103 protein-coding genes, 1 tRNA gene, 1 other RNA gene, 4 pseudogenes and 1 riboswitch (1 of these 110 running past the window's edge) are annotated in these 113,193 nt (G+C 71.6%); of the genes and pseudogenes, 53 read left to right on the top strand and 56 right to left on the bottom strand.

Going from position 1 to position 113,193, the window contains the following annotated elements; genetic code table 11:
* A protein-coding gene (locus HNR20_RS07045) for a sensor histidine kinase (RefSeq protein ID WP_184177500.1) crosses the window boundary here: on the top strand, positions 1–430 show its end. Its footprint begins 701 nt before the window's first position; only the last 430 of its 1,131 coding nucleotides appear in the window; its start codon lies beyond the left edge, outside the window; the stop codon is at positions 428–430.
* The gene (locus HNR20_RS07040; protein ID WP_184177498.1) at positions 427–1,071 is read left to right on the top strand and encodes a response regulator transcription factor; all 645 of its coding nucleotides are present in this window, start codon (positions 427–429) and stop codon (positions 1,069–1,071) included. The genes HNR20_RS07045 and HNR20_RS07040 overlap by 4 nt, the downstream gene beginning before the upstream one ends.
* A 25-nt stretch (positions 1,072–1,096) precedes the next feature.
* Here the strand turns inward: HNR20_RS07040 and HNR20_RS07035 are convergent, their stop codons facing one another.
* Together HNR20_RS07035 and HNR20_RS07030 are read right to left on the bottom strand one after the other, a co-directional pair.
* Positions 1,097–2,005 (bottom strand): L,D-transpeptidase, encoded by a 909-nt coding sequence (locus tag HNR20_RS07035; protein ID WP_184177496.1) that lies wholly within the window; start codon positions 2,003–2,005, stop codon positions 1,097–1,099.
* Positions 2,006–2,089: 84 nt separating this feature from the next.
* On the bottom strand, positions 2,090–3,535 hold the full coding sequence (locus HNR20_RS07030) for an alpha-amylase (protein ID WP_184177494.1): 1,446 nt from the start codon (positions 3,533–3,535) through the stop codon (positions 2,090–2,092).
* Between the two features lie 277 nt (positions 3,536–3,812).
* Here HNR20_RS07030 and HNR20_RS07025 point away from each other — a divergent pair, with 277 nt between their 5' ends.
* The 4 genes from HNR20_RS07025 to HNR20_RS07010 are packed head-to-tail and all read left to right on the top strand — an operon-like array spanning position 3,813 to position 8,440.
* Positions 3,813–5,417 (top strand): ferric reductase-like transmembrane domain-containing protein, encoded by a 1,605-nt coding sequence (locus tag HNR20_RS07025; RefSeq protein WP_229687214.1) that lies wholly within the window; start codon positions 3,813–3,815, stop codon positions 5,415–5,417.
* Positions 5,417–6,880 (top strand): NADH-quinone oxidoreductase subunit NuoF family protein, encoded by a 1,464-nt coding sequence (locus HNR20_RS07020; RefSeq protein ID WP_184177492.1) that lies wholly within the window; start codon positions 5,417–5,419, stop codon positions 6,878–6,880. The genes HNR20_RS07025 and HNR20_RS07020 overlap by 1 nt, the downstream gene beginning before the upstream one ends.
* Before the next feature lie 43 nt (positions 6,881–6,923).
* Positions 6,924–7,550, top strand: coding sequence for a TlpA family protein disulfide reductase (locus HNR20_RS07015; RefSeq protein WP_184177490.1), 627 nt, complete (start codon positions 6,924–6,926; stop codon positions 7,548–7,550).
* Positions 7,547–8,440, top strand: coding sequence for a cytochrome c biogenesis CcdA family protein (locus HNR20_RS07010; RefSeq protein WP_229687213.1), 894 nt, complete (start codon positions 7,547–7,549; stop codon positions 8,438–8,440). Before HNR20_RS07015 ends, HNR20_RS07010 begins: the two co-directional genes overlap by 4 nt.
* Positions 8,441–8,488: 48 nt before the next feature.
* Here the strand turns inward: HNR20_RS07010 and serS are convergent, their stop codons facing one another.
* The 5 genes from serS to HNR20_RS06985 all read right to left on the bottom strand — a co-directional run bounded on the left by serS (position 8,489) and on the right by HNR20_RS06985 (position 13,781).
* A complete protein-coding gene (serS, locus tag HNR20_RS07005) occupies positions 8,489–9,772 on the bottom strand; it encodes a serine--tRNA ligase (RefSeq protein ID WP_184177488.1) in 1,284 nt (427 codons plus the stop codon).
* Positions 9,773–9,864: 92 nt separating this feature from the next.
* Positions 9,865–10,947: a DNA polymerase III subunit beta family protein gene (locus HNR20_RS07000; RefSeq protein WP_184177486.1), complete on the bottom strand. Its 1,083-nt coding sequence runs from the start codon at positions 10,945–10,947 to the stop codon at positions 9,865–9,867.
* Positions 10,948–10,972: 25 nt separating this feature from the next.
* A complete protein-coding gene (locus tag HNR20_RS06995; protein ID WP_184177484.1) occupies positions 10,973–12,157 on the bottom strand; it encodes a saccharopine dehydrogenase family protein in 1,185 nt (394 codons plus the stop codon).
* A 50-nt stretch (positions 12,158–12,207) separates the two neighbouring features.
* Positions 12,208–13,344: an alcohol dehydrogenase catalytic domain-containing protein gene (locus HNR20_RS06990; protein WP_184177482.1), complete on the bottom strand. Its 1,137-nt coding sequence runs from the start codon at positions 13,342–13,344 to the stop codon at positions 12,208–12,210.
* Positions 13,341–13,781: a hypothetical protein gene (locus HNR20_RS06985; protein ID WP_221309732.1), complete on the bottom strand. Its 441-nt coding sequence runs from the start codon at positions 13,779–13,781 to the stop codon at positions 13,341–13,343. Before HNR20_RS06985 ends, HNR20_RS06990 begins: the two co-directional genes overlap by 4 nt.
* Before the next feature lie 154 nt (positions 13,782–13,935).
* Between HNR20_RS06985 and HNR20_RS06980 the strand changes: the two genes are divergently transcribed.
* Positions 13,936–16,809 carry a helix-turn-helix transcriptional regulator gene (locus HNR20_RS06980; RefSeq protein ID WP_184177479.1) on the top strand — a complete coding sequence of 958 codons (2,874 nt, stop codon included), beginning with the start codon at positions 13,936–13,938 and terminating at the stop codon, positions 16,807–16,809.
* A gap of 18 nt (positions 16,810–16,827) precedes the next feature.
* On the opposite strand, the gene HNR20_RS06975 is transcribed toward HNR20_RS06980, so the two are convergent.
* From HNR20_RS06975 to HNR20_RS06955, 5 genes are all read right to left on the bottom strand, one after another.
* Complete coding sequence (locus HNR20_RS06975; RefSeq protein WP_184177477.1) at positions 16,828–17,376, bottom strand: DsbA family protein; 549 nt, start codon at positions 17,374–17,376, stop codon at positions 16,828–16,830.
* Positions 17,373–17,870 carry a redoxin domain-containing protein gene (locus HNR20_RS06970; protein WP_184177475.1) on the bottom strand — a complete coding sequence of 166 codons (498 nt, stop codon included), beginning with the start codon at positions 17,868–17,870 and terminating at the stop codon, positions 17,373–17,375. The genes HNR20_RS06975 and HNR20_RS06970 overlap by 4 nt, the downstream gene beginning before the upstream one ends.
* A gap of 64 nt (positions 17,871–17,934) precedes the next feature.
* The gene (locus HNR20_RS06965) at positions 17,935–18,621 is read right to left on the bottom strand and encodes a BON domain-containing protein (RefSeq protein ID WP_184177473.1); all 687 of its coding nucleotides are present in this window, start codon (positions 18,619–18,621) and stop codon (positions 17,935–17,937) included.
* A gap of 715 nt (positions 18,622–19,336) precedes the next feature.
* Positions 19,337–19,735 carry a hypothetical protein gene (locus HNR20_RS06960; RefSeq protein WP_184177471.1) on the bottom strand — a complete coding sequence of 133 codons (399 nt, stop codon included), beginning with the start codon at positions 19,733–19,735 and terminating at the stop codon, positions 19,337–19,339.
* Positions 19,736–19,875: 140 nt separating this feature from the next.
* Positions 19,876–20,016, bottom strand: coding sequence for a hypothetical protein (locus tag HNR20_RS06955; protein WP_167626067.1), 141 nt, complete (start codon positions 20,014–20,016; stop codon positions 19,876–19,878).
* 386 nt (positions 20,017–20,402) lie between these two features.
* On the opposite strand from HNR20_RS06955, the gene HNR20_RS06950 reads away from it, so the two are divergent.
* On the top strand, positions 20,403–20,765 hold the full coding sequence (locus HNR20_RS06950) for an STAS domain-containing protein (protein ID WP_184177469.1): 363 nt from the start codon (positions 20,403–20,405) through the stop codon (positions 20,763–20,765).
* Between the two features lie 16 nt (positions 20,766–20,781).
* On the opposite strand, the gene surE is transcribed toward HNR20_RS06950, so the two are convergent.
* Positions 20,782–21,609, bottom strand: coding sequence for a 5'/3'-nucleotidase SurE (surE, locus tag HNR20_RS06945; protein ID WP_184177467.1), 828 nt, complete (start codon positions 21,607–21,609; stop codon positions 20,782–20,784).
* A complete protein-coding gene (locus HNR20_RS06940) occupies positions 21,606–22,568 on the bottom strand; it encodes a 1-phosphofructokinase family hexose kinase (protein ID WP_184188112.1) in 963 nt (320 codons plus the stop codon). The genes surE and HNR20_RS06940 overlap by 4 nt, the downstream gene beginning before the upstream one ends.
* Before the next feature lie 204 nt (positions 22,569–22,772).
* Here HNR20_RS06940 and HNR20_RS06935 point away from each other — a divergent pair, with 204 nt between their 5' ends.
* Positions 22,773–23,240: an SRPBCC family protein gene (locus HNR20_RS06935; protein WP_184177466.1), complete on the top strand. Its 468-nt coding sequence runs from the start codon at positions 22,773–22,775 to the stop codon at positions 23,238–23,240.
* Positions 23,241–23,543: 303 nt separating this feature from the next.
* Here HNR20_RS06935 and HNR20_RS06930 read toward each other — a convergent pair whose 3' ends face one another.
* The 5 genes from HNR20_RS06930 to HNR20_RS06910 form a co-directional block, all read right to left on the bottom strand.
* A complete protein-coding gene (locus HNR20_RS06930; protein WP_184177464.1) occupies positions 23,544–24,056 on the bottom strand; it encodes a hypothetical protein in 513 nt (170 codons plus the stop codon).
* A gap of 230 nt (positions 24,057–24,286) precedes the next feature.
* Positions 24,287–25,351, bottom strand: coding sequence for a coiled-coil domain-containing protein (locus HNR20_RS06925; RefSeq protein WP_373291049.1), 1,065 nt, complete (start codon positions 25,349–25,351; stop codon positions 24,287–24,289).
* Between the two features lie 5 nt (positions 25,352–25,356).
* A riboswitch (cyclic di-AMP (ydaO/yuaA leader) is annotated at positions 25,357–25,488 on the bottom strand.
* A gap of 114 nt (positions 25,489–25,602) precedes the next feature.
* The gene (locus HNR20_RS06920; RefSeq protein WP_184177462.1) at positions 25,603–26,520 is read right to left on the bottom strand and encodes a cation diffusion facilitator family transporter; all 918 of its coding nucleotides are present in this window, start codon (positions 26,518–26,520) and stop codon (positions 25,603–25,605) included.
* 108 nt (positions 26,521–26,628) lie between these two features.
* On the bottom strand, positions 26,629–28,743 hold the full coding sequence (locus HNR20_RS06915; protein WP_184177460.1) for a HelD family protein: 2,115 nt from the start codon (positions 28,741–28,743) through the stop codon (positions 26,629–26,631).
* A gap of 108 nt (positions 28,744–28,851) precedes the next feature.
* Entirely contained in the window at positions 28,852–29,799 is a 948-nt protein-coding gene (locus HNR20_RS06910; protein ID WP_184177458.1) for an alpha/beta fold hydrolase, read from the bottom strand.
* A gap of 169 nt (positions 29,800–29,968) precedes the next feature.
* Here HNR20_RS06910 and HNR20_RS06905 point away from each other — a divergent pair, with 169 nt between their 5' ends.
* Positions 29,969–30,595 (top strand): carbonic anhydrase, encoded by a 627-nt coding sequence (locus HNR20_RS06905; RefSeq protein WP_184177456.1) that lies wholly within the window; start codon positions 29,969–29,971, stop codon positions 30,593–30,595.
* Positions 30,596–30,693: 98 nt separating this feature from the next.
* Here HNR20_RS06905 and HNR20_RS06900 read toward each other — a convergent pair whose 3' ends face one another.
* Entirely contained in the window at positions 30,694–31,023 is a 330-nt protein-coding gene (locus tag HNR20_RS06900; protein ID WP_030330285.1) for a hypothetical protein, read from the bottom strand.
* Positions 31,024–31,331: 308 nt separating this feature from the next.
* On the opposite strand from HNR20_RS06900, the gene HNR20_RS06895 reads away from it, so the two are divergent.
* Positions 31,332–31,823, top strand: a complete 492-nt coding sequence (locus tag HNR20_RS06895) for a DUF3145 domain-containing protein (RefSeq protein ID WP_110565634.1) — start codon at positions 31,332–31,334, stop codon at positions 31,821–31,823.
* A gap of 97 nt (positions 31,824–31,920) precedes the next feature.
* Positions 31,921–33,654 (top strand): glycoside hydrolase family 3 protein, encoded by a 1,734-nt coding sequence (locus HNR20_RS06890; protein WP_373291057.1) that lies wholly within the window; start codon positions 31,921–31,923, stop codon positions 33,652–33,654.
* An 18-nt stretch (positions 33,655–33,672) separates the two neighbouring features.
* On the opposite strand, the gene HNR20_RS06885 is transcribed toward HNR20_RS06890, so the two are convergent.
* The gene (locus HNR20_RS06885) at positions 33,673–35,559 is read right to left on the bottom strand and encodes a potassium channel family protein (protein WP_184177452.1); all 1,887 of its coding nucleotides are present in this window, start codon (positions 35,557–35,559) and stop codon (positions 33,673–33,675) included.
* Positions 35,560–35,646: 87 nt separating this feature from the next.
* Entirely contained in the window at positions 35,647–36,312 is a 666-nt protein-coding gene (locus HNR20_RS06880; protein ID WP_184177450.1) for a lipoprotein, read from the bottom strand.
* 133 nt (positions 36,313–36,445) lie between these two features.
* Here HNR20_RS06880 and HNR20_RS06875 point away from each other — a divergent pair, with 133 nt between their 5' ends.
* Entirely contained in the window at positions 36,446–36,664 is a 219-nt protein-coding gene (locus HNR20_RS06875) for a hypothetical protein (protein WP_184177448.1), read from the top strand.
* A 69-nt stretch (positions 36,665–36,733) separates the two neighbouring features.
* Here the strand turns inward: HNR20_RS06875 and fabF are convergent, their stop codons facing one another.
* The 7 genes from fabF to HNR20_RS06840 all read right to left on the bottom strand — a co-directional run bounded on the left by fabF (position 36,734) and on the right by HNR20_RS06840 (position 43,533).
* The gene (gene fabF, locus HNR20_RS06870; RefSeq protein ID WP_184177446.1) at positions 36,734–37,960 is read right to left on the bottom strand and encodes a beta-ketoacyl-ACP synthase II; all 1,227 of its coding nucleotides are present in this window, start codon (positions 37,958–37,960) and stop codon (positions 36,734–36,736) included.
* Between the two features lie 2 nt (positions 37,961–37,962).
* Positions 37,963–38,202 (bottom strand): acyl carrier protein, encoded by a 240-nt coding sequence (locus HNR20_RS06865; protein ID WP_030330276.1) that lies wholly within the window; start codon positions 38,200–38,202, stop codon positions 37,963–37,965.
* Positions 38,203–38,287: 85 nt separating this feature from the next.
* Positions 38,288–39,232 carry a beta-ketoacyl-ACP synthase III gene (locus tag HNR20_RS06860; protein WP_184177444.1) on the bottom strand — a complete coding sequence of 315 codons (945 nt, stop codon included), beginning with the start codon at positions 39,230–39,232 and terminating at the stop codon, positions 38,288–38,290.
* Entirely contained in the window at positions 39,229–40,155 is a 927-nt protein-coding gene (locus HNR20_RS06855; protein ID WP_184177442.1) for an ACP S-malonyltransferase, read from the bottom strand. The genes HNR20_RS06860 and HNR20_RS06855 overlap by 4 nt, the downstream gene beginning before the upstream one ends.
* 78 nt (positions 40,156–40,233) lie before the next feature.
* Positions 40,234–41,520: a PucR family transcriptional regulator gene (locus tag HNR20_RS06850; protein ID WP_221309730.1), complete on the bottom strand. Its 1,287-nt coding sequence runs from the start codon at positions 41,518–41,520 to the stop codon at positions 40,234–40,236.
* A gap of 109 nt (positions 41,521–41,629) precedes the next feature.
* Entirely contained in the window at positions 41,630–42,331 is a 702-nt protein-coding gene (locus HNR20_RS06845; RefSeq protein ID WP_184177438.1) for a response regulator, read from the bottom strand.
* A complete protein-coding gene (locus tag HNR20_RS06840) occupies positions 42,328–43,533 on the bottom strand; it encodes a sensor histidine kinase (RefSeq protein ID WP_184177436.1) in 1,206 nt (401 codons plus the stop codon). Before HNR20_RS06840 ends, HNR20_RS06845 begins: the two co-directional genes overlap by 4 nt.
* 120 nt (positions 43,534–43,653) lie before the next feature.
* On the opposite strand from HNR20_RS06840, the gene HNR20_RS06835 reads away from it, so the two are divergent.
* Together HNR20_RS06835 and HNR20_RS06830 are read left to right on the top strand one after the other, a co-directional pair.
* Positions 43,654–44,196: an orotate phosphoribosyltransferase gene (locus HNR20_RS06835; RefSeq protein ID WP_184177435.1), complete on the top strand. Its 543-nt coding sequence runs from the start codon at positions 43,654–43,656 to the stop codon at positions 44,194–44,196.
* 213 nt (positions 44,197–44,409) lie between these two features.
* A complete protein-coding gene (locus HNR20_RS06830) occupies positions 44,410–44,736 on the top strand; it encodes a hypothetical protein (RefSeq protein ID WP_184177433.1) in 327 nt (108 codons plus the stop codon).
* 77 nt (positions 44,737–44,813) lie between these two features.
* Here HNR20_RS06830 and HNR20_RS06825 read toward each other — a convergent pair whose 3' ends face one another.
* Positions 44,814–45,464, bottom strand: a complete 651-nt coding sequence (locus HNR20_RS06825) for a hypothetical protein (protein ID WP_184177431.1) — start codon at positions 45,462–45,464, stop codon at positions 44,814–44,816.
* A gap of 271 nt (positions 45,465–45,735) precedes the next feature.
* Here HNR20_RS06825 and HNR20_RS06820 point away from each other — a divergent pair, with 271 nt between their 5' ends.
* On the top strand, positions 45,736–46,350 hold the full coding sequence (locus tag HNR20_RS06820) for a copper resistance CopC family protein (protein ID WP_311736868.1): 615 nt from the start codon (positions 45,736–45,738) through the stop codon (positions 46,348–46,350).
* A gap of 63 nt (positions 46,351–46,413) precedes the next feature.
* Here HNR20_RS06820 and gltX read toward each other — a convergent pair whose 3' ends face one another.
* Genes gltX through HNR20_RS06805 form a run of 3 tightly spaced genes read right to left on the bottom strand, consistent with a single transcriptional unit; the run spans position 46,414 to position 50,498 of the window.
* Positions 46,414–47,823: a glutamate--tRNA ligase gene (gltX, locus tag HNR20_RS06815; protein WP_268240292.1), complete on the bottom strand. Its 1,410-nt coding sequence runs from the start codon at positions 47,821–47,823 to the stop codon at positions 46,414–46,416.
* Positions 47,824–47,874: 51 nt separating this feature from the next.
* Positions 47,875–49,152: an MFS transporter gene (locus HNR20_RS06810; protein WP_184177427.1), complete on the bottom strand. Its 1,278-nt coding sequence runs from the start codon at positions 49,150–49,152 to the stop codon at positions 47,875–47,877.
* Positions 49,149–50,498, bottom strand: coding sequence for a GH1 family beta-glucosidase (locus tag HNR20_RS06805; RefSeq protein ID WP_184177425.1), 1,350 nt, complete (start codon positions 50,496–50,498; stop codon positions 49,149–49,151). Before HNR20_RS06805 ends, HNR20_RS06810 begins: the two co-directional genes overlap by 4 nt.
* A gap of 186 nt (positions 50,499–50,684) precedes the next feature.
* On the opposite strand from HNR20_RS06805, the gene HNR20_RS06800 reads away from it, so the two are divergent.
* A complete protein-coding gene (locus HNR20_RS06800) occupies positions 50,685–51,134 on the top strand; it encodes an SRPBCC family protein (protein WP_184177423.1) in 450 nt (149 codons plus the stop codon).
* A 241-nt stretch (positions 51,135–51,375) separates the two neighbouring features.
* Here the strand turns inward: HNR20_RS06800 and aceE are convergent, their stop codons facing one another.
* Positions 51,376–54,114 (bottom strand): pyruvate dehydrogenase (acetyl-transferring), homodimeric type, encoded by a 2,739-nt coding sequence (gene aceE / locus HNR20_RS06795; protein ID WP_184177421.1) that lies wholly within the window; start codon positions 54,112–54,114, stop codon positions 51,376–51,378.
* 223 nt (positions 54,115–54,337) lie between these two features.
* Between aceE and HNR20_RS06790 the strand changes: the two genes are divergently transcribed.
* From HNR20_RS06790 to HNR20_RS06765, 7 genes and pseudogenes are all read left to right on the top strand, one after another.
* Positions 54,338–54,742, top strand: a complete 405-nt coding sequence (locus HNR20_RS06790; RefSeq protein ID WP_184177419.1) for a YjbQ family protein — start codon at positions 54,338–54,340, stop codon at positions 54,740–54,742.
* A 272-nt stretch (positions 54,743–55,014) separates the two neighbouring features.
* The gene (locus HNR20_RS06785; protein ID WP_184188103.1) at positions 55,015–55,419 is read left to right on the top strand and encodes a MarR family winged helix-turn-helix transcriptional regulator; all 405 of its coding nucleotides are present in this window, start codon (positions 55,015–55,017) and stop codon (positions 55,417–55,419) included.
* 51 nt (positions 55,420–55,470) lie between these two features.
* A pseudogene (locus HNR20_RS32835) lies at positions 55,471–55,816 on the top strand (transketolase); the annotation flags it as partial.
* A gap of 155 nt (positions 55,817–55,971) precedes the next feature.
* A pseudogene (locus HNR20_RS06780) lies at positions 55,972–57,945 on the top strand (thiamine pyrophosphate-dependent enzyme); the annotation flags it as partial.
* Between the two features lie 113 nt (positions 57,946–58,058).
* A complete protein-coding gene (locus HNR20_RS06775; protein WP_110565654.1) occupies positions 58,059–58,496 on the top strand; it encodes a DUF3052 domain-containing protein in 438 nt (145 codons plus the stop codon).
* A gap of 87 nt (positions 58,497–58,583) precedes the next feature.
* The gene (locus tag HNR20_RS06770; RefSeq protein WP_184177415.1) at positions 58,584–59,048 is read left to right on the top strand and encodes a peroxiredoxin; all 465 of its coding nucleotides are present in this window, start codon (positions 58,584–58,586) and stop codon (positions 59,046–59,048) included.
* 75 nt (positions 59,049–59,123) lie between these two features.
* A tRNA-Val gene (locus tag HNR20_RS06765) sits at positions 59,124–59,195 on the top strand.
* A gap of 58 nt (positions 59,196–59,253) precedes the next feature.
* Here the strand turns inward: HNR20_RS06765 and HNR20_RS06760 are convergent.
* The 4 genes from HNR20_RS06760 to HNR20_RS06745 all read right to left on the bottom strand — a co-directional run bounded on the left by HNR20_RS06760 (position 59,254) and on the right by HNR20_RS06745 (position 64,489).
* Complete coding sequence (locus HNR20_RS06760) at positions 59,254–59,913, bottom strand: MSMEG_1061 family FMN-dependent PPOX-type flavoprotein (protein WP_184177413.1); 660 nt, start codon at positions 59,911–59,913, stop codon at positions 59,254–59,256.
* Between the two features lie 64 nt (positions 59,914–59,977).
* Positions 59,978–61,885 carry an ABC transporter permease gene (locus HNR20_RS06755; RefSeq protein WP_229687210.1) on the bottom strand — a complete coding sequence of 636 codons (1,908 nt, stop codon included), beginning with the start codon at positions 61,883–61,885 and terminating at the stop codon, positions 59,978–59,980.
* Between the two features lie 125 nt (positions 61,886–62,010).
* Positions 62,011–63,444, bottom strand: coding sequence for an extracellular solute-binding protein (locus HNR20_RS06750; RefSeq protein ID WP_260321791.1), 1,434 nt, complete (start codon positions 63,442–63,444; stop codon positions 62,011–62,013).
* A 274-nt stretch (positions 63,445–63,718) separates the two neighbouring features.
* Positions 63,719–64,489, bottom strand: coding sequence for an IclR family transcriptional regulator (locus HNR20_RS06745; protein WP_184177409.1), 771 nt, complete (start codon positions 64,487–64,489; stop codon positions 63,719–63,721).
* A 126-nt stretch (positions 64,490–64,615) separates the two neighbouring features.
* Here HNR20_RS06745 and HNR20_RS06740 point away from each other — a divergent pair, with 126 nt between their 5' ends.
* Positions 64,616–65,104: a hypothetical protein gene (locus HNR20_RS06740; protein ID WP_184177407.1), complete on the top strand. Its 489-nt coding sequence runs from the start codon at positions 64,616–64,618 to the stop codon at positions 65,102–65,104.
* A 316-nt stretch (positions 65,105–65,420) separates the two neighbouring features.
* On the opposite strand, the gene HNR20_RS06735 is transcribed toward HNR20_RS06740, so the two are convergent.
* On the bottom strand, positions 65,421–66,164 hold the full coding sequence (locus HNR20_RS06735) for an SDR family NAD(P)-dependent oxidoreductase (protein ID WP_184177405.1): 744 nt from the start codon (positions 66,162–66,164) through the stop codon (positions 65,421–65,423).
* Between the two features lie 129 nt (positions 66,165–66,293).
* Here HNR20_RS06735 and HNR20_RS06730 point away from each other — a divergent pair, with 129 nt between their 5' ends.
* Positions 66,294–66,923 carry an HAD-IA family hydrolase gene (locus HNR20_RS06730; RefSeq protein ID WP_184177403.1) on the top strand — a complete coding sequence of 210 codons (630 nt, stop codon included), beginning with the start codon at positions 66,294–66,296 and terminating at the stop codon, positions 66,921–66,923.
* A gap of 24 nt (positions 66,924–66,947) precedes the next feature.
* Here the strand turns inward: HNR20_RS06730 and HNR20_RS06725 are convergent, their stop codons facing one another.
* On the bottom strand, positions 66,948–67,883 hold the full coding sequence (locus tag HNR20_RS06725) for a phosphotransferase (protein ID WP_184177401.1): 936 nt from the start codon (positions 67,881–67,883) through the stop codon (positions 66,948–66,950).
* Between the two features lie 223 nt (positions 67,884–68,106).
* Between HNR20_RS06725 and HNR20_RS06720 the strand changes: the two genes are divergently transcribed.
* Together HNR20_RS06720 and HNR20_RS06715 are read left to right on the top strand one after the other, a co-directional pair.
* Positions 68,107–68,586, top strand: coding sequence for a GNAT family N-acetyltransferase (locus HNR20_RS06720; protein WP_184177399.1), 480 nt, complete (start codon positions 68,107–68,109; stop codon positions 68,584–68,586).
* Between the two features lie 101 nt (positions 68,587–68,687).
* A complete protein-coding gene (locus tag HNR20_RS06715) occupies positions 68,688–69,830 on the top strand; it encodes a polysaccharide pyruvyl transferase family protein (protein WP_184177397.1) in 1,143 nt (380 codons plus the stop codon).
* Positions 69,831–69,838: 8 nt separating this feature from the next.
* Here HNR20_RS06715 and HNR20_RS06710 read toward each other — a convergent pair whose 3' ends face one another.
* A complete protein-coding gene (locus HNR20_RS06710; protein ID WP_110565668.1) occupies positions 69,839–70,045 on the bottom strand; it encodes a DUF8847 domain-containing protein in 207 nt (68 codons plus the stop codon).
* An 82-nt stretch (positions 70,046–70,127) separates the two neighbouring features.
* Between HNR20_RS06710 and HNR20_RS06705 the strand changes: the two genes are divergently transcribed.
* Positions 70,128–70,646 carry a DinB family protein gene (locus HNR20_RS06705; protein WP_184177395.1) on the top strand — a complete coding sequence of 173 codons (519 nt, stop codon included), beginning with the start codon at positions 70,128–70,130 and terminating at the stop codon, positions 70,644–70,646.
* 12 nt (positions 70,647–70,658) lie between these two features.
* Here the strand turns inward: HNR20_RS06705 and HNR20_RS06700 are convergent, their stop codons facing one another.
* Positions 70,659–71,531 (bottom strand): carbohydrate kinase family protein, encoded by an 873-nt coding sequence (locus HNR20_RS06700; protein ID WP_184177393.1) that lies wholly within the window; start codon positions 71,529–71,531, stop codon positions 70,659–70,661.
* 861 nt (positions 71,532–72,392) lie between these two features.
* Between HNR20_RS06700 and HNR20_RS06695 the strand changes: the two are divergent.
* Positions 72,393–75,194, top strand: a pseudogene (locus HNR20_RS06695) (DEAD/DEAH box helicase); the annotation flags it as partial.
* A complete protein-coding gene (locus HNR20_RS06690) occupies positions 75,191–76,096 on the top strand; it encodes an SWIM zinc finger family protein (protein ID WP_184177391.1) in 906 nt (301 codons plus the stop codon). The pseudogene HNR20_RS06695 and the gene HNR20_RS06690, both read left to right, overlap by 4 nt.
* Before the next feature lie 4 nt (positions 76,097–76,100).
* On the opposite strand, the gene HNR20_RS06685 is transcribed toward HNR20_RS06690, so the two are convergent.
* Complete coding sequence (locus HNR20_RS06685) at positions 76,101–76,358, bottom strand: DUF3040 domain-containing protein (RefSeq protein ID WP_110565672.1); 258 nt, start codon at positions 76,356–76,358, stop codon at positions 76,101–76,103.
* 431 nt (positions 76,359–76,789) lie between these two features.
* On the opposite strand from HNR20_RS06685, the gene HNR20_RS06680 reads away from it, so the two are divergent.
* From HNR20_RS06680 to HNR20_RS06660, 5 genes are read left to right on the top strand one after another with little or no spacing between them, the layout of a single operon-like run.
* Complete coding sequence (locus HNR20_RS06680) at positions 76,790–78,889, top strand: DUF1800 domain-containing protein (RefSeq protein ID WP_184177389.1); 2,100 nt, start codon at positions 76,790–76,792, stop codon at positions 78,887–78,889.
* Between the two features lie 8 nt (positions 78,890–78,897).
* The gene (locus HNR20_RS06675; protein ID WP_184177387.1) at positions 78,898–80,280 is read left to right on the top strand and encodes a DUF1501 domain-containing protein; all 1,383 of its coding nucleotides are present in this window, start codon (positions 78,898–78,900) and stop codon (positions 80,278–80,280) included.
* The gene (locus HNR20_RS06670; protein ID WP_184177385.1) at positions 80,277–81,695 is read left to right on the top strand and encodes a ferredoxin reductase family protein; all 1,419 of its coding nucleotides are present in this window, start codon (positions 80,277–80,279) and stop codon (positions 81,693–81,695) included. The genes HNR20_RS06675 and HNR20_RS06670 overlap by 4 nt, the downstream gene beginning before the upstream one ends.
* A 12-nt stretch (positions 81,696–81,707) precedes the next feature.
* Positions 81,708–82,304: an FMN-binding protein gene (locus HNR20_RS06665; protein WP_184177383.1), complete on the top strand. Its 597-nt coding sequence runs from the start codon at positions 81,708–81,710 to the stop codon at positions 82,302–82,304.
* Between the two features lie 49 nt (positions 82,305–82,353).
* Positions 82,354–83,076 carry an FAD:protein FMN transferase gene (locus HNR20_RS06660; RefSeq protein WP_184188094.1) on the top strand — a complete coding sequence of 241 codons (723 nt, stop codon included), beginning with the start codon at positions 82,354–82,356 and terminating at the stop codon, positions 83,074–83,076.
* 291 nt (positions 83,077–83,367) lie between these two features.
* Here the strand turns inward: HNR20_RS06660 and HNR20_RS06655 are convergent, their stop codons facing one another.
* Entirely contained in the window at positions 83,368–84,039 is a 672-nt protein-coding gene (locus tag HNR20_RS06655; protein WP_184188090.1) for a bifunctional DNA primase/polymerase, read from the bottom strand.
* 248 nt (positions 84,040–84,287) lie between these two features.
* On the opposite strand from HNR20_RS06655, the gene HNR20_RS06650 reads away from it, so the two are divergent.
* From HNR20_RS06650 to mctP, 9 genes are all read left to right on the top strand, one after another.
* Positions 84,288–85,517, top strand: coding sequence for a helix-turn-helix domain-containing protein (locus HNR20_RS06650; protein WP_184177381.1), 1,230 nt, complete (start codon positions 84,288–84,290; stop codon positions 85,515–85,517).
* A 16-nt stretch (positions 85,518–85,533) separates the two neighbouring features.
* Positions 85,534–86,106 (top strand): flavoprotein, encoded by a 573-nt coding sequence (locus tag HNR20_RS06645; protein ID WP_184177379.1) that lies wholly within the window; start codon positions 85,534–85,536, stop codon positions 86,104–86,106.
* Positions 86,107–86,224: 118 nt separating this feature from the next.
* Positions 86,225–87,061, top strand: coding sequence for a Nif3-like dinuclear metal center hexameric protein (locus HNR20_RS06640; RefSeq protein ID WP_373291056.1), 837 nt, complete (start codon positions 86,225–86,227; stop codon positions 87,059–87,061).
* A complete protein-coding gene (locus HNR20_RS06635; protein ID WP_184177368.1) occupies positions 87,051–87,788 on the top strand; it encodes a zinc ribbon domain-containing protein in 738 nt (245 codons plus the stop codon). The genes HNR20_RS06640 and HNR20_RS06635 overlap by 11 nt, the downstream gene beginning before the upstream one ends.
* A 3-nt stretch (positions 87,789–87,791) precedes the next feature.
* Positions 87,792–88,934 (top strand): bifunctional RNase H/acid phosphatase, encoded by a 1,143-nt coding sequence (locus tag HNR20_RS06630; protein WP_184177366.1) that lies wholly within the window; start codon positions 87,792–87,794, stop codon positions 88,932–88,934.
* Complete coding sequence (locus HNR20_RS32830) at positions 88,868–89,104, top strand: putative leader peptide (protein ID WP_373291047.1); 237 nt, start codon at positions 88,868–88,870, stop codon at positions 89,102–89,104. The genes HNR20_RS06630 and HNR20_RS32830 overlap by 67 nt, the downstream gene beginning before the upstream one ends.
* Before the next feature lie 107 nt (positions 89,105–89,211).
* Positions 89,212–91,668: a M14 family zinc carboxypeptidase gene (locus HNR20_RS06625; protein ID WP_184177364.1), complete on the top strand. Its 2,457-nt coding sequence runs from the start codon at positions 89,212–89,214 to the stop codon at positions 91,666–91,668.
* A gap of 318 nt (positions 91,669–91,986) precedes the next feature.
* Entirely contained in the window at positions 91,987–92,229 is a 243-nt protein-coding gene (locus HNR20_RS06620) for a DUF3311 domain-containing protein (protein WP_184177362.1), read from the top strand.
* Complete coding sequence (gene mctP / locus HNR20_RS06615; protein WP_184177360.1) at positions 92,229–93,878, top strand: monocarboxylate uptake permease MctP; 1,650 nt, start codon at positions 92,229–92,231, stop codon at positions 93,876–93,878. Before HNR20_RS06620 ends, mctP begins: the two co-directional genes overlap by 1 nt.
* A gap of 228 nt (positions 93,879–94,106) precedes the next feature.
* On the opposite strand, the gene HNR20_RS06610 is transcribed toward mctP, so the two are convergent.
* Entirely contained in the window at positions 94,107–94,565 is a 459-nt protein-coding gene (locus tag HNR20_RS06610; protein WP_184177358.1) for a MarR family winged helix-turn-helix transcriptional regulator, read from the bottom strand.
* Positions 94,566–94,619: 54 nt separating this feature from the next.
* Between HNR20_RS06610 and HNR20_RS06605 the strand changes: the two genes are divergently transcribed.
* Positions 94,620–95,852 (top strand): MFS transporter, encoded by a 1,233-nt coding sequence (locus HNR20_RS06605; protein ID WP_184177356.1) that lies wholly within the window; start codon positions 94,620–94,622, stop codon positions 95,850–95,852.
* A 13-nt stretch (positions 95,853–95,865) separates the two neighbouring features.
* Here the strand turns inward: HNR20_RS06605 and HNR20_RS06600 are convergent, their stop codons facing one another.
* Positions 95,866–96,627, bottom strand: a complete 762-nt coding sequence (locus tag HNR20_RS06600) for a sulfite exporter TauE/SafE family protein (protein WP_184177354.1) — start codon at positions 96,625–96,627, stop codon at positions 95,866–95,868.
* Positions 96,628–96,755: 128 nt separating this feature from the next.
* Between HNR20_RS06600 and rnpB the strand changes: the two genes are divergently transcribed.
* From rnpB to HNR20_RS31895, 4 genes and pseudogenes are all read left to right on the top strand, one after another.
* Positions 96,756–97,171: RNase P RNA component class A (gene rnpB / locus HNR20_RS06595), an RNA gene on the top strand.
* A gap of 310 nt (positions 97,172–97,481) precedes the next feature.
* A complete protein-coding gene (locus tag HNR20_RS06590; RefSeq protein ID WP_184177352.1) occupies positions 97,482–97,745 on the top strand; it encodes a hypothetical protein in 264 nt (87 codons plus the stop codon).
* 198 nt (positions 97,746–97,943) lie between these two features.
* Positions 97,944–98,189 (top strand): annotated as a pseudogene (locus HNR20_RS32995) (tyrosine-type recombinase/integrase); the annotation flags it as partial.
* A gap of 131 nt (positions 98,190–98,320) precedes the next feature.
* Positions 98,321–99,226, top strand: a complete 906-nt coding sequence (locus HNR20_RS31895; RefSeq protein ID WP_221309727.1) for an HNH endonuclease signature motif containing protein — start codon at positions 98,321–98,323, stop codon at positions 99,224–99,226.
* A 198-nt stretch (positions 99,227–99,424) separates the two neighbouring features.
* On the opposite strand, the gene HNR20_RS06575 is transcribed toward HNR20_RS31895, so the two are convergent.
* From HNR20_RS06575 to HNR20_RS06555, 5 genes are all read right to left on the bottom strand, one after another.
* A complete protein-coding gene (locus tag HNR20_RS06575; RefSeq protein ID WP_221309726.1) occupies positions 99,425–101,764 on the bottom strand; it encodes a tetratricopeptide repeat protein in 2,340 nt (779 codons plus the stop codon).
* A 158-nt stretch (positions 101,765–101,922) separates the two neighbouring features.
* The gene (locus HNR20_RS06570) at positions 101,923–102,255 is read right to left on the bottom strand and encodes a glyoxalase superfamily protein (RefSeq protein ID WP_184177348.1); all 333 of its coding nucleotides are present in this window, start codon (positions 102,253–102,255) and stop codon (positions 101,923–101,925) included.
* A gap of 549 nt (positions 102,256–102,804) precedes the next feature.
* On the bottom strand, positions 102,805–102,996 hold the full coding sequence (locus tag HNR20_RS06565) for a DUF397 domain-containing protein (protein ID WP_184177346.1): 192 nt from the start codon (positions 102,994–102,996) through the stop codon (positions 102,805–102,807).
* Positions 102,997–103,116: 120 nt separating this feature from the next.
* Positions 103,117–103,308, bottom strand: coding sequence for a DUF397 domain-containing protein (locus tag HNR20_RS06560; protein ID WP_184177344.1), 192 nt, complete (start codon positions 103,306–103,308; stop codon positions 103,117–103,119).
* Positions 103,295–104,101, bottom strand: coding sequence for a helix-turn-helix domain-containing protein (locus HNR20_RS06555; RefSeq protein WP_184177342.1), 807 nt, complete (start codon positions 104,099–104,101; stop codon positions 103,295–103,297). The genes HNR20_RS06560 and HNR20_RS06555 overlap by 14 nt, the downstream gene beginning before the upstream one ends.
* A 418-nt stretch (positions 104,102–104,519) precedes the next feature.
* Here HNR20_RS06555 and HNR20_RS06550 point away from each other — a divergent pair, with 418 nt between their 5' ends.
* Both HNR20_RS06550 and HNR20_RS32200 read left to right on the top strand, forming a co-directional pair.
* Positions 104,520–104,795, top strand: coding sequence for a hypothetical protein (locus HNR20_RS06550; protein WP_184188081.1), 276 nt, complete (start codon positions 104,520–104,522; stop codon positions 104,793–104,795).
* Positions 104,796–104,890: 95 nt separating this feature from the next.
* The gene (locus HNR20_RS32200; protein WP_229687208.1) at positions 104,891–105,067 is read left to right on the top strand and encodes a hypothetical protein; all 177 of its coding nucleotides are present in this window, start codon (positions 104,891–104,893) and stop codon (positions 105,065–105,067) included.
* 91 nt (positions 105,068–105,158) lie between these two features.
* Here the strand turns inward: HNR20_RS32200 and HNR20_RS06540 are convergent, their stop codons facing one another.
* The 4 genes from HNR20_RS06540 to HNR20_RS06525 form a co-directional block, all read right to left on the bottom strand.
* The gene (locus tag HNR20_RS06540) at positions 105,159–107,801 is read right to left on the bottom strand and encodes a TIM-barrel domain-containing protein (protein ID WP_229687207.1); all 2,643 of its coding nucleotides are present in this window, start codon (positions 107,799–107,801) and stop codon (positions 105,159–105,161) included.
* Between the two features lie 380 nt (positions 107,802–108,181).
* Positions 108,182–108,913 (bottom strand): hypothetical protein, encoded by a 732-nt coding sequence (locus HNR20_RS06535; protein ID WP_184177336.1) that lies wholly within the window; start codon positions 108,911–108,913, stop codon positions 108,182–108,184.
* A gap of 411 nt (positions 108,914–109,324) precedes the next feature.
* Positions 109,325–110,254, bottom strand: coding sequence for an expansin EXLX1 family cellulose-binding protein (locus tag HNR20_RS06530; RefSeq protein WP_184177334.1), 930 nt, complete (start codon positions 110,252–110,254; stop codon positions 109,325–109,327).
* 112 nt (positions 110,255–110,366) lie between these two features.
* A complete protein-coding gene (locus tag HNR20_RS06525) occupies positions 110,367–111,572 on the bottom strand; it encodes an FAD-dependent monooxygenase (RefSeq protein ID WP_184177332.1) in 1,206 nt (401 codons plus the stop codon).
* A gap of 244 nt (positions 111,573–111,816) precedes the next feature.
* Between HNR20_RS06525 and HNR20_RS06520 the strand changes: the two genes are divergently transcribed.
* A complete protein-coding gene (locus tag HNR20_RS06520; RefSeq protein ID WP_184177330.1) occupies positions 111,817–112,797 on the top strand; it encodes a TetR/AcrR family transcriptional regulator C-terminal domain-containing protein in 981 nt (326 codons plus the stop codon).
* On the opposite strand, the gene HNR20_RS06515 is transcribed toward HNR20_RS06520, so the two are convergent.
* Positions 112,759–113,145 carry a hypothetical protein gene (locus HNR20_RS06515; protein WP_184177328.1) on the bottom strand — a complete coding sequence of 129 codons (387 nt, stop codon included), beginning with the start codon at positions 113,143–113,145 and terminating at the stop codon, positions 112,759–112,761. The genes HNR20_RS06520 and HNR20_RS06515 overlap by 39 nt on opposite strands.
* Between the last annotated feature and the right edge of the window lie 48 nt (positions 113,146–113,193).

The following is a 113,193-nucleotide window of genomic DNA, read 5'->3' as shown; positions in this document are numbered from 1 at the left end:
GGAAGCGCTGGCCCGGGCCGCGCTGTCCGACGTACGGCAGACGGTTGGGGCGTACCGCGAGGTCAGCCTCGCGGCGGAGGTGGCCGGCGCCCGCTCCGCGCTGGCCGCGGCGGGCATCGCGGCGGATCTGCCGGACGAGGTGCCGGCGCTGCCGGACGAGTGGGACCGGTTGTTCGGCTGGGCGGTGCGGGAAGGGGTGACCAACGTGGTCCGGCACAGTGGGGCGCGGTGCTGCACGATCCGGGTACACCCGGATCGGGTCGAGGTGAGCGACGACGGTCGTGGTCCGTCCACTCCCGACGCCGCCGGGCACGGGCTCGTCGGCCTACGGGAGCGGGCGCGGCAGGTGGACGCCGTGGTGAGCGTCGGTCGACGGCCGGACGGAAGTGGCTTCCTGCTCCGGGTGCACGCGCCGACGGAGGCCCGGTGACCGGCCTCGGCGGTGCGCAGCCCAACTCGATCCGCCTGCTGCTCGCCGACGACCAGGCGCTGGTCCGGGGCGCGCTGGCCGCGCTGCTCGCGCTGGAGGAGGACCTGACCGTCGTGGCCGAGGTCGGCCGGGGCGACGAGGTGGTGCCCGAGGCTCGCCGCACCACCCCCGACGTTGCCCTGCTGGACGTGGAGATGCCCGGCCTGGACGGCATCGCCGCCGCCGCCGCGTTACGGGCCGCGCTGCCGACCTGCCGGGTGCTGATGGTGACCACCTTCGGGCGACCCGGCTACCTGCGTCGGGCGATGGAGGCCGGCGCGAGCGGCTTCGTGGTCAAGGACACCCCGGCCCGGCAGCTCGCCGACGCGGTCCGCCGGGTGCACGCCGGCCTGCGGGTGGTCGACCCGACGCTGGCCGCGGAAACCCTGGCCGCCGGGGTGAGCCCGCTGACCGAGCGGGAGACCGAGGTGCTCCGGACGGCGCGCAGCGGCGGCACGGTCGCCGACCTGGCCGCGGCGCTGCACCTGTCCGAGGGGACGATCCGTAACCACCTCTCGGCGGCGATCGGCAAGACCGGTGCGCGCAACCGGGCCGAGGCGATCCGGGTCGCCGAGCAGAACGGTTGGCTGCTCGGCGAGTGAGCGTTGAGCCCCGGTGTGCCCGCGCTCAGGCGGTCGGCGGCGGGGTGGGCAGCTTGTCGACAACCACCACGCTGCTGCCGGGACGGACCTCGGCGAGCAGCTCGCGCTGCCCGCTGCGGGTCAGCCGGATGCAACCGTTTGTGGTGTTCTCACCCAGGTCGTCGTCGTTGTGCCAGGTGTGCACCCCGATGTGCGCGCCGCGCAGGCTGGCCGGCACCGACTCCGGGTCGTCGGGCACCGAGCCGAGGGCGTAGACGTCCACTCCGCCGTAGACCTCCTCGGGCGGCGGGGTGCGGCCCAGGATGAAGGTCCGCCCGAGCGGGGTGTCCTGCCCCGACTGGCCGAGGCTGACCTCCCAGGAGCGCACCGCCTTGCCGGCCCGGTACCAGGTGAGCCGGTGGACCTTGCGCTCCACCACGATCTGGTCGCGCAGCGGCACGGTGTCGAACCCGCCGGGGGGCAGCCAGGCGAGCCGCCGGTTGGCGGACGGCAGCAGGACCGCCGTCCAGCCGGCACGCCGCTCGGCGATCGGCATGGTCAGGTCGACACCGCTGATCGTCGGTTCGAGGAAGGCTCGCGGTCGACCGCCGGGTGCGTCGTACGCGGCGATCCGCCTGGTCGGGTGCGCGCCCTCGGTCAGCGGTGTGGTGTCCATGCTGGCCGGATCGATGGGGAACCCTCCCGGCGCGGGGTCGTAGTCGACCACCGGCAGCCCGGCCGGGGCGGGCGCGGCCGCGGGGATCGACTCCTCCGGGCTCTGCTCGACACTGCTCGGCGTCGGGTCGGACGCCACGGCCGGCCGGTCGGGGCTCGTCGATTGCGGCGTGAGGGACTGACCCACCAGGAGTGCGGCCACCAGCAACGCGGGTACGGCGATGGCGGCGCCGATCCAGGCGACGCGGCGGCGGTACGGGGACATTCGGTCAAAACGCACGAATCCACTGTATCCGACTTGCGTTGCCAGGAAGGCGCCCCTGCTACACGAAACACGACAACAGGGGCGCCTTCCTGGCGGTGGTCAGACTCGGGCGCCGATGTGGATCGCCACCGCGTCGTGTGCGGGCACGTTGGCCGCGAACCAGCCGTTGGCGTCCACCGTGACCACGGGGCCGCTGCACGTGCCGCCCGCGTACGTGCCGTGGATGACGTCGCAGTACCGGCCGGCGGGCAGCCCCGTGTAGTAGGAGCGGCCGTTCACCGCGGCGTCCTCGTCGTTGACGGTGATGAAGCCCTTGCCGCTACGGCTGAACGCGATGTGGTTGTTGCCGTTGTCGTACCAGTTGGCCACCCCGGCGCCCTCGGTGGCGTTGCGGAAGCCGACCATGTTGGCGATCACCGGCCAGCGGTGTTCGCACTCCCAGCCGGAGTAGCAGGTGGTGTTGAGCGTCTTGTTGGCGCCGTCCGACGGTGGGCCGGCGTCCCGGTTGCTGAAGGTGTAGCTGGACATGACGGTCGCTGAGCCGTACGGCCAGGCCAGCATGAAGGCGTTCGCCAGCGCGTAGATCCCGCGGTCCTTGTAGGTGAGCACCCCGCCGGCGTCGCGCTGGGTGTCGTGGTTGTCGACGAACACCGAGGCCGGCCCGGTGGGCAGGTGCCCCCAGCCCTCGCCGAAGTTGCGCAGGTACGCCAGCCGCTCCGAGCGGAACACCCGGGCCAGGTCCTTGCCGTAGCGGAACTCGTGCACGTCACCGTTGCCGGTGTACTCGGTCGGTTGGATCGGCTCGCCGGCACCGTGGATGACCTCCTGCACGATGTACGCCGAGCGGGAGAGCTTGCCCTTGATCGCGGCGATGTCGGCGGCCGGCATGTGCTTGCTGGCGTCCATCCGGAAGCCGTCGACGCCGAGGGACAGCAGGTCGTTGAGGTACGAGGCGATCTTCGTGCGGACGTAGTCCGACTCGGTCTTCAGGTCCGACAGGTTGACCAGCTCGCAGTTCTGCACCTCGTACCGGTCGTTGTAGTTGGCGATGTCGTCGCCGCCGTTGCGCCCGCAGTGGTGGAAGTCCTGGGTCTGGTAGATGCCCGGGTAGTCGTAGTGCGAGTAGGACGAGCCGGCCCAGCCGGTGCCGCCGTTGTCCTGACCGGACATGTGGTTGATCACCGCGTCGACGATCACCTTCACCCCGGCCGCGTGGCAGGTGTTGACCATCGACTGGAACTGGGCGCGGGTGCCCTTGCGGGACTCGATCCGGTAGCTGACCGGCTGGTACGCCAGCCACCACTGGTTGCCCCGCACGTGTTCCTGCGGGGGCGAGACCTGGACGTAGCCGTAGCCCTTCGGGCCGAGCGTGCTCTGGCACTCGCTGGCCACCGAGGGCCAGTTCCACTCGAAGAGCTGGACGATGACCTTCTTGGCGCCGGACGGCGCGGCGACGGCCGGGGGTGCCGTCACGGTGGTGGGGACGAGCAGGCTGGCGACCAGGCCGAGGGCGAGGATCGCCGAGCCGCGTCGACGTCGGTGCATCGGGACTCCTGACGAGCGCACGGGTGGGGGTGGTGGTGCGGCGGGGAGCGCCGGGTTGCCGGGATCTTGCAACCCGGGCTGAAATTTTCTGAAAGGTTACAAGCGTGTTGCAACGAGTGTCAATGCATGGACATTCGTCACTGCCTGATCTGCTCAGTGGAAGTGGGCACAACGCACGCCGCCGCCACTCGGTTCGATTCCGGCCCAGAAATTTCCCGCCACAGGTGATCCGCACGCGCCGCCGGTCCGTACTGGATGGGGGAGCAGGGGTCGGCCGGTGGTACGCCGCCGCGAGACGATCGAGGAGCACATGGCCCGGGCACAGCAGAACCAGAAGGCGGCCACCGTCCGGACCAGCGCCAGCAGTCGGGGGGTGCGCGCCCCGTCACGGTCGGCGACCACCCTGCTGATCGCGTCGCTGCTCGCCGCGCTCTGGGCAGCGATCATGCTGACCGGCGCCGGCCAGACGGCGTACGCGTACGGCTTCTTCTTCACCGAGTTCTTCGCCGGGGTGATCTCCCTGGTGGCGTTGAGCCTCACCGTGATGCTCGGTCTGCTCGCCACCGACCGGCTGGTGCTGCGCATCTCGCACCGGGTGCTGATGCAGTCGGCGCACCGGGCCACCGGCGTGCTGGGCGTGGCCGGGCTCGGTTTCCACGTCCTCACGAAGATCGCCACCGGGCGGGCGGCGGCGACCGACGCGCTGGTGCCGTTCGTCGGCGGCCGAGGGCTCTACGTCGGGCTCGGCACGGTAGCCGCCCTGCTGATGGTCAGCGTGATCTGGACCGGCATCATCCGGGCCCGCTTCGCCGGTGTCGGTCCGAAGTGGCTGTGGCGCACGCTGCACTCCACCGCGTACCTGGCCTGGCCGTTCGCTGTCTTTCACGGCCTCAACGCCGGTCGGGCCGCAGCGCCCTGGGTGATGTTCAGCTACCTCGGCTGCATTCTGCTGGTGGTGCTTGCCCTGCTGGTCCGGTTCTCGGTCACCATCGGCCGGCGCAGCCGCGAGCAGCACCAGGCCGCGGTGCGCAACGCGGTGATGGCCAGCCGGGCCGACGAGGCGAAGACCGCCCGATCGCTGCTGGCCGGGTTGGGTCGGCGCAGCAAGGCCGCGGACAAGCGTCCCGCCTGGGCGGAGACCACCACCGCCACGTGGGCCGCGCCCGCCGCGCGACGTGACCCCGAACGGTTCACCGTCCCGGTGGTGCCCGAGCCCGGGTCGCTCGCCGAGCCGACCCGGCCCAGTCGACGCCAGCGGGTGGAAGAGCCGGCGGCCCGCCGCGACACCGAACGATCCTCGCGCGGCCGGCGCGACGAGGAGGAGCCCGCGACCCGCCGGTCGACGCGCCGCAGCGCGGAGGAGACCGCCACCCGGCGGCGCGACGAGGAGGAGTTGGAGCCGGTGACCCGGCGGCGCTCGCGTACCCGGGACGAGGCTGCTCCGAGCGGGCGGCGACGCGCCGAGGAACGATCCGGCCGCCGGTCGCGCAGCGAGGACGACAGCAGCCGATACTCCGCGCCACCAGAGCCGACTGCCGAGCCCGAGGAGCCGTGGGACAGCCCGCGCCGGTGGCAGGCCGACGAGCCGATCTCGGCCGGCCCGGTCTCCGCGGAGCCGATCTCGGCGACGCCGCGCAGTGGCAGTGGCCGACACAGCGTCGAGGACGACCTGCCGGAGGAGCCGGACTACTGGCGCCCACCGGCCCGGTACGTGCCGGACGAGGTGCCGCCGCCCGTCGACGACACCCCGACCCTTGTCGACCTGGCGTCCCGGCGCGCTCGGCGGGCAGCCGGCGAGGGCCGGTCCGCCAAGCGCCGCAAGGCCAGCGCCGACGCGGTGGACGGGGCGTACTGGGCCGGGCTGCGGGGTGAGGCGAAGTGATGCGGACAGCCGTGCCACCGGTCGCCTGCGTGGGCGAGCCTCGGCTCACCGCCGGCTTCGCCGAGTACGGCCGGCTCGACCTGGCCGCGCACGAGGAGGTGCACGGCCCGATCGGCCCGATGGAGCCGGCCCAACTGCTCCGGCTCGCCGAGGGCATGCAGCTCAAGGGCAAGGGCGGGGCGGGTTTCCCGTTCGCCCGCAAACTGCGCGCCGTGCTGGAGTCCTGCGAACGGCAGGACCTCGCCGCCGTGGTGGTCGTCAACGCCAGCGAGGGGGAGCCGGCCAGCTGGAAGGACAAGGTGCTGCTGACCCGCGCACCGCACCTGATCCTGGACGGCGCGGCGCTGGCCGCGTACGCGCTGGACGCCGACGAGATCGTGATCGGCGTGGCCGACGACGGGGTCGGCCGGGACTCGTTGATGGAGGCCCTCGAAGAGCGCCGGATGCCGGTGCTGACCACCATCGTCACCGTGCCGCACCGGTTCATCTCCGGCGAGGGCGGCGCACTGGTCAACGGGATCAACGGGCTGCCGCACATTCCGCCCGGCACCAAGAAGCGCTCCAGCGACTCCGGGGTCAGCGGCCTGCCCACCCTGCTGTCCAACGCCGAGACCTACGCCCAACTCGCCGTCGGGGCGCGACTCGGCCCGTACGAGTACGCGGCGCTCGGCACCGACGACGAGCCGGGCACCGTACTGCTCACCGTGACCGGCGCGGCGGGCCGGCCGGCCGTCGTGGAGTGCACCGCCGGGATGCCGCTGCGCGATGTTCTCGACCTGTGCGAGGTCCCGGAGACCCAGGGCATCCTGATGGGCGGCTACCACGGCAAGTGGATCACGCCGGAGGCGGCGGAGACGGCCGAGGTCTCCCGCAAGGGCCTGGCCGCGGTGGGTGGCACGCTCGGCGCGGGCATCATCATCCCGCTCGGTGTCGACACCTGCCCGCTCGGCGAGGCCGCCCAGGTGGTGCGCTATCTCGCCGGTGAGTCCGCCGGCCAGTGCGGCCCGTGCAAGATGGGCCTGCCGGACCTGGCCCGCGCCGTCGACCTGGCCGTCGCCGGCAGCCAACCGGCGGACGTGGTGCGGGCCGCCGCCGGCGAGGTGAAGGGCCGGGGCGCGTGCAGCCACCCGGACGGCACCGCCCGCTTCGCGCTCTCCGCGATCGAGGTCTTCACCGAGGACCTGCGGATGCACAGCACCGGCGACGGCTGCGGCCGGCGGGTCAAGGGCGTGATGGGGTTGCCCGGCGCACCCGACGCGAACCCGCAGAAGCTCACCCTGGACTGGTCGCGCTGCGACGGGCACGGCCTCTGCGCGCACGTCGTACCGGACTTCATCCGGCTCGACGCCAACGGATATCCCGCCTTCCCGCCCACCCCCGTGCCGACCTGGCTGCGGGAGGGTGCGCTGAAGGCGGTCAAGGTGTGCCCGGAGCTGGCCCTCCGACTCGCCAAGGCCGAGTAGGGAAGGGCACCTTCTTCCCGACGACTGTCGAACGGAGACGCGGATGCGCAGCTGGCACGCACGGAGACGGCAGTCCAGGGTCGGGGTGGCCCGCCGGGCCGGCGCCGCCGCGGCACTGACCGCCGCCCTGCTCGGTGCGGTCTCCTGCACCGGCACGGCCAACCCGCCACCGGCGGCGGTCGCCGACGCCGCACCGGCCACCACCGGCACCGCACCGGCGACCGCCACCCCGATCGGCTCGCCGAGCGCCGCTCCGGCACAGGTCCCGGACATTCTCCGCTTCACCGGGACCACCCTCACCGGCGCCGCGTTCGACGCGGCGCAACTCGCCGGCCGGCCCGTGGTGCTGTGGTTCTGGGCGCCGTGGTGCGCTACCTGCGCCAGCCAGGCCTGGACGGTGGCCGAGGTCGCGCCCCGATACCGGGACACCGTGCCGATCGTCGGCGTCGCCGGGCTGGGCGAGCAGCGGGCGATGAAGGAGTTCGTCACCGAGTTCGACCTCGCCGGGATGCCACAGATCGACGACCGCGCGGGCGCGCTCTGGCGTCGGTTCAAGGTGACCGAGCAGAGCATCTTCGTGGTCATCGACCGGGACGGCAAGGTGGTCCACCAGGGCTTCCTGGACGGTGAGGCGCTCACCGCCCGGGTCGCCGCGCTGGCCGGGGCGTGACCGGCCCCCTGCTGCTCGCGCTGACCGCAGGCATGCTGGGAGCGGTCAACCCGTGCGGCTTCGCGTTGCTGCCCGCGTACCTCTCGCTGTTGGTCGCCGGGGCGTCGGACACCCGCGGCGCGGTCGGCCGCGCGCTCACCGCGGCGGCCGGGCTGACCCTGGGGTACGTGGTGGTCTTCGGCGCGTTCGGCCTGGCGCTCGCGCCGCTGGCCGGCTGGCTGCGGCCCCGGCTGCCCTGGCTGACCGTGGCGCTCGGCGTGCTGCTGGTCGTGGCCGGCTGTTGGTTGCTCGCCGGCCGGCGGCTGCCCGCTCCCGGCTGGTCCGCGCGGGCACCCCGGCTCACGCGCTCGTGGCCGTCGATGGCGCTGTTCGGCGCGGTGTACGCGCTGGCGTCGCTCGGCTGCGCCATCGCGCCGTTCCTGGCCATCGTGGTGACCAGCCTGCAAGCCGGCTCGACCGGCCGTGGGTTGGCGCTGTTCGGTGCGTACGCCCTCGGGATGGGTCTGGTGGTCGCGGTCGCCGCGCTCGGCGTGGCGCTGTTGCGCGACGGTCTGGTGGCCCGGCTGCGGGTCGCCGGCGCGTTGGTGCCCCGCCTCAGCGGCCTGGTGCTGCTGCTCGCCGGAGGTTACGTCGCCTGGTACGGCTGGTACGAGTTGCGGCTGGCCGCCGGCCGCCGAGAAGCGCTGCACGACCCGGTGATCCAGGCGGCATCCCAGGTCCAGCAAACCCTGGCCAACGCCGTGGACTCCCTCGGCCCAGCCCTGCTCCTGGCAGCCCTGGCGGCCCTCCTGCTGGCAGCAGCCCTAACCCGCCACTCCCGCCCCCCGCTCCCGCTCACCCCTGTTGATCATGAAGTTATTGCCACGACACGCCGAGGCGAAGGGCAATAACTTCATGATCAACGCGGGAACGGGCCGGGCAGGGGGCAGGGGGCAGGGTTAGCGCGGGGTTAGGCGGTCGGTGCCTAGGCGGTCTTGGAGGACCTCGGGGATCAGGACACTGCCGTCGGCCTGCTGGTACTGCTCCAGGATCGCCGGGAAGAGCCGGCTGGTGGCCAGCGCCGAGCCGTTGAGGGTGTGCACGAAGCGCGTCTGCTTGGCACCGGGCTCGCGGTAGCGGATCGCCGCCCGCCGGGCCTGGTAGTCACCGGCCCAGGAGACCGACGACACCTCCTTGTACTTGCCGGTGCTCGGCATCCACACCTCGATGTCGAGGGTCTTCTTCATCGAGGCGCTGGCGTCACCGGCCGAGAGCAGGGTGCGCTGGTAGTGCAGGCCCAGCCCCTCGACCAGGCTCTCCGCGTGGGCGAGCATCTCCTCCAGAGCCGTGTCGGCCTGCTCCGGCAGGGTGAACTGGAAGATCTCCACCTTGTTGAACTGGTGCCCCCGCACCGTGCCGCGCTCGTCCGAGTGCGAACCGGCCGACTCCCGCCGGTAGCACGGGGTGTACGCGAATGCCTTCAGCGGCAGCTTCGGGGTCTCCAGGATCTCGTCCTGGTACGCGCCGAGGATCGCCGTCTCCGACGTGGGCAGCAGGAACTGGCCGCGCGGCGCGGAATCGGAGTCCAGGTGGTAGACGTCGTCGTAGAACTTGGGGAACTGCCCGGCGGCGAAGCCGGCCGAGTCCAGCAGCAGGTGCGGCGGGAGCAGGAACTCGTACCCGGCCTTGACGTGCTGGTCGATGAAGTAGTTGAGCAGCGCCCACTCCAGCCGGGCGCCGATGCCCGTGTAGATCCAGAAACCGGATCCACCGAGCTTGACCCCGCGCTCGTAGTCGACAAGGCCCAGCGCGCGGCTCAGCTCCACGTGGTCGCGGACCTTCTCGATCGCCGGTGGCGCACCGAAGGTCTTGACCACGCGGTTGGCTTCCTTGCCGCCGGCCACGACGTCCTCGGCCGGCAGGTTGGGCAGCTCACTCATCGCCGTACGCAGCCGGGACTGCACCTCGTCCAGCTGGGACTCCAGCTCGGCGAGCTGCTTACGCTCGGCCTCCGGTGCGCTGGCCTGCGGCTCCTCGCCGGCGCGCTTCGCCTGCGCGTACGCCCGGGCCTCCGCCTTGCGGCGCTGCCGCTCGGCGTCGATCTCGGTGATCAGGGTGCGTCGTTCCTGGTCGAGCCGCTGGATCTCGTCCAGGGCACGGGTGACCTCGGCGGGATCCAGACGCTTCGCCAGCGCGGTTGCCACCGCCTCGCGATCCTTCCGGATCAACTCCATGTCGAGCATGCTGCTCCGTACGCCTCCGTCCGGGGTCAGGTGGACCACCAGATGCTACCGTCGCGGCCCGGTCGGCCCGGGACGGGGAGCGGCGGCCGGGTTCAGAGCCGGATCGGCATCAGCACGGAGTAGGTGTCCGCGTCGTCCGGGCGTCGTACGGCCAGCGGGGCGATCGGCCCGTCCAGCTCCAGCACCAGCTGGGGTGCGCCGGCCGCGTTCAACGCGTCCAGCAGGTAGCCACCGTCGACCCCGACCCGCAACTCGTCGGAGGGCAGGTCGGTGGCGGGGAGCAGGCACAGGCCGCCCTGGTCGTCGAGGCCGAGCACGGTGACCGCCAGCGGCCTGCCACCGTGGTCACGGGCGACCGTGGGTGCCGCCGGGTCGGCCAGTGCGGCGCTCAGCGCGGCCACGTCCACCGGGATCCGGCGAGCGGCCGGCCGCTCGCCGACGGCGTCGCGCAGCAGCCGACGGTAGTCCGGGAAGTCGTACGGCAGGGCGGTGCCGGTCAGCGTGCGGCCGGCCACCAGCACCCGAAGGTCCGCGCCCGCCACGGTCAGCCGCACCGGCCGGGGGTCGGCGGCGTCGAGCAGCGCGCGGAGCTCGTCGACGAGGGCCACGGGGACGAACACCCGCACCGGCGGACCGTCGACGTCCGCGTCGGCCCGGGCCAACGCGAGCCGGTGCCGGTCGGTGGCGACGAGCCGGACGCAGTCGGGCTCCACGTCGAGCAGCACGCCGGAGAGCATCGGCAGCTCCGGGTCGGTGCCGACGGCGAAACGCACCGCGTCCAGCGCGGCGGCCAGGCCGGCGGGGGAGAGCAGCAGCATGGTCGTGACGGGTCGGGCCGGGTCCACCAGGGCTCGGAGCCGGGTGACCTCGCGGCGGGCGTCGGTGAGCCCGTCCGTCAGCCGGCGCAGGTGCGTGTCGAGCAGCTCGTGCACCGCGGCCGGGTCGGCGCGTACCGCGGCGGCGATCTCCGGCACCGGCATGCCGATCCGGCGTAGCCCGGCCACCAACCGGGCCGGGGTGATCTGCTCCTCGGTGTACCAGCGGTAGCCGGTCGCCGGGTCGACCAGGGCCGGCTCCAGCACCCCCGCCGAGTCGTAGAAGCGCAGTGCGCTGACGGTCAGGCCGCTGGCCCGGGCCAGCTCGCCGATGCTGTGCAGGTCGCTCACGCTGGGCATCCTGCCCCCTCGACCCGGTCGAGGGTCAAGCCGAGCCCTGCTTGAGCACCCGGAAGGTGAGGCCGGCCCGGACGAGCCGGTCGAACAGCGCATCACCCATCGCGGCGACCGGCGTGAGCTGCCCAGCGGTCGGCGGCAGCTCGTCGAGCGCCAGGCAGAGCGCCGACTCGCCGAGCATCTTCGCCGTCTCGTCGTAACCCGGGTCACCGCCAGCGACCTCGGTGATCACCCGTTGCCCGCCGCCGGTGCCGACGAACCGGACCCGGAACCAGGACACCGCCCGCTGCTGCGCGGTGGGCCCCTGCCCGGAGGCGAGTCGACCGAGCAGCCAGCGTCGGCTGGGCGGCAGCTTCACCAGCCCGATCAGCGCGCCGAGCCCGACCGCGCCGGCCAGCACGGTGGGCAGCCGCTTCACGGCGGCGAAGTGCCGGTAGCGGAAGTCCGGGCCGTACTCCGGGCGGGCCGCCGCCGAGCGGCGGATCACCTGCGGGTCGATGGTCGGCAGCGGCACGGTCCAGATGCCCAGCTCCGCCGAGCGGGCCAGCCGGCCGGGCACCGCCCGGACCCGGCGGTCGGTGAGGCGTGATTCGACCGCCCGGCGGTCCCGGGCGGCCTGGCTGGCCTGCCCGGTACGGGAGAACGCGGTGAGCGCCGAATGGTAGGTGCCGCCGGAGATCCGGCCGCCGGCGCGCACGTAACCGTCCACGGTGATCGGAACGTCGGCGGGCAGTTGCTTGACGGTGAACCAGGCGCCCAGGTCGTGCGGGATGGAGTCGAACCCGCAGGCGTGCACCAGCCGCGCGCCGGTGCGGGTCGCCTCGGCGTGGTGGCGCACGTACATCAGGTCGACGAACTCCGACTCGCCGGTGATGTCGAGATAGTCGGTGCCGGCCCGGGCGCAGGCCGCGACCAGCCGTTCGCCGTTGTGGATGTACGGGCCGACCGTGCTGGCCACCACCCGGGCGGACTTGGCCACCGCGCGCAGCGAGTCGGCATCGGTGACGTCGGCGGTGAGCAGCGGCAGGTCGGCCAGCGTCGGATCGATCGCGGCGAGCCGATCCCGTACGGCGGCGAGGCGGTCCGGGTTGCGGCCGGCCAGCGCCCAGCGCAGCCCGGGTGGCGCGTGTCGGGCCAGGTATTCGGCGGTCAGGCCTCCGGTGAACCCGGTCGCCCCGAACAGCACCACGTCGTACGTTCGCTCCCCAGCCATCCCCAGAGTCTGCCATCCGCACACGCCGATGAGTGATCACGAGTGGGGCGTCACGGCGTGAACACGGCTCGCACACAGCCGTCGGCCCGGTCCCGGAACAGCTCGTACCCCTGCGGACCGTGCTCCAGCGGCAGCCGGTGGGTGGCCAGGTGTTCGGTGCACAGCTCGTCGCGGGCCATCCGGTCCAGCAGCATCGGCACGTCCCGCAGGTCCGGCCGACGGGCCCCGCGCAGGGTGAGCCGCCGGTCGGTCACCGTGCCCAGCGGGAACGCGTCGACGAACCCGTCCGCCGCGCCGAGCACCACCACCACACCGCCCTTGCGGCAGGCGTGCACGGCCTCACGTCTCGCGTCCGGTCGGTCGGCGGATCGGCCACCGAACCGGTCGGGCGGCGGCGCGCCGACCGCGACCACGCACACGTCCGGCCCGCGCCCACCGCTGCGGTCGCGCAGCTCGGCCGCGACGTCGGTACGGCGATAGTCCAGCGGTTCCGCGCCGGAGTGCCGCTCGGCCATCCGCAACCGGTCCTCGTGCCGGTCCACCACCAGCACCCGGGAGGCACCGCGCAGCACCGCCGCCCGGGCGGTCAACTGGCCCACCGCCCCGGCGCCCCAGATCGCCACCACGTCGCCGGGCCGCACCGCACCCAACTCGGCGGCCAGCCACCCGGTCGGCGCGGCGTCGGCGGCGAACAGCGCCCGGTCGTCGTCGACCGCGTCCGGCACCCGGAACGCGCCCACGTCGGCGTACGGCACCCGCACGTACTCGGCGTGACCGCCCGCGAAGCCGCCCGCCGCTCGGGGGCGGCCGAAGCAGCCGGCATCCGAGCGTCCCCAGTCCGGGTCGACGCTCGCCGGGTCGGCATGGGCGTTGTCGCAGCAGGAGTGCAGGCCCTGGCGGCAGTACCAGCAGCCGCCGCAGGCGACGCTCGTCCCGACGACCACCCGGTCGCCGGTCCGGTGCCGGCGAACACCGGGGCCGACCTCGACCACCTCGCCCAGGAACTCGGCCCCGAGCACGTCGCCGGTCCGCAGCAGCGGGTCCCGGCCGGCCAGCAACGGCAGGTCACCGCCGCAAGTCGCACTGCGGCGTACCCGGACGATGACGTCACGCTCGTTGCGCAGCTCCGGGTCGGGCACCTCGCGTACCGCCAGCTCGTCGGCGGCCACCCAGCACAGCGCCCTCACCCGTGGACCTCGGGACGGTCCAAGGCGGAGCGGTCCGCGCGCAGCACCTCACCGGCCTCGACTCGCTGCTTGACCTGGCGCAACGTCCGGCGGACCAGCAGGCCCGGGTCGTCGCCGACCAGGTGCGCGGCCAACCCGGCCGGCGGGGTGGCACCGGCCAGCGGCCGGGCGGCCAGCTCGGTGCCCCGGTCCCCGGGCGCCGCCCGCACCCGCACCTCGACCGCGCCGTCCAGGCGGCGCAGCGGTTCGGGCCAGCGGCCATCGGGGAGCACCTGCTCCGGCGGCCGGTCGACCGTCACCACCTCCCAGCGGGCCGGCGCGGCAGGGTCGCTGTCCGCGCCGGTCCGGCCGCGCCACCGGGGTACGAGCAACAACCGCACCGCCCCGGTCAGCGCCGCGCTGCCGAGGGCGGGTCCCGCCCGCGCCAGCCGTCCCATGGGTCCCACTCGTCCCACCCGTCCTCCCGGTTCACGTCCTTCGATCGTCGGTCGCGGTCGGGTGAAGCGTGCTCGCCCGGAAGGGGTGAACCGGCCCGCGTCGGGTAACCGCTCGCCGACCGGGGGCGGAACGCGTGGTGGGGGGTGGGGCTGAGTGCCAGCACAGCAGGATCGCGTACGGGTCGACACGGCACCGGGGCACCCGGTGGAGTCGCCGCTGCTGGCGTCCCGGCTGACTCCGGCCGTGCCACCGGAGCCGGTGGTGGCCCGACCCCGACTGCTGCGCCGGTTGGACGAGGCCGGTGCGGGACCGGTCACCCTGGTCGCCGCCCCCGCCGGCTGGGGCAAGACCACGTTGCTCGCCACCTGGGTGCGGCTGGCCGGCGGTTCGCCCGACGTCGAGCCGGGCGCGATCGTGCCCGACTCCGGTCAACTGCCGGACGAGCCCGAGCCCAGCTCGGCATGGGTGTCGGTGGAGGTCGGCGACGACGGGGATCGGCTCTGGGCGTACCTCGCGGCGGCGCTGCGCTCGGCGACCGGGTCGACGGAGGGTGGCCCGGTACCCGACCGGCCGCCGCGCCCCGACCAGTTGGAGCTGCTGGCCGCCACGCTCGCCAACGCGGACCGGCCGGTGCTGCTGATCCTGGACGACCTGCACCGGATCGCCGACCCGGCGGCGCTGACCGGCCTGGAGTTCCTGCTGCGGCATGCCGGCCAGCGGCTGCGCCTCGTGATCGGGGCGCGGGCCGGGCTGCACCTGCCCCTGCACCGGCTCCGCCTCGCCGGCGAACTGACCGAGATCGGCCCGGACGATCTGGCGTTCACCGACGACGAGGTGGCAGACCTGCTCACCGCGCACGGCGCGGCCCTGCCCGCGGTCGCCGTGCACCAGCTGCGCGAGCGCACCGGCGGCTGGCCGGCCGCGCTGCGCATCGCCGCCCTGGCGGTACGCGGACAACCCGACCCGGAGCGCTGGGTGGGGCAGTTCGGTGGTGACCAACCGGAGATCGCCGGGTACCTGCACGAGGAGGTCCTCGCGACGCTCGACCCGGCCGAGGTGGACCTGCTGCGCCGTACCGCCCTCGTCGAGAACGTCTGCGCCGACCTGGCCGAGGCGCTGACCGGCCGCGCCGACGCCGGGCAGGCGTTGGCCGACCTGGCCGGGACCGGTGGTCTGCTGCACCGGGAGGACACCCGCCCGCCCTGGTACCGCTGCGAACCCCTGCTCGCCGACCTGCTCCGCGCCGACCTGGCCCGGCTGCCCGGTGACGAGTTGCGCGAGCTGCACGTACGCGCCGCCGACTGGTACGCGGGCGACGGCCGGCCGACCGATGGTCTGCGGCACGCGCTCGCCGCCGGCCGGTGGGACCTGGCCGGCGACCTGTTCGTCGCGCACTGGCCGGAGCTGACCCGGTACGACCGCGACCCGGTGCACGCCCCGACTCCCGCGTCCCCGCCGACGGAGGTGATCCGCGCCGACCCGGAGGTGGCGTTGGCCTGCGCGGCCGAGCGTGCGTACGCCGGTGATCTCCCGGCCGCCACCGGCCACCTACGCGCCGCGGCCGGACACGCCGCGGGCCTGCCGGTGCCGCGCCGGGACCGGTTCCTGCGGCTGGTCACCGCGCTGGAGCTGACCGTGGCCCGGCTCGCCGACGACCCGGCGGAGGCCCGGGCCGCCGCCGCCCGGCTGCTGCGGACCCGCCCGGCGGGTGCCACGCCGACCCGAGTGCCGGACTCCGCGCCGCCCGGGGTGACCAGTTCCGCTCCGACGGCCGGTGGGGGTGGCGCCGCCGATGACGCGGACCTGCGGGCGTTCACCGGCACCGCGCTGGGACTGGTCGAGTTGGCCGAGGGCGCGCTACCGGCCGCCCGGTTCGTCCGGGCTCGGGCGGCGGCTCGGGAAGCCGGCCGGCCGCGCACGGAGCTGGTCGGCGCCAGCCGGGGCGCGCTGCTGCTCGCGGTGCGCGGTGAGCTGCGAGCGGCCGAGCAGGCGGCCCGGGACGCGCTGGGTATGCCGCCCTGTCGGGGCTGGTCCTGTCGGCTCGACTGCGCCTACGCGTACCTGGCGTTGGCCCTGGTGGCGCTGCTGCGCGACCAGCCCGAGGAGGCCGTGGCGAACCTCGCCCTCGCCGGCCCGGCGCTCGGTGTCGCCAGCGGCTGGGTCGGTGGCTCCGAGGCGCCCACCGGCGACGGCTGGCCTGCCGCTGCCTCCGGTGAACCGGTGGCGGCGGCGGTGGCCGCCCTGTGCCGGGCGCAGCTGCACCGCGACTCGGGCGACCCGGCGGCCGGCCAACGCCTGCTCGTCCGGGCCCGGGAAGCGTTGGTCGACCGGCCGTCCGCCGCCGAGTTGGCGGGGCTGCTGCGGGCCGCCGAGGCCGAACTGCGTGCCGAGCGGGGCGACCTGAACGCCGCCCGCGAGTTGCTGGGCGACACCGCCGTCGACGAGACCGAGCCGGCGCTCGCGGTGGCGCTGGCGAAGGTGGAACTGCTGGCCGGCGACACCGCAGCCGCCGGGCGGACCCTGCCGGCCTGGCAGGCGCCAGCGGCCACCGCCTGGCCCCTGCCGGTACGCCTGGACGCGGGCCTGCTCGACGCGGTGCTGGCCGAGCAGGCGGGGGACGGGCGTCGGGCAGGTCGGATCCTGGAGCAGGTGCTGGATCTGGCCGGCCCGCAGGGCTGCCGGCGGGTCTTCACCCGCGCCGAACCGGCGGTCCGGGCTCTGCTGGCCGCGCACCTGGACGCGGGCACCGCGCACTTCGCGCTGGTCAGTGACCTGGTGCGCGGGGCCGGAAAGAGCACCGCCCGACCGGTCGCCGAGCCGGGGGGAACGCTCGACGAGCCGCTCACCGAGCGGGAGCTGACCATCCTGCGCTACCTGCAGAGCATCCTGTCCAACGTGGAGATCGCCAGCGAGCTGTCCCTCTCGGTCAACACGGTGAAGACCCACGTTCGCAACATCTACCGCAAACTCGACGCGACCCGCCGGCGCGAGGCGGTCCGGCGGGCGCGCGAGTTGCGGCTGATCTGAGCATGAGCGGGACTGCGGTCAGGCGTTGCTCGCGGCGTCCACGGCCGCCAGCAGATCCGGCAGGTCGTACCCGCCCTCGTGGCGGACACCGTTGACGAACAGGGTGGGGGTGCCGTTCACCCCGCTGCGGATGCCACCGACGAAGTCCCGGCGCACCCGGTCCGCGTGCGCGCGGCTCTCCACCTCGGCGTTCAACTCGTCCGGCGGCAGTCCGACCTGCTCGACACCGAGCGAGAGGTGCACCGGGTCGAGCTGGTCCTGGTGCTCGTAGAGCCAGTCGTGCATCTCCCAGAACCGGCCCCGGACCGCGGCGGCCTCGGCCGTCTCGGCGGCGCGTTCGGCGTACGGGTGCACGTTGGCGATCGGGAAGTACCGGTAGACCAGCCGCACGGTGTCGGTCCGCTGCCGCAGCACCTCGTGCAGGTTCGGGTACGCGGCACCGCAGAACTGGCACTGGAAGTCGCCGTACTCGACGATTGTCACCGCCGCGTCGGCCGGTCCCCGGATGTGGTCCTCGGTTGTCACCGGGTCCCGGAGTCGGGCGGTGACCTGCAGTGGCGTGGTCATCCGGCCATCACCTTCCGATCGGCGGCGAGCTGGTCCAGCGCGTCGAAGATGCCGTCTGCGCCCGGGTTGACGTCAGGCGGGGAGAGGTAACTCCAGGTCACCTTGCCCGTCGGGTCGAGCACCACCAGCGCGCGGTCCGCCTCACCCTGCGCGTTGTACGCGCCGTAGCGGCGGGCGACCTCACCCTTCGGCTCGAAGTCGGCCAGTAGTGGAAACTCGATACCCCGGCTCTCCGCGAACGCCCGGTGGGACCAGATGCTGTCCACCGAGACGCCGAGCACCACCGCCTTGTACTGGGCGAAGACGGGTGCCGCCGACTGGTAGAGCGACATCTGGTCGCCGCAGACCGGGCTCCAGTCGGCGGGATAGAAGGCGAGCACGACCGGCTGGCCACGGAACTGCTCGGGCCCAATCGGGCCCCCGTCCGGGGTGGCCGGCAGGGTGAAACCGGGCGCGGGACGCCCCGGTTGGATCAGCCCGTTCGGATCACTCATGCCACCAGCCTGCTCCCGGGGTGGGTGAGGTCGGCTCACCCGCCCCGGGTGGTTTCGCGCTCGCTCAGCGCAGCACCGGGGCGACCGCGATGTGGTTCTGGACCTCCCGGATACCGGGGGCGGACCAGGCCACCTGCTCGACCTCGGCCCGTTCGGGCATCGAGTGCACCAGACCGGCGAGCACCGCGGTGTCGCCGTGCACCCGGACGCTGATCCGTTCGGCCTCGGTCGCTCCGGCCCGGGCGAGGGCGTCGACGATCCGATCGGCCAGGTTCTGGCCATCCGGCGCGGCGGCCGGCTGGACGGCGATGCCGTTGCTCACCCCGCGTACGCCGGTGAGCCGCCCGACGGCCCGTTCGGCGGCGCGGCGCTGGTATTCCCACTCGACCTCGCCGTGCAGGGTCACCCAGCCGGCCGAGACGGTGACCTGCAGCTTCTCGATGGGCACGAACGCGTCCCATTCCAGCGCGTGGCTGGCCGCGGCGGCAAGGTCGGGATCGGCGCGCTCAGCACCGCTGTCCAGTTGCACCGCCAGGTCGTTGGCGACCGCCCGGACCCGGGCGACCCGGTGCGCAGCCCGTTCGGCGGCCCATTTCTTGGCGTAGCTGTCCACTCGGCCGTTCAGCGTGACGACGCCCTCGGCGACGGTCACGCCGATCTCGTGCGGCTGCACCCGTGGTTCCCAGGTCAGCTCGTCGAGTACGGCGGACTGGATGTCCTGGTCGGTGCGGCCGATCTCCGCGATCGCCATCTGGCCCTCCTTCACTGCGTGGGTGGCGGACCGGTTGGCGGCTGCGGCCGAAAGGTCCGCCGGCGTCCGAGGCTGCCGCCGCCCCGGGTGAACCGTCCTCGCCCGAACCGGGTGACGGCATCGCTTGGCCCCGACCCTCCGGAGGTGCGAACATCGATGGTGGGAGCGCTTCCAAAGCGAGCGGATTTCGGTTACGGTAATCGCGTTCCTCGATCGCGGGAGCCGTCGCATCGGGTGGCGGGAGCCAGGGCAGCTCCGCCCGTTCCCGTCGTCGTGCTCGTCCCCCGGGCCACGGCGGCGCCACCCGGTCGACCCCGTCCCCCGGGGCTCGGTTCCGAGAGCAGGCAGGGATGGGCGGACGTCTCGCCAGCACGGTCCTGCCCGTGCCGTGGTGGTTCCGTTCCCCAATCAGCGAGTTGCCGGCCACCCCCACCTGCGCGAGTCGCTGACCTGGTGATCCGGAGGCGCCCCGGACCACCACCCGAGCACCGGTCCGCCGGGCTGCCTGAGGGGTCCGGCACCCGGCGGACCGGCCCGCCCCGCTCCGCCCGGCGGGTCGATCATGGAGTCGTGGTGGGCGGGTTGCTCGTTCCCACCACTTTCGTCCACCACCACAACTCCATGATCGACCGGAACGTTGCTCGGCCGGACGAGGACGAGCCCCGCTCGACCTTGGTCGAGTGGGGCCCGTCGGGTTGCCTGTGGGTTCTGTCGTTCAGACCGCGGGGGAGTTGGGACGGTCGACGTCGACGAACTCCACGTCGTCGACGGCGTGGTCGTCCCGGCTGCCGGCGGCCCGGGCGGCGGAACCGACGGCCCAGCCGACCGCGGCGCCGACCAGCGCGGCACCGATCAGCAGCGTCCAGGGCAGTGCCGGCTGCCGGCCGGCGAGCGCGTCGAAGGCCAGCGAGGCACGACGCCGCGCCTCGTCGGCGGCGGAGCCCACCAGGTCACCGGCCCCGTCGGCGAGGTCACTGCTGTTGCGGCGCGCGGAGCGGGCGGTGTCCCGCACACTGTCTCCGGCGGAGTTGACGGCGGAGAGCAACTGCTCCCAGGCCTGGTCCGCGATCCGCTCCGGCCTGGTGCGGCGGTCCAGCAGGTTGGTTCCGAACATCGTGGTTACCTCCTCGGGTGCCGAAGCCGCCGGCCACTTCGGACTTCGGCGTCTGTTCAGCGCGTCACGGTTCGCCTACCCCGCCAGTGCCCAGGGCCGCCCGGGCGCAAACCCGGCCGGCCCTGGCCGCCGCCGGGAACTCAGCGCACCGCGACCACGGCGACGCCGCGGGCGAAGTCGTCGTCATCGTCGTCATCGTCGTCTCCACCGCCGAAACCGCAGGCCAGTACGAGGGCGAGCAGCACGCCGACGCCGGCCAGCCCAGCAAGTCGCTTGATCATCGAAGGTCCTCTCCGTAACGGTGGGTGTCCCGGCCCGATGCTAGGTGGCGTCGGCAACCGTGAGCGGGGTTTTGGGCGGGGTGTCCGCAGGCGACACGCCGGTCGCGCGGGGCGGCGTCGGTCGTGGACCGGTTGTCGGGCGCACCGGGCCCGAACAGCTACCCTGGTTCGGCGGCGCGTCGGTCACGACCGATCGGCGAGGGTCAGATAACGAAAAGTCTTGACTAATCAGATACTCAAAAGTGCGGATATGGGCGACTTTGTGGGTCCGGATCCGCGAATTGCTCATCCCGAGGGGTGGCGACCGAGGCCGTCAGAGGAATACTCTCGGTCGCGGCCCGCGTACTGATGAGGCGCCCGGGGGACGGGCGGGTGGAGGTGCTCGCGTGAGCCTGTCGATCGTGAAGTCGGTTTTGTCCGGTGGTGTCGTGGAGATCGCCCCACGCGGCGAGATCGACGTCGACACAGCGTACGAGGTGCGCGAGGCGATCGCGGAGGTGCTGGCCAAGGGCCGGCCGCTCCGCATCGAGCTGAACATGAGGCTGGTCACCTTCATCGACTCCGTCGGCATCAGCGCCATGGTTGCCGGCTTCCAGACGGCCGAGGTCAGCGACGTCAAGCTGGTCGTCACCGAGCCGAGCCGGTTCGTGCACCGGCAGCTCTGGGTGACCGGCCTGCTCGGCCTGTTCGGTGCCCCGGAGCCCTACTTCGCCGGCGCCGTCACCCCCGAGGTGCTTCCCGGCGCCTGAGCGCGCAGGCATTCCGTCAGGGCTGGTCGTCCAGCCCGGTCAGGTCGACGTCCGTCGCTTCGGTGACTGCCCGGATGGCCGTCACCGAGGCGTACCCGGCGGCCAACAGCGCCACGTCCGTGCCGGGCTGCGCGGCCTGCCCCGGCTCCTCCAAGGAGGTCCGGACGAATCCGTGGCCGGATTCGGCCACCGTCATCTGCACCTGACCGAAGCTGGCCAGTGTGCCCCGCCGCACCCCGCGCAGCCGCCCGTGCGGCAGGTCCGGGGCGTTCACGTTGAGCACGCTCTCCATCGGCGCGGAGGTCAACCGGGGGAGCAGGTCCAGGGCGACCCTCGCGGCGGTGCTCCAGTGCCGCTCGGCGTCGCGTACCCGGGCGGCGGCGTCCACGGCGGCGCCACCGCTCGCGGCCGTCGCCTCGCCCGCGGAGAGCACGTCGAGTGAGACCGCCATCGCCCGGCAGCCGTTCGTGGCGGCGGTGAACGCGGCGCCCACCGTCCCGGAGTGCAGCACGGCCCGGCCGGCGTTGGCGCCACGGTTGATACCGGACAGCACCACCGACGGCGGTGGGCCGAACGCGCCGTGCAGGGCGATCAGCGTGATGAAGCCGGGGGAGCCACCAACTCCGTACGCCGGCACACCCGCCAGGTCCGGCAGCGGGTGGTCGTTCACGACGACCCGCCCGTCCCGCTCCATGGCGCTCATCGCGGCGCTGGTGCCGCTCGCCTCCTCCAGCGGCGCGGCGACCACCACGTCCAGGCCCCGCTGCGCCGCCGCCCAGGCCAGCGCCTGGATGCCGGGCGCGGCGATCCCGTCGTCGTTGGTGATCAGCACCCGCAGCGTCATCGCTCGACCACCCGGTCGGCCAGCTCGTCCGGGGTGGTCCGCTCCTGTGGTCGGCTGTCCGCCGGCACCAGCCGGACCCGGTCGACCAGGCCGGTGATCGAGTCCAACCGGCCGGTGCCCAGGCCGTGTCGGGTCACGTTCAGCGCGCCGGCGGCCGCGCCGGTCCGGATGGCGGTCCGGATGTCCCCGCCCCTGGCCACGACGGCGGCAACCCCGGCGGTCATCGAGTCGCCCGCGCCGCGCGGGTCGGCGGCCTCCAACCGGGGCATCTCGACCTCGAACAGCTCCCCGTCGATGAGCGCCAGCGCCGGCTTGTCGGCCCGGCTCACCACCACCGTCTCGGCACCGGCGGCGTGCAGTTCGTACATGGCCCGGGTCAGCTCCAGGCTGTCGTCGCTGCGGGCGCGGCCGTCGCGGATCAGCTCCTCGTGGCTCACCTTGAGGAAGAACACGCCGCTCTCCAGCACCGAGCCGAGGTGATCGCCGGAGAGGTCGACCACCACCCGGCCGCCGTTCGCGCCGAGATCGGCGGCGAAGCGCCGGTACAGGTCGGCCGGCACGAGCCACGGCTCGTTCGGCCCACTGAGCACGCTCACCGCGGCCCGCAGGCCCTCGCCCAGAGCCAGGTTGTACAGCTCGTCGAGCTCGTGCCGGCTCAGCGGCTGCCCGGGCACGTCGGCGATCTCCTGCCGGGAGCCGTCGCGGCGGTCGTGCACGTACCCGCCGCTGCCGGAGTCGCGGACCACCACCTTGAGGTCCACGCCCTCGCTGACCAGTAGCGGCTCCAACACCTGGCCGATCTCTCCGCCGAGTGCGGCGCAGAGCACCACGTCGACACCGAGCGACATCACCATCCGGGCCTGCCAGACGCCCTGCCCGCCGGGGTGCAGGTGCAGCTCGGGGTGGTCGTTCGGCTGGTCCACGGTCACCGTGAGCTGCGGAGTGGGCGCGAAGACCATGACGTGCCCGCTCACCGCTCGTCGCCGTTCATGATGTCGCTCTCCAACACGGTCGGGTGATTCGTCACCAACTGACCCTAATGGGACAGGTGGCGGGAGGGCATCCCATCGGCCGGGGTTCGTCCTGGCGTTGGCCGCCGTCGGGCGTTGCCAGCCAGACATCGGTACGGGACGATCGTGCGACCAACGACGGCGGGAGACGGTGTGCTCAGCAGCGATACCTTCAGCTACACCGTCCAGGCCCGGTGTTCGCCAGCCGAGGCGGCCGCGATGCTCAGTGACCTGACCCGGCAGGGCGAGTTGCACCCGCTGATCGTTCAGGTCCGCCGAGTGCCGCCCCGACCAGGCGCCCGGGCCAGCTACACGATCAACGACCGGCTGGCCGCCGGCCCGCTACGCTTCCGGACCACCTACCACGCGGACGTGCTGATCAGCGAGGACGACGAGATCGTCACGGTGGCCCGCCAGTGGCCGGCCACCACCGTGCGCAACCACACCCGCCTGCACGCCGAACCGGACGGCATCGTCCGGATCGACGTCGAGATCACCCTGACCGCGCCGACCCTGCTCTTTCGGTACGCGTTCCGGCAGGCCCGAGCCGCCCACCTCGCCCTGGCCACCCGACTCGGCGCGGCGCTGGACCGCACGGGCAACCCACCTCCCGCCGCCTGACCACCCCGCGCCCCGCGCTTCACGCTTCATGCCTCGCGCCTCGCGCCTCGCGCCTCGCGCCTCGCGCCTCGCGCCTCGCGCCTCGCGCCTCGCGCCTCGCGCCTCGCGCCTCGCGCCTCGCGCCTCGCGCCTCGCGCCCCGCGCCCCGCGCCCCGCGCCCCGCGTCAAGATCGTGCTCGATCATGGATGTAGTGGCCTCCGGGCGCGAGGAGGCCACTACATCCTGGTTGCAGCGCGATCATGACCCGCTGGCTGCAGCGCGATCATGGCGTGTTGGTTGCAGCGCGATCATGGCTCGCTGGATCATGGCGTGCTGGTTGCGCGATCACGGCTCGCGCGGGTGGTGGGTCGAGCGGCGGGACGCCGGCCCCAGGGCTTGTAGGTGGACAGCACCGTCGCGATGATCATCAGAATGGTCGACACCGCGGGTGCGATGACCAGGTCGGCGCGATCGCGTGTGGGCAGGGCCGCGCCCAGCGCACCGGCGTGGCGCAGATTCGGGGTGAGCAGGAACAGCACCAGTCCGACCATCACCGTGGTGAGCACGAGTTTGACCAGCACCCAGCGGTAGCGCAGCAGGCCCCACGGAGTGAGTAGCGCGCTGGCGACGCCGATCAGCCAGACCAGCACGCTGAGCGGCGCGAAGAGCACGGTGCCGACCAGTGCCGTGACCGGGTAGACCGCTGCCGGATCGGCGCCACGCTGCACGGCGATGCCGAGGGTGAGCAGCACCAGGTCGGTGCCGAGCCAGCCGAGCGAGGTGACCAGGTGCAGGGTGAGGAGCCCCTTGCGGGCGGTGGGTGGGATCCGAGGCATACCGCGATGCTGCCCGCCGGTCACTGCCGGGTCGTCCGACCGCCGACGACATCAGGGGTACGCCCTGCGACGTAGCCGCTTCCGGTCAGGCCCGTGCGGCGGGACCCATTCATGGTCGACACCACATCGCCGATGTCGGGGTGTCCAGTCGCCCGGATACCCCGACATCGGCGAAAGTGAGTGGATCATCCCCGGCCGGTCCGGCCTGGGGGCCTACCCTCCTCGGGTGGTCAGTAGACCGACAGGTGCACGTGGTTGGTGTGGGCGCTGGACGGGTCGCTACCCGCTCCGCTGTACGACTTCCACCCGCTGCTGGGCAGCCAGATCTGCCGGTACCAGATCACGTACAGGACGGCGAGCCGGTCGGCGTTGCGGATGAAGTACGCGGCCAGGTTGTTGCCGTACGTCTTGTCGCCGCCGGTGGCGTTCCCGCCGAAGCCGCCCTTCTGCGCGGCGAAGTCGCAGGCTCGGCCCTTCGGGTGTTCACCGGAGCCGCTGGGGCGGTGGCAGGAGACGTACCGGGTGAAGCCAGCGGCCTTGGCCTGGTTGAGCGCGTGCAGGGTGCGCGGGGTGATGCAGCCGTTGGCGGGTGTGGGGTCGTTGACGCTGCACGACTCCGACGGCCAGGAGCCGTCGGAGTTACGCGGCGCGGGCTTCGCGTTGGCGGTGGAGGTGCCCCGGTTGGAGCCGGTGTCGGCGGTGGTCTGCGGCTTGGGCGTGTTGGCCACGGTCAGGGCCCGTTCGGCCTGCTCCTTGCGTTTGGCCATCACCGCGACCTGCTTGCGCTGCTCGGTGACCTCACCGTTCAGGGCGGCCTGGGTGCGGTTGGCCTTGTCCTTGCTGGCGAGCAGGTCGCGCAGCACCTTGTCCTCGTTGGCGGCCACCGCGCCCAGGGTGGCGGCCCGGTCCATGAAGCCGTCGGGGGTGCCGCTGTTGAGCAGCGCCGCCATGGTGCCGAGCCGGCCGGTCCGGTACGCCACGCCGGCGATCTCGCCAACCTTGCCGTTGCGGTGGTCGAGCTCGACCTCGATGGTCTTCAGTTGGGTGGTGAGCTGCTGCTGCCGCTGCACGGAGGTGTCCAGGGCGCGCTTCGCGTCCAGGTAGCCCTTGCTGGCGGCCTCCAGTTGGGCTCGCAGCGCCGGAGTGCCGCCCTCTTCGTCGGAGTCGGGTGCGGCGGCCCGCAGGCCGGTCGGGGAAGCGGCCGAGGCGGTGCCGGCCGGGAGCGCGACGCCGAGGGCGAACATCGCGACGATCAGGGCCGCGAGTCGGGCGGCGGGTGGTCGTGCTGGTGCCACTGTGCATGTCCTTCCGTCAGCCGCCGACCGGGTTAGCTGACGGGTTCGGGACGGAAGATCCCTACCGCTGACGCGGATGCACCCCAGGAACATGGTTCCCCGGTTCGCCTGGATGGGCAATTAGGCGGCGACCGCCACCGGCGCCGGGAGGGCGCCGCCTGGTGGAGGCCGGGACCGAGCCTACCGGTGCCGGTGGGGCGGTTGCAGCCGATGTGACGGACGGTGCGTGCGTCGTCACCAGAAAACCACCGTTACCACTCGATCGAGCCGCAGGCCCCGGAGGTGGCGCCCGGCTCGATCTGCAACGTCGCGTGCTCGATCCGGAAGTCGTCGTGCAGGGCTGTGCGCGCCGCGCTGAGCACCGCGCCGACCTCGGCGCCGGGTGCCATGGTCAGGTGCGCGGAGGCCACCTCCATGCCCGAGGTGAGCGTCCAGACGTGCAGGTCGTGCACCTCGACCACGCCGGGAACCGCGGCCAGCCGGTCGTGCACGGCGGTCACCTGGAGGTGCTCCGGGGCGGCCTGCACCAGGATGCGGACGGCGGCGCGTGCCAGCCGCCAGGTGCGCGGCAGGATGAACACGCCGATGGCGACCGCGACGAGGGGGTCGGCCCACCACCAGTCGGTGACGGTGATGAGCAGCGCCGCGCCGATCACGCCGAGTGAGCCGAGCAGGTCGCCCAGCACCTCGAGATACGCGCCCTGAAGGTTGATGCTCTCCCGGGCTCCGGCGCGGAGCAGGGCGAAGGCGCCGACGTTCGCGAGCAGGCCGAGCACGGCCACCACGAGCATCGGACCGGCGACAACCTCGTGCGGGTCACCGAAGCGGCGGATCGACTCGATCACCACGTAGACCGCGACGGCGGAGAGCAGGACGGCGTTGGCGAGGGCGGCGAGCACCTCGAGTCGGTAGAGCCCGAAGGTGCGCTGCGGGTCGCCGGTGGCCCGCCGGGTGGCGGTGATCGCGGCGAGCGCCATGCCGATGCCGAGCACGTCGGTGAACATGTGCCCAGCGTCGGAGAGCAGGGCGAGTGAGCCGGTGTGCAGGGCGGCCACCGCCTCGACCACCATCAGGGTGGCGAGGAGCCCGAACGCCGCCCAGAGCCGGCCCCTGTGCTGGTGTGCGGCATTGGCGACCGACCCATGGTGGTGGTCATGACCTGCGCCCACGAGATCCACCTTCCGCCGCCAGTCGGGACCCGGTCAAATGTATGCTCACATCGCTATGTATGCAAGTGTAGGGGCAGACCGCTCTCCGGTTGGGCCAGCCGGCACGGATCAGCCGGTCGGGTCGATGGTGGTGAGTCGCTGAGTGGCCCGGGAGAGCGCCACGTACAGGGTGCGTACCCCGGCACCCGGATCCGCCCGGATCTCGCTCGGGGCGACCAGCACCACCCCGTCGTACTCCATGCCCTTGGCCTCCAGGCTGGTCACCACCTGCAGGCGCGGCGCGTCGAGTGCGGCGAGCCAGCCGGCGACCTCGTCGCGGCGGGGGACCGGCGTGATCACCCCGACGGTGCCCTCCACCTCGCCCAGCAGGCCGGCCGCCGCCTCCACGGTGGCGGTCTCCAACCCCGTCGCGGGCACCGCCAGCTCGACCGGATCGACCCCGGTGGAGCGGACGGCCGTCGGCAGCGGCAGGTCCGGGTAGAGCCGGCGGATCTCCGCCGCCGCCACCGCGAAGATCTCCGCCGAGTTGCGGTAGTTGGTGGTGAGCGTGAAGTCGTGTCGCTTGCGCCGGCCGAGCGCCTGGTCGCGGGCCCGGGCCAGCTCCTCCGGATCGCCGGTCCACGCGGTCTGCGCGGGGTCGCCCACCACCGTCCAGGACGCCAGGTGGCCACGCCGACCGACCATCCGCCACTGCATCGGCGAGACGTCCTGTGCCTCGTCCACCACCACGTGCGCGTAGTCCCGGTAGTCCTCCGGACGCTCCCGGGCCGCCGCCCGGGCCGCCCGCTGACGTTCGCCGAGGGTGCTCAGCTCGCGTACGCCGCCAGCCAGCTGGAACGGGTCACGCCGGGCCCGGGCCGGCTTCGCCGGCTTACCGAGCAGCGCGTCCAACTCGTCCAGCAGCGCGATGTCGGCGATGGTCAGCCCGTCGGTGTCCAGGCTCCGGTACGCGGCGCTGAGCAGCCGGATCTCCGCGTTGGAGAGGATCCCGCTCGCGTACCGGCGCAGCCGGTCCGGCCGGGCCAGCCAACCGAGCACGTGCCGAGGGTGCAGCCGAGGCCACCATGCCTTGAGGAACTCCCGGAACTCGGCCCGCTCGGCGATCTCGCCCTCGAAGGTCCGCTGCTCCGGCAGTCGGATGCCCACCTCCCGGGCCTGCGCCCAGAGCGCGGCGAACACCCCGTCGAAGCCGGCCCGGCGTACCTCGTTGCGCCGGGCGCCCCGCTGCAACGCGCGATCCCGGATCCGGTCCAATTCGGCCCGGTCCAGCCGCAGCAGCGTGCCCCGGTAGAGCAGCCGCAGCTCACCCGGGCCGCCCGGCACCGCGTCGCGGGCCGCCCGCTCCAGCACCCGGCGCATCCGCAGCGAGCCCTTCACCGCAGCGACCTCGGGCGGGTCGGGGCGGGTGGCGGTCATCCCCGGAAAGAGAGTGCCCAGCGAGTGCAGGGTCGCGGTGTCCTCACCGAGCGACGGCAGCACCGACGCGATGTACTCGACGAAGACCGACGACGGGCCGACCACCAGGATCCCGCCGCCCGCGTACCGGCTGCGGTCGGAATAGAGCAGGAACGCGGCGCGGTGCAGGGCGACCGCGGTCTTGCCGGTGCCCGGGCCGCCCGCGACGATCGTCACCCCGGAGCCGGGGGAGCGGATCGCCTCGTCCTGCTCCCGCTGGATCGTCGCCACGATGTCCCGCATGCCCCGGCCGGTGGCCTTGGACAGGGTGGCCAGCAACGCACCGTCACCAACGACCGTCATCCCCTCCGGGGCGGCGGTCGGGTCCAGCAGATCGTCCTCGATCCGGGTGACCCGCTCGGCGCGGGACTGGATCGTGCGGCGACGCACCACATCCAGCGGCTGCGCCGGAGTGGCCTGGTAGAAGGCGGCGGCGGCCGGCGCTCGCCAGTCGACGACCAGCGTGGTGGCGTCCTCGTCGCGGATCCCGAGTCGCCCGACGTGCAGCACCTGACGGTCGCGCAGGTCCAGCCGGCCGAAGACCAGCCCCTCGTACTCGGCGTCCAGGGCGTGCCGCTGCCGCGCCGCGTGGAAGACCATCGCGTCCCGCTCGACCAGCGCGCCGAACGTGCCCACCCGGGCCATCCGGTAGCCGTCGCGTTCGGCGCGGACCGCCGAGCGCCGCAGTTCGGCCAGTCGGGCGTACACCCGGTCGAGGTGTCGTTGCTCGACGGCAATCTCCTGCTCCAGGCCGGTCTGGTCGGTCAACGCACGCTCCTTCGAAGGTCGCCGGCAGGCGGCGGGAACCGCGCGGGCCAACCGCAGAAGGGTACGGCCCCCGGCCCAGCCCGCGCCGCCCGAGGTGCGGGAACGTGGTCAGGCACCCGTCCCGGCGGGGGCCGCGCCGCCGATGCGGGGCGGCAGTTCGGCGAGCACCCGGTGCAGGACACCGCTGAGCGCGGCGTTGACCACGTCCGGGCGCTCCAACATCAGCATGTGCCCGGCACCGGGGCAGACGGTCAGCTCGGTGGCCGGCAGGGCCTGCGCGATCGACTCGGCGCACGGCGGTGGGGTCAGCCGGTCCCGGTCGCCGACCAGGGCGGCGGCCGGCAGGTGCGCCAACGCGGCAAGGGTGTCCAGTCGGTGCTGGGTGCCGATGGAGGCCCGGAACCCGCCGATCGACCGCAGCGAGGCACGCGCCACCGCCGACGTCACCAGGCGGATGTCGGCCGGCTCGCAGCGGTCACCGAAGAGCATCCACCGGATGCTCGGCTGCAGCGCGTGCAGCAGCGCCCGGGGCGCTCGCCACGAGCCGCACCGGGCCAGCACGCCGGCACCGGTCGTCTCGGCCAACCGGATCAGCCGGGCGATCCTCGGGGAGAGCCCGTAGACGGTGTGCGTGTGCCCCTCGGCGGTGGTCGAGACGAAGACCAGCCCGGCCGTACGGGCGGCGAAGTGCGCGGGGTGGCGGTGGGCGTACTCCATGATCGTCATGCCGCCCATCGAGTGCCCGACCAGGACCACCGGCCCGGTCGGCGCCACCGTGTCGATCACCGTGGCCAGGTCGTCGCCGAGCTGGGCCAGGGTGGCCGTGGGCAGCGCCATGCAACTGGACCGGCCGTGCCCCCGCGCGTCGTAGGTGACCACCCGCACCGCACCACCGGCCGGTGGGGCGGTGAGCGCCTCGACCTGCCGGTGCCAGGCGCGCCCATCCAGCGTCCAGCCGTGCAAGAGGATGGCGGTGACCTGGGCGTCCATCGGCCCCGTCGCCTCGACGTTGAGCCGCACGCCGTCCGGCAGGCCGACCTCGAACCGCTCCGGCATCGCCACCTCCCAGGGCCGCCCGGCACCACTAGCACCTCCGATACCCGGCGGTAACACCGGCTACCCGTCATGACACCACGCCAATCGCGCCGTGGCTAACATTCCCGACCTCGCCCCTGGCTGCCGGCGGCGGGCCAAGCTGAACGGCATGGGGTCGTCGGGAGCGCCCATGGGCGAGACGTCGGGGCAGGGGCGGCAGGCCGGCGGCACGCCCCGCGCGGCGCTGGCTGACCTGCTCGCCGGCAATCGGCGGTTCGTCAGCGGCCAGCCGGTGCACGGGCACGATGTCACGGCCGCCGCGGCCGCCGCCTCCGGCGACCAGCAGCCGTACGCCGTGGTGCTCGGCTGCATCGACTCGCGGGTGCCGCTGGAGGCGATCTTCGACCAGACCTTCGGCGCGATCTGCGTGATCCGTACCGGTGGGCACGTGCTCGATCGCGCGGTGTGCGGGTCGATCGAGTACGTGGTCGGGCAGCTCGGCGTACCGCTGGTGATGGTCCTCGGGCACGAGCGGTGCGGCGCGGTGGGCGCCACCGTCGACGCGCTGCGCACCGGGGAGCGGCCCGGAGGCTCGCTGGCGCACCTGGTGGACGAGATCGCCCCGGCGGTGACCGAAGCGGGGCTCGACGACCCGGCGGTGCAGCCGCTCGCGATTCGCCGGCACGTCCGGCGGACCGTGCACACCCTGCGCGAGGACGACCTGCTGGCCGGGCCGGTCGCCGCCGGCCGGGTGGCCGTGGTCGGCGGCCTCTACGACCTCGCCACCGGCGAGGTCGCGCTGCTCGACGCGGGCTGAGCCGGCCCGTCCTCCCCGACGCTTGACGCCGGCCCGGACGCGAAACCGCCCGCCGGGAACTCCCGGCGGGCGGTTTCGATGATGCGGTGGGGAAGGGCTCAGCCCTCGAAGACGCCGGCCGCGACCAGGCGCTTCTCGGTGGCCTCCCAGCCGTCACCCGGGTGGGTGGCAGCCAGGTTGTTGATCTCCGCCCGGATCTTGGCGGCGTGGCCGGCGGCGGCCAGCACGCGGATCTCCTCGACGAAAGCGTCGGAGTCCGTGCGCAGGTGCGCGGTCTTGCCGTTGGTCAGGTTCCGCACGTAGGCGTGCTTGCCGCCGTTGAGCGGGATGAGGTACTTGAACTCGCCCAGCACGCTGAGGGCGCCACCCTGGCCAGCCTGGCCGGCCCGGACGGACGCGCGCGCGGTCTTAGAGGTGTTGCTCGCCACGGAGGTACTCCTTGCAAGACGTACGGGAGGACTGGACGTCCGGGGGCTGTGTGCGGGCCACACTGCGCTCGGCCCGCGAAGGTGTAACGCGGCATAAGCCGCCGGTGGAACTGTACAGGACCACGACATCATGCTGGTCGTCGCGGTGTCCTGAGAGGCAACGGCGGCCACCCGTCCGGCTATTCCACCCGGCGTTTTTTCCGATTCCCTGGCGCACCACGCGTCACACCAGTCATCATGTGTTGCAGCAACCACCTGGGTGGACGAGGTCGTAGGGGAAGACGCACCTCGCTCTCCGGGAGGTCACCGTGCCAACGCGTGGCGTCGTATACGTCCACTCGACCCCGCTCGCCGTGTGCTCGCACGTCGAGTGGGCGATCGCGCGCGTCCTAGCCGCGCCGGTCAACCTGCAGTGGACGGCTCAGCCCGTCGACCCCGGCGCACGCCGGGCCGAGTGCGGGTGGACCGGTCGTCCGGGGACGGGCGCCGAGCTGGCTGCTGCCCTACGGCAGTGGCCCATGATCCGTTTCGAGGTCACCGAAGAGCCCAGTCCGGGTGTCGACGGTGAGCGCTTCATGTACGTGCCCGCCCGTGGTCTGTTCCGGGCCACCGTCGGCGTGGCCGGTGACATCCAGCTCGGCGAAGACCGACTACGGGCGCTGATGGCCGCCTCCCGGGCTCCGGAGGCGCTGGCACACGCGCTGGACAAGGCGCTCGGCACCGCGTGGGACGCTGACCTGGAGCCGTACCGGTACGCCGGCGACGGCGCCCCGGTGACCTTGCTCACCCGGGTCGGCTGACCCGCCCCCGTGCGAGTCGGGCCACCTGCGCGCACACCGCTGTTGGGGGTGTGCGGGCGGTAAGGTCAAGTTGCCCCGATAAGGGGGAACTGGTGGGATAGGTGGCGTGTCGAATCGCCCGTGGCGCGCTCGTGTCGCTGTCGCCACCCTGACCGTCCTGCTCGTCTCCGGCTGCTCGGGTGCCCCGGACCGCCCCGCCCCGACGCCCGGTCCGACCGGCACCTCCGCCAGCGCGAGCGCCCCCGCCGCACCGGTGGCCGGCGACCCCGCCGCCCGTGCTGCCGCGCTCGTCGCCACGCTGTCCGACGAAGACCTGGTCGGCCAGGTGCTGATGCCGTACGCCTACGGCGACTCGGCGACGAAGGTCTCAGCCGGCTCGGCGGCCGGTAACCAGGCCCTCGCTGGGGTCGACACGCCCGCCGACATGATCAGCAAGTACCGCCTGGGCGGCCTGATCCTGGTCGGCTTCAGCGCCGACGACCCGACCAAGGGCAACCAGGAAACCACGAACGTCGACAATCCGAAGCAGGTGCACCAGCTCACCACCGGGCTGCGTGCCGCCGCCGGTCGGCTCGCCGCCGGCTCCGCGCCACTCCTGATCGGCACCGACCAGGAGTACGGCGTCGTCACCCGGGTGACCGACGGGGTCACCGTGCTGCCCAGCGCCCTCGCGGCGGGCGCCGCCGGCGACCCGAAGCTCACCGAGGCCGCCTGGCGCGCCGCAGGCTCCGAGCTGGCCGCGATGGGAATCAACGTCGACTTCGCCCCGGTGGCCGACGTGCTGGCCACCCGCAGCACCGTGATCGGCTCCCGTTCCTACGGCGCCGACCCGCAGCAGGCCGCGGCGCAGGTAGGCGGCGCCGTCCGTGGTCTGCAGGCGGCGGGAGTCGCGGCCACTCTCAAGCACTTCCCCGGGCACGGGCACAGCGCCGACGACTCGCACCAGGATCTGCCGGTGCTCACCCAGTCCGCCGCGGAGTTGCAGAGCGGCGCCTGGCCGCCGTTCACCGCGGGGATCGATGCCGGGGCGATGGCGGTGATGTCCGGGCACCTGGACGCACGCGCGATCGACCCGGGAACCCCGGCGACCTTCTCGCACAAGCTGCTCACCGACGTGCTGCGCGGCCAGCTCGGCTTCAAGGGCGTGGTGATCACCGACGGGATGAACATGCCCCCCGCGAAGCGCTGGGCTCCCGGCGAGGCGGCGGTCCGAGCGCTGAACGCCGGCAACGACCTCATCCTGATGACCCCGAACGTCGGTCAGGCGTACGACGGGCTGCTCGCCGCGCTGCGCGGCGGGTCGCTGCCCCGGACCCGGCTGGTCGAGGCGGTCACCCGGGTGCTGACCATGAAGTTCCGGCTCGCGGAGCTCCCCGCCGCGCAGATGTCCACGCTCACCAGCCCGGCGCACCGGGCGGCGGCCGACGCGCTGGCCGCCGCCGCCGTCACCGTGCTGCGGGGTACCTGCGGGGGCGCGGTGCGCGGGCCGGTCACCGTCACCTCCTCCGACGGTCGAGATGGCACCCGGGCCACGCTGACCGCCGCGCTGACCGCCGCCGGGGTGCCCGTCAAGCCCAGCGGTGGCACGATCGTGCACCTGGTGGGCTACGGCGACGGCGCCAAGGACCTGCGCCCCGACGCGGCGGTCACGGTCGCCATGGACACCCCGTACGTGCTGGCTGACGCGAAGTCACCGACGCTGCTGGCCACCTACTCGTCCAGCCGGACGTCGATGACGGCACTGGCCGCCGTGCTGGCCGGCAAGGCCCGGCCGGGCGGAAGGTCCCCGGTGGTCGTGCCCGGCCTGCCGGCCACCGCCTGCGCGAGCTGACCGGTCGCCACGAACGGGTCAACGCCCGCCCTCGGCCGTCGGCCGGTCGGTGGCGTCCCCAGCGGACGGCTCCGGGTGCGGCGGCGGGTCGTCCTCGCCCGACCGGCCGGTCGGCTGGCGTGTCGCCGGTGGGCGCAACAGCCGTAGCGGCGTCCCGCCGAGCGTGGCCGGCGACATCGGCGGCGGATCGGCGCTGGGCACCGTGCGGGCGAGCAGCGCCGCCAGCCCGGCCCGGGTGGCGACGACCAGCAACCGATCGGTACGTACCAGGGACCGCCGTTGCGGCAGGGACCAGATGGTCTGCCCGGCCCGCCCGGTCCGCATCGCGATCACCCGCGCCTCACGTGGCCGGCTCACCTTCGGACAGGAGCGGCCTTCCAGGTCCGAGCCGGCACCGACCGGCAGTTCGGCGACCAGCAGGACCCGCCGCCCCACCGAGATCGTGTCGATCACCTCTCGGCCCATCATGGCCGCGGCGAACGCCGGCGCGGCCAGGTACGAGACGCTTCGCGAGTGGTTGATCCCGAAGGCGCGCTGCACCCGCTGCGCGAACCCCTCGTCGAACAGCCGCAGCACCACCCGCAGCGGAGCCGCCGCAGCACCATTGGCTGCCCTGTGCAGCGAACGACCGAGCAGTGCGGTCTCCAGGTTGGTCACGTCGTCGGCGCAGAGCACCACCAGTGCCCGGCAGGTCGAGACGGACGCTGCCCGCAAGGTCTCCGGGCTGGTCGCGTCTCCGATCAGGAACGGCAGACCCAGCTCGCGGGCCACCGCCACGCCACGGGCGGTCGGCGTCCGGTCCACCGCCACCACGGTCAAGCCGAACGAGTGCAACTCCTGCACCACCCTGGTGCCGACGTTGCCCAACCCGACCACGATCACGTGGTCGTTGAGCGGGTCGGTGAGCCGACCGGCCGCGACCGCCAACCGGGCGCGTACCACCGAATCGACCACCAGGGCGGTCACCGTGGGGACCAGGGCCACCCCGGTGACCACCAGTAGCAGGGCGGTGAGCTTCTCCACCAGGGATCCGGCGGGGTCCGCCTCCGCGCTGCCCAGGGCGGTGAGCAACGTCAGGTAGCCGGCCTGCACCGGGTCCAGGTCCCGGGCCTGCCCGAGCAGCACGCTACCGACGAGGAGCAGCGCCGCCGAGGCGCCCAGCGCCCAGCGCAGGCGTCGGCTGAGGATCAGTCGGGCGGTCCGCAGCAGGCGGCGGCGAGGTCGGGCCCGGACCGTACGCCGCCGGCCGTACGCCCGCACCAGCACCAGATCGGCGGAATCCTCGTCCTCCGGCAGAGTGATCGGCTCGGGGCCGCTGGTGTCGGCGAGCGCGCAGACCACGTCCGTGGTGGCCGGGTCGAGCGCGTCCCGGCTCGCCGTGCGCAGCAGTTCGTCGTCGGGCAGCCGTAGAAAGGTCGGCGTGTCGTCGCCCAACGTGGCCGCGACGAACGCGGGCGCGGCGATCTCCGAACCGGACAGCACCGCGCAGTCGCCGAGCATGGTGGCCACGCCCTCGCCGAGCACCGGATTGAACAACCGAACCACGATCCGAACGTCCGGATCGAACTCCCGGATGATCAACGCGGCGTCCACGTTGGCCACATCGTCGGCACTGACCAGCGCGACCGCCGCCGCAGCCCGTACGCCGGCCCGATCCAGGACCTCGGCGGTCAGCCGGCGGGCCACCACCACCTCGGGGCGTGGCCCCGCCGCCTCGGTGTCCGACGCGAGCTCGGCGATGTCCGGCGCGTGGTTGTCGGTCAACGATGGCAGCAGCGCGGTGACCGCGACGCCGTACCGGTCGACCAGTTCGGTGATCAGTCGGCGGGCCAGAGCGTTGTCGCCGCAGACCACGAACCGTCGACCGGAGTCCGGATCGATGCCGTCGGCGCTGTCGTCGGGCACGCCCGCATGGTAGCCGTCGCCGACCAGGCAGGCGTCCCGCAGGATCTTCCGCGGATCGGCATCGGCCCGGGTCGCGCTCGGGCCACCTCACCCGGCGGTCGCGAGCCCCTGCGCCGCGAGCCGGTACGCCGGCAGCACGTCGGTCCGCTCGGTGATCAGGCCCTCGTTGACCGTGAAGACCAGTGTCTGCCCCGCCGACTGGACTGCCAGCGCCCAGTTGCGCGACGTCTCCTCGGTGAGCGAGTTGGTGGTCAGCCAGGTGATCTCGGTGGCGTCGAAGCCGCCGGCCCGGAGGTCCCGGAACTGCTGGCCGGTGACGGCGTCGTCGGTCCCGTTGGCGAAACCCTCCAACGCGGTGCGCGGCGCGACCGCCGGGGTGTCCGCCGCCCAGATCCGCAGGAATCCGCCGCCGGCCTTCCGGCCGTCCACCTCGCAACGCACGGTGGTGCCACCGCGCTTGGTGAGCGCCTCGCCGACGAGCTCGGCCAGCTCGCCCTCAAGTGGCTCGACCGCCTTCGCCGTCCACCCGTCCGCGAGCGGAAACGAGACCGGTACCGGGCAGGGCGAACCCGTTCCGCCGGTCGTGCCGCTGGGCGAGGCTGCGGCCACCTCGTCGTACCAGGGCTCGCCGGTGGCCTGCGGTGCCGGGCTTCCGGCCGTGCGCCCGGCGGGAGCGTCGGCATCGTCGCCGCAGCCGGCGAGTAGGCCGAGGGTGAGCGCCGCCAACACGGCAGCGCGGGTACGAGTGTCCACAGTGTCATCCCCCGTTGCGCGATCTTCAGTCGGCCTATCGAAGCCGTGCGGCCCTCCGACGTCAAACGGGTTCGTGTGCACGGCCGACGAAATCGGGTCGCTCCGCCCCCGGTCGGTCTGACAACCTCCCTGGATGGGAGCTGCAGAGGGATTCCGGTACGTGGTGCGGGCGGACGGCACGGTGGTGATCACGCACCACGGACGGGCGGCCGGCACGCTGCGTGGTGCCCGGGCAGCGGAGTTCCTCGCCGAGGTCGACGACGACCCGCAGTTGGTGATGGCCCGCTGGACCGGCAACTACCGCCACGGCAACGAGCGCACCGCGAAACGGCACCCCCGCAACCGAGGCTGAACGGAGAAAGGGTCCCCTCTCATCGGCAGGCGATGAGTGGGGACCCTCCCGCGAGTCCTCGGCGGGGCCTCAGGGCCGCGCGAAGACGAGAGCCACGTTGTGGCCGCCGAAGCCGAACGCGTTGTTCAACGCGGCGGGGATCTCCATGTGGCGTGCCTTGTGTGCCGCGACGTCCAGGGTGAGACCTGGCTCCGGGTCGTCGAGGTTGATCGTCGGAGGGACGACACTGTCGCGGATGGCCAGGATGGTGGCGATCGACTCCAGCGCGCCGGCCGCACCGAGCAGGTGACCGGTCATCGACTTCGTCGCGGACAGCACCGGGTGGTCGCCGAGCGCCTTGTGCAGCCCGCCGATTTCCAGCATGTCACCGACCGGCGTCGAGGTGGCGTGCGCGTTGACGTGCACGATGTCCCGCTTGGCCACACCCGCGTCCGCGATCGCCTTGGCGATGGCCCGGATGGCGCCCTCGCCCTCGGCGTGCGGCTGCACGATGTCGTACGCGTCCGAGGTGATGCCGGCCCCGGCGAGCCGCGCGTACACCCGGGCGCCCCGGGCTGCGGCGTGCTCCGCCCGTTCCAGCACCACGATGCCGGCGCCCTCGCCGAGGACGAAGCCGTCCCGGCCCCGGTCCCACGGGCGGGAGGCGCGCTGCGGCTCGTCGTTGCGGGTCGACATGGCCCGCATCGAGCTGAAGCCGGCGATCGGCAGTGGGTGGATGACCGCCTCCGTGCCGCCGGCCACCACCACGTCGGCCCGGCCGGAGCGGATGATGTCCAACCCCAGCGCGATCGCCTCGGCGCCGGTGGCGCAGGCGCTCGCCATCGAGTGCACGCCGGCCTTGGCGCCCAGCTCCAGCCCGACCCAGGCGGCCGGACCGTTCGGCATCAACATCGGGATGGTGTGCGGGGAGACCCGCCGTGGCCCGGATGCTTCGAGGATGTCGTCCTGGGCGAGCAGGGTGGTGGCACCACCGATGCCGGAGCCGACGCTGACGGCCAGCCGCTCCCCGTCGAGGTCGGAGCCGGCGAGGCCGGCGTCCGCCCAGGCCTGCTGCGCCGCGATGATCGCGATCGCCTCGGAACGGTCCAGGCGGCGCAGGCGGACCCGGTCCAGCACCTCGGACGGCTCCACGGCCAACTGGGCGGCGATCCGGACCGGCAGTTGCTCGGCCCACTCCTGGGTGAGGGCACTCACCCCGGAGCGGCCGGCGAGCATTGCGTCCCAGGTCGACGCGACGTCCCCGCCAAGCGGGGTCGTCGCGCCGAGCCCGGTGACGACGACGTCAGGACGACTCATGATCAGGACTGCGCCGCGATGTAGCTGACAGCGTCACCGACGGTCTTGAGGTTCTGCACCTCGTTGTCCGGGATCTTGACGCCGAACTTCTCCTCGGCGGCCACCACGACCTCGACCATGGAGAGCGAGTCGACATCGAGGTCGTCGGTGAAGGACTTCCCCTCGGCCACGTCGTCCGGGTTCACCCCGGCAACCTCTTCGAGGATCTCGGCGAGGCCGGTGGTGATCTCGTCACGGGTCATTGCGGTTGGTTCCTTTCATCGGGGTTGTCCGACGGACGGCGTCGCCGTCCGCCACTCCTCGACGCGTACGCGCCCGAGGTGGTCTTCAGGGGCAGCGGACGACCTGACCGGCGTAGGTCAGGCCACCGCCGAAGCCGAACAGCAGCACCGGCGCGCCCGAGGGCACCTCCCGGCGCTCGACCAGCTTGGACAGGGCCAGCGGCACGCTCGCGGCAGAGGTGTTGCCGGACTCGACGATGTCCTTCGCGATGATCGCGTTGGGGATGTTGAGCCGCTTGGCGATGCCGTCGATGATGCGGGCGTTGGCCTGGTGCGGCACGAACGCGGCCAGCTCCGACGGGTCGACCCCGGCACGCTCGCAGGCCTGCAGGGCGAGCGGCGCCAGCTCGGTGGTGGCCCAGCGGAACACCGCCTGCCCCTCCTGCTGGATGTACGGGCGCCAGCCCTCGATGCGGACCGCGTCGCTCTTCTCCGGCACCGAACCCCAGACCACCGGGCCGATCCCGGCCGGCTCGTCGTCGGCGGTGGCGGTGACCACCGCCGCGCCGGCACCGTCCGCGAAGATGATGCAGGTGGAGCGGTCGGTCCAGTCGGTGAAGTCGGAGAGCTTCTCCGCGCCGATGACGATCGCGTTGCGCGACGCCCCGGCCCGGATGGCGTGGTCGACCGTGCCCAGCGCGTACGCGAAGCCCGAGCAGGCGGTGTTCACGTCGAACGCGCCCGGCGCGGTGATGCCCAGCTTGGCGGCGACCCGGCAGGCCACGTTGGGGCTGCGGTCGATCGACGTGCACGTGGCGACAACGACCAGGTCGATGTCGGCGGCCGTCAGACCCGAGTTGGCCAGCGCCTTGCCGGCGGCGGCAGCGGCCATGTCAGCCACTGTCTCGGAGTCGGCGATCCGCCGGCTGACGATGCCGACCCGGTCGCGGATCCACTCGTCGTTGGTGTCGACGAGCTGGGCGATGTCGTCGTTGGTCACCACCCGGGAGGGCTGGTAGTGCCCCATCGAGACGATGCGACTGCCAGTCATGAACGACCTCCGATACGGGCGATCAGGTCCCGTGCGGCCGGCAGGTCGTCCGGGGTGTTCAGGGTGACGATCTCCGGGGCGCCCTCGCCCTTGAGGTCCCGCTTCACCAGCCCGGCGAGAGTGCCGGCCGGTGGTAGTTCGATCACGCCGGTGACCCCGAGGTCAGCCAGCGTACGCATGCACAGATCCCAGCGCACCGGCGCGGTGACCTGGCGGACCAGGCGTTGCACCATCTCCGGGCCGTTGTCGACCGCGGTGCCGTCGAGGTTCGACAGCAGGATCCGGGCCGGGTCGGCCGGGGTGATTCCGGCGGCGACCGCGGCGAGCGCGGTTTCGGCCGGGGCCATGTACGGGGTGTGGAACGCGCCAGCCACCTGGAGTCGGATGATCCGGGTCCGGGCGGGCGGCTCGGCGGCGAGCTTGTCGAGCCCGTCCAGCGCGCCTGCGGCGACGATCTGCCCGGCGCCGTTGCGGTTGGCCGGGTGCAGTCCGTGCGCCTCGATCGCGGCGAGCACCTCGTCGGAGTCGCCGCCGAGCATCGCGGCCATTCCGGTCGGCTCCAGCGCGCAGGCGGCGGCCATCTCCCGGCCGCGTACGCCGGCGAGGGTGATCGCGGCTTCGGCCGTCAGCACGCCGGCCAGGGCGGCCGCGCCCAACTCGCCGACGCTGTGCCCGGCGGTGAGCGAGACGCCGTCCAGTGGCAGGTGCTCGGCCGCGAGCAGCGCCGCGGCGACCAGCAACGGCTGGGTGCGGGCGGTGTCCTTGATTTCGTCGGCGTCGGCGGCGGTGCCCAGGTGCATCAGGTCGACCCCGGCCAACGCCGACCACTCGCGCAGTCGCGCCTCAGTGCCGGTCAGGTCGAGCCAGGGGGTCAGGAAGCCGGGTTTCTGAGAACCCTGGCCGGGACTAAGTACGGCGAGCACGCCTATGACTCTCCCGGATACGCGCGGGTAACGCTGTGCCGCCTCCGACCAAACCGCACTAGGACCTTTAGAGGTTTCCTACAAAGATCGGCGGGGATCATCCTCGTTTTGGACGGTTTTCCGGTTTACCGGGGTCATTGTCTGGGTCGGGACAGGTGAGGTGAGCGGGGCAACCGGATCCAACCGACCCACGGTCAGCGCGACCTGAAGGGCGAACGCGTCCCGGGGAGACAGCGGCGAGAAGCCGGTCACCTCGGCGATCCGGCGTAGCCGGTAACGCACCGTGTTCGGGTGTACGAACAGCGCACGGGCGGCGCTCTCCAGCGTGCCGCCGGCAGCCAGGAAGGCGTCCAGGGTCGCCAGCAGCTCGCCACCGGCGCGCACCAGGGTCGCGTACACGTCGTGCCGCAGCCGTCGACGAGCCTCCGCGTCGCCGGCCAGGGCCCGCTCGGGCAACAGGTCGGCGGCCGGCACCGGACGGGGGGCGCCGGGCCAGGCCGGAGCCGCCCGGAAACCGGACAGCGCGGCACGCGCCGACTCGGTCGCCTCGTCCAGACTGGGTACGGCCGGACCGACCACCACCGGCCCGTCGCCGAACGCGCTCAGCAGCTTTGCGGTGGCGGTCAACGGGTCCGCCGCCCCGCCCAACACGATGACCAACCGGTCGCCGTGCACCCCGCCGATCACCTCGACACCGATCCGGCGGGCTTGCCGGTAGACCACGTGCAGCACCGCGGAGACCTCTCCACCGGGGGAGCGCCCGACCGCCACCGCCACCGGCGGCGCGTCCGCCCAACCGAGCGCCGCGGCCCGACTGGCCAGCACGTCCGGCGAGTCACCGCGCAACAGCGCGTCGACCAGCAGGGCCTGCAACCGGGCGTCCCAGGCGCCGCGGGACTCGGCCGCCCGCGCGTACACCCGGGCGGCGGCGAACGCGATCTCCCGGGAGAAGCGCAGCACCGCTTCGCGCAGTTGCTGCTCCTCGCCCTCGGCGGCCAGTTGCGACACCTGCTCCTCGACGACGTCGATGGTCACTTTGATCAACGCCACGGTCTGCTGGAGGGTGATCGACCGGGCCAGCGCCTGCGGGGCGGCGGCGAAGACCTCGTCCGAGACCTCCTGGGTGCTGTCCGCCGTGCCGCCGCCCTCGCGCAGCCACTGCACCAGCGACCGGGCGCCCGCCTGGGCCACCAGCATCACCCAGGAGCGCTGATCGGCCGGCAACGCCCGGAACCACGGCAGGGTCTCGTCCATCCGGGCCACGCTGGAGGTGGCCAACGCCCCTGCCGAACGCTCGATCCGGCGCAGCGTGGCCGCCAGCTCCCCACCGCCCGGCGTACTCACCGCCCTAGCCTGACACGTCATGAGCAGGCCATCCACGTCGGCACCGGCCCCGGGCGGAGGTCGCAGCCGCCCCGAGCGGCTCAGCTGGGCCGGACCGCCCGTCACCAACGACGTGAATCCGGTGGTCGGCTCACGGTTGCGGGGGAGTGGGCAGTCCCAACTCCTGGGCCAGGATCGCGGCCTGCACCCGGCTGCGCAGATCCAGCTTCGCCAGGATCCGGCTCACGTGGGTCTTGGTGGTGCTCTCGGCCAACACCAGCCGGTCGGCGATCTGCTGGTTGGACAGGCCCAGGCCGAGGCAGGCCAGCACGTCCCGCTCGCGCGGGGTGAGGGTGCCCAGCGCGGCGAGGGTGTCCGCCGACGCGCTCGGCGCGGTGGCCGCGAAGGCGGTGATCAACCGGCGGGTCACCGCGGGCGCGATGAACCCGTCGCCGCGCGCCACCGTACGCACCGCGGTCACCAGGCCAGCGGCGTCGGTGTCCTTGAGCAGGAACCCGGCCGCTCCGGCACGCAACGCGCCGAAGACGTACTCGTCGAGGTCGAAGGTAGTGAGCACCAGCACGTCGGCGAGCACGTCGGTGACGATCGCCCGGGTCGCGGAGATCCCGTCCCGGCGGGGCATCCGGACGTCCAGCACCGCCACGTCCGGGCGCAACTCCCGGCACAGCCGCACCGCCTCGTCGCCGTCGGCCGCCTCGCCGACCACGTCGATACCCGACGCGCCGCGCAGGATCAGGGCCAGTCCGGCCCGTACCGCCGGCTGGTCGTCCGCGAGCACCACCCGTACCGTCGACGCGCCCGCGTCGGCCGGTGACCGCGCCGGCCCGGTCACCCGCGCTCCCCGGTGGGCAGCGCGGCCCGGACCTGCCAGCGGCCGTCCCGCGGCCCGGCGGTGAACCGGCCGGCCAGCAGCGTGGCCCGTTCCCGCATCCCGATCAGCCCCGCCCCGGCGCCCGGCAACCCGTCCCCGCCCCGACGCACCGGATTTTCCACCGTCACCACCACCTCCGCCGGCCGGTACGCGATCGTCAGGTCCGCCTCACCCGTGCCGTGCTTGAGCGCGTTGGTCAGCGACTCCTGCACGATCCGGTACGCGGCGAGATCCACCCCCACCGGCAGCGGCCCGGGCGTCCCATCGGTGCGGACACGCACCGCGAGGCCGGCGGCCCGGATCCGCTCGACCAACCCGTCCGCCTCGGCGAGCCGCGCGGTGACCGCCTCCGGCACCGCCGTGCCGTCGCCGGCCGGGGCCCGCCCACCGCCGGTTCCCGGCTCGCGCAGCAACTCGATCATCTGACGCATCTCCGCCAGGCCCTGCACGCTGCTCTCCCGGATCACCCGCAACGCCGAGGAGACCTGGCCGCGGTCCAGCCCGGGCACGGACAGCACGGCGGTGGCGTGGATGGCGACCGCGCTGAGGTGGTTGGCGACCACGTCGTGCAGCTCCCGAGCCATCCGGGCCCGTTCGGCGCTGACCGCCTGCCGGCGGTCCAACTCGACCAGCCGGGCGGTCTGCTCGGCCCGCGCGCGCTCGGCCGCGGCCTGGTCGCGGTACTGCCGCACGCTGATGCCGGTCAGGACCGGCAGCAGCCCGGCGAGCACCACCAGCACGCCGACGGTCACCCCACGCCAATGGCCGAAGACGAGCACGCCGACGACCGCACCGATCAGGCTCAGACCGATGGTCACCCGCAGCAACCATCGCCACAGCCGTGGCGGGCCGTACACGCAGGCGTCGTAGAGCACCTGGGTGTAGACCAGGACCGTCCCCAGAGAGTTGCCGAGCGCGGTGTCCACGACCAGCGCCCCGGTGCCCACGGCCAGGCTGGCGCGGGGGGCGACCCGGCGCATGCCCACGGCCACGCACATCGCCAGCAGCGGTGGCAGGAACAGCGCCGACGGCACGCCCGTGTTCGGACGGACCTGCGGCTGCCAACCCAGCGCATACAGCACCAGGCCGCCGACGAGGGACGCGCCGGCGAGCGCGAGGTCGCGGCCAAGGGTGCCGGAGCCGAGCCACGGTGGCGGTCGCATGCCCACGATCCCACCACAGCGGCCGACGCTCGGACACCGACCGGAGGAGGAGCCCGGCGGCACCGACATGCGCCGAAAGGGGTACGCGCATCCTGCGCAACGAGAGCGAGAATGATCATCATGACTGATCGGGAAACGATGGCCGCGCTGGCTCGCGAGATCGATGCGACCTGCCGGCTGACCGGCACGTTCGTGCTCCGCTCCGGCCGGACCGCCGACGAGTACTTCGACAAGTACCGCTTCGAGGCGGATCCCCGCCTGCTGGACCGGGTCGCGGCCCAGTTGGCGCACCTGGTCCCGACGGATACCGAGGTGCTGGCCGGGCTGGAGATGGGCGGGATCCCGGTGGTGACCGCGCTCGGCCGGCACACCGGGCTGCCCTGCGCGTTCGTCCGCAAGATCGCAAAGCCGTACGGGACGGCCCGGCTGGCCGAGGGCGCGGAGCTGGTCGGGCGGCGAGTGCTGGTGGTCGAGGACGTCGTCACCTCCGGCGGCCAGGTGGTCATCTCCACCGGTCAACTACGCGAACTGGGTGCCCGGGTGGAGAACGCCCTCTGCGTCATCGACCGCGTCGAGGGAGGGGCGGAGGCGCTCGCCGGTCACGGCGTGGCGCTGCGGGCGCTCTTCCGCCGCGTGGACCTGGAGGCGCACCGTACCCGCTGACCGCCGGTCCGCCGGGCCGGGGCTCCTCCCGATGAACGGCGCGAAAAGATGCTGTGAACTGTGCTACCAGAGCGCGCGCTCACCGTCGTCGTCGTGGGCTGGCGGGTGTCGACCCCGGGTACGCTGCGCGCGGCCCGTCGGTCCCGGCCAGTACGGTGACAGGGCACGTCGGGGGGAGCACCCGCGGGTGAGGCGAGCGTGAGGAGACCGGGGATGGCGCACGGGGAGGCCGAGCACGGCTGCGCCCAGGGCGAGCCCAGCCGGCCGGGGCACGACCCGCAGGCGGCTGGCAAGCATCGCCGGCCGGTCAGCGGCGCGCCAGCGCACCCGGTGGAGCCGCCCGCCGGCCGGGCCGAAGACGAGATCGTGCTCCCGCGCCAGCGCTCCGCCGAGCCCAGCGCACTCTCCGAGCCCGACACGGATGTCCCCGCTGGTTGCCTTAGCGAACTTCCTGGCTGGGCCGGGGCACATCGGCACGGCCCGGTCCGGCCGCGTCCGCGGGCCACCCGGCGGGAGCGCCCACCGCGCCGCTGGTGCTGAACACCACCGCGCGAGAGAGCGACCCGCGAGGGCGGTCCGGCCGACGCGGCCGACGCCGACCGCCGACGCCGAGCAGGTCAGCGGGTGCGGCGGCGGATCAGCAGGGCGATCCCGGCGAGGCCGACGGTAATGGTCAGCATCACCCCGACATTGAGCAGCAGCAGGTGCTGCAGGTCGCCAAGAGCCTCGTCCAGGTCCTTCGCGGGGTCGAGCGTGTCCTCCGGGAGCACCCGCTCGCCGCCGCCCACGCCGCCGCTGACCGTGTCGAACTGCCGCTCCAGCGGCACACCGGCGGTGCGCAGGGTCTCGGACATGCTGAGCCGACCCAGGAACCAGCCGGCACTGGTCTTGCGGCCGTCCGGCTGCTTTGCCGGCCGGAAGATCCGTGGGCCGCCGACCGCCTTGGGATAGAGGTCGTACGTCTGCTTCGGTGTGTCACCGGCGAGCACCACGATCGTGTACTTCGGACCGAGGTCGGCAGGCTTGGGTCCGGTCGGCATACCGGTACGAGCGAGGAAGTTGACCTGCTCGATGACCGCGCCCACGTGAGCGGGCTGCGTCTCCGCGCGTAACCGCAGCGGCGCGGACAGCCCCACGCCCGTGATGTCCACCCCGGCCGGTGCCGGGTTCGGCGCGGCCGAGACCGGGCTGGCGGTGCCGAGCGACAGCAGCGCCGTCGCCAGCGTGCCCGCCAGCACGGCGGCCAACCGCCTCATCTGTCGGACCATCCCGCCTCCTCGCCCCGTTCGATGGATGGCTTCGCTGTGACGCCTCGACCGGTCTGCCGGTGCGGCGTCGACCGAATGGTCGAGGCCTACTCCTACAGACTCCGCAGAACGTCGATGAGTTGCAGCTTGTGGAACAGTAATTGGAACTATCTGCGATCTCTGCTCGACTAACGAGGAGCCGTTTGATCAGCGGGCGGATCGTACCCTTACGGAGGGGTTCATGGGGGGCAGGGTTACACGTACTGCGCGAGTTGTGCCAGTGGTGCTCGGCGTGGCGTTCGGTGTGTCGTTGCTGGTGCCGGCGGCACCGGCTGCGGCGCACAACTCGCTGACCGGCAGCGACCCGCGCGACGGCGCCCGAGTGGCGAAGGCACCCGCCCGGATCGAGCTGCGGTTCCTGGCCAAGCCAGCACCCGCTACGACGAAGATCACAATAACCGGACCGGACAATGTGGTCGCTGGCGGCCCACCGGCGTTCGATGGCAGCCGCGTGCGTGTGCCGTTCAAACCGGCCGCCGCCGGGCTCTACATCGTCGCCTACCGGCTCGCGTCGAGCGACGGGCACCCGGTGAAGGGCGAGGTGCGGTTCACCCTCACGACAGGCACCTCCGCCGACCCGTCCGCCGCACCGTCGGCCACTGGCGGCACCGCCCCGTCCGCCGGTGGCTCCGCCCCGGCCGCGGCGGGGGGGCCGACCGTCAGCGGGGCGTCGTCGGCGGCGCCGGCCGCCACCGCGACCGCCGGTGCGACTCCGGCGGGCAGCCCGGTGCCGGCCGCGCAGGAGAGCAGCCAGTTGCGCGGCTGGCTGTGGACGATCGCGGCGGCTCTGCTGGTGGGCGCGCTCGTCGTCGGGTTGCAGCGGCGGCACCGAGCCCGACGCCGCTGAGCGGCCGGGCGCCAGGCTGGCTGGCGGCCGGCGGCGGAGACGGCGCGGGAGTCGGCTCGGAGATCAGACCAGGCGGAGTCGGGCGGCGCGCATCCGGGTCAGGGCGCGCTCGCGACCGAGCACCTCCAGCGACTCGAACAGCGGCAGGCCCACGGTGCGGCCGGTGACCGCGACGCGGACCGGCGCCTGCGTCTTGCCGAGCTTGAGACCACGCTCGGCGCCGACCGCCTCCAGCGTCGACTTCAGCGAATCGGCATCCCAGGACTCCAGCGCCTCGAACGCCACGATGGCGGCGTCCAGCAGCTCGGCCGAGCCGTCCTTCATCGTCTTGGCCCAGGCGGCCTCGTCGATCAGCGGCGAGGCCAGGAAGAGGAAGTCGACGTTCGGCACGATCTCGCTGAGCACCGCGAGTCGGGTCTGGGCCAGCGGGGCGACCGCGGCGAACGCGTCCGCGTCGAACTCCTCCGGCTGCCACGGCGGCGGCGCGATGGTCCCGGTGCCGGTCAGCCACGGCTGGCAGGCGTCGATGAAGTCGGCCACCGACAGCGCGCGAATGTACTCGCCGTTGAACGCGCGCAGCTTCTTCTCGTCGAAGAACGCGGGGGAGGGGTTGACCTCGTCGAGCCGGAACTCGTCCTCGATCACCGACCAGGGGACGATCTCCCGGTCCCCGGAGGGCGCCCAGCCGAGCAGCATGAGGTAGTTGCGCATCGCGCCAGCGAGGTAGCCCTCCTCGCGGTACGCCTCCAGGGCGACCTTGTCGCGGCGCTTGGAGAGCTTCTGCCGCTTCTCGTTGACCACCACCGGCACGTGCGCCCAGACCGGCGGCTTGACCCCGAGAGCGTCCCAGAGCAGCTGCTGCTTGGGTGTGTTGGGCAGGTGCTCCTCGGCGCGGATCACGTGGGTGATCCCCATGGTCATGTCGTCGACGACGTTGGCCAGCAGGAAGACCGGGGAGCCGTCGCCCCGGGCGATGACGAAGTCCTCGATGAGCTTGTTCTCGAAGGTGGGCTCACCGCGGATCAGGTCGACCACCACGGTCGCGCCCTCGTCCGGCGTACGGAAGCGCAGCGCGTGCCCCACCCCGGGGCCCAGGTTGCGGTCACGGTGGTAGCCGTCGTAGCCCTGGTACTGCGAGCCGGTGCGGGCCTGCACGTCCTCGCGGGTGCAGTCGCAGTAGTAGGCGCGGCCCGACTCGTAGAGGCGGGCCGCGGCGGCCCGGTGCTCGCCGGCGTTCTCCGACTGGAAGTACGGGCCCTCGTAGCTGCCTCGGGAGATGCCGATCCAGTCCAGCGCGGAGAGGATGCCCTCGGTCCACTCGGGCTTGTTGCGCGCCGCGTCGGTGTCCTCGATGCGCAGTACGAACACACCGCCCTGCTGCTTGGCGTAGATCCAGTTCTGCAGCGCCGAGCGGGCGCCGCCGACGTGGAACATACCGGTCGGGGAGGGGGCGAAGCGCACACGTACCGTCACGTCCCCCAGCCTACGGCGACCGTCGACGGCTTTTCGCCACGGCCCCCTGACTCAGGGGACTGAGCGGATCTTGACGACCAGGGCGCTGCCGATCAGGGTGACCACGGCGGTGACCGCGTAGAGCGTGGGGTAACCGCCCAGGTACACCACGAGCGGGGCGGAGAGCGCCGGGCCGAGCACCTGCGGCGCCGAGTTGGCGATGTTGATGACGCCCAGGTCCTTGGCCCGGTCGGTGGCCCGGGGCAGCACCTGGGTGATCAACGCGGCGTCCACCGAGAGGTAGACGCCGTAGCCGGCGCCGAGCAGCAGCGCGGCGACGATCGCCATCGGCCAGACCGGCGCGACCGCGAGGAGCAGCGCCGCCACCGCCATGATCAACCCGGACGCGATCACGTAGATCTTGCGGCGCCCCGAACGGTCCGACATGCGGCCGGCGACCACCGCGGTCAGCATCATGCCGAGCGTGTAGAGCAGGATCAGCACGAGCAGGCCACCCTCGGGATCGGGGTGGCGCACCCCGTCGGTGAGGAAGTACAGCAGGTAGAGGGTGCCCAACGCGTTGCCGAGCTGGACCAGGAACCGGGTGATCCAGGCCCAGGCGAAATCCGGGTGCCGGCGAGGGCTGATCCACATCGAGGCCAGCAGCGCCCGGGTCCGCAACACCGGCCGATGCGTACGCGGCAGCGGTTCGTCCGGGGTGAACAGCGCGAACGGCAGTGACAGCAGCAGGATGGCCACCGCGATGGCCAGATAGCCGGCGGCATTGCCGGTGACCACGGCGGTGACCAGCACCGCGCCGAGCACCAGCCCGAGCGCCTGCGGGATGCCCACCCAGCCCGAGACACCGCCGCGTTGCGCCACCGGCACGCGATCCGGGATGGCCGCGGTGAGGCTGGCCAGCATCGCGTTGAAGCAGACCTGGGCGGCGACCCAGCCGAGGGCGACCCCGAGGATGGTCCGCTGCTGGGCCAGCAGCACCAGGGCCACCGCGCCGAGCAGGGCCCCGCCGGCGGTCCAGACGTGCCGGCGACCGAACTCCCGGCCGGCCACCCGCAGGCAGGTCCGGTCGGAGAACGCGCCCGCGAGGGGGTTGGCGAGCACCGCGGCCAGCGCGCCGAGGCCGGTGACCACCGCCAGCATGTTCTCCTTGTCGCCGGGCGCGATCAGCTCGATCTGTTGCGGCAGCAGCACCTGGATGGGCGTGAAGAACGCCATCCAGACCCCGAGGTTGGCGGCGAAGATCAACCCGATCCAGCCGCGTCGTACCGGCACGGTCGGCTCGGCGAGCGCAGCCGGAAGCGACGCCGGCGTCGGGTCGAGGGTGGTCACCGCGCCGACCCGTCCCGGGAGGCCGCGATCACGTCCCGCAACCAGGTGTACGAGGACTTCGGCGTCCGGGTCTGGGTGGCGTAGTCGACGTGGACCAGGCCGAAGCGTTTGGTGAACCCCTCGGCCCACTCCCAGTTGTCGAGCAGCGACCAGACGAAGTACCCGCGCACGTCGACCCCGTCGTCGATGGCGGCCCGGACCGCCCGCAGGTGCCCGTCGAGGTACGCGATCCGCTCCGGATCCGCCACCTGCCCGTCCGCGTCCGGTACGTCGTCGTACGCGCAGCCGCTCTCGGTGATCTCGATGGGCGGCAGCGCGTCTCCGTAGGTGTCGCGCAGCCAGCGGAGCAGCTCATGCAGCCCGTCGGGGGCCACCGGCCAGTCGAAGGCGGTACGCGGGTAGCCGTCCAGCGGCACGAGGTCGAACGGCAGAGCTGAGCCCTCCTCGGGGGCGCGTACACCCGTGGGGTTGTAGTAGTTGACCCCGAGCACGTCGATCGGCGCGGCGATCGTGTCGAGGTCGCCGGGGTGGACGACGCTCGGGTCGAAGCCGGGCAGTTCCGGGTAGCCGCGGCCGAGCAGCGGGTCGGTGAAGAGCCGGTTGTGCAGCACCTCGTACGCGGCTCCGGCGGCCCGGTCGGCGTCGCGGTCGCCGAGCACCCGCACGGGCGAGTAGTTGTTGGCGATCGCCACCGGGCTGGTGGTGCGGGCCCGCAGGGCGGCGACCGCGAGCCCGTGCCCGAGCAGTTGGTGGTGGGCGACGGGAAACGCGTCGAAGAGCAGCGTCCGGCCGGGGGCGTGCGCGCCCATGCCGTAGCCGAGGCTCATGTGGATGAACGGTTCGTTCAGGGTGATCCAGAGCCGGACCCGGTCGCCGAGTCGGGCGGCGGTCAGATCGGCGTACTCGGCGAAGCGGGCGGCGGTGTCGCGGTGCAGCCAGCCGCCAACGTCTTCGAGGGGTTGAGGCAGGTCCCAGTGGTAGAGGGTCGCCACCGGGTCGACGCCGGCGGCCAGCAACTCGTCCACCAGTCGGTCGTAGAAGTCCAGGCCGGCGGTGTTGGCCGGGCCGGCGCCGGTGGGCTGCACCCGGGGCCAGGCGATGGAGAAGCGGTATGCCGAGACGCCCAACCCGGTCAGCAGCGCGACGTCTTCGCTGTGCCGGTGGTAGTGGTCGCAGGCCACGTCGCCGCTGCTGCCGTCGCTGATCCGGCCGGGGGAGTGCGCGAAGGTGTCCCAGATGGACGGACCGCGACCGTCGGCCGCGACCGCGCCCTCGATCTGATGGGCCGATGTGGAGACGCCCCAGCGGAAGCCGGTGGGGTACTGGGGCAACGGTGCGATCGACATGCGCCCTCCGGTCAACGTGAAACGTGTTCGGGACTTTAGGGCGCTCTCGATGAATGCGCCATAGGCCGCAATGGCGCAATCCGCAATGGTTGATCGGCGTGTCTTTTTCCGAACCCGTCCTAGTAAGTCCGATTTAGCGCATAGAGTGCCGATATCGTGGGATGTCCTCACCGGAGGAAGACGGAAATGATCCTCGTTGAACGCAGTGCGCACGTGGCGGCGCCAATTGAAGTGGTCTGGGATGTCGTGCAGCGGGCCGAGCAGTTGCCGGCCTGGCTGGCGGGGGTCCGCGCGGCCGAAGTGCTCTCGGGAGAGGGCTTCGGGCGGCGACAACTGGTCCAGGCGGGGCGCGGCTCGGCGCATGAGGCCGAGGTGATCGCCTACCAGGAGCCGACGCTGATCGGCTGGCGGGAACGGGCCAAGGGCGCCGGTGCTCGTGCGGAAGCGCGAACCGAGATCTACGTCCAGCTCACCTCCGACGAGGAGGAGGAGGGCGGCACCATCGTGCGGCTCATCGTGGTCCGCTGGCCGGCCGGCCCGGTGAAGGCGGCCCTGCTGCGCCTCGGACTGCGTCGGGTCGGCGCCGACCTGGAGGACTCGCTGGCCCGGCTCACCGACCTGGCCGCCGTCGGCTGACGAGCGCACATCCTCCCGGCGTCACCCGCCCCGGCGGTGGTCCGGATCCCCGCCAGGGACCCCGGACCACCGCCCCTCCACCCCTGCGGCTGGCGTCGATCATGGACTTGTGGTGCCTGCTGCGCGGTGACCTGTCCACTTCGTCCACCACCACAACTCCTTGATCGGCCCGTTGTGGGGGTGGGGATACAGCGAGAAGGGCCCGGCGCGTCAGCGCCGGGCCCTTCTCGGTTGTGCTCTTTCAGCTGTCGCCGCCGGTTTCGCCGACCGGGGCGGCGTTGACGTCGTCGATCGCGTACTTCTTGGCGGCCTCGGCCGGCACGGTGGCCGCCACCGCGCCGCTGCGGGCGAGCTGCCGCAGCGTGGCCACCACGATCGACTCGGCGTCGACGTGGAAGTGCCGGCGCAGCGCGTGCCGGGTGTCCGACATGCCGAAGCCGTCGGTGCCGAGCGACGTGTAGTCACCGGGCACCCAGCGGGCGATCAGATCCGGCACCGCACGCATGAAGTCGCTGACCGCGATCTTCGGCCCGTCCGCGTCGGCCAGCTTCTGCTGGATGTACGGAACCTTCGCCTCGGCGCCCGGGTTGAGCAGGTTGTACTCCTCGGTCTCCACCGCGTCGCGGCGCAGCTCGGTCCAGGAGGTCACCGACCAGACGTTGGCGGCCACCCCCCAGTCCTGGGCGAGCAGCTGCTGGGCCTTGAGCGCCCACTGCATCCCGGTGCCCGAAGCGAGCAGGTTGGCCTTCGGGCCGTCGACCTGCGGTGCCGGCGAGTAGCGGTAGATGCCCTTGAGCAGGCCCTCCACGTCCACGTCGGCCGGCTCGGCCGGCTGGAGGGTCGGCTCGTTGTAGACCGTCAGGTAGTAGAAGACGTTCTCCTGCGCGTCCCCGTACATCCGGTGCAGACCCTGCTCCAGGATGTGCGCGATCTCGTACGCGAACGCCGGGTCGTACGCCACCACGGCCGGGTTGGTCGCGGCGATCAGCAGCGAGTGCCCGTCCTCGTGCTGAAGGCCCTCACCGTTGAGCGTGGTCCGACCGGCGGTGGCGCCGAGCAGGAAGCCCCGGGCCATCTGGTCGGCCGCGGCCCACAGCCCGTCGGCGGTCCGCTGGAACCCGAACATCGAGTAGAAGATGTACATCGGGATCATCGGCTCGTCGTGCGTGGCGTACGCCGAACCGGCCGCGGTGAACGAGGCCACCGAACCGGCCTCGTTGATCCCCTCGTGCAGGATCTGCCCGGTGGTCGACTCCTTGTACGACAGGAACAGCTCGCGGTCGACCGAGGTGTAGCGCTGGCCGTGTGGCGAGTAGATCTTCGCGGTCGGGAAGATCGAGTCGAGACCGAAGGTGCGGGCCTCGTCCGGGATGATCGGCACCCAGCGCTTGCCGAACTCCTTGTCCTTCATCACGTCCTTGAGCAGACGGACGAAGGCCTGCGTGGTGGCCACCTTCTGCTTGCCCGAGCCGCGCTTGATGTCGGCGAACCGCTCCGGGCCGGGGATGGCCAGCCGCTTGGTGCTGGTCCGCCGGGACGGCAGGTACCCGCCGAGCTGCTCGCGCCGCTCCTTGAGGTACGCCATCTCCTCGGACTTCTCGCCCGGGTGGTAGTACGGCGGCAGGTAGGGGTTGTCCTCCAGCGCCGAGTCCGGGATGTCCAGGTAGAGCCGGTCGCGGAAGGTCTTCAGGTCCTCCAGCGTCAGCTTCTTCATCTGGTGGGTCGCGTTGCGGCCCTCGAAGTGCGAGCCGAGCGTCCAGCCCTTGATCGTCTTCGCCAGGATGACGGTGGGCTGACCCGTGTGCTCGGTAGCCGCCTTGTAGGCCGCGTAGAGCTTGCGGTAGTCGTGCCCACCCCGCTTGAGGTTCCAGATCTCGTCGTCGCTCAGCGGGTCGACCATCTTGCGGGTGCGCGCGTCGCGGCCGAAGAAGTGCTCCCGCACGTACGCGCCCGACTCCGCCTTGTAGGTCTGGTAGTCGCCGTCGGTCGTGGTGTTCATGAGGTTGACCAACGCGCCGTCGGTGTCCGCGGCGAGCAGCGGGTCCCACTCGCGGCCCCAGACCACCTTGATGACGTTCCAGCCGGCACCCCGGAAGAACGACTCCAGCTCCTGCATGACCTTGCCGTTGCCCCGGACCGGGCCGTCCAGCCGCTGGAGGTTGCAGTTGATCACGAAGGTGAGGTTGTCCAACTCCTCGCGGGCGGCCACGCCGATCGCGCCGAGCGTCTCCGGCTCGTCCATCTCACCGTCGCCCAGGAACGCCCAGACGTGCTGCTGCGAGGTGTCCTTGATGCCGCGGTGCTGCATGTACCGGTTGAACCGGGCCTGGTAGATCGCGTTCAGACCGCCGAGACCCATCGAGACGGTGGGGAACTCCCAGAAGTCCGGCATCAGCCGCGGGTGCGGGTACGAAGGCAGCCCACCGCCCGGGTGCGACAGCTCCTGACGGAACCCGTCGAGCTGGTGCTCGCTGAGCCGCCCCTCCAGGAACGCCCGCGCGTACATGCCGGGCGAGGCGTGGCCCTGGTAGAAGATCTGGTCGCCGCCGCCCGGGTGGTTCTTGCCCCGGAAGAAGTGGTTGAAGCCCACCTCGTAGAGCGACGCCGAGCTGGCGAAGGTGGAGATGTGCCCGCCGACGCCGATCTCCGGGCGCTGTGCCCGGTGCACCAGCATGGCGGCGTTCCACCGGACGTACGCCCGGATCCGCCGCTCGACGTGCTCGTCACCCGGGAACCACGGTTCGCGCTCCGACGGGATGGTGTTGATGTAGTCGGTGGTGGTCAGGGGCGGAACCCCGACCTGGCGCTCACGGGCCCGCTCCAGCAGGCGCAGCATGACGTACCGGGCGCGTTTGGCACCGCGGTCGTCGATGACACCGTCAAGCGACTCGACCCATTCGCTGGTTTCTTCAGGGTCGATGTCCGGAAGCTGGCTCGGTAGGCCGTCGCTGATCACCGGGCGCTTGCGTTCCGTAGCCACAGGCGTTCCCTCGGTTGTGTGTGGGATAGGTCTCTAGCGCCATCCTGCCCCCTGGTGCCACCCGCCGTCACGTCTAGGCCCCCCCGACGCGATGCTGAACACAGGTACTCGTCGGTAACTTAGCGCTACGGGCGCCGCTTCCCCTTCTTCGAGACCCCCACCGCGACGGCCCGAACGGGCCTGGCGGCGGTTCCTGATCCTGCCCTGCGGCAGAATGCGACGTATGCGCAGTGACGTGATCACCGTCCAGACCGGGTCCCGGCCGACCGTCCGGGACATCACCGCGGAGGCCCAGCAGTTCGTCTCCGGCGAGGGCGACGGCCTGCTGCACGTCTTCGTGCCGCACGCCACCGCCGGCCTGGCGATCATCGAGACCGGCTCGGGCTCCGACGACGATCTGCTCAGCGCGCTGTCCGACCTGCTCCCCACCACGGACCGCTGGCGGCACCGGCACGGCTCGCCCGGCCATGGCCGCGACCACGTGCTGCCGGCGTTCATCCCGCCGTACGCCACGGTGCCGGTGCTCGGCGGGCGACTGGCGCTCGGCACCTGGCAGTCGATCTGCCTGGTCGACACCAACGGCGACAACCCGACCCGCCAGGTCCGCTTCTCCTTCCTCCCCGGCTGATCGCCCGCACCCCGCCACTGTCTCCAAGATCGTGCTCGATGCTGGATGTAGTGGTGTCGGGGCGACGGGAGGCAACTACATCCAGGATCTTGCGCGGGATCCTGGGCGAGGGGCCGCGATCGGCGCTGTCCGTCCGGCCGGTGTGCCCGAGCCTGATCGCTGAACAGGACGAACGGCGCGCTGCGTACGATGTGGCCGTGACGCAGGAGGCGGGTGCCGCAGCAGTCGTGCCGGTGGATCGTGCCGGTCTCGCCGCCGAGGTGGTGCGCCGGATGGCGCACGTGACCACCGCCCTGCGGCACCGGCAGAGCACCGCGTTCGCTGAGCTGGGGCTCACCCCGGCCGCGGCCCGGGCGCTGCACGAGTTGGACCCGGACCACCCGCTGCCAGCCCGCGATCTCGCCGAGCGGTTGGGCTGCGACCGATCGAACGTGACGGTGCTGGTCGACAAACTGGAACAGGCCGGGCTGGTCGAGCGTCGCACCGATCCGGCGGACCGGCGGCAGAAGACGCTCGTGGTGACCGGGGAAGGCCGCGGCGTCCGGAATCAGGTGACCGGGGTGATGTCCGACTCCCGACTCCTGGCCGGGCTGACCGATCGGGAGCTGAGCACCCTTCGTGACCTGGTCTGGAAGATGTCCGACGGTGGCTTTCCGGAGCCCTGTGCGCGGGAGTGAGTCGAGCCGCGCCGGCCGTGTCCCTCTGGGCGACCAGGGCTCTCGTCGGTAATGCTGTCCCTCGTGACCACCCCGCAAGATCTCGACGACCGGTTCCGGGAGACGCTGGCGGCGCTGCCCGCCGCGGAGCGGCGGCGTGACCCAGCCGACCCGGTCACCGACGATGCCCCACTGACCGGCGCGCAGGTGCTGGACCTGTTCGACGCGCAGGTGACCAGCCGGCAGCTCGACCTTGCCGGCCGCTGGCTGCGCAGCTTCGGGGAGGGTTTCTACACCATCGGCTCGGCCGGGCACGAGGGCAACGCCGCCGTCGCCGCCGCGCTGCGCCCCACCGATCCAGCGCTGCTGCACTACCGCTCCGGCGCCTTCTACTGCCGCCGCGCCGCGCAGGCAGCCGCCGAACCGGAGCTGTCCGCCGAACCGGAGCTGTCCGGAGCCCCAGAACCGTCCGGAGACCCGGTCCGGTCCGGCGATCCGGAGCCTTCCGGCGATCTGGAGACGTCCGCCGATCCGCAGCCGTCCGGGGCCGAGCCGACCGTCGGCGGGTTCGCGGCGTACGCGGAAGCGGCCCGGGACGTGCTGCGCGGGATGGCCGCCTCCAGCCAGGAGCCGATCGCCGGCGGCCGGCACAAGGTGTTCGGCCGGGCCGACCTGGCCATCGTGCCGACCACCTCCACCATCGCCTCGCACCTGCCCCGCGCGGTCGGGATGGGGCTGGCCGTGGAGCGGCTGCGCCGGCTGGACAGCGCCGGACGGCGTACCGGGGCCGGGGTGCGGGTCGGCAGCGGCGCGGGCGCCGCACACGCCCCGTGGCCGCCGGACGCGATCGTGGTGTGTTCCTTCGGCGACGCCTCGGTCAACCACGCCAGCGCCACCGCCGCCTTCAACACCGCCGGCTGGTACGACCACGCCGGGCTGCGCATCCCGGTGCTCTTCGTCTGCGAGGACAACGGGCTGGGCATCAGCGTCCGCTCACCGGAGGGCTGGGTCGAGGCGACCCTGCGGGCCAAGCCGGGCATCCGTTACTTCAGCGCGGACGGGACCGACCCGGTGCAGACGTACGCGGTGGCGGCCGAGGCCGCGGCCTGGGTGCGCCGGACCCGGCGACCGGCCGTGCTGCACCTGCGCACGGTACGGCTGATGGGACACGCCGGGGCGGACGCGGAGACGGCGTACCGCAGCCCGGCTGAACTGGCCGAGGACCTGGACCGGGACCCGGTGGTCGCCACCGCGCGGCTGCTCGTCGACGCCGGCGTGGCGACCGGCGAGGAGCTGCTGGCCCGGTACGACGAGACCGGCTGGCAGGTACGCCGGCTGGCCGAGGAGGTGCTGGCCGAGCCGAAGCTGGTCTCCGCGGCCGACGTGGTGTCGGCGCTGGCGCCCCGCCGCCCGGTGCGGCTGGCGCGGGCGGTGGCCGACGCGGCGGCGCGCGCCAGCGGCCCCGGCGCGGGTGCCCGGGCGGAGGCGTTCGGCGGCAAGCCGCCGGAGCTGGCCGGCCCGATGACCCTGGCGCAGAGCATCAACGCGGCGCTCGCCGACGGGATGCTCGACCACCCGCAGATGGCGATCTTCGGGGAGGACGTGGCCGCCAAGGGTGGCGTGTACGGGGTGACGAAGGGTCTGCGCGACCGGTTCGGGGCGGCCCGCGTCTTCGACACGCTGCTCGACGAGACGTCGGTTCTCGGGCTGGGCCTCGGCGCCGGGCTGGCCGGGATGCTGCCCGTGCCGGAGATCCAGTACCTGGCATACCTGCACAACGCGGAGGATCAGCTGCGCGGCGAGGCGGCCACCATGCAGTTCTTCTCGCAGGGGGCGTTCCGCAACCCCATGGTGGTGCGGGTGGCGGGGCTGGCGTACCAGGAGGGCTTCGGCGGGCACTTCCACAACGACAACTCGGTGGCCGTACTCCGGGATGTGCCCGGTCTGGTGGTCGCGGTGCCGGCGCGGCCGGACGACGCCGCGCCCATGCTGCGGACCTGCCTGGCCAGCGCGGCGGTGGACGGCAGTGTGTGCGTGTTCCTGGAGCCGATCGCGCTCTACCACACCCGCGACCTGTACGCGGAGGGCGACGGGGAGTGGCTGGCCGGCTATCCGGAGCCGGGCGGGTGGGTGGCCGGGCACGTGCCGATTGGGCGGGCTCGGGTCTACCGGGTCGGCTCGGCCGACGACCTGACCATCATCACCTTCGGTAACGGGGTGCGGATGTCGCTGCGGGCCGCGGCGGTCCTCGCCGACGAGGGGGTGGGCACCCGGGTGGTGGACCTGCGCTGGCTGGCCCCGCTGCCGGTGGCCGACATCATCCGGGAGTCCTCGGCGACCGGCCGGGTGCTGGTCGTGGACGAGACACGCCGCTCCGGCGGGGTTGGCGAGGGGGTGATCGCCGCGCTGGTCGACGCCGGATATGTCGGTGCCGCACGGCGAGTGGCGGGAGTTGACTCGTTTGTACCATTAGGTCCGGCAGCACGTCAGGTTCTGGTCTCCGCGGAAGCCATTACCGACGGTGCCCGTACGCTGCTGGCACGGTAAATTCCGATCCACCCGGTGCGCCACTTGCGCGCGGACGCACAACTGTGTGGACTTTGCCTGACGGCGTCGGCACCGACGCCGCGAGCAGGGACGAGATGAGGAGGCACGCGACAGTGAGCGCGACCGCTGGTCAGGCCGCCGACGGGGTACGCAGCCTGGCGGACCGGTTCGGCATCGAACCGGGGATGGTCGTCATGGAGATGGGGTACGACGATGACGTCGACCAGGATCTCCGGGACGCCCTGACCGACCGCTGTGGAGAGCTGGTCGACGAGGACACCGACGAGGTCGTCGATGCGGTGCTGGTTTGGTACCGCGACGGCGACGGTGACCTTTTCGAGCTTCTCGTCGATGCCCTCGGCCCGCTGGCCGACAACGGGGTCGTGTGGCTACTCACCCCCAAGGCGGGGCGTGACGGGCACGTCGAGCCGAGCGAGGTCGCGGAGTCCGCGCCCACGGCCGGCCTTCAGCAGACCTCGACCGTCAACGCCGGCCGGGACTGGAGCGGCGCACGGCTGGTGCTGCGCCGAGGGGCCAAGGCCAAGAAGTAGCCCGCGCCGCATTGCCCGCCCGGCGGTCCGCACTGCCGGGTGGCAGCTTGGCGCTGTTCAGCCTGACTCGACCCGAGGAGATCTCGCATGCCCATCGAGGTTGGTGCGGAAGCACCCGACTTCGTCCTGAAGGACCAGAACAACCAGGAGGTCCGGCTGTCGGGCTTCCGGGGCAAGCGCACCGTGCTGCTGGTCTTCTACCCGCTCGCCTTCACCGGCACCTGCCAGGGCGAGCTGTGCGAGGTGCGGGACAACCTCGGCGAGTACGTGAACGACGACGTCCAGGTGCTGACGGTCAGCGTCGACTCGGTCTACAGCCACAAGATCTGGGCCGACCGTGAGGGCTACCAGTTCCCCATGCTGGCCGACTTCTGGCCACACGGTGCCGTCGCCCAGGCGTACGGGGTCTTCAACGACGTCGCCGGCTTCGCCAACCGGGGCACCTTCGTCATCGACAAGACCGGTGTGGTCCGCTTCGCCGAGATGAACGGCCCGGGCGAGGCCCGCGACCAGCAGGGCTGGCGCAAGGCCATCGCCGAAGCGACCAGCTGACCGGGTACGCCGTGCGCTCGGGCCGGCGGCGAGCAGGGTAAGCTTGCCAGCCACCGGCCCGCCGCACGGCGATCCGGGCGCGTAGCTCAGTGGGAGAGCACCCGCCTTACAAGCGGGGGGTCGCAGGTTCGAAACCTGCCGCGCCCACAACCCCCTCCGACCACGTCGGGGGCCCGCATTGCTCGCACAGTCGCTGTGCGTCCCGTCATTCGTACCGGTACTTCAGCGAGTCCGCCTCCGACTGCTCGATGTCAGCGATCGTCAGCTCCGGCATCCGCAACTGGGCGAGCGTCACCTCGGCCGAGGTCGGCTGGGCGTCGGCCGGCAGCCACTGCTCGGGCTTCCAGGCCCCGCCGCGCAGCAGCGCCTTGGGGCAGTGCGGGTAGACCTCGTCGATCCCCAGCACGAGCGCACTGGCCGGTGGCTTGCCCACGGCGGTCAGCTGCGACAGCAGCTCGGGACGAGTGGAGACGCAGGCCCGGCCGTTCACCCGGAGCGTCGTGGTGCGCCCCGGGATGACGAACAGCAGCGCGGCCCGCCCGGTGGCGATGACGTTCTGCAGGGTGTCCAGACGCTTGTTGCCGGTCGCGTCCGGTATCGCCACCGTCCGTTCGTCCAGGACCGCGACGAACCCGGCGGGGCCGCCGCGCGGGGAGACGTCACAGTTGCCCTCGGCGTCCACGCTGGCGACCAGGACCAGCGACGAGCAGCCGATCAACCGCCGGGTCTGCTCGGTGAGTTCGGTCATCTGCTTCCGTACGGCCGCGTCGCTGGGGAGTTCGTAGGCCCGGCGCAGCGCCTCCTGATCCGGCACGGCGTCGAGGCGCAGCGAGTCGAAGGCACTGGTGGCAATCGCTGGCGTCATGCCGCCGACCCTAACGGACGGACCCTGGCTGACGACATGACCAGAATTTCGCACCTGCACCGGATCAGCCCTTCACCGCGCCCGCGGTGAGCCCCTCGGTCAGGAAGCGCTGCCCGAGGGCGTACATGATCACCACGGGGATGCTGACGAGTAGCGACGCCGCGGCGAGTTGTCCTTGCGGCACGACGTCCCCGGCGATCATCGATTGCATCCCCACGGGAAGGGTCTTGTACTCGTCCTTCGTGATGAACACGAAGGCGAAGAGGAATTCGTTCCAGGCATTGGTCAGGGTGAAGAGCGCGACCGCCAGCAGCCCTGGCTTGGCAAGGGGCAGCACCACCCGGCCGAACGCCTGGACGCGGGTGCAGCCGTCGACCAGCGCGGCCTCCTCCAACTCGATGGGGATCGACGAGAAGTAACCCACCAGCAGCCAGGTGGCGAACGGAAGCGTGAAGGTCGGGTACGTGACCACCAGGGACCACAACGAGTCGGTGAGCCGCGCGCCGATGAGCATCTGGTACAGCGGGATGAACAGCAGCGCGCCCGGCATCACGTAGGTGAGCAGCACCGTGACGGTGAAGCCCTGCGCCCCGCGGAACCGCAGCCGGGCCAGCGCGTAGCCCGCCAGGGCGGCGCACACCAGTGCCACCGCGGTGGACGCCGCGGACACCAGCAGGGTGTTGAGGTACCAGCGGCCGAACGGCTGGTTGTCGAACAGGGCACCGAACTGCTCCAGGGTCCACGGCGTTGGCCACAGGTCGCTGGTGCGCATGACGACCTGACCCTCGGACTTGAAGGCCGTGACGGCGATCCAGTACAGCGGGCCCAGCACGAAGAAGAGCAACCCGGCCAGTGCGACACCGGAACCCAGGCCCGACACCAGGGACGACGACCGGCGGCCGCCTCGGGACTGGAGGGCCGAGACGACCCGGCCGACCGCCGCCGCGACCAGCAGAATCACCCCGAGGACCACCGCCGCCTTCCAGAAGATCTGGGGCGATGCCCAGGCCAGCAGACCGGTGACCACCGCGGCGACGACCCACGGCAGCGCCTTCCGCGCCGTTGCGGCCCACCGCGCCATCCTGATCCACCGCGTTGCCCGGCGTCGCCGGGGCAGCTTGCTGCCGGTGTCCTGGCGCAACAACCGGACCAGGACGAACACCAGCCCGCCGATGATCGGCAGCATGACGAGCGTGACCGCCGCCCCGGCGCCGTACTGCAACTGCAGGATCGCCTTCGAGTAGGCGATGAGCACGTACGGCGCGGTCACGTCGCCCGGGCCGCCCTGCGTCAGCAACCAGACGAGGTCGAAGTTGTTGAACGTCCAGATCGACGACAGGGTCACCGTCACGGTGATCACGTGGCGCAGTCCGGGCAGCGTCACGTTCGCGAACCGCTGCCACGCCGAGGCGCCGTCGATGGTCGCCGCCTCGTACAGGTCCGTCGGGATGGCCTTCAACCCCGCGAGGAAGCACACGGTGAAGAACGGCACCCCCTTCCAGACGTTGACGAGGATCACCGACGGCATGGCCAGCGACGGATCGGACAGCCAGCCCGCGGGCCAACTGTCGACCAGGTGTGCGCTGACCAGCAGCGGCCCGATCCCCGAGGCGGTGAGCAGGGTGTTGACGCTGCCGAAGATCGGGTCGAGCAACGAGCGCCAACTGAACGCCGTCACCACCGTCGGCACGACCCACGGCACCAGGAGCAACCCGGCCAGCACGGCCCGCCCACGGCGTCGGTGGTGCAGCAGCAGGGCCGCGGACAGCCCCAACACCACCTTGAAAATCTCGGCGTACGCGGTGAAGACGAACGAGTTCACCACGCCCGTGTGGAACTGGTCGTCGCCGACGAGGGCGAGGTAGTTGTCCAGGCCGACGAACACGGTGTCCTGCCCGTGCCGTTCGGTGGTGCTGGTGACGATCGAACGGGCGATCGGCACGAGGACGAGACTGCCGACCAGCACCGCCATGGGTGCCAGGAACAGTGCCGCCAGCCGCCAGTCACGCCCCAGCCGCCGCTGCGTTGCCGTGAGAGAGCCAGGTCCCGGCGGCGGGCTGTTCTTCGCCGCCGGGACCCGCGCAGGACGGACCGACCTCACTGCGGCAGCCCCTGCTGGTTGAAGATCTGCACCATCTTCGCGTGGGCGGTCGTCACGGCCTGCGCCGGCGCAGTTCCTTGTACGACCTGCTGCATCATGTCGGTGAGGACGTAGGCCGCGCCGACGGCCTGCTGGCCCGCGCTGGCCTTCTGCGGGAAGGCCAGTCCGTTCTTCGTGGACAGCGGCAGCGACAGTTGCGTGATCCTGCGCAGCATGGGGAACGCCGGGTCGCCGCTGGTGAAGAAAGGGTCGGCGTCCCAGACCTTCTCCCAGGCGGGCATGACGAGGCCGGGTGCCTCCTTCGCCACTCCGAGCAGCGCGGGCGCGCTGACCAGGTACTGGGCCAGGAGCTTGGCGAGCGCGGGGTTCTTGGCGCCCTTGAAGACAACGAAACCCTGCGACTGGCCGAGCAGCAGGGGGTTGTTGGTTGCCGGACCGATGCAGTCGGAGAACACGTGGGTGTTCGCGTACACCGGGTTCTTCTTGGTCCTGGAGTCCGCGTAGACGCTGAACTGGTTGCGGGTGTAGCCGAGGACCCCGGCGAGCCAGTTCTCGTTGTTGCTGGTGTCGGTCCAGCTCGCCACCCCGGGCGGCAGCATCGGCTTGTACCTGGGATTGGTGTAGATGTCGCCGAGGAAGGTCACCGCCTGCACCGTCTCGGGGGAGTCGAACGTGACCTTCCGGCCGTCGTTGGAGGCGATCGACCCGCCGTAGGCGTTGATCAGTGCCTCGATCATGCCGTTGCCGTCACCGGACCGATTGACCGTCATGCCCCAGCCGAACCGGCGTTTGGTCGGGTCGGAGATCGCCAGGCACAGATCCCGCAGCTCCTCCCAGCTGTAGACGTCCTTGGGGGAGATGCCCTTGTCCTGCATCCAGTCCTTGCGCAGGAACGACCCGATCCCGATGAAGTGGTACGGGATGGCGAACCACTTGCCGTCGAAGACGCAGAAGTTCTTGGCCTCGGCGCAGGGTTCGCCGTACTTGGCCGTCAGCGCCGTGACGACGTCCGTCACGTCCTCCAGGTCACCCAGCGCCTGAAACTGCGCGACGAACCGCGAGTCGGTCATGAACGCCAGGTCACGCGCCACCCCGCCCTTGACCTCGGCGTCGATCTTGGCCACCACATCACCGGCGTCGGCCTGGACCAGACTGTTCTCGATCTTCGTTCCGGTGGTGTCGGCGAACTTCTTGATCGAGCTGTCGAGGGCTTCGTTCGCCGCCGTCGAGTACAGCTTCTGCGACAGCATCCCCATTGCGGAGCCCTTCAACGCCGCCGCGGCGTCGACCAGCTCCTGCGGAACCTCCGGCTGCACCCTGGTGGGCGATTCGGAGTTGCCCCCACACGCGGCCAGACCGGCTGCGCCGAGCACCCCCACCCCCATCCCCAGGAAGCCGCGCCGGGACCATGCCGGGTTCTCCATGGACATTCGCCTCCTTCAACTCAGTGCGTTCGCTTGCTCGTCGTCAGAGTTGGTGGGGTTGCCACGGTGGCGACGGGTCAGTTCGTGCCCAGCACCGTCGGAAGTTCGTTCCCACGCGCTTCGTCCTGGCGACGTCCGGTTTCCGGTCCGGTCACGGGCCACCGCCGTTCGAGATTTCGAACAGAGTTCGAAATACCGTATGGAGTGGACGCGACGCTAGAGCAAGACGCTGAAGAATGTCAATGTTTCGATGTTGTTTCGGTCCGAACCGGCACACCGGCTATCGAGGCTGGGCCCGGTAGCCCATCCGGGTGGACAGCGTGGCCGCTCCCTCGCGGATGAGCCGGGTCCACTCCACGTGCGCCTGGGGGGTCCAGCGAATGATCGGCGCGGACAGGCTCATCGCGGCGATCGTCGCGCCGGAATGGTCTCGGACCGCCGCGGCGACGCAGCGCATGGCACTGTCGGACTCGCCGATGTCGACCGCGACGCTCTCCGCCCGGACATGTTCGAGATGTGCACGAAGGCGCTCCGGGTCGGTGATGCTGTCCGGCGTCATGCCCGGCAGGGCGCCCTTCGTCAGGACGGCGTCCAGGCCCGCCTGATCGAGGCTCGACAGCAGGATCTTGCCGACCGCCGTGCAGTGGGCTGGCAGCCGCCGCCCGACCGCGGAGACCATCCGAACGGGGTGCGTGCTGTCGAACTTGACGAGGTAGATGACATCGGCGCCGTCGAGCACGGCCACGTGGACCGCCTCGTCGCACCCGGCGGCCACGTCCCGCACCACGCCCTGCGCCTCGCGGACCAGGTCAAGTCGGCCGGCGAACGCCGCGCCCAGTTGGAACAGCGGCATGCCGAGCCGATACTGCACCGGCTGGCCCGGGACGGAGATCAGGTACGAGCGAGCCTCGAGTGTGACGAGCAGTTCGTGGACGGTGGTGCGGGGCAGGTCGAGCCGCTCCATCACCTGGCGGGCCGACAGTTGATGGTGGTCCAGGAACAGTTCGAGGACGTCGAGTGCGCGGATGACCGCCGGTACCACACGGGGCATGTCGACAGTCCATTCGAAGTGCCGGACTCGTGTCAATGATCTCCGATCTCCGCCGATGAGACGCGGACGTCGTCGCAGTAGCACAATGACGGCATGGATCTTGCCGCAGTCCGTGTGGATGTCGCCGTGATCGACGATCTGTTGCGAGACATCGCAGAGCGCCCGGTCGATCTGAGTGATCCGAACGCGATGGCCGAGCTGCGGCAGGCGCGGCCGCCAATGGAAGAAGCCGGGGTGGCGGCCGAGGCGGCTGCCGCGCTCGATGCGCTGTTGGACGCGTACGAGACCGGCGGTTCGCCGACTCGCGAGGAGGTCCGAGACATCTTTCGGGCGTACCCGTCCTTCCGCTGGGCTGCTCACCTGCCGAGGGCCTGGAATTCGGAAGGAGAGTTCCGCCGCCGACTTGTCCATGTCTCCGCGATGGATCAAGGCGCCGACCCGCGCGACGAGCTGATGACGATCTGGTGGCTGTGCAACCGAGCCCGCGAGTGCGGGATCGACGTCGAACCGGTGCTCCGCGAGGTGGCGGACCTGTCATCCGATGCGGACCTCTACGGGTTCGGGTCGATGCAGATGCTGATCATGCGAGGGCTGGAGGAACACGACCTCGGCTGAAAGGCACCTGGACCGGCCCTGGACCGCCAGCGCGCGACTCTCGCGTAAAAGACCGGTGGGACCCGCCGCGCTGATCGGCAGGAGCGATCGCTGGCAGCTCAGCAGGGGAACGCTCGGCGTGTCGGGTTGCTCAGCTGCCAACGATCGACGGGGACGCCAGGCCCACCCCACGTAAGCGTCATGATGGGCGGGTGCAGGACACCGTCACCGTCGCGGTGCCTGGCTACGACGAGCTGTACGCGCCGTCAGGGCGTGCGCCGAGCATCGAGCCGGGCCCGGGCGGCGCCGGATGTGGTGGCGACGCCGCCCGGATTCCTCAGCTGGTGAAACCGCCGTCCACATTGATCACGGCACCGGTCACGTAGCAGGCCTCGGGGCTGGCCAGGTGCGCGACGGTGGCCGCGATGTCGGCGGGGCGAGCGTAGCGGCCGACGGCGGTGAATCCGCTGATGGCCGCCGCGTTCGGCCCGTCCGCCGGATTGGCGTCCGTGTCGGTCGGCCCGGGGTTGACCAGGTTGACGGTGATGTCCCGTGGGCCCAGCTCGCGGGCCAGGCCCCGGGTCAGCCCGACCAGAGCGGTCTTGCTCATCGAGTAGAGCGTCAGCCCGGGAAAGACCGCCCGTTCACCGACGTTGCTGCCGATACTGATGATCCGTCCGCCGTCGCCCAGGTGCCGCAGCGCCGCCTGCACGGCGACGTACGGTGCCCGGATGTTCACCGCGATCGTCTGCTCCACGTCTGCCGAGCCGAGCTCGTCGATGGCGCCGACCAGGAAGACCGCCGCGTTGTTCACCAGGATGTCCAGCCGACCCAGGTCGGCGGCCGCCCGGTCGACCGCACCCCGTACGGCGGTCGGGTCGGCGCCGTCGGCCTGGATGGCCAGCGCCCGTCGACCCATGGCCTCGATCTGCTTCACCACGGTCGCGGCCCGCTCGGCGTCCTGCCGGTAGGTCAGCGCCACGTCGGCCCCGTCCTCGGCCAGGCGCAGTGCGATGCCGGCCCCGATACCCCGGGAACCCCCGGTCACCAGGGCGACCTTGTCGTTGAGTGTCGTCGTCATGCCAATGATCATGTGGCCGCCCCGACCTCCCCGTCTGGCGGCAATCGGACCCCTCGCTCCCACTCTCACGTCCGATACCCGCCGGCTGCGCCTTATCCTCGTGGCGCGATTGTTTCGAGGAGCGTGGTCGTGGAACTGGCAGGCATTGGCGCGGTGCTGTTCGACATGGATGGCACCCTGGTCGACTCCGACGCCGCCGTGGAGCGGGCCTGGGAACGCTGGTCCGCCGAGTACGGCGTCGACCCCGCAGCGGCGTTGGCGATCGCCCATGGCAGCCCCGCTGAGGCGACCATTCGTCGACTGCTGCCCGCGCTCGACGACGCCACGGTCGCCGCTGCCGCGGCTCGGCAGCTCGCGTTGCAGTACGACGACCTGTCCGACGTACGGGCCACTCCCGGGGCGTACGAGCTGCTGACCACGCTGGCTCGGTTGGGGCTGCCGTGGGCGGTGGTGACCAGCGCTGACGCCCGGTTGGCCGAGGCTCGGCTCGGTGCCGCCGGCATCGTTGCGCCCGTGCTGGTCACGGTGGAGGACGTTCGTGTCGGCAAACCGGACCCGGAGGGTTACCGGCGGGCCGCCGCCCTGCTGGACGTGCCCGCGGCACGGTGCCTGGTCGTCGAGGACGCCGAGGTCGGCCTGCAGGCCGGGCGAGCGGCCGGCGCGATGACCGCCGCGCTGAAGGGGCTCGACGGCGACCTGCGCCTCGACGACCTGACGCAGCTGGCGCGCCACCTGGGGTCGGCGTCGACCGCACGCTGACCAATCAGTGGGTCGACGGCGGGGTCAGCGGAGGCGGGCGGCCAGCCAGGGGAGCAGGGCGTCGGCCTGGGCCTGCTGAAAGGCGCGGACGGTGGGGATCCCGGGCGGCGGCGGGCGCCGAGCGCTGTCGGCGAAGTAGCCGGCCAACCCGGCGTACACCCCGGTGAGCTCGATCGGGTCGACCTCGGTGGTGAGGGGTAGGCGGCGCAGCAGCGCCTCCGTGTCGTGCCCACCGTGCAGCCGGACGTTGACCAGCAACAGCGCGGTGTCCAGCCAGGCCGGCCCTCGGCACGCCCACGGCCAGTCGACCACGTTGACCGTGCCGGTGGCGTCGAGCAGCAGGTTGTCGGCGCGTACGTCCACGTGGCAGAGGGTGTCACCGGTCAGCGCGGCGATGCCCCGCTCGGCGGCGGCACGCAGCTGGTCCAGGTGCTCCCGGGCCCAGGGATCCAGCAGGTCCGGCGGGTTGGCGGCGATCCGGTGCCAGCCGGCGAAGTCCTGGGCCAGCAGCTCGGCGGCGGTTGGCACGTGCGCCACCGGGCTCGGGGTGAGCTCGGTGGCCATCACCTCCAGGGCGTTCAGCACAAGGGTGAGCTCGTCGGCCCTCCACGGGGTGGCCGGGTGCCGACCGTCCACGTCAGAGAAGACCAGCGCCACCCATTCGCCGTCGTCGTGGCAACCCAGCAGCCGGGGCGTCGGCACCGAGGCCGGCAGCGCGGCGGCGGTGCGGGCCTCCGCGCGGTGCATGCTCGGGCTGTCCGGGTTCTGCGCCGGGCTGATCGCCTTGACGAACGCCCGCAAGCCGGTCACGGTGCGGACCCGATCGGCGGTGCCCGGCGAGTAGCCGCCCGGCTGGGACACCGCCTCGACGACCCGATCGCCGATGATCTGCTGTACCGACGTCCGGACGCGCTCCGGCAGGTCCGCCCACCCGATCCTGCCCGCAGTCCGCTCCACCATCCGCCCACCGTGCCCTGCCCCACCCCGCCGGACAACCAATTTCCCCCACCCTGGCTCACCCCGGCGATCATGAGGTTGACGGGCGGTTTGCTCTCGGCGCGGCCCCCAACCTCATGATCGCGGGGTTGGGGAGCGAGGGGGTGAGAGGGGGACCGGGGAACCGGGTGGCGTGTGCGGGTTGGATCTGCTGCACTCGTCGCGGCGACGGCAGAGGGGAGACACGGTGGAGTTGACGTTGACGCCGATGAAGGGGCCGGAGCTGGCCCGGTTGCTCGAGTCGCTGGAGCGGGCGTACGCCGAGGATCTGGTGGTGCACCGGGGGCTGACTCCGGAGGCGGCCCGGGAGCGGTCGATCGACCAGCTGGGGGAGCTGCTGCCGGCGGGCGTGGCGACCGAGGGGGCGCTGCTGCGGGTGGGCCGGGTCGACGACACCGAGGTCGGTTGGATCTGGGTGACCCTGCCGAAGGCGACCGTCTCGCGGCAGGCCTGGATCCACAACATCGAGGTGCACCCGGCGCACCGGGGACGCGGGTACGCACGGCGGATGATCCAGCTCATCGAGGCGGAACTCGCCCAACTCAAGGTGCCCGAGCTGGGTCTGAACGTCTTCGGCACGAACACCGTCGCGATCGGGCTCTACCGGAGTCTGGGCTTCGAGGTCACCTCGCAGCAGATGGCGAAGCGGGTCGACCCGGTGGGCTGAGCCGGCAACCCGGCGAGCGTGGCCCGCACGGGACCCCGGGCAGGACTGTTCACCTGCCCAGCGGGAAACCGGCGCGGACCGCACCTGGGGAGGAGCGACGGATGACGCACGGTGCCGGACTGACCATCGGTGTGCTCGGCTCGTACGGTGGGCGAAACCTCGGCGACGAGGCGATCCTCACCGGCCTGCTCACCGATCTGCGCACGCAGGAACCGAATGCCCGGATCATCGTCTTCTCCCGCAACCCGGAGCACACCAGGGCCGCCCACCCGGACGTCGAGGCGGTGCCCTGGGAGGGCGTCAGCCGCACCGACTCCGCCCTGGTCCTTGCCCAGCTCGACCTGCTCATCCTGGGCGGCGGCGGCATCCTCTACGACCGGGAGGCACGCCGTTACCTGCGGGTCGTCCGGGTCGCCCAGGAGCGTGGCCTGCCCCTGATCACGTACGCGGTGGGGGTCGGGCCGCTCAGCGACGGGGTGGACACCGGCATGGTCCGGGAGACTCTGTCCGGCGCGACCCAGGTGACGGTTCGCGACCAGGAGTCCCGGATGGTGCTGGAGGAAGCCGGCCTGCTCAACCCGATCACGGTCACCGCGGACCCGGCGTTCCTGTTGCAACCGGAGGAATTCCCGGCCCACCTGCTGGCCGAGGAGGGGGTGCCGGTCGGTAAGCGGCTGGTCGGGATAAGCGTGCGGGAGCCGGGGCGGGCCGCCGAACGGCTCGACGTGGACGGTTACCACCGTCTGCTGGCCCAGATCGGTGACTTCCTGGTGCACCGGATCGACGCGTACGTGCTGTTCGTGCCGATGGAACGCGACGACATCCGGCACGCCCACGGAGTGCTCTCACACATGGTCGCCGCTGATCGGGGTCGAATCCTGCACGGCACCTACACCCCGCAGCAGGTACTCGGGCTGATGCGCCACTTCGACCTGGCCGTCGGCATGCGCCTGCACTTCCTGATCTTCGCGGCGATGGTCGGCACACCGTTCCTGCCGCTGCCGTACGCCGGCAAGGTCTTCGACCTGGCCCAGCGGCTCGGCGTGCCGGCGCTGCGCGGCGTGGAGCGGGAGGTCGAGGGGCCGCTACTGGCCGAGGTCGACCGGCTGTGGGACGAGCGGGAGCAACGCGCCGAGGCCACCGCCCGGCGGGTGGCGGAGGTGTGCGAGCAGGCGCGGGGCACCTCGGAGGTCACCCGTGGCGTGTTGGAAGGCCTGCGCAGCCAGACCCTCACCCGGGTCTGAGCGGGCGTTCACACCGCGGGGCCGGTCCACCGGTAGTGCCACTCACGGGCCTCTTCCCGGGCGGTCTCCAACTCGTAGATCTGCGCCTCGGCCAGCCCACCCGGGCCGAGGTGATGGTGGGTCAGCGGCGGGCGGCCGTTGCTGTCGAGTTCGACGGTGATGGTCTGCCCGTCCGCCGTGCCGCCGACGAGAAGGATCTGCACGGATGAAGCCATGCGCCCATCCTGCCCGTCGGGCCGCCCGCCCGCAGCGGATAGCGGGGCAGCAGGAGACCCGACCGGTGGCTAGGGTCGGCAGATGGAGCAGACGATCGATCCGACGCTCGGCCCGGTGCTCGCCCGCACCGGCGACGAACGCGCCGTGCTGGAGTCGTTCCTCGACTTCCACCGAGCCGTGCTGCTGCGCAAGCTGCGCGGTCTCTCCGACGCCGACGCCGGCCGGCGGCTGGTGCCCTCGTCGACCACGCTCGCCGGGCTGGTCAAGCACCTGACCCTGGTCGAGCGGAACTGGTTCCCGACCCTGCTGGCCCCCGAGCCCGGCGACGTCTACCTGACCTCGGAGGAGGACGCGGTGGCGAGCTTCACGCTTGGTGAGCAGGACACCGTCGCCCGCCTCACCGAGGCGTACGAGCGGGCCTGCGCACGGTCCCGGGCAGCCGCCGCGGGCTTCGACCTCGACCACGTGGTGCCGCACCCGCAGCTCGGTGAGGTGTCGCTGCGCTGGATCCTGGTGCACATGATCGAGGAGACGGCGCGGCACGCCGGTCACGCCGACATCCTGCGGGAGTTGACCGACGGCGACTCCGGCGCGTTCTGAGCCGCCACGGTCTCACGTCGTGGGCAACAGGCCCGGCGGATACTCCATGCCGTCGTGCGTGCAGGCCGCGGCGGCAACCCGAGCCGCGTAACGGGCCGCCTTCGGGAGTGGCTCGCCACGTAGCCGAGCGGCGACCAGCCCGGCCGCGAAGGCGTCGCCCGCGCCGTTGCTGTCGACCACCGGCCCCGGCGGGGCGGCGGGTGGCACCGGCACCTGCGTGCCGTCACCGGGGTAGAGCTCCGCGCCGTCCGAGGCCCGGGTGACCACCACCGTCCGGGGCGCCAGCGTGCCGGCGAGGGCCGCGGCCCGCTCGGCCAGCCGTACCCCACTCACCAGGACCAGGTCGGCGACCTCGGCGAACGGCCGATGGTAGGGGTTCTCGCCGTCCCAGTCGTGCAGGTCGGTGGAGAGCGCCACGCCCGCCGGGAGGGCGGCCCGCACGGCGGGCAGCAGCGGCACCATCCAATCCATGATCGAGAGGTGTACGTGCCGGGCGTCCCGGACCAGTTCGGCCACCTCCGTTGGCGGGAACGGTGGGCTGCCCCGCCACGGACGCGGATCGTAGAGCGACGTGCGTCGTCCGCCCGGGTCCACCAGGTTCACCGATCGCCGGGTGCCGTTCCGGTCCTCGACCAGCACCGCCGGCACCCCGGCCCGGCTGAGCGCCGCCCGGACGAGATCGCCGGCCGGGTCCGCGCCAAGGGTGTCCACGACGCGTACCCGCAGGCCGAGCGCCCGGCCGGCCAACGCCACCCCGGCGCCGGTGTTGCCGATGCGCAGCTCGATCGGCTCGACGGTGTGCGAGTCGGCGGCCGGCAGCGGCAGCGCCGGCACCCGGACCCGCACATCCACCCCAAGCCCGCCAATGACCAGTAGGTCGACCATGGAAACCGACGCTAACCCACCGTCCCTCCCCGCTCTGCCCCTCGTCTCGTCCCGCGATCTTGCACTTTCTGTCCCGGCATAAGGCACATCCAGCCGAAAACACCGACACCAACTGCAAGATCGCGTCGAGTGCTCGCGGGGGGCGGGGTGTGTTGGTTGGTGGGTGCGGGTTGTTGACCGGTGGGGCCGCCTATCCTGGGCGCGGGCGGCGACGAGGGGGAGCAGGTGCTGGTCATCCACGGGCTGTGGCTGCCCGGCGACGGCTCGACCGCCGGCCTCGCCGTCTGGGCCGAGGACAGCGCCGCGCCGCCCCCGCCGGCCCGGTCCGGTCGACCGCCCCGGGAACGCTCACACCCCTTCGCCGCCGGGCACGCCGACCTGGCCGCCGTCCTCGCCGACACCGCCGAACCGGCCCGCCCGGACACCGTGCTGCTCACCCTGCCCACCCGGGCGGGCGCGCCGACCGACTCACCCGAGCTGATCCGGACCGCCGTCGCACCCCCGACCCGCGGCCGGCTCACCCTGGCCGGGTGGCGGGTGCCCGTGCTGGTGTACGCCCCGGACGACGCACTGTCGCTGCTGCGCAACCTGGAAGAACTCCCGGCTGTGGCCGGGGCCACCCTGCGCCACCTCGCCGAGCTGGCCGACTTCGCCGCCGACCTGGTGACCCGTGGCCGCGTACTCCCCGGCGTCAGCACGACCGCGGATTCCCGGCAGCCCGGCGTTGCCGCGACGGTGCCGGTGGGCGCTGGTGAACCGGCGCCGGTGGGCGCTACCGCCACGGCGCTGGCGGGCGCTACCGCCACGGCACCGGTGGGCGCTACCGCCACGGCGCTGGCGGGCGCTGGCGAACCGGTGTTGGCGCGGGCTGTCTGGCGTCCGCTGCTGACCGGCACCGACGCCGGCTGGGCGCGGTCGCTCGCGCTGGCCCTGCCACCAGCCGCCCGAGCCGCCGCCGTCTCGCTGGCCGTCCCCGCTGTGCAGCCCACCCCGACCGCCGCCTCAGCGACTACGGTCCCGGCGGCCACCGCGTCAGCAGCTACCGCCTCGGCGAGCACCACCTCAGCGACCACCGTCGCGGCGGCCACTGGTCCGGGCGGGACCGAGTTGACCGCCGCCGCGCTGGTCGCGGATGCGCTCGACGCGCTGACCGATGCCGCCGCGCGTGCGGCTCTGGCGACCACCACGCTGGCCCGAGGGCTGCGGCCCGGTGGCCCGGCTCCGGCCTGGTTGGCCGCGCTCGCCGGCCCCCAGCGCGATTTCACCGTCGACGCGGCCGCGCTGGCCACCCTTCACGCCGAGCTGGACGCCTGGCAGCGCGACGCCGCTGGCGGCCCGGTGCGGGCAAGTTTCCGCTTGGTGGAACCAGCCCCCGACGAGGTCACCGAGCCGATCCTGGCCACCCGCCCGATGCCGGGCGACACCAACCCGCTGACCGACACCAGTCCGCTGGCCGACACCAACCCGCTGGCCGACACTGTGCCGGTCGAGTCGGCTGGGGGCGGGCGTTGGCGGCTCGAGTTCGGGTTGCAGGCGGCGGACGAACCCGGTCTGCACGTGGACGCCGGGCAGGTCTGGCGGGCGCCGCAGACGCTCTCCGGCCTGGCCGGCCGTGCGGCCAGCCCGCAGGAGACGCTGCTCGCCGAGTTGGGCCGGGCCAGCCGGCTCTGGCCGGACCTGGACGCCGCGCTGCGTACCGCCGCCCCCGAGGTGATGGAACTGGACGTCGAGGGAGCGCACCGCTTCCTCAGCGAGGGTGCTCCGGTGCTGCACGCGGCCGGGTTCGGGGTGCTGTTGCCGTCCTGGTGGCAGCGTCGGTCGGCGCGGCTCGGCGCCCGGTTGCGGGCCCGTAGCCGCACCGCGCCGGGCACGGTGGGTGGCACCGACGCGGGTGTTGGTCTGGACGCTCTGGTCGACTACCGCTGGGAGATCGCACTCGGTGACCAGCCGCTGTCCGCCGAGGAGTTGGCGGCGCTGGCCGAGATGAAGACCCCGCTGGTGCGTCTACGCGGTCGGTGGGTGGAGCTGGATCCGGGGCGGCTCGCCGCCGGTCTGCGCCTGCTCCGCTCCGCAGGCGAGCTGACCGTCGTCGATCTGCTCCGCCTCGGGCTGGCCGACGGCGAGGCCACCGGGGCGTTGCCCGTGCTGGAGGTGACCGCCGACGGGGCGCTGGGCGACCTGCTCGCCGGTGCGGTCGAGCGACGGCTCACCCCGTTGGACCCGCCGCCGGGCTTTCGGGGGACGCTGCGGCCGTACCAGCAGCGGGGGTTGGCCTGGCTGGCCTTCCTGCGCTCGCTCGGCCTGGGTGGCGTGCTCGCCGACGACATGGGGTTGGGCAAGACGGTGCAGCTGCTCGCGCTGCTCGCCGGGGACCCGCCCGAGGCCGGACCGACCCTGCTGGTCTGTCCGATGTCGCTGGTCGGCAACTGGCAGCGGGAGGCAGCGCGGTTCACCCCGGGGTTGCGTGTGCACGTACACCATGGTGCGGAGCGGGCGCGGGGGGCGGAGTTCACCGCGGCCGCGCACGCCGCGGACCTGGTCCTCACCACCTACTCGGTGGCGGCCCGCGATGCCGCCGACCTGGCCGGCATCGACTGGCACCGGGTGGTGGTGGACGAGGCGCAGGCGATCAAGAACGCGTCGACCCGGCAGGCCGAGGCGGTCCGTGCCCTGCCCGCGCGGCAGCGGGTGGCGGTGACCGGTACGCCGGTGGAGAACCGGCTCGCCGACCTTTGGTCGATCATGCAGTTCGCCAACCCGGGCCTGCTCGGGCCGGCTGCGACGTTCCGCAAACGGTTCGCCGAGCCGATCGAACGGAACGGCGACGCCGAGGCCGCCGAGCGGCTACGCCGGATCACCGGCCCGTTCGTGTTGCGCCGACTCAAGACCGACTCGTCGATCATCTCGGACCTGCCGGAGAAGCTCGAGATGGAGGTGCTCTGCAACCTCACCGCCGAGCAGGCCGCCCTCTACCGGGTGGTGGTCGACGACATGCTCGCCCGGATCGAGACCAGCGACGGCATCGAACGACGCGGTCTGGTGCTGGCCACCATGACCCGGCTCAAGCAGGTCTGCAACCACCCGGCCCAGCTGCTGCGCGACGGCTCGCCGCTGGAGGGCCGGTCCGGCAAGCTGGCCCGGCTGACCGAGATCCTGGAGGAGGTGCTGGCGGCGGGGGAGCGGGCTCTGCTGTTCACCCAGTACGCCGAGTTCGGCGCGATGCTGCGCGGTCACCTGTCGGCGCGGTTCGGTCGGGAGGTGCTGTTCCTGCACGGCGGCCTGGGCAAGGCCGAGCGGGACGCCATGGTGCAGCGCTTCCAGTCGGCGGAGGGCCCGCCGCTGTTCGTCCTCTCCCTCAAGGCCGGTGGCACCGGGCTCACCCTGACCGCCGCCAATCACGTGGTGCACGTGGACCGGTGGTGGAACCCGGCGGTGGAGGACCAGGCCACCGACCGTGCGTTCCGGATCGGGCAGAGCCGACGGGTGCAGGTCCGCAAGTTCGTCTGCGCCGGCACGGTGGAGGAGAAGGTGGCCGCGATGATCGCCGACAAGCGCAGCCTGGCCGAGCGGGTGGTCGGCACCGGCGAGCAGTGGATCACCGAGTTGTCCACCGGCCAGTTGCGTGACCTGTTCGCCCTGGAGGCCGGCGCGGTGGTCGAGTGAGCACCGATCGTTTCGCCGACTACGGGCGTCCCCGCCGCGTCGACGGGGGGCTGCGGGCGCGCAGCGCCCGGGGTGCGATCGGCCGGTCCTGGTGGTCCCGGCGGTTCCTGGAGGTGCTGGAGTCGTTCGCGCTCGGCACCCGGCTGACCCGGGGGCGGTCGTACGCGCGGGCCGGTCAGGTGCTCACCCTCGACATCGCGCCCGGACGGGTCAGTGCGGTGGTGCAGGGTTCCCGGCCGCAGCCGTACCAGGTGTCCATCGGGCTGCAGCCGTTCCCGGCCGCGCTCTGGTCCCGCATCGAGGCGGAGTTGGCCGGGCAGGCCTTCTTCAGCGCCCGCCTGCTCGCCGGGGACCTCCCCGACGAGTTGGAGGAGCTGTTCGTCGCCGCTGGCGCGCCGCTCTTCCCGGCCGGGGTGGACGAGCTGACCCAGCGGTGCAACTGCCCCGACTTCGCGGTGCCGTGCAAACACCTCGCGGCGACGTTCTACCTGCTGGCCGAGGCGTTCGACGCGGACCCGTTCGAGCTGCTGCACTGGCGTGGCCGGTCCCGCGCCGAGCTGCTCGACGAGCTTCGCGCGCGGCGGGTCGAGGCCACCGGCGCCGCTCTGTCACCGGCCCTGGTCGCCCCACCGTCCGAACCGGACGACGAGATGTCCGCAGTGGACGTCGCGCCGCTCGGTGCGGCCCGCGCGCTCGCCGGGCTGTCGGCGACCCCGCTGGCCGAGTCGGCGGACCGGTTCTGGTTGCCGCCGGTGCCGCTGCCCGATCGGCCGCCCCGGCTGGTGACCGGCCCCGACCTGCTGCTGCGCCAGTTGGGAGCGCCAGCGCCAGCCATCGGCGGGCCGGGACTGCTCGAACGGCTGCGCCGCGCGTACCGGGCGTTCGGCCCGGCCGATCGGTGAGCCGTCACGTCCAGCGGCGGCGGAACCGCCACATGATCGCGGCGTTGGCCACCAGCACCACCGCGCAGATCGCGCCGGTCAGTCGACCGGCGAACACGGCTATCGCCGGCAGCGACGCCCACAGCACGATGGTCAACAACATCAGGTAGCGGCCCCTTCGGGCCCGGACCCGGTGGTCCAGCCGGGCGAAGAAGGCCGGGTCACTTTCCCGGAGCTGACGGGTGATCTGGTCGAACCTGCGCTGATCCTCTTTGCTGAGCATGGCGCTGCCTTCCCCTCACGCGTTCAGCGGTTCGGCGGCATACCCGCTGCGGTGGTGGCTCACGCTCGCCCGCTGCCGCTACTTTTCCTCGACGCGAGGGCACTTCATGTCCGGCTTACCTGAACCTTAAGTTTGCCTGTGGTGGTGAACGACGCGGAACGTGTCGCGTACGGCGTCGTGGTCCGATCCGTACCCGGCTGCCGCGCGTACGCCCTGCTGGGAAGGTCCGTGGATGCCTCCGGTCCGCCGCCTCCCCCCGATGTCGCACTGAGCGCTGTCTTAAGTGCCCCCACGAGGGTGTTCAGCCCACCTTGAAGGCACCTGGGGCCTTGGTTACCTTGCCGTAGCAACCCCCTCAGGCAACAGTCGCCGCACCTGCCGCACCTGCCCGGTCGCAGCTTTCGGCGCTCATCAGAAATCGGGATTGGTACATGGCCGACCAGAATGTGCCACCACGTCGACCGCGGGACGACCGCGGTTGGGACGGACGCCAGCACCACAGCGCGGACGGTTACGGCGACCCCAACGCGTCCGCGCCCTACGGGTACGACTCGCCTAACCCCTACCAGGGCGGCTACCCGGCGCAGGCCGACCCGCGCGAGCAGTACGGCGACGGGTACGCGCACGCCGGACACCCCGCCCCCGGCCCGCGCGGCCCGCAGTGGGTCGGCCCGGAGGGTCTCGGCCGTCCGGCCCCGACGCGGCCGGCCGGCACCGGACTCCCCACTCTGGACGATGACGACGAGCCCGGTCGCAAGGTCGGCCGGCGCAAGGCCATGGTCGCCCTCGGCGGCACCGCTGCCGTCGTCGCCGGTGGCGCGGCGCTCGCCATGACCCCGCAGCTCCGCGGCCTGTTCGGCGACGAGGCCGTGGCCGGCGACGCGACCGGCAGCACGGTGACCGACGGCACCGCGGCGCGGCCCAGCGGCCAGCAGCCCAGCACGGTGCGCACCTACACCGAGCAGAACGAGAGCTACATGGGCTCCCGGGCCGGCGAGGCGCTGAAGAAGAACGCGCCGGCCGGTGGACGGACCCTGTCCGGTCCGGCCGCCGCCGCGGCGGCGACCCAGGTGACCGTCAAGACCGTGCTGGCCAAGGACCCGATCCTGCACCTGGCCCGGCGGGCCACCTTCGGGCCGACGCCCGCGGTGATCGCCGACATCAAGAATCAGGGCATCGACGCCTGGATCCGCGCCCAGCTGGCCCCGGAGAAGATCGAGCCGAGCAAGGCCGAGCTGAAGCTCGCCGAGCTGCCCACCCTGAAGCTCAACACGCAGCAGTTGCGCGCCCAGCGCGACCAGCTCAACGACCAGGGCGCCCAGCCCGAGCGGGAGATGGTCGACGCGACCGTCGCCCGGCAGATCTGGTCCAACCGCCAGCTGTTCGAGGTGATGGTCGACTTCTGGAACGACTTCCTGCACGTCGCCGCCGACTTCGACGGCGGCGAGGTCTACCGCAACTCGTTCGACCAGGACGTCGTGCGCAAGCACGCGCTGGGCAGCTACCCGGAGATGCTGGTCGCCGCGAACAAGCACCCCGCGCTGCTGATCTACCTGAACCAGAAGGACTCGCGCAAGGACGCGATCAACGAGAACCTCGCCCGGGAGAACCTCGAGCTCTACTCGGTCGGCGTCGACGGTGGTTACGAGGAGCAGGACGTCCGGCAGGCGGCCATGCTGCAGACGGGCCGCGGCATCGACAAGGACGGCAAGTACGTCTTCAAGCCCGAGCAGCACTACGTCGGCAAGGTGAAGATCCTCGGCTTCACCCACGCGAACAACTCGGCGGACCCGAAGAAGGCCGACGCGGCGATCGACGCGTACATCACCTACATCGCGAAGCACCCGTCGACCGCGAAGTACGTCGCGCAGAGCCTGGCGACGCGGTTCGTCTCGGACACCCCGCCGAAGTCCCTGGTGGACCGGCTGGCCAAGATCTACACCACCAACAACGGCCTGATCAAGCCGGTGCTGATGGCGCTCTTCTGCTCCACCGAGTTCTGGGCCGGTGTGGGCCAGAAGGTGCGTCGGCCGATGGAGTACCTGGTCGCCACGTACCGCATCCTGGGCGTCTCGCCGGAAGCGTCGCCGAAGCACAACAACGGCGACAACAAGCGCACCCCGTACGCCCGGGGCCTGCGGCAGATCCACGACAAGCTGCGCGAGCTGGGCCACTTCCCGATGGGTCAGCCCACCCCGGACGGCTACCCGGACGTCTACGTCGCCTGGACGTCGGCCGGCACCATGGTCAACGGCTGGAACGAGGCGGGCGAGCTCCTCGCCGGCTACCGCACCACCTTCACGTACACGGCTCCGGAGAAGCTGGTCGCCAAGCCGCCGGCCACCGCCGGGGCGTACGTGGACGCCCTCTCCCAGCGGCTGGTGGGTCAGAAGCTGAGCGCGCGGGAGAAGAACCTGATCCTCGGCGTGGCCGGCGTGCCGGCGACCGCCAAGGTCGACGCCAAATTCAACGGGGCCATCACCGCCGTCGCGCGGGCGATCCTCGCTTCCCCCCAGCACCACCTCCGGTGAGGCACCCGATGGAGAAGACTGTGTACAACTCTTTCCCCCTGCACCCCGACTGCCCCGACGTGCGGCGGCTGGCCGACAACCCGGCCGAGGCGTTGCTGCGTGCCGAGGCGGACATCGTCGCCGCCGAGAACGCCACCGAGTTCGACCGCTACCGCACGCTGGAGAACCTGGAGGAGGCGCAGCAGGACGGTCGTGGCGTCACCCGGCGGACGTTCGTCGCCGGTGCCGCGGCCACCGCCACCGCCCTGGCCACCGCCCAGTTCGTCACCACGTCGGCGTCGTTCGCGGCGACCAAGACCGGCACCCTGATCCACGTCTTCCTCTACGGAGGGCTGGACGGGCTGAGCCTGGTCGCGCCGGACAACGACCCCGTGCTCGCCAAGGCCCGTCCCGATCTGCTGCTCGGCAACGACTCGCTGGCCCTGGACCGCGGCTTCAAGCTGACCAGCGCGTTCAAGCCGCTGGAGAAGTGGCTCACGGCCGGTCAGTTGGGCTTCATCCCGGGGACTTCGGACGAGCGGCTGTCGCGTAGCCACTTCCAGGCCGCAGACGCCTGCAACCTGGGCGGGCTGCCCAACGAGACCGGCGGCCGGGGTTGGCTGGACGGTCTGGTCGACAACCTGGGCAAGGGCACCGCGTTCCGCAGCGTCGGCATCGGCAGCACGCTGCCCCGTTCACTGGTGGGCAACAACGGTGCGCTGTCGCTGAACAACGTCGGGTCGCTGCGACTCAACGGCGACGAGCGCTTCCGCGCCGCCACCGAGAAGGCCATCAAGGGGCTCTTCACCGGGATCAACCACCCGGTGGAGGAGGCCGTGCAGGAGGGCATGGGCGCGCTGGCCACCGCCCAGCAATTGGCCGCCAAGCCGTACGAGCCGGTCGAGGGTGTCAAGTACGAGGGCGTCGGCAACGCGTTCAAGCAACTCGCCCAGCTCATCAAGGGCGGGGCGAACGTCCGGGTCGCCACCGTCGGCATGGGCGGTTACGACACCCACGAGAACCAGGGCACCAGTGCGGGTGGCCAACTGCACCGCCGGTTGAACGAGTTGGCCAACGCGATGGCGGCCTTCTTCACCGACCTCGGCCCGCAGGCCGCCGATGTGACGATCATGGTGTCCAGCGAGTTCGGCCGCCGCGTCGGCTCCAACACCGGCGGCACCGACCACGGGCACGGTGGGGTGGTCACGATCCTCTCCGGCAAGAAGCTGGCCGGCTCGCTGCTCGGCAACTGGAGCGGTCTGGACAAACTGGACTCTGGTGACGTGCCGGAGTCCAACAACATGTTCAACGTGTACGGCGCGGTGGCCCAGGGCCGGTTCGGGCTCACCAATGCGGAGGTCCAGAAGGTCTTCCCCCGCCAAAAGTACGCCCCGATGAAGCTGTACGCGTGACGCATTCGCACACCCACGCCGCCGGCCGTCGTACCGGGACCTCGTCCCGGCACGGCGGCCGGTCGGCTGCGCCCGTACCCCCGCAGATCCCGGCCCGGCGCGGACCCGGCGGCCGACGGCTGCTGGCCCTGCTGCTCCTGGTCGGTCTGCTCGCCAGCGTGCTGCCGTGGTGGCTGGGCACCCCCGCCGGCTCGTTGCGGAGCACCGCGGCCACCGTCACCGCGGCGGGCCGGATCAGCGGCCTGATCGCCGGCTACCTGCTGCTGGTGCAGGTGCTGATGATGAGCCGGCTGCCGGTGCTGGAACGGTGGATCGGCGGCGAGCAGATGGCCCGGTGGCATCGCGACGTCGGCGCGACCCTGCTGGTCGCCGTGCTGGCGCACATGTCGCTGATCCTCGTCGGCTACGCGGACCTGCGTAACCAGTCGGTTCTCGCCGAGGTCGGCACGCTGCTCGGTGACTACGAGGACATGGTCTCGGCGTTCGTCGCCACCGGCATCATGATGCTGGTCGGGTTCAGCAGCATCCGGGCGATCCGGCGGGCGCTGCCCTACGAGCTGTGGCACCTGCTGCACCTGTCCAGCTACCTGATCCTGCTGCTCGGCTTCGGCCACCAGTTCACCCACGGGGCGCAGCTGTACAAGCCGGGACCGGTCCGCACCGGCTGGATCGCGCTCTACCTGCTGGTGGTCGCCGCCCTGCTCTGGGGTCGGGTAATCGCGCCGCTGGCGTTCAACCTGCGTTACAAGCTGCGGGTCGCCGACGTCGTCGCCGAGAGCCCGGACACCATCTCCATCTACCTCACCGGTGAGCGGCTGGGCCGGCTGGCGATGCTCGGCGGCCAGTACTTCCGCTGGCGCTTCCTCACCCGGGGCTGCTGGTGGCAGTCGCACCCGTTCTCCGTCTCCGCCGCTGGGAACGGTCGCTGGTTGCGGCTCACCGTCAAGGTCGTCGGCGCGCACACCGCGGACCTGCGCGACCTGGACCCGGGCACCCGGGTCTGGGCGCAGGGCCCGTCGGGCACCTTCACCGCCGCGCACCGGGTCCGCGAGCGGGCCCTGCTGATCGCCGGCGGCAGCGGCATCACGCCGATCCGAGCCATGCTGGAGGAGTTGCCACCGGGCGCCGCCCTGATCTACCGGGCCCGGACCCCGGCCGACGTGCTGCTCAGCCGTGAGCTGGACTGGCTGGCTCAGGAGCGCGACACCTCGGTCTGGTACGTCATCGGTTCCCGCGACGACCCCGGCCCCCGTCAGCTGATGAGCCCGGACGGGTTGCGTCAACTGGTGCCCGACGTGGCCCGGCGCGACGTCTACCTGTGCGGGCCACCCGGGCTGGTGGAGCAGTCGGTCCGCGCGCTGCGCCGGGCCGGCGTGCCCCGACGGCAGATCCACCTGGCCACGTTCGAGTTGTAGGAAGGGCAATCCATGCGTCGCGCGTTGCTCGCGATCACCGGCCTGGCCGCCAGCACCACCGCGCTGGTGGTGTTCAAGGGCTCGCCGGGCACCACCCAGGTCGCCCAGAACCTGCCGAGCGCCCAGCCGGTCAACCCCACCCCGCAGGACGTCGACCCGAGCGTCGACCCGCCCGCCGACCCGGCGGCCGGGGCACCGACGCCGTCGGTGGCTCCCGGCGCGCCGTCGTCGCCCAAACCCAGCAAGAGCGCGGCCCGGCCGTCCGGCACCCGCACCACCACGAAGGCTCCCGCCGCGCCGCGGACCACCACGAAGGCGGCGCAGCCGACCACCCGCCGGGTCACCGGGCCGGGCGTGGACAACGAGTACGGGTACGTGCAGGTGCAGATCGTGGTCTCCGGTAACCGGATCGTCGACGCCGTCGCGCTGTCACTGCCCAGCGGGGGTGAATCCGACATCCACAGCGGCGACGTCAGCGGCAGGTACGACGGCACCGGCGGCGAGGTGGTGCAGAAGCAGAGCGCCAACGTGAACACCGTCTCCGGTGCCACCGAGACCAGCAACTCCTACAAGCAGTCGCTGCGAGGCGCGATCGAGCAGGCGTTCTGACGTGCCGGCGGCGATGACCCGACCCGGGCTGTGCCGGGTCGAACAGATCATGGGTACGGCGATCACCCTGGACCTCGCCGACGACCTGCCAGCGGCGACCCTGACCGAGCTGGCCGACGAGGTCTTCGCCTGGATGCGTGAGGTGGACGCCCGGTTCAGCACGTACAAGCCGGAGAGCGAGGTGTGCCGCTTCGACCGGGGCGAGGTGCTGCTCTCCGAGGCGTCGGCGGACCTGCGGTTCGTGCTGGAGGCCTGCGCCGACCTGTGGGGTGCCACCGACGGGTTCTTCGACGCGTACGCCACCGGGCGGCTCGACCCGTCCGGCTTCGTGAAGGGCTGGGCGGCCCAGGTCGCCTCGGATCGTCTGCTCGCCGCCGGTGCCGCGAACCACTGTGTGAACGCCGGCGGCGACCTCCGCGTGCGCGGCCTCTCGCCGGCCGGAGCGCCGTGGCGCATCGGCATCCGGCACCCGTGGGACGCCATGGCGACCTGCCTGGTGCTCACCGGGACCGACCTGGCCGTGGCCACGTCCGGCGTCTACGAGCGGGGCCGGCACGTGCTGGACCCGCGCCGGGGCACGCCGGCCAGCGGCTTGCGCTCGGTGACCGTGGTCGGCGCCAATCTCGGGGTGGCCGACGCGTACGCCACCGCCGCCCTGGCGATGGGGGTCACCGGTCTCGGCTGGTTGGACCGCCTGGGCGGTTACCGCCACGCCGTCGTCACCGACGACGGCCGCCAATACCACTCCGCCAGCGTCCCGCTGGCCGACTAGCTCCGCCAGCGCCCCGCTGGCCGACTAACGCAGCGGGCGGTTGGTGCCGGCCGGGCGGGAGCCGGTGGGGCGTGGGCGGCCGGGGCGCGAACCGGACGGCCGGGTGCCGGCCCAGCGGTGCCGTGGGTGGCTGCGCCGGGGCGGTTCGGTGCCGCCGGGATGAGGCGCCCTGTCGTCCGTGGACATCGTTCCCCCGTTCGTGGCGCGCGTTCGCGCCGTCTTCCTGTCAACGAGGACCGGCGCCCCGGCGACGCTGTCGGGCACCGGATGGAATCGTCGATCGCGCCTGTCTCACATGCCTCGTCGGGGTAGCGGCAGGTGACCGGGGAGCAGGTCGGGGGCGAGCGTCACCCCGCTGGCGCGCAGCGCCCCGATCAACGTGTTCTGCACGAGGTACGAATCCGGAAGTTGCCAGCGGGCCTGCTCGGGGGCGACCGCCCAGCGGACCGTCCCCTCCGGCAGCCGGGTGGGCGGCGCAGGGATCCACGAGCCCGGCCCGTGCCGGACCACGTGGAAGCAGTGCTCCAGCTCCGGCCGGAGCGGATCGCCGGGGCGGACCAGGAACATCCACCGCCCGGTGGGGGTGACCAGCACCGGTCCGCGTACGCCGGTGCCGGCCGGGTGGGTCTGCACCGCGTCGAGCACGTGCCGGCCCAGGTGGGCGGGGACCTCCAGCACGTCGAAGGCCCGGCCGGTGGGCAGCAGCACCCCGTGCGGGCGGTTGCGCCACCAGGTGGCCACCCGGGACGGGTCGGCGCTGGCGGCCAGCTCCCAGTTCTCCAGGGCGGGGTGGCAGCCCACGGTGGGACAGCCGGCCCGGCCGCAGACGAAGCGGCTGCGGGCCAGACAGGCCCCCGGGGTGACCTCCCACCCGTGTGTGGCGTATCGCATGGCGACCCGGCGCAGCCGGACCCGTTCCAGCGGCGACAGTTCGGCGACGCGCGGTACGACGTTCCCCCACATGTGTGCCATCTCCTCTCGTCGTGCCCGGCGATCGCCAGGTCGCATGTCGAGCACCGTCACTGCCGTAACCCACGATCGTTGAGGTTGACGAACGGCCCGTGCAACTTGCACGAAAAGTACGAGGACTGGCTGTACGGCTGACGTACATCGTGTGCGACCAGCGAAAACCTGGAGATGAACGAAAGCCGCCGCACCCGCGGACATCGCCCCGACTCGATTGGTCGCCGGCGGCAGGGGAGGATGGGGAGATGGACGAGCTACCCATAGGACGGCGAGTTGCCTACTGGCGGGGCCGACGCAAGATGTCGCAGCAGGTCTTCGCCGACCGGCTGGGCAAGTCGAAGAGTTGGGTGGACAAGGTCGAACGCGGCGTCCGCCGGCTGGACAAGTTCTCCGTCCTCTACGAGATCGCCGACATCCTCCAGGTGGACGTGCAGCTCCTCATGGGCAAGGACCCGGAGCGCCGCACCGACGCGCTGAACTGCATCGACCAGATCGAGGTGCAGGAGATCCGGGCGGCGCTGGAACGCTACGACTCGATGAGCGCGTACTTCGACGCGGTGCCGTGTCCGCCGCCGCTGGAAGACATGCGCAAGGCCGTCAACCACGCCTGGCTCACCTACCAGTACGGCCGCTACGGGATGCTCACCCGGGCGCTGCCCAAGCTGCTGCGCGACGCCCAGGCGGCCGATGCCGCGTACGGCGGTGAGCAGGCCGCCGAGGCGGCTCACCTGCTCGGGCAGGTCTACCAGATCGCCTCCTCGGTGCTGCGCAAGCTCGGTGAGTGCGAGCTCGCCTGGTTGGCCGCGGACCGCTCGATGGCGGTGGCCCAACGGGCCGACGACCCGCTGCTGGCCGGCATCGCCACCACCCGGGTGTGCAACGCCCTGGTCGCCATGGGTCGGGCTCGTCCCGCGCTCGAGCTGAACGTGCAGATCGCCAACCGGCTGGCCCCGGGCGGGAGCAACGAGGTCACCCCGGCCCGGCTCTCCGTCTACGGGATGCTGCTGCTGCAGGGCGCGATGGCCGCGTCCCGCATCGGTGACTCGGCCAGCGTCGACGACCTGATCAACTGTGCGCAGGAGGCCGCCACGCTGCTCGGCGGCGACTACAACCACTACTGGACGTCGTTCGGGCCGACCAACGTCGAACTGCACCGGGCCGCCGCCGCGGTGGAGCTGGGCGACGGGGGGCGGGCGGTGGAGGTGCACCAACTGCGCATCGCGGAGCCCTCCTTCAACGCGCTGCTGCCCGAACGCCGCGCCCACCACCTGCTCGACATCGCCCGCGGGTACGCCCAACTGGGCGATGTGGCGAACGCCGGCGAGATGCTCCTGCTTGGTGATCGGCTCGCTCCGTCGGAGATCCGCTGCCGGCCGATCGCGCACGAGGTGATGTCGGACGTCCTTCGTCGCACACGTGGTGCGCCGCCTTCTCCGGTAGCGGAGTTGGCTGAGCACATGGGAGTAGGGGTATGAGCGCGGAGCCGGTTTGATGGCCGGTTCACCGCGCAACAGCGGGCACCGCGAGGTGCTCTACGTCATCGCCTGCGGCTCGCCGCTGGCACGGCACGTCGGTCGTCTGGTCGACCTTGCCCAACAGGACGGTTGGGACGTCTGCGTGGTCACCACGCCGGACGGGGCAAAGTTCGTCGACCAGTCGGCCCTGATTCGGCAGACCGGCCACCCGGTGCGGACGCACTACAAGAATCCCGGTGACCCGGACGTGTTGCCGCCCGCCGACGCCATGATCGTTTGCCCGGCCACCGTCAACACGGTCAACAAGTGGGCGGCCGGGATCACCGACACCCTCGCGCTCGGTCTGCTGGTCGAGGCGCAGGGCAAGGGCGTCCCCGTCGTCGCGGTGCCGTACACCAACGCCGCGATGGCCTCCCACCCGGCGTTTCGTGCCGGGGTGGCGCGACTGGCCGAGTGGGGCGTCACGGTGCTCTTCGGTGATCACGTGATCGCCCTGCACCCGCCGGGCACGGGGGAGCAGCACCTGCACGCCTTCCCGTGGGCGATGCCGCTGGCCGCGCTGCACGCCGTCTCGGTGAGCGCCGCCTAGCGCTCACGGCGGGCCTTCCGCTCGGCGCGGCCGGGCCGGGCGTCACCGCTGGGCCGCCCCCGCGCCGGTAAGCTGGCCCGCCGTGAGCACAAGCGGATCCGACCCCACGGTCACCGACGTGGTGGCCGAGCTGGAACGGCGCTATCCGCCGGTCTGGGCCGAGGAGTGGGACCGGGTGGGCCTGGTGCTCGGTGAGCCGGCCGCCCCGGTCCGCCGGGTGCTCTGTGTGGTCGACGTGGTGCCCGAGACGGTCGCCGAGGCGCTGGCCGCCGACGTGGACATGATCGTCGCGCATCACCCGCTGCTGCTGCGCGGGGTCTCGTCGGTCGCTCCGACGACCTTCAAGGGGCGGATCATCCACCAGCTGATCCGGGCCGGGGTGGCGCTCTACGCGGCGCACACCAACGCCGACGTGGCCGCCCCGGGTGTCTCCGACGCCCTCGCCGCCCGGTTCGGGCTGACCGGGCTGCGCCCGCTGCAGCGGCCCGCGCCCGGTTCGCCCGCCCACGGCGACGACCGGGGTTTCGGTCGGATCGGCGAGCTGCCCCAGCCGATGACTCTCGCCGAGCTGACCCGGCACGCCGCCTCCGTGCTCCCCGTCACGTCCTGGGGAGTTCGCGCCGCGGGGGATCCCGGGCGTATGGTTCGTACCCTCGCCGTCAGCGGCGGGTCGGGGGACAGCTTCCTCGGCGCCGCGACCGCCGCCGGGGTGGACGCGTTTCTCACCGCCGACCTGCGGCACCACCCGGCCGGCGAGCACCTCGCCGCCGATGGTCCCGCCCTGATCGACGCCGCCCACTGGGCGACCGAACGACCGTGGCTGGACGACCTGGCCGCCCTCCTACGGGAGGCGCTGGGCGTCGAGACGCTGGTGTCCGACCTGGACACCGACCCGTGGACCGTGCACGCCGCCGCACCCGTTGTGGACGACAAGGAGCCCGACCGTGAAGGCTGACCCTCAGGTGCAGCGCCGCCTGCTCGACCTGCAGGCGATCGACACCAACCTCGCCCAGCTCGCCCACCGCCGGCGGTCGCTGCCCGAGCGGGCCGAGCTGGAGTCGCTGGCCCGGGAGTTGTCGTCGTTGGAGGACGAGCGGGTCCGCGCCCAGGTGGCCGTCGACGACCTGGACCGGGACATCGCCCGGATGGAGAAGGACGTCGAGCAGGTCCGGGCTCGCAAGGAGAAGGACCAGAACCGGCTGGCTGCCGGCACCGGCCCGGCCCGCGAGTTGGAGGCGCTCCAGCACGAGCTGGTCTCGCTGAACCGGCGCCAGGGCGACCTGGAGGACGCCGAGCTGGAGCTGATGGAGCAGCGGGAGACCGCGCAGGGCGTACTGGACGGCGTGGAGCAGCGGCTGGCCGACACCCGCGACAAGCGGGCCGCCACCGAGCAGCGCCGCGACGACGCGATGGCCGAGATCGCCAAGGAGGAGGAGTTCAAGCGGGGGGCCCGTCAGCCGCTCGCCGCCGACCTCCCGAGCGACCTGGTCAACCTCTACGACAAGATCCGCGAGGACACCGGGCTGGGCGCCGCACTGCTCACCGCGGGGCGCTGCGGCGGGTGCCGGTTGGAGCTTTCCGGCGCCGACCTGGCCCGGATCCGCAAGACCGCCCCGGACGACGTGGTCCGCTGCGAGGACTGCCGACGGATCATGGTCCGCACCAACGAGTCGGGTCTGTAGGTCGTGGCGCCGCGCGTGGTCGCCGTCGAGGCCGACGGTGGGTCCCGGGGCAACCCCGGCCCCGCCGGCTACGGCGCGGTGGTGCGCGACCCGGAGACCGGGGAGGTGCTCGCCGAGCGCTCCGAGTCGCTCGGCACGGCGACCAACAACGTCGCCGAGTACCAGGGGCTGATCGCCGGGTTGACCGCCGCCGCCGAACTGGGTGCCGCCGAGGTGGACGTCCGGATGGACTCCAAGCTGGTGGTCGAGCAGATGTGCGGCCGGTGGCAGATCAAGCACCCCGGCCTGCGACCCCTCGCCGCGCAGGCCGCCGGGTTGGTGGGCCGTTTCACCGCGGTCCGGTTCACCTGGATCCCCCGCGAGCAGAACCGGCACGCCGACGCCCTCGCCAACGCCGCCATGGACGCCGCCACCGGTCGATCCCCGGCGAAACCGACCGCCGCTCAGCGCCCGGCGACGCCCGCGACCGGCACCGACCCGGCGACCGCGCCGGCCTCGTGGGAGCCGCGACCAAGCTTCACCGCCACCCGGCTGATCCTGGTCCGGCACGGCGAGACCGAGTACACCGAGCAGCGGCGCTACTCCGGCCGTGGCGACGTGCCGCTCTCCGAGACAGGCCGGGCCCAGGCCCGCGCCACCGGCGCCCGGGTGGCCGCGCTGGCGCCGTCCGTCGCGGCCGTGCTCAGCTCACCGCTGTCCCGGTGTACGTCCACCGCCGCGGCGATCGCCGGGGCGCTCGGTGACGTGCCGGTCCGCACCGACGACGACCTGATCGAGTGCGACTTCGGCCAGTGGGAGGGGCGCACCTTCGCCGAGGTGCGCCAGGAGTGGCCGGGGGAGATGGACGCCTGGCTCGCCTCACCCCGGATCGCCCCGCCGGGCGGGGAGTCGTTCACCCACGTCGCCGAACGCGCCCACCGCGTCATCGCGGGGCTCCTCACCGCGTACCCCGGGGAGACCGTGGTGGTCGTCTCCCACGTCTCGCCGATCAAGCTGGTGCTGCGCGACGCGCTCGCGGCCGGCGACGGGTTCCTGCATCGGCTCTTCCTGGACGCGGCCGGCATCTCGGTGCTCGACATGTGGCCCGACGGCGGCGTCGCCGTCCGCACGGTCAACGACACCGCCCATCTCTCCGAGATCGACTAATTCCCATCTGTCGGGAGGGTTCCGGCTCGAGGGGCCGAACCTGTGCGGAAACTGTTGACAGTGGATGGACCCCGGTTCAAGATCGGTTCGTGCGAAGCGTTCACCTGACGAAGCGGGGTCACATCGACCTCCTGCGCGTCGCCAGCGCCGCCTGTCGACGCTCCATCTGACGCCGGGTTCCTCCCTCCCTCGCACGCTGCAGGCGTTCCCCATCCCCGCTGGTCTCCGGCCCCGCGGCGCGTCCGCCTGCGCGTCCCCCTCCGACAGGAGATCCGTCATGCTGTCCACAAGACGTCTACCCCGGCTCGCCGCGACCGCGGTGAGCGCCGCGCTGCTCGCGACCGTGGCCCTGACCGAGCCGGCGTCCGCCACCGCGCTGCCCACGGTGCCGCCGACCGCCGTCGATCTCTCCGACGTACGCGGCTACCCCCGCCAGAGCACCCTGCCGGTCTGGCCGGACAACCCGGCCGACGCTTCCATCCCGATCGGCGTGACCCCGTACGACGACATCGCGCCGAAGCTGAACGCGCTCCAGCGGGCCAGCGACCGGGTCTCCGCCCGGGTCGCCGGGAAGTCCGCCGGCGGCTACGACCTGTACGCGGTCACCGTGACCGCGCCGGAGAGTCGCAGCGAGGCGCGGCAGCAGGAGACCTGGAAGCGGCTCATCGAGGACGAGCCGGCCCGGGCGCAGCGGGACCGCAAGCTGCTCGCCGGCTACAAGACCCCGCTCTTCGTCAACGCCAACATCCACGGCAACGAGTGGGAGGGCACCGACGCCGCTCTGCGGGTGATCGAGGAGTTCGCCACCGACCGCACCCCGGAGGTCGCCGAGCTGCTGCGGCGCAACCGGCTGGTCTTCAACATCACCTCGAACCCGGACGGCCGAGTCGCCGGCACCCGGGCCAACGCGGCCGGCTACGACCTCAACCGCGACCTGACCATCGTCGCGCAGCCGGAGACCAACCTCATCCGCGACCTGATCATCGACACCAAGCCGATCATCACGCTGGACCTGCACGGGTACGTCAACCCGACCCTGCTGCACCCCAGCACCCCGCCGCACAACGTCAACAACGAGTACGACCTGTACATCAAGCACGGCCTGCCCAACGCGTTGGCGATCGAGGAGGGCCTGCGCGGCCTCGGGTACGCCGAAACCCAGCGGGCCCGGATCCCGTTCCGCGATGACGAGCCGGGCGTGTGGGACGACTTCCCACCGATCTACGTGCCGTCGTTCGCCATGTTGCAGAGCAGCATCCCGTACACCATCGAGGCTCCGCTGAACCCGCGTGGCGGTTCGCTCACGCCGGCCGAGCGGGTACGCCGCTCCGGTATCAACACCGACGTGCATGAGGTGGCCATCCGCACCTCGTTGCGCTACATCCAGGACCACCGGGCCGAGGTGCTGCACGACCAGGCCGAGGTCTACCGCCGGGGCCTGGCCGGTGAGCCGTTGCGCGAGCTCCCCGACGGCTACGTGCCGGGCTGGGGACCGGAGGACAACTACAACACCACCTTCCCCCGGGCATACGTCATCCCGAGCGGCACCGGTCAGCGTTCCGAGCCGGCCGCGGCCCGCCTGGTCGACCTGCTGATCGGCAGCGGTGGCCGGGTGTGGCAGGCGAAGAAGTCGTTCACCGCTGGCGGCAAGCGCTACCAGGCCGGCTCGTACGTCATCGACATGCATCAGCCCAAGCGCGGCCTGGTCAACTCACTGCTCGAACCGGGCGCGGACATCACCGACCGGGTGAACGACCTGTACGCCGGACCGGCCGCCTGGAGCCAGGGGCTCACCTGGGGCGCCACCGTGGACACCCTGTGGGACAACCTGCCCCGGGTACGCCTGGAGCGGACCTACGACGGGCGCGCCGAGGGCACGCTGCCCGCCGGCTGGTCCGACCTGCGCCTGGATCTGCGGGACGCCGCCGACCTGCTCGCGGTGAACTCGCTGCTCGCCAAGGGCGTCGCGGTCTACCGGCTCGCCGACGGGTCGGTGGTCGTTCCCGGCACTCCGGGCAACCGCAAGCTGGCCGGCGCCGAGGTCCGAGCTCACGCGGTCAGCTTCGAGCGGGCGCCGTCCCGTTGGCGGGGCACCCGGCTGGACCGGGTCGTGGTCGGCTACCTCGGTACGGTCGAGGAGCGGGACACCCTCGCCGACCTCGGCTTCGAGGCGCGTGCGGTGACCGCCGCGACGCTGACCGACACGTTGACCGAGGACGTCGACGTCCTGCTGGTCGCCGGCAACGTCAACCTGGCGGACCTGACCGCCGAGAACCGGGCCGCCCTGGACCGCTTCCTCGCCGCAGGCGGTGGCGTGGTCGGCCTGGGCACCGCCGGGGCGTCCTTCAGCAACGCCGCCGCGCTGCTGACCGTGACCGCCACCGCGGCGCCGAGCCTGGCCAGCGGGGTGGCCAACATCGTGAACAACGGGGGACCGGTCACCACCTCGGCGATACCGCACACGTTCATCAGCCAGCCCGTCTGGTTCACGAACCTGGGTGCGAACGTCGAGGTCGAGCAGTCGTACGCGGCCGACCCGCTGCTCTCCGGTTGGTGGGCCACCGACGGCGCGAACGGGCAGGCCGCGGCGGCCAACCAGGCCAGCATCGTGCGGGGTGTCTCCGCCGGGGGCAACGGTGTGGTGCTGTTCGGCACCGACCCGACGTTCCGTCTGCACCCGAAGGGTCTGCAGTCGCAGCTCGGCCGGGCCGTGCTCTGGGCGGCACAGCGCTGACCTCGGCTGGGTGAGCCAGCGATCGGCCTTGGCTGGCTGAGCCAGCGATCGGCCTTGGCTGGCTGAGCCAGCGATCGGCCTTGGCTGGCTGAGCCAGCGACCGTCCTTCGTGGGGCCCGGGTGCGAACCGCACCCGGGCCCCACACCGTCGGCGGTCAGCCGTAGCTGCTCATCCGTCAGGCGAGCCGGGCACGCCGTTCGGCGCAGCCGGCCGGCCGTTCAGCGCAGCACCTTTCGAGCGGGTCAGGTGACGGCCATCACAGGGTCGTAGCCTCCGGCCGTTACATCGAATGCCTCGACTCCCCGGAGGTGTGTCAGATGGCTGCACCCGAACCGGAGGCGCCTACCACGGCGCCGTCCAGGGCGAAGGACCACAGCCCCTGGAACTGGTTGCTCTTCATTCCCATCGTGGTGCCGCTGATCCCGGTCTTCTTCAATGGCGACTCGCCCCGGGTCTTCGGCTTCCCACGCTTCTACTGGCTGCAACTGGCCTTCATCCTGCTCGGCGTTGGCACCACCACGTTGGTGTACCAGATGACGAAGAAGCGGGGGAGCCGCTGATGTGGCGCGACCATCTCACCGAGATCATCGTCTTTTCCGTGCTGTTCCTCCTGGTCAGCGCGATGGGCTTCGTGGCCGCTCGCTGGCGGGCACCGAAGGACATGGCGCACCTGGACGAGTGGGGGCTGGGCGGGCGCAGCTTCGGCGGCTGGATCACCTGGTTCCTGGTCGGCGGTGACCTCTACACCGCGTACACCTTCGTGGCGGTGCCGGCGTTGATGTTCGGTGCCGGCGCGGCGGGGTTCTTCGCCGTGCCGTACACGATCGTCATCTACCCGCTGGTCTTCCTGGTGCTGGTGCGGCTCTGGTCGGTGTCGCACCGGCACGGGTTCGTCACGCCGGCCGACTTCGTCCGCACCCGGTTCGACTCCCCGGTGCTGGCGCTGCTGATCGCCATCACCGGCATCGTCGCCACCATGCCGTACATCGCGTTGCAGTTGGTCGGCATCGAGGCGGTGCTCAAGACGATGGGCGTCACCGGCGACAACGCGCTGGCCCGGCACCTGCCGATCATCATCGCGTTCGCCATCCTGGCCGCCTACACGTACCAGTCGGGGCTGCGCGCGCCGGCGCTTATCGCGTTCGTCAAGGACAGCCTGATCTACATCGTCATCCTGGTGGCGATCGTCTACCTGCCGTACAAGCTGGGCGGCTGGGGTGACATCTTCGCCGCCGCGGACGCGAAGTTCGACGCCTCACCCAACCCGAACGACGGCATCCTGCTCAACGGCAACAACCAGCTTCAGTACGTCACGTTGGCGCTCGGCTCGGCGTTGGCGCTCTTCCTCTACCCGCACAGCATCACCGGTGTGCTGGCCAGCAAGAACCGGGACGTGATCAAGCGGAACATGTCGGCGCTGCCGGCGTACAGCCTGCTGCTCGGGTTGATCGCGCTGCTCGGCTACATGGCCATCGCGGCCGGCGTGAAGCCGCTGCCCGGGGCGAAGGAGGGGACGGTCGACAGCAACACCGTCGTGCCGTTGCTGTTCGACCAGCAGTTCCCGGACTGGTTCGCGGGCGTCGCGTACGCGGCGATCGGCATCGGCGCGCTGGTGCCGGCGGCGATCATGTCGATCGCGGCGGCGAACCTGTTCACCCGCAACATCTACAAGGAGTACCTGAAGCGGGACGCCTCCCCGGCCCAGGAGGCGAACGTCTCGAAGATCACCTCGCTGGTGGTGAAGGTCGGCGCGGTGGCCTGCATCGTCTTCCTCGACCCGCAGTTCTCCATCGACCTGCAGCTGATCGGCGGCGTGATCATCCTGCAGACGCTGCCGGCGGTGGCGCTGGGCCTCTACACCCGCTGGTTCCACCGCACCGGGCTGATCGTCGGCTGGGCGGTCGGCATGGGGCTGGGCATGTGGATGCTCTACCAGGTGGCCAGCCCGACGCGGAAGCACTTCGGTGGCTCGGCGTTCCCGCTGTCGGAGTTCGGCTTCGACACCACCCGGACGATCTACGTCGGCATCGTGGCGGTGGCCGTCAACCTGGCCGTGGCGGCGCTGGTGACGCTGGCGCTGCGGGCCGCCAAGGTGGCGGAGGGAGTCGACGGCACCACGCCGGACGACTACTTCGCCGACGAGGGCGACCCCCGGGTCACCCCCGGCGCCGAACGCGACGCCGACTCGGCCCGCGAACCGGTCGCCTGACCTCGGGTACGCCCGGGCGCCGACGTGGTCGGTGCCCGGGCGTACCTGTTCCGCGGCCGCTGGCCGCCGGTGGCCGGGTGCCTGGGCCTGCCGGGGTTTGCCGGGGTTTGCCGCCAAGATCGTGCTCGATCATTGTTGTAGTGGTGTCGGACCGCGCGGGATGCCACTACAACCAGGATCGAGCGCGATCTTGGCGGTGGGAAAGGAGCCCCGCCACCTGGAGGTGGGTCAGCGGGGGCGGTTGCGGTTTACCAGGGCCTGGTTGAGGCGGCCCAGGAGGGCGGCGAGCGTGGCCCGGTCCTCGGCGCTCCAGTCGCCCAGCATGTCGCCGTAGAGCCGGGTACGGGCGGCCTGCACGGCGGCCATCCGCTGCAGGCCGGCGGAGGTGGGGGAGATGACCGTGCCCCGCCCGTCGGTCGGATCCGGGGCGCGGGTGATCAGGCCGTCCCGCTGTAGCGCGGACACCTGCCGGGTCACGGTCGAGCCGTCCAGGTTGAGCCGCGCGGCGAGCGCGGAGACGTTCTGCGGCCCGGCGTCGTCCAGGTGGCGCAGGATGACGTACGCCGCCCGGTCGAGCACCCGGTGCTCGGCGGTGCCGGTGGCCCGCCGGGTCGCCTCGCCGAACCGCATCAGCAGGGCAACCTCGGTTTCGATCCGGCCGAGGGTGCTCTCGTGGTCGTCGCTCATAGCTGTATGATACAGAATAAGTACCTGCATAATACAGCTAGTTGAGGAGTCGGAGTGGATCGGCGTTCCGAACCGAACCGCAGTGCCATCTACGCCACCACGCTGGTGGCCTTCCTCGCCATCGCCGGCATCGCCGTGGTCGACCCGATCCTGCCGGCCATCGGCGACGCGATCGGAGTCACCGCCTGGCAGGTCGAGCTGCTGTTCACCGCGTACATCGCGGTCATGGCTCTCGGCATGATCCCGGCGACGCTGGCCAGCGGCCGGTTCGGCTTCAAGCCGGTGCTCATCACCGGCGTCTCCGTGGTCGGCCTCGCGGCGATCCTCGCCTCGTTCAGCGACAACATCGTGCAGCTGTCCGTGCTGCGCGGTGTCTGGGGGCTGGGCAACGCGATGTTCTTCGCCACCGCCATGGTCGTGCTGGTCAACCTGGCCATCGACCGGGAATGGGTGGTCGGCCTCTTCGAGACCGCCCTCGGCCTCGGCTTTGCTGTTGGCCCGCTGATCGGCGGCCTGCTCGGCCAGATCACCTGGCGGCTGCCGTTCTTCGTCTGCGGCGTCTTCATGCTCTTTGCTCTCGGGGTGGCCGCCCTCAAGCTCCGCGAGCCCACCAACCGCCAGGCACCGGTACGCGTCGGCCAGATCTTCGCCACCTACCGCCGGCCGGCGTTCATCGCCCTCTGCGTGGTGACCGGCACGTACAACTTCGTGTTCTTCGTGGTGCTCGGCTACACGCCGCTCTTCCTGGGGCTGGACATCGTCCCGCTGGGGCTGGCGTTCACCGGCTGGGGTCTCGGCCTGGCCACCGGCATCATGGTGATCGGCCACCGGCTGGCCCACCGGATCGGCGCGGTGCAGACAGTCGGCGTCGCCATCGCCGGGCTGCTGGTCTGCATGGTTCTCTTCGCCACCTCGACCAGCACCGCCGAGTCGCTCGTGGTGCTGGTGCTCTCCGGGCTCTGCATGGGGCTGGCCAACGCCAACCTCACCGACCTGGCGCTCGGTCTCGGCTCCAGCGACCGTCGGGTCGCCACCGGCGCGTTCAACCTGGTCCGCTGGGGTGCCGCCGCGCCGGCGCCGATCATCTCCGGCAAGCTCGCCGAGCACTCACTGTCGCTGCCGTTCTGGGTCGGCTTCGGGGTGCTCGCCGTCGGCGTGCTGGTCTACCTGGCCTTCGCGCACCTGATGGCCGCCGGCTACGGCGAGCGGGTGCTCTGGTCCCGCTGGAACCGGGCCGCCGCCAACTCGGAGCACGCCGTCGAGGAGCCGGTCGGCGAGACGTACTGACCGTCGCCAGAGGTCAGGTCAGGGCGCGCCAGAGCAGGTAGAGGCCGATCACCGTGCCGAACACCACGATCACCGTCTTGAGCACCACCGACGGCAGCCGGCGAACCAGCCGGGCGCCCACGTACCCCCCGATCAGGGTGGCCGGCGCGACCACCGCGACGGCCGCCCAGTTGACCGGGCCGAACAGGGCGAACACCACGAGCGTCGTCAACCCCACCAGCGCGGAGAGCAGATTCTTGATCGCGCTCACCCGCGCCAGGGTCGCGTCCAGCACCAGGGCCAGCCCGGCGACCAGCATCACCCCGAGCGCCGCACCGAAGTACCCGCCGTACACCGCACCGAGCGCGACCATCGTCTGCACCGCGACCGTCCGCTGACGCGGCGACATGTCCCGAGGGTGACCGACAAGCCGGCGCAGCGGGTCCTGGAAGGCCAGCACCGCGGTCGCGCCCAGCACCAGAAACGGCACGACCAGCTCGAACGCGCGGGCCGGGGTGGCCAGCAACAGCAACGCCCCGAGAATCGTGCCGATGATGGTGGGGGGCACCAGCGTGGCCAGCGCGCGGGGGCGCGGCAGGTCCGCCCGGCTGCCGGCCACGCTGGCCAGGTACCCGGGGAACACGGCGATCGAGTTGCTGACGTTCGCCGGAATCGGGGGCAACCCGACCGCGATCAGCGCCGGAAAGGTGATCAGCGAACCACCGCCGGCCACCGCGTTGACCGTGCCAGCGGCGAGACCGGCGGCGAGCAGCAGCGCGGCGTGGGAGAGATCCATAGCCCCACGAGGCTAGCCGTCGCCTTTGCGGGACGGATTTGCGGGACTGCCCTTGAGCTGCGCGATCTTGCCCAGGCGGGGCGGGAGTGTTGGCGGAGCGTCCGTCGTTAGGATGGGAGCGCGACGGACGAGTCGACCGGGCGGCCGCGTCGGCGGGCTTCGGCCCGCCGCCGAGGAACGTCCGGACTCCACAGGGCAGGGTGGTTGTTAACGGCAACCCGGGGCGACCCGCGGGACAGTGCCACAGAAAACAGACCGCCGACCCCAACGGGGACGGTAAGGGTGAAACGGTGGGGTAAGAGCCCACCAGCACCCCGGGTGACCGGGGTGGCTCGGTAAACCCCACCCGGAGCAAGGCCAAGTAAGGGCCGTCACCGCAAGATGACGACCCCGCGCAGACGCTTGAGGGCTGCCCGCCCGATGTCTGCGGGTAGGCCGCTGGAGCCTGCCGGCAACGGCAGGCCGAGATGGATGGCCGCCGCCGGCGCAAACCCCTTGGGGTACGCGCCGCGCACAGAATCCGGCGTACAGGTCGACTCGTCCGTCGCCCACCAGGTCGTATGTTCTGACGTCCGTTGGCGTGGTGGCCAACATTGGGCGACGTTTACGCCCTGAGCGCGCCCTGATCTTGGGGCAGCACCGTCAGCTTGGGAACTCGCTGGGGTGCACGGCGACCCCAAGGTCAACAGGCGGCGCTCCTGGTCACGGCGGCCCCGGTTGTCCGCTGTTCCCCGGTGACGTCCCGCCGGTACGGGCGCGTGGGCCCACGCCGGAGATGTGGAAGGCTACTGGCGTGCGGGGCACCCGTACGCAAAGCAGGCCACGTTTGGTGAGCCCGTTGAGAGAAGACACCAGTGAGCGTCGACCCCTCGCTGAAGAAGGCTCTACGCCAACTCCGAAACACCCGCGCGAGGCGACCTGCCGATCTCGTCGATCCGGCCGAATTCGCTGCATGGCGCGACGCAATAGCGGAGGCCCTGGAGGAGATAGCCGCTGCCGCTCCTGATTGGGATGATCGCCTCCGAGACCAGGCGTATTCGGAGGCGAAGGCCGCCCGTGCGCAGGCAGTCCAGATCCGCAGCACCATCAACCGGTCGGACGACCACGGTCAACTCTGACGTGACGACCAGCCGCAATGAGTGGGCTCCCGGTGCGGGGCGGGGGCGGCGTCCGGCGGTGTCGGTGGCTTCCGGCCGGGCGGCCTACCGTCGCCGCGCCGCGCCTTGATCTACAACAGAGGGAATTGGCAGCAGCGTTTGGGGGCGATAGGTGGGAGCGAGACAATTCGCCTACAAGCTCTGTGCACCCCGTCCGGGAGTTGGCGTCCCGCCGTGCTGGCGGCCGGCATCACGCCGATCCGGGCCACCGGGATGCACGCGCTACGCCACTTCTACGCCTCGTCGCTGCCCGACGCGGGGGAGAGCATCAAAGCGCTCGTGTCGTACCTCGGCCACGCCGACCCGGGGTTCACCCTCCGGGTCTACACGCACCTGATGCCGGCGAGCGAGGAACGCACTCGCATTGCGATCGACAGACTCTTCTCACCGGCGCAGGGGCAATGAGGAACGAGCGCCATGGCGTGGGCCGCTAGACCGTCAGGGGTGCCTTGTAGCCTCCGCGTATGTCTCGGTCTCGCCGAAAGAAGAAGAATTCCCCAAGTCGCGGCCAAAAGGGCATAGCGATTTATTACGACATGCGCGTCGAGGACAATTTCGAGCGATGCGCGCAGCGTTTGGTGGAAACGGTGGCATTCGCTGCTCGAACGGAACCCCGCAGAAAGCGGTACCTGTACCTGGATGTTCAGGGTCACAAAAACGATGCGGGTGGTTACGACCGAGATGCATACGAGATTATGAAAGAATTCTTGGTGGGCTTTTTGATGCCGTATCTTGCGGAGGCTCACACGCCGCTCGGGGCGTTTCGAAATCCTAAGGGGCAGCGGGAGGATGTTCCTGAAGTTTTGGAGATCAAAGACCCAGACGAACGTCCGGACGAGTTGCTTAACCTGAAGATGCGAGTCAGGGGGCGGGCTCAAGACGGTCGACGGTCAAGGCCGCCACTGTCGATGATCAGCGACTACCTCGGGTTAGAGGAAGCAGCCTGCATCATCTGTTGGTCGACGCCGGTCCATCGTGCTCACGCCGTGCCGGATGGCTTGGGCGGTTCGAATGATGTCCGAAACTTTGCCCCTCTCTGTGAGGAACATCATCGGCAAGCGCCTGATGTGATCGACGCGGAATCCTTCTGGAGTTGGATCGACTATGCCTGCGAAAAGGAGGCGGGCAAGCGCCTTGCGCTTATGCATAAAGTGGCGCCTGCGCTGATCCCTGATCCAGGCCCAGAGCCGGTCCGTCCTCCGGGCACATTCTTCGAGCAGGTGAAGCGTGAGTTGATTGACCTTTACGGTTGGGTGGAGAGCGACTTTGAAGGGCTCGCGTGGGGTCGTGTGCTTGATGAATTCTATGTCGTTCTAGAGCAGGCAACCGGCAAGCATTTCGGAGTTGATCGCAAGGTTTCGACCTACGCGTGGGCCTACAACGTGGCCAAGAAGCGAGTGCAGCTGAAGGGCCTTGCAGGTGATGACACTTTCCGCGCATGACGCCCTGAGCGGGTGTCAGGCGAACGACATGCCTGCTCAGGATATGTTGCTTCAGAATCCGGCGTACAGGTCGACTCGTCCGCCGCCCATCAGCCTAGAGCCGCGATCAAGGCTTTGAGCTGGCCCTTTGTCCGGGTGTCGATGGTCGTCGAATGTCAACATCGAGCGGACTCGGAGACACGCTCGTGGCAGGGTCTTCTACGGGTGCCCCCGAATGAACGCCAGATTCCCTCGCACCGTCGCGGTTAGATGGTGATCCCTGCCGAGCGCACGCTCGCAGTTGGCCAGCACTGTCTCCAAAAGGTTGACCGCCTGGCCGCGGCGACCGATCGAATGGTAGACGCCGGCGAGGTCGTTCTGGGTGTTCAACGTGTCGGGGTGGTCGGGGCCGAGCACGCGTAGGTGGTCTGCGCACAGCTTTTCCAGGGCGTCCGCGGCGCCGAGCTCGTCACCGGCCTCACTGTGCCAATTGGCGAGGTGGCGACGCGTGGCTAGCGTGGCGGGATGATCCGGGCCCAGGACCCGCAGATTGTCGACAAGTAACTCCTCGAACGCGGTGGCCGCTCCAGCCGGGTCGCCGGCCATGCCGCGCCAGTGGGCGAGGTGAAGCTGAATCGACATGGTGCGGGCATGGTCGGGACCTGGGTTCAGGAGACGCACCTGGTCTGCCAGCAATTCCTCAAGAGCCCGAACCGCACCGGCCGGGTCACCGGCCCGACCATGCCAGTGTGCGAGGTCGTTACGAGTGCCAAGGGTTTCAGGGTGCCCGGGCCCCTGGATCCGGAGCAGGTCCGTGAGCAGCTCATCAAGGGCCGTGACGGCTGCCTCCGGGTCGCCGGCTTCACCGCGTGCGTAGGCGAGTTGGTGTCGCGTGGCCAGGGTGTCGTCATGGTCGGGGCCGAGTACCCGCAGCCGGTCCACGAGGAGCTGTTCCAACTCACGTACGGCACCGCCCGGGTCCAAAGTCAACGCGTGCAGGGCGGCAAGGTGGTGGCGGGTCGTCAGCGTGTCGGGGTGATCTGGGCCGAGCACCGCTTCACTATCGGTGCGGGTGGCTTGGAGGAGGGAACCGGCGCGGGCAACGTCCCCGACATCGTGTAGCGATTCGGCGGCCCATCGGCAAAGCGTGAGGAGCAGGGGCGAAGGTCGAACCGAGTGACCGCGTAGGGCGAGGATATGGGCGACCAGTTCGTCCAGCTCGGTCCTACGGTGGGCGGCTTGGTCCATCGGTAGGTCCTGAGTGAGAGTGTCGAGTGCGTCCGTGGCGGTTGTGATGGCTTCGATCAGCGCGGTGCCGGCCTGGTGGCGGATTACTCGGGCGGTCAGGCGGTGCACCGAGATGACCACGCCATCGTCGCCGTGCTCGTCCTCTGCCGCGCCACCGAGGCTGACCAGCGACGCGGTGGTGAGCACCTCGAGCGCCCGTCCTAGACCACCGGACAACCCAAGAGCAGGTAGCGCTCGGGCGAGCAGTTTGCGGCTGATCCCGTCCGGAGATAGCACCGACAGCACTCTCAGTAACGCCGAAGCGTCCCCCATAGGATCGGCGCGGTCCAGGCCCGCCACGCTGAGTTGGGTTGCCTTCAGGACCCCCGGATGGTCCGCGCCGGCCTGCCGGCGTAGTACCTCATCGAGATTTTGTCCCTCCAGGGCCTGAAGATACTGCCGGTACGACCACCGGTCCCGGTTGATGGAGGCAGCGACCTGCGCCAAGGCCAACGGCAACCAGCCCAGACGCACACCGAGCTCGGCCGCATCCGCACCGCGCGGTAGACCCGTCGCCGTCTGCAGGAACGCCTGCCCCTGCGAGGGCGTGAACATTCCCACCGGCACCGCGGAGATTCCCGCCATGCTGGTGAACTCCTGCCGGTTCGTAGTAATGATCACCTTGGCGGTGCCGGTGGCCGGCAGAAACTTGCGCACCGTATCGGGATCATCCACGTTGTCGAAGACGACCAGCCGCCGTGCCCGGCCGGACTGCTCCAGCCAGCCACGCAGCGCCGCTGCCAGCACCTCGGGGTCCTCGTCAGCCCCGCCCAGACCCAGTCGCTGAGCCAGCAACGCCAGGTCGGCCACCGGCCCTGTCTCCGCGTTGACCCACGCCACCAGGTCGTAGTCGTGCGCGACACACTCGCGGGCGAACGCCGCGGCCAGTTGAGTCTTTCCGGCCCCACGAGCACCGGGCAGCGCCACCAGCGCCGCCCGGCCACGTCCACCCAATGCCCGACGCAGCATGGCCATCTCGTCCGGCCGGTCCTGAAACTGCCACGCCGCAAGCGGAATCGCACCGAACACGGATAACTGGCCAGGCACGTCCGCCGCGTGCTCATCGTGGGCGGAGGCCCGATGCCGTGCCCACTCCACCACCAGCGTGGCCGCCACCAGCATTCCGGCCAGCGTCCACACCACCGTCGGCCACCAACGCCCCGACACCTGCACCGTGTTCGTCGCGAGGTTACCTACCAGAGCGAACGCCGCAGCGATCACAACGACGGTCACAGGCGACGGCTTCCGCCCGCCCGCATGACCACGGCCCATAGAACACCTCCGGCAACCGCGACCCGGACGCATAGCAGTGTCACACGTAGATATCGCCGAGGCCCGACCCCGTATTGCTCGACGTCTGACGGCCCGATGACGGCCCAAGCGGCCCAGGACTGCCCACAGCCCTTGTCGGCAGCTTCACCGACCCCGGCTCATCGTGCTGCACCGATGCGGAGGCGATTGCCGTCCGGGTCTACCACCTCAAATTCGCGTCCCCAGTCCTTCTGCCCGACGGTGCCCACGCCGCAGGCTGCCGCTGCGGCATCGATGTCGTCGACGTACAGGTACAACAGTGTCCCCGGCCGGGCATCCCCGGTGTGCTCCGACAGATGGATCTCAACGCCGCCCCGGACGATGCTCACGTAGAGCGGCAAGTCAGGGGCGAACCGGTGCTCCCACTGCCGCAAGAAACCAAGGCGGGCGTACCAAGTCGCGGCGGCATCCGCGTCCGTGGTCCGCAGGACAGGCGCGAGGCGTTCGGTCATCCAGGCAGTCTGGCACCCCAGTTGCGATGAGAAAGCCTCCGTTGATCCGAAGTGCCCTCGGCGCCGCGTCGCAACCGCCAGGTACGAGCGGGGACGACTCCTTGACCCCGAGCAACCAGCACCGCCACGTGAGCTGCACTGTGGCCCTTGACCTGGAAGCGCGGTCCGCCCTCGTCAGTGTTGGTCCACCGGTGTCCGCACCGATCGTCACTCAGTTAGTCACCCACCTGGTAGCCCTGTTGCGGAGCCAGGGATGGGGTCCAAGACCATGACGTCATGGATGAGGCTCGACGACGGTGGCACCAGCAGCATTCGGCGTCGTGGCTTCAGCTCGCCGCCACTCTTCGGAATGAGGGCTGGGAAGCGCAGGTGACGTCTGCGGCAGCTCCAGTGCAGGTAGAAGGGACCCTTCCAAACGGCCATCCGCCGTCGGTGAGTCCATGATCAGGCGACTTGCCCGCCGTTACCTCGGGGAGCGTTAGCCAACCAGGCAAGCATCCTCACCTTGCTAAGGCTTCGGCGGTGCGTCGTTGCGGTCTGCTGCGCCGATTACGGCCGCTCGATGACCTGGGCGACGAACGCGGACCAAGCAGCGGGGGAGAAGGTCAATGCCGGTCTGGCGACGTCCTTCGAGTCACGGACGGCCACAACACCGGGCAGGTCGGTTGCCACCTCGACGCAGTTCCCGCCGCTCGCGCCGCTGCGGGTGGACTTGCGCCACCGGGCGTTACTGAGGTCCATGATGGCTCTCAACTTCCTTCAGCGGGTCGATGGACTGCCGGCGCGGTGGCGCGGTGATCTGGGACGAGGTCGATTGCAGCGTTTTATCCGGCGCGAAGCCCTTCGCGCGCCTAGCGCTGGTTACGGCCGCTCGGCAAGCTGGGCGACGAACGCCCGCCAGGCCGCTGGACCGAAGGCCAGGGCCGGGCCGGAAGGGTCCTTGCTGTCCCGGACGCCGATGACGCCGGGCAGGTTGTCGGCGACCTCGACGCAGTTGCCCCCCGACGAACCGCTGCGCCGGGACTTGCGCCAGGTGGCGTTAGTGAGGTCCATGATCGCTGTGCACTTCCTTCATCAGCTCGTTGGACTGCCGGCGCGGGAGCGCTTCGTTTCGAACGTTCTCCCACCTCGTCTGAAGAGTATGTAGTTCATCTTCGTTATCGACCACGATCCCGCCTAGCTGATTTTCGAGGTGCCCAACCCAGGCTCCGTCGCCGGCTCGCGCCAGCGCGAACGGCCCGGACAGCCCGATGTGGAGACCGGCATCTGCCGGAATCACGTGCACGTGAACGTGGGGCAACTCAGCCACGGCGATGAGGTGGGCGATCTGCTCGGCCATGATGCCCGCATGCTCGTCGCTGGCGCGGCGAAGCGTGGACTCATCCAGCACAGCCACCACCTGCGGGGGTGTGTCACCGGTGAGGATCTTGTGCCGGCTCATGCGGGCGCTCACCTGCTGGTCTACCTCCGTTGCCGACATGAGGTCGTTCAAGCGCATCACCACGCGGGCGTAGTTCTCGGTCTGGAGTAGGCCCGGAATCAGTAGTGGTTCGAAGAGCCGAAGCTGTCGCGCGCCGCGCTCGGCGTCCAGCCACGGCAGAAACCATGACGGTGCGCCGAGTTTCACCACCAGGCGTCCGAACAGCCCGTCGTTACTGAAGGCGCGGTCCGCTCCGCGGATGAAGTCCATCGTCAGTGCACGGGTGCTGCTCTCCACGGCGCTGACATGCGAAGCGCTGAAGCCCGCTGCCCGGCCGAACGCCTCTTGCGTCATCCCGGATGCTCCGCGAGCGCGGCGGATCTCGCTCACGATGAAGTCCGCGAGGGGACTCGGCACATCAGCCACGCAACGCTCCTCAAGTCGGAGATCGACTACCCGGGGCACCACAGGCCTGGAGCCTGTTCCGCCAGCTCAGCCCGGACGCCGTAAGCGCCTTCCGAGCGTAGTCGTCTCCACAGCAGAGTGTCACCAGGCGGCGCGGCTGGCAGGGACCACGAGACCCGGCGGTCGTGTTCGCAGCGGGGCCGCTCCCGTCGGGCGAGCACTCACGGGAGCGGCCCCTTCCCAACGGTGCAGGGGAGACCGTGCCCGACGACAAGCCCGACAAGCCCGAGCCCAAGCCGGCAAGCCCGCGGCCCGCGAACCCGGATGCTCCGATCGCCGTCTACGAGCCGTGGCCGCTCGGGGCGGGGTCTTCGTCCTACCGGCGTTCGGGCGCGAGCCGCGCTTCCGCGTACCCCTGGGGGTTGCGGTGATCGGGACGATGAAGGCCGGCGACGTGGTCTACCTGGCCACTGCCGCGAGCGTGCAGTTCCTGCGCCCGATCTTCGTGCGTGTCATCCGCGAGTTGCCGGAGCGGCACACGTACGACGGGTGGGTGTGGATCGAGGGGTACGAGCTGAACGCGGCGGGCGACGCGGTGGCGCGACGCGAGTTGTACGTGATGCGGGCGGGCGTGCGGTTGCAAGCCCTGCCTGCCGTGCTGACGACGCCCGCCAGACGCCGACGCGTCCGCCGAGGTCCGGTGAGGGTGGGATGACCGCCCGCCCTCGCCCGCACCTGCCGATGCGTCCGGCGTGGCTGTGCCGCAACTGCGCTGCCCCCTGGCCGTGTGGCCCGGCTCAGCTTCACCTCGTGGCCGAGTTCTACGGTCATTCGATCGCGCTGGCGTTCTACCTGGCCGCGTCGATGCAGGAGGCGATCGACGACGTGTACGGGCTGGGGCTGCGCCCGGACCTGCGCGCGATGCACGCCAGGTTCCTCGGGTGGTTGTCGCTGGCCCGCCGCCCTCGCCGGTCACGTCGACTCTGAGTCGGGTCCAGCGAGCGAACCGGCCGGGTGGGTTGCCCCACCCGGCCGGTGTCTGGATCTCAGGAAGCTAGCCCCGCAAGGCTGGCGACCGTCAGTGCTTCTTCTTGAACACCGGCATGGTGTCCAGCGTGGTGGTGATGTTCTGCGTGGTGCCGCCCCGGTACGTCTTCCCGGTGAAGATGTCGGTCCAGCTGTTGCCCGGCGGGAACCACACCGACGTCGTGGCGGTGTTGCCCGGCGTCGTCACCGGTGCCACCAGGTAGTCCGGGCCGTAGAGGTACTCGGAACCGGCGGTGGCGTACGCGGCCTGCTCATTCGGGTAGGCCAGGTACATCGAGCGGACGATGGGCGTACCCGTGCGGGTGGCCTCCTGGGCTGCGGCGTAGGTGTACGGCTGCAGCTCCTTCCGCAGGTTGAGGAACTTCTTGGCCGACGCGTTCGCCTCCGGGCCGTACTGCCAGGGCAGCCGGTCGCTGTGGTTGGAGTGCAGCCGGTCGATCGGCTGGAACGTACCGAACTGAACCCACCGGGCGTAGAGGTCGTCGGGCAGCTTCGTGCTGCCCGGTTCGGTGCCCGGCTCCTGCAGGCCGCCCGTGTGCCCGCCGATGTCGTGGCTGACCGCGGCCAGCCCGGTCGCGGCCGACTCGCCCGGCGTGTAGCCGACCTCCATCTGCAGCGTCTGCCAGTTGGAGGTGGTGTCACCGGTGAAGTGCAGCGTGGTGCGCTTGTCAGCCCACGGTCCGGTCGACACCGGGGTCGGGCTGCTGTAGCCGCCCGCCTGCAACGAGCCGTACGCCCGGGAGAACGCGAAACCGGTCTTGTCGGCGTACTGCTGGTTGATCCACGCGTCCCCGGTCACCCCGGCGAGGGAGGACTTCGTGTTGTCGCAGCACCAGTCCAACCACCAGAGGTCCGGGCCCTTGCTGCCCTTCGGCAGCATCTCGTCGTGGAGCTGCATGTACGCCTTGAGCTGGTCCGGGTCGCCGAAGTCGAACGCGTAGCAGTCGGCACCGCCGTTGCAGCCGACGCGCTGCAGCTTGCCCTTCGCGGTGGCCTGCGCCTTCGCGAACTTCGGGTCCGAGCCGAGGATGCTCGGGTGGATGTTGATGCCGGTGTGCAGGCCCTGCTTCTTGGCCCAGTCGAAGAACGCCTTCGGGTCGGGGATCCGGGTGGGGTCGATGCTCCAGCCGTTCCACTTGTCCGGCGCCTTGATGTCGGTGTCGAGGACAAGCGTGTCCAGCGGCACGCCCTCGGCCTTGGCCCGGGCGACGAGGTCCTGGAATTCGGTCGCGGTGCGGTCGTAGTACTCGGAGTACCACACCCCGTATGCCCACTTCGGCAGCAGCTTCGTGGGTCCGGTCAGGGTCGACAGGTCCTTCAGGCCACGGTTGAAGTCCTGCCCGTACGCGAAGACGTAGCCGTCCTGCTCCGCGGCGGGCCGGGGCTTGGTGTTGCTCAGGGCCGAGGCCGAGTCGTCGAGCAGGTACCAGCCGTCCTGGTAGAGCAGGCCCGGAGCGGTGAGTGCGGCACCGGACACGCCGTCCAGACCCCGGCGGTAGCCGCCGAGCGGCGCGTGCGGGGCGAGCAGCGGGGAGGCCGCGCTGGTGACGGCGACCGTGTCCACATTGACGTTGCAGCTGGCATCGGTGGGACAACCCAGCGTCACGGTGTTGGTGCCGCGGTTGAGGTGGACCGGGACGGCAACGGTGTTCCAGTAGTCCCACCCGCTGGTCGGCGGAAGGGTCGCCGTGACCGGCGCCGCCGTACCCGCCCTGACCGACATGGTGCGCGCCTGGCTCGGCTGGGAGCCGGCCTGGCCGTTGGCGTAGCGGATCTGCACCTGGTAGCGACCCGTGGACGGAACATCCGTCACGGTGAGCGCGTCACTGGACGTGGTGCTTTCCAGGCCGGCCAGGAATCCCGTACCGGAAGCGCCGTTGTGGTCGTTCGCGGGCTTCGCACCGCCGGTCAGCGCGCCGGTCTCGGCCTCTCCCAGCGTGCCGAACCGCAGGGGCTGCGGCTGGGGCGTGGCCGGCTCCGGGAACGAGTCACCCGGGTTGACCACCGCGAGGCTGTCGACGTTCACGTTGCCGGAGTCGTTGGGACCGCGCACGACGCTGATCTCGTGCCGGCCCGCGGTGAGGTCGACCGGCACGTTGGCCGTGCCCCAGGTGTCCCAGTTCGCGGTGGGCGGCAGCGTCAGCGTGTGGCCGGCGTCGCCGTCGACCTGAACCGTCAGGGTGCGGTCCACGGTCTGGCCGTCGCCGCCGGCGCTGTTGGCGTAGCGGACGGTGAGCTGCTTCGTGCCGGCTGCTGGAGCATCGAGCGCGAACGTGACCGAGTCGCCGGACGAGGCGAAACCGGCCGCGAAGCCGCGTCCGGTGAATCCCCGGTGGTCGGTGGCCACACCGGGACCGTTCAACTGCAGCGATTCGGCCTCGCAGAGCGCGCCGAACGCGCAGTCCGGAGCCGTGTGGCCGGCCCAGGGCTGGCCCTGCACGACCTGCTTGCCGGTCTTGAGCTGCACGGTGAGGTTGTCGGCGGTGAACGTGCCCGAGCCGACCCGGTAACGCAACGTCATCGCATCGGTCTCGATGGTGAGCCAGCCGTGCTCGACGTGCTTGGTGAAGCGCGTACGGGAGAAGTCATCGCGCCCGATGGCGTTGAAGGTGGCGGCGTCGGTGAACTTGCCGTCCTTCTGGTACTCGGTGCGGATCAGGGTCGGGGACAGCACCTCGAAACGTGCGTCGCCCGACCGAACGGCTCCGTCTTGCGCCTTGTGCTTGTTTGCCTGGGCCGGCGCGGACGGAGCGAGGATCAGCCCCGTGATGAGAATGCCGGCTGCGGCGGCTGCTGTCGCGCTGCGGCGGCGTGAATCCCGATAGAGCAAGATGCGCTCCTCGTCTCATATGGAAGAAATGAGTCGATGACAACGCTGTCACTGCACCGAAACACATGTCAACGGGCCTCCGGGAGTGTCCCTTCTCTCTTTCGGCAGCGGTCGTGCTCGCCCGGCAGGGTGCCGCAGCACCGGGAGGCGAGGAGACGGTCGCCCGGACGCCACCGCTGCCGCTGCGCCACGGTTTCCACACGAAGCGCTCCGTGGACGGCGGATCAGGCCGGTCCGCGGCGTCGTTGATGAGGGTGGTGGACCGATAGCGGTTTCAGGTCCTCGTGGCCTAGTCGGTGTGCGATGGCCTGGGCCTGAACGGCCGGATCAGTATCGTCGACCGGGAAGGTCACGACGTAGCTGCCCGGTAGGGCATAACGCAGCCCGCTCAGGTCGCGGGCGTAGTAGCGGATCTCCACCACGTCGGGACGATCCTCGGGCGCGCGGATCGCTACGTAGCGGCGTACCCAAGCTCCGCCGTCCTGGTCCCACCCCTCACGCCACAAGCTGGCCTCAAGGGCCTCGGCAACCAACCGCGCCGGCCACGTTCGGGTAGCCCGCCCCGTCGCCTGGGCTATCTCCTCGGCGTATGCGTGTGAGTCGAACCGGAAGATGCCCAGCCCGATCTCTGGTCCTTCCATGTGCACCCTGTCGATGACTATCAGGCGCCAGCAGTCCCACATCACTTCAGAGCCGGACTGGGAAACGCGGACCGTTAGTTGGTCCTCGCTCGTGTCCGATCCGCCTACTGCGATCTCTCGTGCTGCCGGGGCGACAACGAGTCCATCCGGCCCGAGCAACGACGAAGGCGCGAATCCCGCTACCGGTTTGCCATGGAAGCCGTCGGGCGGATACACCGCCGCCACGACGTCCAGGCCGTTGACGAGGACCCGCATACGGTGGCAGGTGAACTCGGCGGGAAACAGCAGCGGCTCCAGCCTCAGGACATCGACCACCGGGGGAGTTTAATCTGGTCCATGACTCGACGGCGCACGGACGAGCTGGCGAACGCGGTCGGTCTCGTGACCCTTGGCTTCGGTGTGGTGCTGACGGCCATGCCACGACGCAGCGCGGCAGCTCTCGGGCTGGGCAACCGCCCCGTGCTTGCCCGAACGGTCGGGCTGACTGATCTCGTCGTCGGTTCCGGCGTTCTGTGCGGACGTCCCCGTTGGCCGTGGATGGCGGCGCGGGCTGCCCTGAATCTCGCGTTGGCCGGTTGCTACGCAGCGGAGGCCAACCGCGGTAATCGCCGGGCCCGAACGGGAGCGATCGCGATGGCATCACTCACCGTCGTGGACGCGACGTTGGCCCTGACCCTTGCGGTTCAGGGTGGCACTTCTCGGCCCCGATAGCTGTCAGCGTTGTGGTCAGCAGTGGGAACCGTCGAGCGGGGCGGCGCCGGCGAGGGCTTCGACGGTCGCCGCCGGCGCGCTCGACTCCGCCGGGGTCGGCGAGGGCGTGACGGTGGGGGTCGGCTGAGCCGAAGGCGAACTGCTCGGCGTACGGGTGGCGTCGGGTCCGGCGAGGGTGGCCGTGCTGCGTTGGACCTGCTTCGCGACCATCCGGATGGTGGCGGTTGCCTGGCGCCCGTACACGTCGGTGACCTTGACGCTGTAGGGCCCGGGGCCGAGGCCACCCTCGACGGTCCAGTAGTTGTCGATCTGGCGGGCCGCCTTGCGGAAGCCGCCGCTTGGCCCCTTCGCCTCGACCGAGCGGAGCGGGTTGCCGTGGTTGCCGACCTGCACCGCGAACCAGTACTGCGAGGCGCCGCGCTTCATCCGGAAGGTGAGCCCTCCGTCGAGCGGAGGGTTCACCACCGCCCGGTACGTCACGGGCACGATGCCCTGCGCCCGGTCGGCAATCTTGGCGAACGCCTCGTCGGAGAGGTCGATCTTGCCGCGTCCGCACCCGGCGCACTGGTCCATGACCATGACCCGGACTCTGCCCTTCGGGCCGCTCACGTCCAGGTAACTGCCGCAGGCGGCCGCCCGGGAGTACTCGGATGCGCCGAGGGCCACGTAGAGGCGGTCCGCCGGCGGGCTCGGGAAGGAGCAGGTGCCGCCGGAACGGCCCGCGTCGTAGTAGCTGGCGGTTCCCTTGTGGACGGTGCTTCCCGTCGGTGGCGCGGCACAGGCCGGGGTGGCGCCGCCGCGTACGGCGAGGGTGATGCCAAGGACGGCGGCCAGGACGGCGACCCCGGCACCGGCCAACCAGTGTCTGACCCGCCGACTCGACCGGGGCGTACCGTTGTCGCTGGCCGGGGTGTCGTTCCCGGCGTCCGTGCCTGGTGCCGTCACGGCGCCTGATGTTGCCGCACCAGGCGGCGGCAGCGCAAAGCCGTCGAGCGGACCGTCACTCGCCGGATCGGCGGGGGCGCAGTCCGTTGCAAGCGTGCGCCGCGCCGTGGGGCTAGGAGGCCGAGGCCGTGGCGTAGTCGGGCAGTGTGATGGCGTCCGCCTTCTGGAACTGCCGGGCGAGGATGTCGCGCATCGGCCAGTGCCCCATCATCCGCATCGACTGGTTCCGCGCCCAGATCATGAGCCGGCTCTGAGGTGCGAAGCCGCTGATCCCGCCGGGCGGCAGCTCCTGGCACTGGTGGACGTAGTCGCGCATGACCTCCTGGTAGCGCGCGAACGCCCGCCCGTGGTCGTCGACGGCCGAGGCCAGCTCGCCGGCGAGCACGTACGCCCCGACCAGCGCCATGCTGGTGCCCATGCCGGTCAGAGGCGAGCCGCAGTACCCGGCGTCGCCGAGCAGCGTCACCCGTCCCCGCGACCAGTTCGGCACGTGCACCTGACAGATGCTGTCGAAGAAGAAGTCCGGCGCGTCCGGCAGCGCGTCCAGCAGTGCCGGCACCCGCCAACCCACCCCGGCGAAGGCATCGGTGAGCAGGCGCTGCTGCTGGCGTACGTCGCGCCGGTCGTACTCCAGCGGTGGGGAGGTGAAGCTCAGCATGGCCTTCGCGGTGCCGCCCCGCTCGGGGCGGATCCCCGCAACCCGCCCACCAGGCGCGTTGTACATGAGGAACCAGTCGTTGAGGTCGCCCGGGTCCGGCACGGTGAAGTACGCGGTGTACCCGCCGAGCGGCTTCACGTACTCGCTCTCGGGTCCGAAGGCGAGCCGGCGTACGCCCGAGTGCACCCCGTCCGCGCCGACCACCAGGTCGAACGTGCGCACCGTGCCGCTGGCGAAGCGGACCCGCACCCCCGTGTCGCCCTGGTCGAGTTCGGTGATCCGGTCGTTGAAGAGGTACTCGACCTCGCCCGCGGTGGCGTCGTGGAGGATCCGGGTCAGATCGCCCCGCATGATCTCGATCTCGGCCACGATGCCCTCGCCGCCGAAGAGGTCGGCGGACATCTGGGCCACCCAGCGGCCGTCCGCGTCGACGTTGGCGACACCGCGTTCGTCGACCCGGTCCTCGCGTACCCGGGGAATCAGCCCCATCCGCTCGACCACCTCGCGGCCGGCGCCGCGCAGGTCGACGGCCTGACCGCCGGGACGCAGGCCCGGGGCGATCTCCACGACGGTCGGAATGAAGCCGTGCCGGCGTAGCCAGTACGCCAGCGCCGGCCCGGCGATGCTGGCGCCGGAGATGAGGACGGTTTCGTTGGCCATGGATCAAACCCCGTTCGTGTACGGTGTACATCATGTGGCGTACAGGCTATGCAGGGCGTTCGGCACGAGGCAATACCTGCGCTGGCCAGGCATTTAGCCGGCAGTGCCGTACTAGTACTGCTGCTAGTACGGTCCACCTGCGCGCCGGTCGGCTGCCGCGCCGCAGCCGTGAAATACCCGACAGCGGCGTACTAGTACGCCGGGTTGGCTCGCGGGGGCGGTCAGACGTGGCCGGGGTGATGGCGTGAGTCGACCAGAGGCGCCGTACCTGCGCATCGTCGAGGACATCCGTCGCCGTATCGTCGCCGGCGAGCTGCGCCCCGGCGACCAGGTGCCCTCCGCCCGCCGGATCAGCCAGGAGTGGGGCGTCGCCATCGCCACCGCCACGAAGGTGCACGCCGCGCTGCGACAACAGGGACTGACCGAGGCGCGCCCCGGCGTCGGAACCGTCGTGGCCAGCGCCCCGGAGCCCGCGCGTGTCCCGGCGGCCGAGCGCACCCGACGGCTCAGTAGTGCGGCACGGCCAGGCGGCGAGGGCGAGCTGAGCCGGGAGCGCATCGTCTCCGTCGCGATCGCCGTCGCCGACGCGGACGGCATGGCCGAGCTCTCCATGCGCCGTGTCGCCACCGAGCTCGGCGTCGCCACGATGTCGCTGTACCGGTACGTGGCGGGCAAGGACGAGCTGGTGCTGCACATGATCGACGCGGTGTTGGGCGAGGAGGAGGTGCCACCGCCGAGCACGGAGGGCTTGCGGGCCGATCTGGCGGCGATCGCCCGGCTGGAGTGGCGCTTCTTTCGCCGCCACCCCTGGCTGGCCCCGGCCATGTCGATCACCCGACCCCAACTCGCCCCGAACGCCGTGGGAATCACTGACGGGGTGCTGCACGCACTGGACGGACTCGGCCTCGACTCGGAGACCCAGCTCTACGTGCACCTCACGCTCTTCAGCTTCGGGCGGGGGTTGGCGACGGCGATCGAGCCGGAGATCGAGGCGCAGCGCGAAACCGGCCTGACCAACGACGAGTGGATGAATTTCCAGGAGGCGCGGCTGGCGGAACTGGCCGCCGCCGGTTCGCCACTGCTGCGGATGGCCCTGCGCAACGACTTCGACTTCGACCTGGACCGGCTCTTCGAGTTCGGACTGTCTCGTCTGCTGGACGGGCTGGCGGGGTATCTGTCGGAGGGCTCAGCGCGGTCCTCGCGACTCGGCGGACACCTCGGCTGATCGCTCACGGAGGATCGTCACCGAGCGCCACGCGTCGAAGGCCCAACCGAGGTCCGCCGTGTCGGCGCCGGTAAAAACCGTTTCCAGGTACGTCGCGTCGACGAAGGTGTAGCCGTAGAGGCTGAACTGGACATCGCCGTCTTGGCGGTAGAGCCACGCGGCACGATGACCAATGCCGTCCCGGCCACTCTCACCAACCTTGGCTGTCGGGTTCGGCGGCAGGTCGGCATCGAGCGAGGCGATGATGTCTGCCCCATCGGCGCAACGCCACGGGCTTCCCGACACCACCCGCAACGAGCGGCCAGGTGCGCGCCAGGTGGTGACGCCATCTTTGGCACGCTCCCGCACCCAAGCAGACGGAAGCTCGATCCACCAGCCGTCGCCCAGAGATCTCCG

This window comes from Micromonospora parathelypteridis (assembly GCF_014201145.1).
Classification (GTDB): Bacteria; Actinomycetota; Actinomycetes; order Mycobacteriales; family Micromonosporaceae; genus Micromonospora; species Micromonospora parathelypteridis.
This window is presented reverse-complemented; position numbering and strand designations above follow the sequence as displayed.

Bases quoted from the DNA above. Each gene is read 5' to 3' on its own strand.
- HNR20_RS07030 (WP_184177494.1), bottom strand. From the start codon at position 3,535: ATGCACCGACGTCGACGCGGCTCGGCGATCCTCGCCCTCGGCCTGGTC.
- HNR20_RS07020 (WP_184177492.1), top strand. From the start codon at position 5,417: ATGCGGACAGCCGTGCCACCGGTCGCCTGCGTGGGCGAGCCTCGGCTC.
- HNR20_RS07015 (WP_184177490.1), top strand. From the start codon at position 6,924: ATGCGCAGCTGGCACGCACGGAGACGGCAGTCCAGGGTCGGGGTGGCC.
- serS (WP_184177488.1), bottom strand. From the start codon at position 9,772: ATGCTCGACATGGAGTTGATCCGGAAGGATCGCGAGGCGGTGGCAACC.
- HNR20_RS07000 (WP_184177486.1), bottom strand. From the start codon at position 10,947: ATGCCCAGCGTGAGCGACCTGCACAGCATCGGCGAGCTGGCCCGGGCC.
- HNR20_RS06995 (WP_184177484.1), bottom strand. From the start codon at position 12,157: ATGGCTGGGGAGCGAACGTACGACGTGGTGCTGTTCGGGGCGACCGGG.
- HNR20_RS06985 (WP_221309732.1), bottom strand. From the start codon at position 13,781: ATGGGACGGCTGGCGCGGGCGGGACCCGCCCTCGGCAGCGCGGCGCTG.
- HNR20_RS06975 (WP_184177477.1), bottom strand. From the start codon at position 17,376: ATGACCACGCCACTGCAGGTCACCGCCCGACTCCGGGACCCGGTGACA.
- HNR20_RS06970 (WP_184177475.1), bottom strand. From the start codon at position 17,870: ATGAGTGATCCGAACGGGCTGATCCAACCGGGGCGTCCCGCGCCCGGT.
- HNR20_RS06965 (WP_184177473.1), bottom strand. From the start codon at position 18,621: ATGGCGATCGCGGAGATCGGCCGCACCGACCAGGACATCCAGTCCGCC.
- HNR20_RS06960 (WP_184177471.1), bottom strand. From the start codon at position 19,735: ATGTTCGGAACCAACCTGCTGGACCGCCGCACCAGGCCGGAGCGGATC.
- HNR20_RS06955 (WP_167626067.1), bottom strand. From the start codon at position 20,016: ATGATCAAGCGACTTGCTGGGCTGGCCGGCGTCGGCGTGCTGCTCGCC.
- surE (WP_184177467.1), bottom strand. From the start codon at position 21,609: ATGACGCTGCGGGTGCTGATCACCAACGACGACGGGATCGCCGCGCCC.
- HNR20_RS06940 (WP_184188112.1), bottom strand. From the start codon at position 22,568: ATGGTCTTCGCGCCCACTCCGCAGCTCACGGTGACCGTGGACCAGCCG.
- HNR20_RS06930 (WP_184177464.1), bottom strand. From the start codon at position 24,056: ATGCCTCGGATCCCACCCACCGCCCGCAAGGGGCTCCTCACCCTGCAC.
- HNR20_RS06910 (WP_184177458.1), bottom strand. From the start codon at position 29,799: ATGCCGGAGCGGTTCGAGGTCGGCCTGCCGGACGGCGTGCGGCTCAAC.
- HNR20_RS06905 (WP_184177456.1), top strand. From the start codon at position 29,969: ATGGGCGAGACGTCGGGGCAGGGGCGGCAGGCCGGCGGCACGCCCCGC.
- HNR20_RS06875 (WP_184177448.1), top strand. From the start codon at position 36,446: ATGGGAGCTGCAGAGGGATTCCGGTACGTGGTGCGGGCGGACGGCACG.
- fabF (WP_184177446.1), bottom strand. From the start codon at position 37,960: ATGAGTCGTCCTGACGTCGTCGTCACCGGGCTCGGCGCGACGACCCCG.
- HNR20_RS06865 (WP_030330276.1), bottom strand. From the start codon at position 38,202: ATGACCCGTGACGAGATCACCACCGGCCTCGCCGAGATCCTCGAAGAG.
- HNR20_RS06860 (WP_184177444.1), bottom strand. From the start codon at position 39,232: ATGACTGGCAGTCGCATCGTCTCGATGGGGCACTACCAGCCCTCCCGG.
- HNR20_RS06850 (WP_221309730.1), bottom strand. From the start codon at position 41,520: ATGACGTGTCAGGCTAGGGCGGTGAGTACGCCGGGCGGTGGGGAGCTG.
- HNR20_RS06840 (WP_184177436.1), bottom strand. From the start codon at position 43,533: ATGCGACCGCCACCGTGGCTCGGCTCCGGCACCCTTGGCCGCGACCTC.
- HNR20_RS06835 (WP_184177435.1), top strand. From the start codon at position 43,654: ATGACTGATCGGGAAACGATGGCCGCGCTGGCTCGCGAGATCGATGCG.
- HNR20_RS06830 (WP_184177433.1), top strand. From the start codon at position 44,410: ATGGCGCACGGGGAGGCCGAGCACGGCTGCGCCCAGGGCGAGCCCAGC.
- HNR20_RS06825 (WP_184177431.1), bottom strand. From the start codon at position 45,464: ATGGTCCGACAGATGAGGCGGTTGGCCGCCGTGCTGGCGGGCACGCTG.
- HNR20_RS06805 (WP_184177425.1), bottom strand. From the start codon at position 50,498: ATGTCGATCGCACCGTTGCCCCAGTACCCCACCGGCTTCCGCTGGGGC.
- HNR20_RS06800 (WP_184177423.1), top strand. From the start codon at position 50,685: ATGATCCTCGTTGAACGCAGTGCGCACGTGGCGGCGCCAATTGAAGTG.
- HNR20_RS06790 (WP_184177419.1), top strand. From the start codon at position 54,338: ATGCGCAGTGACGTGATCACCGTCCAGACCGGGTCCCGGCCGACCGTC.
- HNR20_RS06785 (WP_184188103.1), top strand. From the start codon at position 55,015: ATGGCGCACGTGACCACCGCCCTGCGGCACCGGCAGAGCACCGCGTTC.
- HNR20_RS06770 (WP_184177415.1), top strand. From the start codon at position 58,584: ATGCCCATCGAGGTTGGTGCGGAAGCACCCGACTTCGTCCTGAAGGAC.
- HNR20_RS06760 (WP_184177413.1), bottom strand. From the start codon at position 59,913: ATGACGCCAGCGATTGCCACCAGTGCCTTCGACTCGCTGCGCCTCGAC.
- HNR20_RS06755 (WP_229687210.1), bottom strand. From the start codon at position 61,885: ATGGCGGTGCTGGTCGGCAGTCTCGTCCTCGTGCCGATCGCCCGTTCG.
- HNR20_RS06750 (WP_260321791.1), bottom strand. From the start codon at position 63,444: ATGTCCATGGAGAACCCGGCATGGTCCCGGCGCGGCTTCCTGGGGATG.
- HNR20_RS06745 (WP_184177409.1), bottom strand. From the start codon at position 64,489: ATGCCCCGTGTGGTACCGGCGGTCATCCGCGCACTCGACGTCCTCGAA.
- HNR20_RS06735 (WP_184177405.1), bottom strand. From the start codon at position 66,164: ATGACGACGACACTCAACGACAAGGTCGCCCTGGTGACCGGGGGTTCC.
- HNR20_RS06725 (WP_184177401.1), bottom strand. From the start codon at position 67,883: ATGGTGGAGCGGACTGCGGGCAGGATCGGGTGGGCGGACCTGCCGGAG.
- HNR20_RS06715 (WP_184177397.1), top strand. From the start codon at position 68,688: ATGACGCACGGTGCCGGACTGACCATCGGTGTGCTCGGCTCGTACGGT.
- HNR20_RS06710 (WP_110565668.1), bottom strand. From the start codon at position 70,045: ATGGCTTCATCCGTGCAGATCCTTCTCGTCGGCGGCACGGCGGACGGG.
- HNR20_RS06705 (WP_184177395.1), top strand. From the start codon at position 70,128: ATGGAGCAGACGATCGATCCGACGCTCGGCCCGGTGCTCGCCCGCACC.
- HNR20_RS06700 (WP_184177393.1), bottom strand. From the start codon at position 71,531: ATGGTCGACCTACTGGTCATTGGCGGGCTTGGGGTGGATGTGCGGGTC.
- HNR20_RS06685 (WP_110565672.1), bottom strand. From the start codon at position 76,358: ATGCTCAGCAAAGAGGATCAGCGCAGGTTCGACCAGATCACCCGTCAG.
- HNR20_RS06680 (WP_184177389.1), top strand. From the start codon at position 76,790: ATGGCCGACCAGAATGTGCCACCACGTCGACCGCGGGACGACCGCGGT.
- HNR20_RS06675 (WP_184177387.1), top strand. From the start codon at position 78,898: ATGGAGAAGACTGTGTACAACTCTTTCCCCCTGCACCCCGACTGCCCC.
- HNR20_RS06665 (WP_184177383.1), top strand. From the start codon at position 81,708: ATGCGTCGCGCGTTGCTCGCGATCACCGGCCTGGCCGCCAGCACCACC.
- HNR20_RS06660 (WP_184188094.1), top strand. From the start codon at position 82,354: ATGGGTACGGCGATCACCCTGGACCTCGCCGACGACCTGCCAGCGGCG.
- HNR20_RS06655 (WP_184188090.1), bottom strand. From the start codon at position 84,039: ATGTGGGGGAACGTCGTACCGCGCGTCGCCGAACTGTCGCCGCTGGAA.
- HNR20_RS06650 (WP_184177381.1), top strand. From the start codon at position 84,288: ATGGACGAGCTACCCATAGGACGGCGAGTTGCCTACTGGCGGGGCCGA.
- HNR20_RS06645 (WP_184177379.1), top strand. From the start codon at position 85,534: ATGGCCGGTTCACCGCGCAACAGCGGGCACCGCGAGGTGCTCTACGTC.
- HNR20_RS06625 (WP_184177364.1), top strand. From the start codon at position 89,212: ATGCTGTCCACAAGACGTCTACCCCGGCTCGCCGCGACCGCGGTGAGC.
- HNR20_RS06620 (WP_184177362.1), top strand. From the start codon at position 91,987: ATGGCTGCACCCGAACCGGAGGCGCCTACCACGGCGCCGTCCAGGGCG.
- mctP (WP_184177360.1), top strand. From the start codon at position 92,229: ATGTGGCGCGACCATCTCACCGAGATCATCGTCTTTTCCGTGCTGTTC.
- HNR20_RS06610 (WP_184177358.1), bottom strand. From the start codon at position 94,565: ATGAGCGACGACCACGAGAGCACCCTCGGCCGGATCGAAACCGAGGTT.
- HNR20_RS06600 (WP_184177354.1), bottom strand. From the start codon at position 96,627: ATGGATCTCTCCCACGCCGCGCTGCTGCTCGCCGCCGGTCTCGCCGCT.
- HNR20_RS31895 (WP_221309727.1), top strand. From the start codon at position 98,321: ATGCGCGTCGAGGACAATTTCGAGCGATGCGCGCAGCGTTTGGTGGAA.
- HNR20_RS06575 (WP_221309726.1), bottom strand. From the start codon at position 101,764: ATGGGCCGTGGTCATGCGGGCGGGCGGAAGCCGTCGCCTGTGACCGTC.
- HNR20_RS06570 (WP_184177348.1), bottom strand. From the start codon at position 102,255: ATGACCGAACGCCTCGCGCCTGTCCTGCGGACCACGGACGCGGATGCC.
- HNR20_RS06565 (WP_184177346.1), bottom strand. From the start codon at position 102,996: ATGGACCTCAGTAACGCCCGGTGGCGCAAGTCCACCCGCAGCGGCGCG.
- HNR20_RS06560 (WP_184177344.1), bottom strand. From the start codon at position 103,308: ATGGACCTCACTAACGCCACCTGGCGCAAGTCCCGGCGCAGCGGTTCG.
- HNR20_RS06550 (WP_184188081.1), top strand. From the start codon at position 104,520: ATGAAGGCCGGCGACGTGGTCTACCTGGCCACTGCCGCGAGCGTGCAG.
- HNR20_RS06525 (WP_184177332.1), bottom strand. From the start codon at position 111,572: ATGGCCAACGAAACCGTCCTCATCTCCGGCGCCAGCATCGCCGGGCCG.